The organism is Rathayibacter sp. AY1B7 (assembly GCF_002932735.1).
In the GTDB taxonomy this organism is placed as follows: domain Bacteria; phylum Actinomycetota; class Actinomycetes; order Actinomycetales; family Microbacteriaceae; genus Rathayibacter.
Window position 1 is genome coordinate 1 of sequence record NZ_PSWK01000013.1, and the last position, 94,340, is coordinate 94,340.

The window sequence follows — 94,340 nt, forward strand, 5'->3', positions numbered from 1 at the left end:
CCCTCTGCGGCCCCGGAATCGGCACCTACGCCATCGTGAAGATCGGCGCCTAGACCGCCCTCGAGACCCTCGACCTCGAGGCCGAGGTGATCGCCTCCGACCTGGCCTCCGTCGACGCGCCCGCCGCCTGATCGGGACCGTCCTCGAGCAGCTCGCCGCCCGCTGACCCCCCGAGGTCCGAGCAGCCGTCCGCGCAGGAAGCCGGCTCCCGGCACGCCACTCCGCGGCCACTCGACCAGCAGGGGCGGACGACGGACGCCCTCCCACCGCACGGTAGACACATCGCGCCCTGGAAATGGGAGTCTTGATACGCCGCTCTGCGGCTACTCGACCAGCAGGAGGAGGGAGCGCCCTCTCACCGCAAGGTGGAGGGCGCGTCCGAGAATCGCGTGGCAGCGATTCGAGGCAGCCCGACGGAATACGCTCTGCGGAACGCACCCCGTCGGGAGGCCGACCGCGCTGAGCCGCGCAGGGAGCGGCTCAGAGTCGAGCTCAGCCCAGCGCCCGCTCGATCTTCTCCGTGATCTCGTTCTGGTCGAGGTAGTTGTCGATGACGACGACCTCGGCGAAGGTGCGGCCGATGCGGTCGACGAGCTCACCGGAGGTGAGGATGACCTGCGCGTCGGCGGCGAGCGCGTCGACGGAGGCCAGGTCGGAGGCGATCACCTCGGCCTCGAGGTCGAGGGTCTCGAGGGCGCGCTCGGCGCCGAGCTTGAGGATGGCGGAGGTGCCGATTCCGGCGCCGCAGAGGGTGACGATCTTCATGCGCTTCTTCCGTGGTGCGGGTGGTGCGGGGTGCTGTCGGTGAGGACGGCGTTGATGCTGCGGAGGGTGCGGGCGGCGGCGAGTGCACCGACCGCGTCCGGACGGCTGAGCACGTCGGCGAGCCCGGAGACGAAGCCGACGTGCCCGTGCGCCTGGGTGGCGGCGATCCCGATGACGACCGAGACCGGATCGTTGGTGCTGTGCCCGAAGGCGACGGGCTCGGCCAGCGTGACGACGGAGAGGCCGTCCGCGAGGACGTCGTTGCCGGGCCGGGCGTGCGCGAGGGCGAGCCCGGGCGCGATGACGATGTACGGCCCGAGCACGTCGACCTGCTCGACCATGCGCCGGGAGTAGGCGGCGTCGACCGCACCGGTCCGCTCGAGAGCACGGCCCGCCTCGAGGACGGCCTCCCGCCAGGATCCGGCGGAGTGGCGGAGGGCCACCGCCTCCTCGGGGAGCGCGTCGAGCGGCACCGTCAGGCCGCCTCGAAGCCGGCGCTGATCGTCTCGACGAGCTCGCGGCGCTCGTCGAGCGGCAGGAAGGCGGCGTGGGCCGCGTTGAGCTGGAAGGCCTCGAAGTCGTCGAGATCGTACCCGAACGCGTCGGACAGGAGGGCGAGCTCGCGGCTGAGGGTCGTCGCGCTCATCAGGCGGTTGTCGGTGTTCACCGTGACGCGGAAGCCCAACTGGTAGAGCAGGTCGAAGGGGTGGTCGGCGAGCTCGGCACCCCACGCCGCGACGGCGCCGGTCTGCAGGTTGGAGGAGGGGCTGAGCTCGAGGGCGATCTCGCGGTCCTTCACCCACTCCGAGAGCTCGCCGAGGGTCACGTAGCTCGCGTCGTCGTCCTGGCGCTCGATGCGGATGTCCTCCGCGATCCGGACGCCGTGACCCAGGCGCAGCGCGCGGCCGTCGAGCAGGGCGGAGCGGATGCTGTCGAGGCCGTCCGCCTCCCCCGCGTGCACCGTGGTCGGGAAGTGCGCCGCCGCGAGCAGCTCGAAGGCGGGACGGTGCCTCGAGGCGGGGAAGCCCGCCTCGGCTCCGGCGATGTCGAAGCCGATCGCACCGCGCTCGCGGTGGCGCAGCGCCAGCTCGGCGACCTCGAGCGAGCGGTCCGCGTGCCGCATCGCGGTGATCAGCTGGCCGACGCGGATGCGGTGTCCCTGCGCCGCCGCCTCCTGCACGCCCTGCTGCAGCCCCTCCTGGACCGCCTCGACAGCCGCGTCGAGCGAGAGCCCGGCGCGCTGGTGCTGCTCCGGCGCCCAGCGCACCTCGCCGTGCACGACTCCGTCGGCGGCGAGGTCGAGCACGAACTCGCGGGCCACGCGCTCGAGCGCCGGCGCGGTCTGCATCACGGCGACCGTCGTCTCGAAGGTGGCGATGTAGTCGGTGAGGGAGCCGGAGTCGGCCGTGGCGCGGAACCACTCGGCGAGGGCATCCGGCTCCTCGGCCGGGAGCGGCACGCCCGTCTCGCGGGCGATCTCGAGGACCGACCCGGGCCGCAGCCCCCCGTCGAGGTGGTCGTGCAGCGACACCTTGGGGAGCTCGTCGATGAGGACGCCCTCGCCCGGGAGGAGGTACTCCTCGGTCTGATCGGTCACGGTGCTCCTCGCGGGTCGGCGGTGGTTCGCCGACCACCCTAGAGGGTCGGCGGGAGCGGCTCGCCGGGCGGCGCCTCCTCCGTGCCGGGCGGCGCGGGGCTAGGAGACGCGCTCCGCCACGAGGGGGCCGCCGTCGAGCACCTCGTCGCCGTCGTCGCCGATCCGGTAGGCACCGTCGAGCGCCTCGAGCGCCCGGGCGAAGCGCTCCGGCTCGTCGGCCGACAGCGTGAGCAGGGGCCGGCCCGCGCGGACGCGGTCGCCCGGCTTCGCGTGCAGGTCGATCCCCGCCGCGTGCTGCACCGCGTCGGACTGGCGGGCGCGTCCGGCGCCCAGGCGCCAGGCGGCGATGCCGAACGGCAGCGCCTGCTGCTCCACCAGGACGCCGTCGCGCTCGGCGACCACGACGTGGGTCTCGCGGGCCTCGGGAAGCGCCGCATCCGGATCCCCTCCCTGAGCGCGGATGACCGCGCGCCAGGTGTCCATCGCCGCGCCGCCGTCGAGGGCGCGCTCGACATCCGCGTCCGGCTGCCCGGCGAGGGCCAGCATCTCGCGGGCCAGGGCCAGCGTCAGCTCCCGGACGTCCGGGGGGCCGCCGCCGGCGAGCACCTCGACCGACTCCCGCACCTCGTTCGCGTTGCCGATGGCCAGACCGAGCGGCACGTTCATGTTGGTCAGCAGCGCGGTGGTCCGCACCCCCGCGTCGTTGCCGAGGTCGACCATCGCCCGCGCCAGCTCCCGCGAGCGCTCGATGTCGACCATGAACGCCCCGGAGCCGAACTTCACGTCGAGCACCAGGGCGTCGGTCCCCTCGGCGATCTTCTTCGACATGATCGAGGACGCGATCAGCGGGATCGCCTCGACGGTCCCGGTGATGTCCCGGAGCGCGTAGAGCTTCTTGTCGGCGGGGGCCAGGCCCGAGCCCGCGGCGCAGATCACGCCGCCGACCGTCCGCAGCTGCTCCAGCATCTCCTCGTTGCCGAGGTCGGCCCGCCAGCCCGGGATCGACTCCAGCTTGTCGAGCGTTCCGCCCGTGTGGCCGAGCCCGCGTCCCGAGAGCTGGGGCACCGCCACGCCGAAGGAGGCGACCAGCGGCATCAGCGGCAGCGTGATCTTGTCGCCGACCCCGCCCGTGGAGTGCTTGTCGACCGTGCGCTTGCCGAGTCCGTCGAAGCGCATGCGCTCGCCGCTGGCGATCATCGCCAGGGTGAGGTCGCGGATCTCGTCGCGCTCCATCCCGTTCAGCAGGACCGCCATCGCGAAGGCCGCCATCTGCTCGTCGGCGACGTAGCCGCGGGTGTAGGCGTCGATCAGCCAGTCGATCTGCGCGGTCGAGAGCGTGCCGCGGTCGCGCTTGGTGCGGATGATGTCGACGGCGTCGAAGTCCTCGACGGGGGTGGTGCGGGTCATGCGGAGTCCTCGGTTCGGGAGTGGGAGCGGTGACGGCGGCGCTAGGAGGCGGCGTAGGCCTCGAGGGTGCGCGGGCCGAAGGCGTCGGGGATGACCTCGTCGATCGTCTTCACGCCCGACACGGTCTGGAGGAGCATGCCCTCGGCCGAGTGCTCGAAGAGCAGCTGGCGGCAGCGCCCGCAGGGCATCAGGACGCCGCCCTTCCCGTCGACGCAGGTGAAGGCGACGAGCCGGCCGCCGCCCGTCATGTGCAGAGAGGACACCAGCGCGCACTCGGCGCAGAGCGTGAGCCCGTAGGAGGCGTTCTCGACGTTGCAGCCCGAGATCGTCCGACCGTCGTCCACGAGAGCGGCGACCCCGACGGGGAACTTCGAGTACGGGACGTAGGCGCGGCTCATGGCCTCCAGGGCGGCCTCGCGCAGCGCCTCCCAATCGATGTCGGTCACGACGGCTCCTCTCAGGACTTCAGGTACGGCTTGCCGGCGGCGGCCGGTCCGCGGGACTGGCCGACGAGACCGGCCACCGCGAAGATCGTCACGACGTACGGCAGCATCAGCATGAACTCGCTGGGCACGGGCGAGCCGATGACGCCGAGCACGTTCTGCAGGTTGGTCGCGAAGCCGAACAGGAGCGACGCGAGCGTCGCCTTGATCGGGTCCCAGCGGCCGAAGATGACGGCGGCCAGGGCGATGAAGCCCGCGCCCGCGGTCATCTCCTTGCCGAACGCGCCGACCGCGTCGAGCGTGTAGTACGCGCCGCCGACTCCGGCGATCGCCCCGGCGAGGGAGACGTTCCAGAAGCGCGTGCGGGCGACATCGATGCCCACCGTGTCCGCGGCCTGCGGGTGCTCGCCGACGGCGCGCAGGCGGAGGCCCCACTTGGTCTTGAACAGCCCCCACCACACCGCGAAGATCGCGAAGTACATCAGGTAGACGATCACCGTCTGGTTGAACAGGACGGCGCCCACGACCGGCACCTGGCTGAGCACCGGGATCGGGAGGCGGTCGAACTTCACCGGCGAGTTGAACGTCGACGTGTCGGCGGAGAGGACCTGGGAGTAGAGGAAGCTCGTCAGGCCGGTCACCAGCACGTTCAGCACGACTCCGACGATCACCTGGTCGACCAGGTACTTGATCGCGAAGGCGGCCAGCACGAACGACACCAGGACGCTCGCGACCATCGCCGCGAGCAGGCCGAGCACCGGCTGGCGGGTGAGGGAGCCGACCATCGCCGCGGTGAAGGCGCCGGCGAGCAGCTGCCCCTCGATCGCGACGTTGACGACTCCGACACGCTCCGAGATGACGCCGCCGAGCGAGCCGAAGATCAGCGGAGTGGCGAGTCCGACGGTCCCGAGCAGAAGTCCCGAGACGGGCAGGGCGGCACCGGCCGACGCCCAGACGAGGAACCCGATCAGGAAGACCAGGGCGAAGACCGCCGAGAGCCAGAGCGGGATCCGGCGGCCGGCGCGGGTGAGTGCGGCCGACGCGACGGCCAGGGCGACCAGGAGGATCGCGACGACCACGCCCGTCCCCCGCGTCGGGAACGGGATGTCCGGCAGCGCGAAGAAGTCGGTCCCCGCGGCGAGGCGGAACGAGCTCGTCCCGTCGCGGCCGAGGGCCACGAAGAGGACGACGGCGAGCAGCGCGAAGACGCCGAACGCGATCGGCGCCTTCCAGCTGCGGATCACGACGCGGTCGGGGGCGGTGGCGACGGCGGTGCTCATGCGGACACCTCCGAGGTGCGGCGGGTGCGGCGCTTCGGGGCGGCCCCGGGCGTCGGGAGGCGGAAGATCGCGCGCACCAGCGGCGGTGCGGCGATGAAGAGGACGATCAGCGACTGGACGACGAGGACCACGTCGATCGGCACGCCCTCGGCGGCCTGCATCGAGTAGCCGCCCGCCTTGAAGGCGCCGAAGAGGATGCCGGCGAAGAACACGCCCCAGGGGCGGGAGCGGCCCAGCAGCGCGACCGTGATCGCGTCGAAGCCGATGCCCGCGTCGATCCCGGAGGTGAAGCCGGTCGTGACCGTCCCCATCACCTGGGCGCTGCCGGCGAGGCCGAGCAGGCCGCCGGAGAGGAGCATCGCGTACACGTAGCTGTTCTTCACGTCGATGCCCGCGACCCGGGCCGCGTGAGGGTTCTCCCCCACCGCGCGGAACTTGAAGCCGATCGTCGAGCGGTTCAGGAGCCACCAGACGAACACGGTCGCGAGGACCGCGAAGACGAAGCCGAGCGTGAGCGAGTATCCGGGGCCGAGGAGCGCCGGGAAGACCGCGGTCTCCTTCATCCCGGGCGACTTCGGGTTGTTCGAGCCGGGCGCCTGCAGCGCGCCGGGCGTCCGCAGGAGGTACGAGATCAGGTAGAACGCGACGTAGTTGAGCATGATCGTGAGGATCACCTCGTGCGCGCCGGTGCGGGCCTTGAGCAGTCCCACGAGTCCACCCCAGAGCGCGCCGCCCAGGATGCCGGCGGCGAGCGCGACGATCAGGTGCACGCCCCACGGGAGGTCGAAGGAGAAGCCGACCCAGCCCGCGCAGGCGGCGGCGATCAGCATCTGACCGCGGCCGCCGATGTTGAACAGGCCGACGCGGAAGGCCAGCGCCACTCCGAGGCCGCCGGCGATCAGCGGGGTCGCGAAGGCCAGGGTGTCCGTCAGTGGCTTGATGCCGTTGGCGAAGCCTTCGCGACGGAAGTTGTAGACCGAGCCCTGGAAGAGCGAGGAGTAGGCACCGGAGACGGACTGCCAGATCGCCTGCAGGGTGTCGAGCGGCCGGGCGAAGAAGTAGCCCGACGCCGCCTGGACGTCCTTGTCGGTCGCGGCGATCAGCACGCCGCCCGCGATGAGGGAGAGCAGCACGGCGAGCACCGACATCAGCGCGGTGCCGGAGAGGATCTCGCGCAGGACACGCGAGGCACCGCTCTCGAGCGGGCCGGGGCGCACCTCCTGATCCGGCTTCTGGCCGGGCTCGAGCCCGGACGCCTTCTCGGTCTCCGCGTCGGGATCGACCGCGGGCAGTTGCGCGTCGCTCACGCCGCCGCTCCCTTCTCGGCGGGCGCCTGCCCGGCCATCATGAGCCCCAGGACCTCGCGGGGCGTGTCGGCGGGGACGATGCCGATGATCCCGCCCTTGTACATGACCGCGATGCGGTCGGCGAGCGCCGCGACCTCGTCGAGCTCCGTCGACACCACGATCACGGGGACCCCGGTGTCGCGCGTCTCGACGATGCGCTTGTGGACGAACTCGATGGAGCCGACGTCGATGCCGCGGGTGGGCTGCGCCGCGATGAACAGCCGCAGCTCCCGGCTGAGCTCGCGCGCGAGCACCACCTTCTGCTGGTTGCCTCCGGAGAGGCGGCCGACGTGGGTGCCGATCCCCTGGGCGCGCACGTCGAACTCGCGCACCCGCTCCTCGGCGAAGCGCTCGAGCTCCTTCAGCCGCAGGCCCAGTCCCTTCACGAACGGACCGCGGTCGCTGCGGTCGAGCATGAGGTTCTCGGCGATCGTGAACTCGGCGACCAGACCGTCCTCGGTGCGGTCCTCGGGGACGAAGCCGACCCCCGACTCGAGGACGCGGCGCACGGACAGCCCGTCGAGGCGGCGCCCGTCCAGGGTCACCGAGCCCTCGACCCGCTCCTGCAGGCCCATGATCGCCTCGGTGAGCTCGGTCTGACCGTTGCCCTGCACGCCCGCGATCGCGAGGATCTCGCCGCGGCGGACCTCGAAGGAGACGTCGTCGACGACGGCCTGGCCGTTGGCGTCGCGCACGGTGAGGTTCGAGACGACGAGGGCCTCGTCGCCCGGCACCGCCTGCTCCTTCTGCACCGTCAGCTCGACGGCGCGGCCCACCATCAGCGAGGCGAGCTCGGCGTTGCTCGCCGTCGGCGACGCCTCCCCCACGACTCTGCCGAGGCGGATGACGGTGATGCGGTCTCCGACCTCGCGCACCTCGCGGAGCTTGTGCGTGATGAAGACGATGGCGGTCCCGGCCGCACGCAGCTGGCGCATGATCGCGATCAGCTCGTCGGTCTCCTGCGGGGTCAGCACCGCGGTCGGCTCGTCGAACACGAGCACCCGGGCGTCGCGGGAGAGGGCCTTGATGATCTCGACCCGCTGCTGCACGCCGACGGGGAGGTCCTCGACCAGGGCGTCGGGATCCACGTCGAAGCCGAAGCGGTCCGAGATCTCGCGCACCCGGGCGCGCGCGGCGGCGAGGTCCAGGCGCCCGCCGGCCTTCGTCTCCTCGTGGCCCAGCATGACGTTCTCGGCGACGGTGAACACGGGGACGAGCATGAAGTGCTGGTGGACCATCCCGATGCCCGCCTTCATGGCGTCACCCGGACCGGAGAAGTGCTGGACCGCGTCGTCCAGCAGGATCTCCCCCTCCTCGGCCTGGTACAGGCCGTAGAGCACGTTCATGAGCGTCGACTTGCCCGCGCCGTTCTCGCCGAGGAGGCAGTGGATCTCACCGGGTTCGACGGTGAGATCGATGTGGTCGTTGGCCACGAGCGCGCCGAAGCGCTTCGTGATGCCACGCAGTTCGAGCTTCATGGGACCAATCTAACTTTCGGTTCGCGCCACGATGCGCCGTCGGCCGGGATCGAGGGACGCAGCGGAGCCGATCCGCCCGCCGGACCGACGAAGAGGCCGGCGGTCCCGAGGTGTGCTCGGGCCCGCCGGCCTCTTCGAGTAAGCGGCTAGGACGCCGCGGGAGCGGACGGGGAGGTGACGGTGATGGAGCCGTCGATGATGCCCGCCTTGATGGTGTCGAGCTCGCCCTGCAGGTCGCCCGAGACCTTCGACTCGAAGTCGTGGAACGGCGCGATGCCGACTCCGTCGTTCTCGAGGGTGCCCACGAAGGGAGTGGGGTCGAAGTCGTCGGCTCCGGCGGAGCTGGTGACGTCGGTCGTGCCGGCCTCGATGCCCTTGAGGATCGAGGTCAGGTACAGGTCGGCGCCGTCGGGGTAGGTCTCGTACAGGTCCGCGTCCACGCCGACCATCGCGATGTCCTTGCCGGAGTCGCGGATCGCCTCGATCGCCGACTGGAAGATCGGACCGCCGACGGGGAGGATGACGTCCGCGTTCTGGTCGATCAGCGACTGCGCGGCCGACTTGGCCTCGACGCCCGCCGCGAAGCCGCCGGTGAAGGAGCCGGTCTGCGCGTCGACGTCCCAGCCGACGACCTTGACGTCCTTCCCCTTCTGCTCGTTGTAGTACTTCACGCCGTCGGCGTAGCCGTCCATGAAGATCGTGACGGTCGGGAACTGCTGGCCGCCGTAGGTGCCGACGACGCCGGTCTTGGAGTACGACGCGGCCGTGTAGCCGGCGAGGAACGCCGCCTGCGAGGTGTCGAAGGTGATCGGCTTGACGTTCGGCAGGTCGATCGACGCGTCGTCGATGATCGCGAAGTCGATGTCCGTGTTCGCTTCGGCCGCGGCCGACGTGGCCTCCGCCAGCGCGAAGCCGACGGTGATGATCAGGTTGCAGCCCTGGTCGACGAGGCTGGTCAGGTTCGGGGCGTAGTCCGTCTCGGACTCCGAGGTGACGGTCTTCGGCGTGACACCGAGGTCCTCCGAGGCCTTCACGAGGCCGTTGTAGCCGAGCTCGTTGAACGACTTGTCGTCGAACCCGCCCGCGTCGGAGACCATGCAGGGCAGGAAGTCGCCACCGGCGGCGGCGCTGGAGCCGCTCTCCTCGGGGGCGGAGGCGCAACCGGCGAGAAGCGCGGTGACGCCGAGGGCGGCGAGACCGCCGAACGCGGCCTTACGCGAGGTGATAGTCAAGATGTCGTCCTCCAGGAATGCGGCCCCGCGCGACGAGCGCAACAGGGCGTCGATTCCCACACGTTACCCAATGTGACAAGCCGCTCAGCCGCCCGGACGGTGGTGGTCAGGAAGAGTTACACAGTGTTGATCTTCGCGACATGGGGAGCGTGTCGCGGGTACGGGCGGCTGGGCTCGATTCCGAGCCGCGGAGCGGCTCGGCGCGGGCGGCTGGGCTCGATTCCGAGCCGCGGAGCGGCTCGGCGCGGGCGGCTGGGCTCGATTCCGAGCCGCGGGGCGGCTCGGCGCGGTCGGCTTCGCGACGGGTGCGTTCCGCAGAGCGGGTCGCGTCGGGCTGGCCTGAATCGCTTGGCACGCGATTCCGGCTCGCGGCCCTCTCCCCTGCTGCCGGACGTCGAGAGTGCTCGTGGGAGCTCCGCGCTGCGCGCGGTCGGGCACGGACGGGTGCTTCCACGGTGGTCGAATTGCCGCGCGAGCGGAGACCCGCCCGCCAGCACCGAGCGGGACGGCCGAGGCCCTCATCGAGGGTGGTCGAGTCGCCGCGCGAACGGCGGATCGGGACCGCCGCACGCGCAGGAGGCGAGGGGCGGAACGGCGAAGCGCGGCGCCTCCGAGGGGAGGGCCGCGCTTCGACGGGTGGGACGGAGGGCTAGAGGACGTCCGTGCGGCCGGAGAGGCGCAGGGCGTCGACGACGCCCTTGACCTTCTGGGCGTTCTCGGTCGTGGTCACCAGGAGTGCGTCGGGGGTGTCCACGACGACGATGTCCTTCACTCCGATGAGGGCGATGGTGCGGTTGCCGCCGCTGACGACGATGCCCGTCGCGGAGTCGGCCAGAACACGCGCGTCCTCGCCGAGGATGGCGAGGTCCGAGCGGAGTCCGCTCGAGTGCAGCTTCGCGATCGAGGCGAAGTCGCCCACGTCGTCCCAGGAGAAGTGGCCGGGCACGACGGCCAGCTTGCCCGCGGCCGCGGCCGGCTCGGCGACGGAGTAGTCGATCGCGATCTTCTCCAGGCCCGGCCAGATGCGGTCGACGACCGCGCCGCGCTCCGGGGTGTCCCACGCGGCGGCGAGCTCGAGCAGTCCGGCGAGCAGCTTCGGCTTGGCGCGGCCGAGCTCCTCGAGGAGGCGGTCGGCGCGGGCGATGAACATGCCCGCGTTCCAGAGGTACTGACCACTGGAGAGATAGGCGCGCGCGGTGTCGGCGTCGGGCTTCTCGACGAAGGAGTCGACGGCGAGCGTGTGCGTCGCCCCGTCGATCCCGAGGTGCTTCCCCGTGCGGATGTAGCCGAAGCCCACGGCAGGCTCGGTCGGCGTGATGCCGATGGTCGCGATGTAGCCCGCGTCCGCCGCGACGACGGCCTCGGCGACCGCGTCGTGGAACAGCTGCTGACCGCTGATGACGTGGTCGGCGGCGAACGAGCCGATGATCACGCCCGGCTGGCGGCGCTCGAGGATGGCGGCGGCCAGGCCGATCGCGGCGGACGAGTCGCGCGGCTCGCTCTCGAGGACGACGTTGAGGTCCTCGAGGCTCTCGAGCTGCTCCTCGACGGCGGCGCGGTGCGCGCGCCCGGTCACGACCATGATCCGGTCGGCGCCCGAGATGGGCGCGAGGCGGTCCCAGGTGTCGCGGAGGAGGGTCTGTCCCGACCCCGTCAGATCGTGCAGGAACTTCGGGGCGTCGGCCCGGGAGAGCGGCCACAGCCTCGAGCCGATCCCGCCGGCGGGGATCACGCTGTAGAAGCGGTCGAGCGGGGCGCGGCCATCGGTCTCAGGTGATGTCATGTCCGCAGGATACAAGGGAGCCCGAGCGCGACCGTCCGTTCACCCGGGCGCGCGCCGCCGTTCATCCCGCCGCCGTAGCGTCCGGGGCGTGAGAGTCGCGGTCGTCACCGAGAGCTTCCTGCCGTCCTTGAACGGCGTGACCACGAGCGTCCTGCGGGTGCTCGACGAGTTCGCGGAGCGCGGGATCGAGGCGCTCGTCGTCTGCCCGGCCGCGGGGGCGCCGGGCCACTACGCGGGCCACCGCGTCGTGGAGCACCCGGCGATCGCCTACCGCGACTTCCCGGTCGGAATCCCCACGCTCGCCCTCACCCGGGAGCTGGCCGACTTCAAGCCCGACGTGGTGCACGTCGCCTCGCCCTTCCTCCTCGGCGCCCGCGCCATCGCCTCGGCCGGCCGGCTCGGGGTGCCGAGTGTCGCGATCTACCAGACGGACGTCGCGCGATTCGCGGCCCGCTACGGCATCCGCGGCGCCCGCGCCCTCGCCTGGCGGGTGATCCGCCAGATCCACGCCGGGGCGGACCTGACCCTCGCCCCCTCCACGAGCGCCCTCGACGACCTCGCCGCCGCCGGTATCGAGCGCACCGCGCTGTGGGGCCGCGGCGTGCAGAGCGAGCGCTTCCACCCGCGCCGCCGCTCCTCCCCCTCCGCGCAGGCCGTCCGTGCCGGACTCGGCGCCGACGACGCGCTCGTCGGCTACATCGGGCGCCTCTCCCCCGAGAAGAGGGTGGAGCGGATGGCGGCGCTCGCCTCCCTCCCGCACGCGGAGCTGGTCGTGGGCGGCTACGGCCCCTCCTCCGCCCGGGTCGCCGCCGCCCTCGGCCCGGCGGCGCGGATGCTCGGCCGGCTCGACGGCGACCGGCTGCCGGCGGTCTTCGCCGCGCTCGACGTCTTCGTGCACACCGGCACGGAGGAGACGTTCGGCCAGACGGTCCAGGAGGCGCAGGCATCCGGCACCGCCGTGGTCGCGCCGCACGCGGGCGGCCCCACCGACCTCATCGAGCACGGCGTGGACGGCCTGCTCTACGCGCCCGAGAGCGACTCCGACCTGCGCCGGCAGGTGGAGCGCCTGGTCCGCGATCCCGCACTGCGCGCCCGGCTCGCCGAGGCGGGCCGCCGTCGCGTGCTCCACCGCACCTGGAGCGCGCTCACCGACGAGCTCCTCGCGCACTACGCGACCGCGGGGGCGCGCGCCCTCGCCCTGCCCCGCAGCTAAGGCTCGCCTAAGCCGCGCCCGCCTGCGAGCGCGCTTAGAATCGGAGGGCGAGTTTCTCGTCGCTCCCCGCCCCGTCCCCGTCCACGCGACGTGGGAACAGGTCAGGCCGTCGGAGCACAACCAGGGAGGGTTGTTCGTGTCAGTTCAAGCTGCTCAAACCCTCGCACCCCGGAAGCAGGGGAAGATCCGGCGTCCGGCCGGCACCCTGTACCGCGGTCGCGAAGGCATGTGGTCATGGGTGCTCCACCGGATCACCGGTGTCGCCATCTTCTTCTTCCTCCTCGTCCACGTCCTCGACTCCGCTCTCATCGCCGTGAGCCCCGAGGCGTACAACGCGGTCATCGGCACGTACAAGAACCCGATCATGGGACTCGGCGAGACCGGGCTCGTGGGCGCCATCGCGTTCCACGCGCTGAACGGCCTGCGGATCATCCTGGTCGACTTCTGGAGCTGGGCGACCCGCAACCAGCGCGTCCTCTTCTGGGTCGTCATGGGCCTCTGGGTCGTGCTGATGCTCGGCTTCGCGCCGCGCCACCTGATCAACGTCTTCAGCGAGGGGGGTGCGCATTGAGCACCGTCGCCGCACCGCGGACCCCGCACACCCCGACCCGCTCCTCCGGCACCAACTGGGAGAAGTGGGGCTGGATCTACATGCGCGCCTCCGGCGTCGTGCTGATCGTCCTGATCTTCGGGCACCTCATCTACAACCTGCTGCTGGGCGACGGCATCAAGGCCATCGACTTCGGCTTCGTCGGCGGCAAGCTGGCGAACCCGTTCTGGCAGTGGTGGGACGTCCTCATGCTGTGGCTCGCGCTGATCCACGGCGGCAACGGCATGCGCACGCTGGTCAACGACTACGCGACCTCGCCCCTGCTGGCCAAGGCCTTCAAGGGCGGCATCCTCGTCGCCGTCGTCGCGCTGATCGCGCTCGGCACCTGGGTCGTCTTCGCGTTCGACCCGTGCCCCGCCGGCACCGCCGCGGATCTGCTGCCCTCCTTCTGCGCAGCGTGACCACGGTGCCGCGGATCGGAGAGGGGCCCGCGCCCCTCCCGGTCCGCGGCACCGCGTCCCGGCACCTCCCCCTCCCATCCCCGTACGACGGAGCACCCACCCCGTGAGCACACCAGGCCACTCCCACACCGGCGCCGACCAGAGCGCCTTCGCGCAGACCGTCGGACCCGACGGCGTCCACTACCACCAGTTCGACGTCGTCATCGTCGGCGCCGGCGGTGCCGGGATGCGCGCGGCCATCGAGGCCGGCCCCAAGGCGAAGACGGCCGTGATCTCGAAGCTGTACCCGACCCGCTCCCACACCGGAGCGGCGCAGGGCGGCATGGCCGCCGCCCTCGCGAACGTCGAGGAGGACAGCTGGGAGTGGCACACCTTCGACACCGTCAAGGGCGGCGACTACCTCGTCGACCAGGACGCGGCCGAGATCCTCGCGAAGGAGGCCATCGACGCGGTCATCGACCTCGAGAACATGGGCCTGCCCTTCAACCGCACCGAGGAGGGCAAGATCGACCAGCGCCGCTTCGGCGGCCACACCCGCGACCACGGCAAGGCGCCCGTCCGCCGGGCCTGCTACGCGGCCGACCGCACCGGCCACATGATCCTGCAGACGCTGTTCCAGAACTGCGTCCGGCTCGGCATCAACTTCTACAACGAGTTCTACGTCCTCGACCTGGTGATGACCGAGGTCGACGGAGTGGCCAAGCCCTCCGGCGTCGTCGCCTACGAGCTGGCCACGGGCGAGCTGCACGTCTTCCAGGCGAAGGCGATCATCTTCGCGACCGGCGGCTTCGGCAAGATCTACAAGACCACCTCCAACGCGCACACCCTCACCGGCGACGGCGTCGGCATCATCTGGCGCAAGGGCCTCCCCCTGGAGGACATGGAGTTCTTCCAGTTCCACCCGACCGGCCTCGCCGGCCTCGGCATCCTCCTCACCGAGGGAGCGCGAGGAGAGGGTGCGATCCTCCGCAACGCCTCGGGCGAGCGCTTCATGGAGCGCTACGCCCCCACCATCAAGGACCTCGCGCCGCGCGACATCGTCGCCCGCTGCATGGTCCAGGAGGTGGCGGAGGGCCGCGGCGCCGGACCGCACAAGGACTACGTGCTGCTGGACTGCACCCACCTGGGCGCCGAGGTCCTCGAGACCAAGCTCCCCGACATCACCGAGTTCGCCCGCACCTACCTGGGCGTCGACCCCGTCGTCGAGCCGGTCCCCGTCATGCCGACCGCGCACTACGCGATGGGCGGCATCCCGACCAACGTCAAGGCCGAGGTGCTCTCGGACAACACGACCGTCGTCCCCGGCCTCTACGCCGCCGGCGAGTGCGCGTGCGTCTCGGTGCACGGCTCCAACCGCCTCGGCACCAACTCCCTCCTCGACATCAACGTCTTCGGCAAGCGCAGCGGCAACAACGCCGCCGACTACGCCAAGACGGTCGACTTCACCCCTCTGCCCGCCGACCCGGCCGGCGCGATCCGCGACATGCTCGCCTCGCTCCGCTCCGCGACCGGCACCGAGCGGATCGCCTCGATCCGCAAGGAGCTGCAGGACGAGATGGACAAGAACGCCCAGGTGTTCCGCACCGACGAGTCCCTCGAGGCCGTCACCGGGACCATCCAGCGCCTGCGCGACCGGTTCCGCAACATCTCGGTGCAGGACAAGGGCAAGCGCTTCAACACCGACCTCCTCGAGGCCGTCGAGCTGGGCTTCCTGCTCGACCTCGCCGAGGTCGTCGTCTACTCGGCGCGCAACCGCAAGGAGAGCCGCGGCGGCCACATGCGCGACGACTTCCCGAAGCGCGACGACGAGAACTACATGCAGCACACGATGGCGTACCTCTCCGGTGACGCCCACTCCTCCGACGCCGGTGACCACATCCGGCTCGACTGGAAGCCCGTCGTGATCACCCGGTACCAGCCGATGGAGAGGAAGTACTAGCCATGTCGACCGCTACCCTCGAGCAGCCGCCCGCCGCCCCCGCGGCCCCGGAGGCGTTCACCGTCACGTTCATCATCCGCCGCTTCGACCCCGAGGTGGACGCCGAGCCGCGCTGGCAGGACTTCGACGTCGAGATGTACTCGACCGACCGCGTCCTCGACGCCCTGCACCGCATCAAGTGGGACCAGGACGGATCGCTGACCTTCCGCCGCTCGTGCGCGCACGGCATCTGCGGATCCGACGCGATGCGGATCAACGGCCGCAACCGCCTGGCCTGCAAGACGCTGATCAAGGATCTCGACATCTCGCAGCCGATCTACATCGAGGCGATCAAGGGCCTGCCCCTCGAGAAGGACCTCGTCGTCGACATGGAGCCGTTCTTCGCCTCCTACCGCGAGGTGCAGCCGTTCCTGGTCGCCAACACCCCGGCACCCAAGGGCAAGGAGCGCGTGCAGTCGGTCGCCGACCGTGCCCGCTTCGACGACACCACGAAGTGCATCCTCTGCGCCGCGTGCACCTCGTCCTGCCCCGTGTTCTGGACCGACGGGCAGTACTTCGGCCCCGCGGCGATCGTGAACGCCCACCGCTTCATCTTCGACTCGCGCGACGACGCCGGTGGAGCGCGCCTGGACATCCTCAACGACAAGGAGGGCGTGTGGCGCTGCCGCACGACCTTCAACTGCACGGAGGCGTGCCCGCGCGGCATCCAGATCACGCAGGCGATCGCCGAGGTGAAGCAGGCCGTCATCCGCGGCCGCGCCTGATCCTCCCCCTCGCGAACGCGTCCGGCCCGCCGGGATCCTCGGATCCGGCGGGCCGGACGCGTTCCAGCGTGCAGGCGGCCGCGTGCACGGGAGCGCCGCGAGGCCTCAGTACGCTGGAGGAATGACCGAGGCGGCCGACACTCCCCGCGGGATCCCGGGCCTGTTCGAGCGGGTCATGCGGACGCGGCCGGTGCGGGTGATTCTCCACTACTCCGAGACCGGCGGGCCCCTCTTCGCCTCCGGACTCGCCTTCCAGGCCCTGTTCGCGGTCTTCGCGGCGCTCTTCGTCTTCTTCGCCGTCTTCGGCTTCTGGGTGCGCGACGACTCGGTGCTGCGCGACTCCCTCCTCGATCTGGTGACCCGCTCCGTCCCCGGCCTGATCGGCGGGAAGAACGCGCTCGTGTCGGTGGACGACCTGCTCGACTCGTCGATCCTCGGCTGGACGGGTGCGATCGCGGCCGCCGGCCTGCTCTGGACGGCGCTGAACTTCCTGGGGAGCCTGCGCCAGGCGGTCCGGCTGCTCTTCTCGCTCCCCGGACCCACGACCCTCTTCGTCCTGCTCAAGCTCAAGGACGCGGGGCTCGCCCTGGTCTTCGGGGCGGTGCTGCTGGTCTCGGCGGGTCTCTCCGTGTTCTCGACCTCGCTGGTGGACGTGGCGTTCGGCTTCCTCGGGATCGGCAGCGAGTCGATGCCGGCCCGTCTCGCCGGCAGCGCGGTCGGCCTGCTGATCATGCTCGCCCTGGACACGGGCACCCTCGCCGGCTCCTTCCGCATCCTCTCGGGCATCTCGATCCCCTGGAAGAACCTCTGGGCGGGGTCGCTGCTCGGCGGAATCGCTCTCGGCGCGCTCAAGGTCCTCGGAACGCAGCTGCTGGGCGGCGCCTCCCGCAATCCGCTGCTCGCCTCGTTCGCGGTCCTCATCGGTCTGCTGATCTGGTTCAACCTCGTCTGCCAGGTGATCCTGATCGCCGCGTCGTGGATCTCCGTCGGGATGAGCGACGCCGGGATCTCGGCGCGCAAGCTCACGCCGGAGGAGCGCGAGAAGGAGCGGGAGGAGCAGCTGCGCACCGCGCGCCGCACCCTCGCCGAGGCCGAGCGCGAGCGGCTTCGCGCCGCGCTGCCGGAGGCGTCCCTCCTGAAACGACGGCGCCTGGAGCGCCAGCTCGCGCAGCTCGAGGAGGAGCTCGAGCAGCTCGCCGCCTGACCCGGCGGTCCGCTTCCCGGTCTTCCCGGCGTCGCCGCGCCCGATTCCGCCTGCCGATTCTGTCCGTTTCTGTTGACTTCCCTCCTGAACGGGTCTAAAAAGAGGTAAACGCAGATCCGAGGTCGGCAACGACACCGCGGATCCGGCGCACCACCCACGGCCAGACGACGGAGTCCACATGTACGCACCGGAGCGGCACCAGGCGATCCTGGACCGCGCCCGCACCGACGGGCGTGTCGAGGTCCGCGACCTCGCCCTCTCCCTCGCCGTGACGCCGGAGACGATCCGCCGCGATCTCACCAGCCTCGAGAAGCGGGGCCTGCTGCGCCGTGCGCACGGCGGAGCCATCCCCGTCGAGCGGCTGGGCATCGAGCCCGAGGTCGCCGCCCGGGAGGGACACCTCGCCGGCGAGAAGGACCGCATCGCCACCGCGGCCCTCGCCGAGGTGCCTGACGGCGGCTCGATCGCCATCGACGCCGGCACCACCACGGTGCGGCTGGCGGAGCTGCTCCCCCTGGACCGCCGGCTGACGGTCGTCACCCACTCCCTCCCCGTCGCGATGGCGCTCGTCGGCCGGCCCAACATCGACCTCCACCTCATCGGCGGGCACCTGCGCGGAGTCACGCAGGCCGCCGTCGGGCCGTGGGCCGCCCAGGCCCTCTCCACGGTCTCGGTGGACGTCGCCTTCATCGGGACGAACGGCCTCAGCCTCGAGCGCGGGCTCACCACCCCCGATCTCGATGAGGCCGTCGTCAAGTCCGCGATCATCGCCTCCGCGCGCCGGGTCGTGGTCCTCGCCGACCACTCGAAGTTCGGCCGGCAGGACTTCGGGCACGTCGCTCCGCTGTCCGCGGTCGACACCGTCATCACCGACGCCGATGTCGACGACGAGCTCGCCGACGACATCGAGTCGGCCGGCCCGGAGGTCGTCCGCGCATGATCGTCACCGTCACCGCCAACCCGAGCATCGACGTCACCCTCTCCACGAGCGGCTTCGCCGTCGGCGAGGTCAACCGCGCGCACGACGTGCGGCGCGACCCGGCCGGCAAGGGCGTCAACGTCGCCCGTGCCCTCGCCCGCAACGGCGTCGAGGCGACCGCGGTCTACCCGGCCGACGCCTCCACCGGCCTCGACCTGTCCACGATGCTCCGGGCCGCCGGAGTCCGCTCGGCCAGTGCGGCGATCGCCCACCCGATCCGCACCAACATCACCGTGGTCGACGACCGGACGGGCCGCACCACCAAGATCAACGAGCCCGGCCCCGCTGTCACGGAGGAGGAGGCCCACGCCCTCTCCGAGCTGATCGGCGAGCACGTCTCGGCCTCGCCCCGCTGGCTCGTCGCCTGCGGCAGCGTCCCCCCGGGACTGGGAGCGGACTTCTACCCCGCTCTCGGCCGCCTCGCCCTGCACTTCGGCGTCCCCCTCGCCGTCGACACCTCGGGAGCCCCCCTGACCGCGATCATCGCGGCCGGCACCGCCACCCTGGTGAAGCCCAACCTCGAGGAGCTCGAGGAGCTCCTCGGCCGCTCCCTGACGACGGTCGGAGACGTCGTCGCCGGAGCCCGTGAACTCCTGCAGCTGCCCGACGCGCGAGCGCTCGTCAGCCTCGGAGAGCACGGCGCCCTCCTCGTCACGGCGCACGCGTCGTGGTGGGCGGGCGCCCCCGCCGTCGTGCCCCTCAGCACCGTCGGCGCCGGCGACAGCACGCTCGCCGGCTACCTCTCGGCCGTCGACGCCACGGAGGCGGAGCGCCTCGCGACAGCAGTCGCGTGGGGTACCGCCGCCGTCCAGCTCCCGGGCAGCGAAGCCCCGGGTCCCGACTCCCTCCGCCTCGACGACGTCTCCGTCGTCGAGAACCCCGACCCCACCCTCCCGATTGGAGAACTGAGCGCATGACTGCTCTCACCGAGGCGTCGACGGTCATCGTCGACCTCACCGCCGCCACGAAGGACGAGGCCACCGCGCAGCTCGCGAAGACGCTCGCCGACGCCGGCCGCGTCACCGACCTCGACGGCTTCCTCGCCGACGTCCGCGACCGCGAGTCGCAGATGGCGACCGGCATGCCCGGCGGCATCGGGATCCCCCACGCCCGCTCCTCCCACGTCGTCTCGCCCAGCGTGGCGGTCGGCATCGCGAAGCAGGGCGTCGACTTCGGCGCCCCCGACGGCCCGGCCGACCTGATCTTCCTGATCGCGGCTCCGGACGGCGCCGACCAGGCGCACCTCAAGATCCTCGCCCAGCTCGCCCGCAAGCTGATCCACGAGTCCTTCACCGGTTCCCTCCGCGCCGCCGCCAGCGGCCAGGAGGTCGCGGACATCATCGCCCGAGAGGTCGTCGTCTCATGAGGATCGTCGCCGTCACGAGCTGCATCGCCGGCATCGCGCACACCTACATGGCGGCCGAGGCCCTCGAGCAGGCCGCGAAGAAGAAGGGGTACGAGATCCAGGTCGAGACCCAGGGCGCCGCGGGGTCCGATCCCATGTCGGACCGGACCATCGCCGACGCCGACGTCGTGATCCTCGCCGCCGACCTCGAGGTCCGCGGCAAGGAGCGCTTCGCCGGGAAGCCCACCCTCGAGGTGGGCACGTCGGAGGCGCTCGCGAAGGCGGCCGACGTCATCGACCGCGCCGTGGCGAAGGTGCAGGACGCGCCCGCCGCGAGCCCCGCCTCCGGCCCGCGCTTCGTCGCCGTGACCAGCTGCATCGCGGGCATCGCCCACACGTACATGGCGGCGGAGGCGCTCGAGCAGGCTGCGAAGAAGCGCGGCTACCCGATCCACGTCGAGACCCAGGGCGCGGCCGGCTCGGACGAGATGACCGCGGCCGACATCGCCGCCGCGGACGTCGTCATCCTCGCCGCCGACCTCGAGGTCCGCGGCAAGGACCGCTTCGCCGGCAAGCCGATCCTCCAGGTGGGCGTCGCCGAGGCCCTGTCCAAGCCGGACGAGGTCCTCGACCGCGCTCTGGCCCTCCGCGGCTCCGGCTCCGCCGCGTCCGCCCCCGCCCGCTCGACTCCGGCCGCGGCCCCCGCCGCGCCGAAGAAGGTCGGCGTCGGCACGCGCATCCGCCAGAACCTGATGACCGGCGTCTCCTACATGATCCCGTTCGTCGCGGCGGGCGGTCTGCTGATCGCGCTGTCGTTCCTGTTCGGCGGCTACCGGATCGTCGACTTCACGGCCCAGCAGATCATCGACGACGGCTTCAACGTCGCGAACATCACCGACTGGGCCGGAGTGATGTTCCTCATCGGAAGCGCGACCTTCGCGTTCCTGGTGCCGGTGCTCTCGGGCTTCATCGCCTTCGGCATCGCCGACCGTCCCGGCATCGCGCCGGGCTTCCTCGGCGGCGCGGTCGCGGTCACCGTCGGCGCGGGCTTCCTTGGCGGCCTCGCCTCCGGCTTCATCGCCGGCTACGCGGCCCTCTACATCTCGCGGATCAAGCTCCCCGCGGCGTTCAAGTCGCTGATGCCCGTCGTGATCATCCCCCTGATCGCCACCTTCATCACCGGCTTCCTGATGTTCGTGGTGCTCGGAGCGCCGCTCCGCGCACTGAGCGAGGGCCTGTCGTCCTGGCTCTCGGGCCTCTCGGGCGGCAACCTGATCATCCTGGGGATCATCCTCGGCCTCATGATGGCGTTCGACATGGGCGGTCCGGTCAACAAGGTGGCCTACGCCTTCGCGACCACCGGCCTCGCCTCCGTCCCCGCCGACGGCGACCCGAACTCCGTGCAGTTCAAGGTGATGGCGATCGTCATGGCCGCCGGCATGACCCCGCCGCTGGGTCTGGCCCTGGCCACGACGCTCCGCAAGCGCCTGTTCACCGACGCCGAGCGCCAGAACGGCAAGGCCGCCTACCTGCTGGGCGCGTCCTTCATCTCGGAGGGGGCCATCCCGTTCGCCGCGGTCGATCCGCTGCGCGTGATCCCGTCCGCCATGGTCGGCTCGGCCGTCACGGGTGCGCTCGTCGCGCTCTTCGGCTCCACCCTCCGCGCCCCGCACGGCGGCGTCTGGGTCACCGGGCTCGTCGGGCAGCCGATCCTCTACCTGGTCGCCATCCTGGTGGGCATGGTCGTCACGGCCGTCTGCGTGATCATCGCGAAGAGCATCAAGCGCGCCCCGGTGGTCGCCGAGGTGCCCGAGCCCGCCACCGCGCAGGCCGTCCCCGCCTGATCCCCTCCGACCGACCGTCCTGAGCGGTCCCGCCGGCGGTCGCCTCCGCGCTCCTCCCCCTCTCCGAGGGAGTGGCGCGAGGCGGCCGCCGGCTTCCGCGTTCCGGGGTGCGAGCGCGGCCGGGCGGCCCGCTCCGCGGCTCCGAATAGACTGCTCCGGTGACTCGCAGCACCCTCCGCATCGCCTCCGTCAACGTGAACGGCGTCCGCGCCGCCTACCGCAAGGGGATGGGCGACTGGCTCGCCGCCCGCGACGTCGACGTCCTGGCCCTGCAGGAGGTCCGCGCCTCCACGGACGACCTCACGGGGCTCCTCGGGGACGAGTGGGACGTGCTGCACGACGAGGCGGCCGCCAAGGGGCGCGCCGGAGTCGCTCTCGCCTCGCGCAGGCGCGCCACGATCCACCGCGTGACGTTCGGCGCCGACGACTTCGACTCGGCCGGACGCTGGCTCGAGGCCGACTACGAGGTCGGCGGCCGCTCGCTCACCGTCGTCTCCACCTACGTCCACTCCGGCGAGGTCGGCACCCCCAAGCAGGTCGAGAAGTACCGCTTCCTCGACGCGATGGAGGCGCGCCTGCCCGAGATCCAGGCGCACAGCGAGCTCGCCGTGGTGATGGGCGACCTCAACGTCGGCCACCGCACGCTCGACATCAAGAACTGGAAGGGCAACGTCAAGAAGGCCGGCTTCCTCCCGGAGGAGCGCGCCTACGTCGACCGCTTCGTCGGCGCCGAGGGCGACCCGGACTACAACGCCGGTGCCGGACTGGGCTGGGTCGACCTCGGCCGCCGGTTCGCGGGCGAGGTGCCCGGACCATACACGTGGTGGTCGCAGCGCGGCCAGGCCTTCGACACCGACACCGGCTGGCGCCTCGACTACCAGCTCGCCACGCCCGCGCTCGCCGACCTCGCCCGCAGCTACGAGGTCGACCGCGCCGCCTCTTACGACACCCGCTGGTCCGACCACTCCCCCGTGGTCGTCGACTACGAGCTCTGACCCTCTCCCCCGCGAACCGACCCCTCGAGGCCACCCATGACTCCCAGCACCCCGGGCGCCAAGCCCGTCATCTTCTCCGGCATGCAGCCCTCCTCCGGGTCGCTGCACCTCGGCAACTACATCGGCGCGCTGACCCAGTGGGTCGCGATGCAGGAGGACTTCGACGCCTACTTCTGCGTCGTCGACCTGCACGCGATCACGGTCCCGCAGGACCCGCAGCAGCTCCGCGAGCGCACCCGCGCGACCGCCGCGCAGTACATCGCCGCGGGCATCGACCCCGCGCGCTCGACCCTCTTCATCCAGTCCCACGTGCCCGCTCACGCCGAGCTCGCCTGGGTCCTCAACACCCTGACCGGCTTCGGCGAGGCCAGCCGGATGACGCAGTTCAAGGACAAGTCGGCGAAGCAGGGCGCTGAGGCCGCCTCGGTGGGCCTGTTCACCTACCCGATCCTGATGGCGGCCGACATCCTGCTGTACCAGACGGACGCGGTGCCGGTCGGCGAGGACCAGCGCCAGCACCTGGAGCTCACCCGCGATCTCGCCGCGCGCTTCAACTCGCGCTTCGGCGAGACCTTCGCCGTGCCGGAGCCCCACATCGTGCGCGAGACCGCGAAGATCTTCGACCTGCAGAACCCGGGCGCCAAGATGTCGAAGTCGGCGGAGTCGGATGCGGGCCTGCTCAGCGTGCTCGACGAGCCGAAGGCGACCGCGAAGAAGATCATGCGCGCCGTGACGGACACCGAGTCGGAGGTGCGCTTCGACCGGGCGGCGAAGCCCGGCGTCTCGAACCTGCTGACGATCTACTCGGTCCTCGCCGACCGCTCCGTCGAGTCGCTGGAGCAGGAGTACGCGGGCCGCGGCTACGGGGACCTCAAGAAGGGCCTCGTCGAGGTGGTCGCCGCCACCTTCGACCCGATCCGCGCGCGGACCGCGGAGCTGCTCGCCGACCCGGCCGAGCTCGACCGGGTCCTCTCCCTCGCCGCCGACCGCGCGTCCGAGACCGCGGAGCGCACGCTCGCCGCCGTCTACGACTCCGTCGGCCTCCTCCGCCGCGTCCGCTGAGGCGGCCGTGCTGCGGCTCGCGCTCTTCGACCTCGACGACACCCTCTTCGCCCATGCCCGCGCTGTGCGGGAGGGGATCGTCGCGTACGCCGCCTCGCTCGGCGCCGCCTACGCCGGCGAGCCGGCCGACGTGCAGCGCCGCTGGCACCTGCTCGAGGAGGAGCACTACCACCGCTACCTCGCGGGCGAGCTCGACTACGAGGGCCAGCGCCGGGCGCGCGCCACGGACTTCGCCGCGGAGGCCGGAGTCGGGCTGACTCCCGAGGAGGCGAGCTCCTGGTTCCGCGGGTACCTCGAGCACTACGTCGCCGCCTGGACCCTCCACGACGACGCGCTGCCCGTCCTCGACCGGCTCGACGCCGCCGGAGTCCGCCTCGGCGTCATCACCAACGGCGTGCTCGACTTCCAGCGGGGGAAGATCGAGGGCACGGGCCTCTCCGGTCGCTTCGAGCACGTGATCGCCTCCGGCGACGTCGGCGTCGCCAAGCCGGACGCGCGGATCTTCGCGATCGCCTGCGAGCGGTTCGGGGTCTCTCCGGAGGAGGCCCTCTACGTCGGCGACCGGCTCGGCACCGACGCCGTCGGAGCGGCCTCTGCGGGCCTGCGCGGCGTCTGGCTCGACCGCGTCGGCGGTCCCGAGCACGGCCGCGAGCTGCCGCCCGAGGCGGTCGAGCTGGGCGTGCGCCGGATCGGCTCCCTGGACGAGCTGGACGCGCAGCTCGGGCTGTCGGCGGACTGAGGCCCCGCCCGGTCCGGGTCTCGATAAGCCGCCTGCAGCGACTACGCGACCAGCATGCAGGTCCGAATTGCCGGGTCTCGATGAGCCGGCTGCGGCGACCACTCGACCAGCATGGGTGTCCCCGAACCACCCCGTTGCGATACTCGTTGCGCCGTCGTCGGAACGACGAAGCGCCCCACCCGACCCGAGGGTCGGACAGGGCGCTTCACCGTGAACGGACTCACGTCATCCGCTCGCCGCACGAGGCGAACGGGGAGGACGCGTGTCAGCGTCGTCCCCTAGCCGGACGCGACCCGCTCTCCGAGACGAGACCGCCTCGACGAGCCGACCGCGCCGCGGCAGGCAGGGACTGCCGCGGAGAAAACTACTGCACGTCCTCGTCGATCCAGTCGAAGGTCTTGGTGACGGCCTTCTTCCAGAGGCGGTACTGGCGGGCGGCCTCGTCCTGGTCCATCTGCGGGGTCCAGCGCGAGTCCTCCTGCCAGTTCTGTCGCAGGTCGTCGAGGTTCTCCCAGAAGCCGACCGCGAGACCGGCCGCGTAGGCCGCTCCGAGCGCGGTGGTCTCCGCGACGACCGGTCGGACGACCGGGACGCCGAGGATGTCGGCCTGGAACTGCATGAGCAGGTTGTTGGCGATCATTCCGCCGTCGACCTTGAGCTCCTGCAGGGGGACGCCGGAGTCGGCGTTGACCGCGTCCAGGACCTCGCGGGTCTGGAAGGCGGTCGCCTCGAGCGCGGCGCGGGCGATGTGGCCCTTGTTGACGTAGCGGGTGAGGCCGACGAGGGCTCCGCGGGCGTCGGAGCGCCAGTAGGGTGCGAACAGACCCGAGAAGGCGGGGACGAAGTACGCGCCTCCGTTGTCCTCGACGGTGGCGGCCAGCGCCTCGACCTCGGGGGCCGAGCCGATGAGGCCCAGGTTGTCGCGCAGCCACTGGACCAGCGAGCCGGAGACCGCGATCGAGCCCTCGAGCGCGTAGTGCACCTCGCCGTCGCCGAGCTTGTAGCCGATGGTGGTGAGCAGACCGTTCTTCGAGTGGACGATCTCGGTGCCCGTGTTGAAGATCAGGAAGTTGCCGGTGCCGTAGGTGTTCTTCGCCTCGCCCGGATCGAACGCCGCCTGGCCGAAGGTCGCGGCCTGCTGGTCGCCGAGGATGCCGGCGATCGGGACCTCGCGCAGCAGCGACGAGGACTCGACGTGGCCGTAGACCTCGGAGGAGGAGCAGACCTCGGGGAGCATCGACTTCGGGACCCCGAAGGCCTCGAGGATGTCGTCGCGCCACTCGAGGGTCTCGAGGTCGAGGAACAGGGTGCGGGAGGCGTTGGTGACGTCGGTCTTGTGGACGCCGCCGTCGATGCCGCCGGTCAGGTTCCAGAGGACCCAGGTGTCCGTCGTGCCGAAGATCAGGTCGCCCGCCTCGGCCTTCTCGCGCGCACCCTCGACGTTCTCGAGGATCCAGACGATCTTGGTGCCGGAGAAGTAGGTCGCGAGCGGGAGGCCCACGATCGACTTGAAGCGGTCAGCGCCCTCGTCGCCCGCGAGGCGGTCGACGATCGACTGGGTGCGGGTGTCCTGCCAGACGATGGCGTTGTAGACGGGCTTGCCGGTCGTCCTGTCCCAGACGACAGCGGTCTCGCGCTGGTTGGTGATGCCGACGGAGGCGATGTCGTGGCGGGTCAGGTCGGCGCGGGAGAGAGCCTGGCCGATCACCTCGCGGACGTTGTTCCAGATCTCGATCGGGTCGTGCTCGACCCAGCCGGCGCGCGGGAAGATCTGCTCGTGCTCCTTCTGGCCGGTGGAGACGATCGATCCCTTCTTGTCGAAGATGATCGCGCGGGACGACGTGGTCCCCTGGTCGATAGCGATGACGTAGTCAGCCATGAATGATTACTCCTTCGTAACGGGGGTGAAAGGAAGCGCGGCGGTCTAGAGGACCGGGAGCAGCACAAGCGAGGCGAGGCCCGCGAGCACTCCACCGACGATCGGGCCGGCGACGGGCACCCAGGCGTAGCTCCAGTCGCTCGAGCCCTTGCCCTTGATCGGCAGCAGCGCGTGCGCGATGCGGGGGCCGAGGTCGCGGGCGGGGTTGATGGCGTAGCCGGTCGGGCCGCCGAGGGAGGCGCCGATCGCGATCACCAGGATGGCGACGGGCAGCGCGCCGAGCGCGGCCAGACCGCCGTCGCCCTGACGTCCGCCGCCGAAGCCGATGACGACGAAGACGAGGACGAAGGTGCCGATGACCTCGGTGACGAAGTTCCAGCCGTACGAGCGGATCGCCGGGCCGGTCGAGAAGACGCCGAGCTTGTTGGCCGCGTCGGGCTCCTCGTCGAAGTGCTGCTTGTAGGCGAGCCAGCAGAAGACGGCACCGAGGATCGCACCGATCATCTGGGCGAGGATGTAGACGAGGATCGAGACGATGTTGACGGGCACGCCGGAACCGAACTCGGTCGCTCCACTCGCGACGAGGCCCAGGGTGACCGCGGGGTTGAGGTGCGCCCCCGAGTTGTACGAGACGATCACACCGGCGAAGACCGCGAAGCCCCAGCCGATGTTGACCATGAGGGTTCCGCCGTTGAGACCCTTGCTCTTCACGAGCGCGACGTTGGCGACGACACCGCAGCCGAGGAGCACGAGCATGGCCGTTCCCACGACTTCGGCGAGGAAGACCACTCCGAGATTGTCCACGTTGACCTTTTCCTTTTCGTAAGACGGACGCGCACAGGCGTCCGCGGCAGGCTTCGATGCCCGACGGTGTGAAGTTATCGGCGCCCTGTCCTAGCGACAAGGAACGGCGCGTGCACGTTTGTGCGTTGTCACGACGGAAGCCCCGGTCGAGGTGGTCCTCGGTCCGGGGCTTCCGTCGATCCGCGCCTGATCGCCGATCAGGAGGCGGGCACGGCCGTCGGAGTCTGCACCGAGGTGCCCCCGACGTCGACGCCGTTGTACTCCTTGAGGTGCGCGATGGTCGCGTCGACCTCCGACGCGCGGGCGGCGTCGTCCCATCCCAGCACGGCGCCCGTGTGCTCGGCGAGCTCCTCGAGGAGCTCGCGGCTCAGGCCGCCCGTGAAGGCGTGGTTGGTGCGGCGCATCACCAGGTCGATGAGGTGCACCACGCTCTCGCGCTGGGCGAGGTAGCGGATCTCACCGGTGGTGAAGTCCTTGTCGAAGTCGAGCGCCTCGTCGTGTCCGTCGGCCAGGGCCTCGATGACCTCCTGCGCGCGGGTGCCGTAGCGCTCGAGCAGCTGGCCCGTGCGGGCCGAGGAGAGCCCGGAGCGGTGCTGGCTGATCCACTGCGCGCGGGACGCGTCGGTGCGCGGGAAGCCCTTGCCGCCTCCGATGGGGGTCTTCACGGTGAAAACGCGACGGGTCACGCCGATCCGCTTGAAGACCTCGTTCGAGAGGTGCTCCGACAGGGCGCGGAACGTCGTCCACTTGCCGCCGACCAGGCTGAGCACGGGCGAGCCGTTGCCGGGGAGCGTCGAGGGCTCGATGCGGTAGTCGCGGGAGACGAAGCCCGGGGCCTCGTCGTCGTGGCGGGGCAGCGGGCGGATGCCGGAGAACTTGAAGACGATCTGCGAGCGGTCCACGCGGATGGCCGGGAAGACGTGGTTCACGAGCTCGAAGAAGTAGTCGATCTCCTCCTCCGTGCACACCGCCGGCTTCGTGGGGTCGGCGTCGATGTCGGTCGTGCCGACCATCACGCGGCCCTTGAGCGGGTAGATGAGGACGATGCGTCCGTCGCTGTGCTCGAAGAACATCTCGCGGCCCTCGCAGGCCTCGACCAGCTCGGGGTTGTCGAGCACGATGTGCGAGCCCTTGGTGCCGCCCATGAACGTCGTGGTCGTGCCGAGGGCCGTGTTGGTGAAGTCGGTCCACGGTCCGGAGACGTTGACGACGACGTCCGCCGCGAAGGTGAACTCCTCGCCGGACTCGCGGTCGCGGAGGACGACGCCCTTCTCGTCGGCGCCGACGGCCTCGACGTAGTTGGCCGCGCGGGCCTTGCTGCCGCCGATCAGCGCGTCGTGGAGCACGTCGAGCGCGAGGCGCTCGGGCTCGTGCACGGAGGCGTCGAAGTAGGTGGCGGTGTACTTGATCTTCGGGTCGAGCTTGGGGAGCTCGTTCAGCGAGCGCTTGCGCCCGTGGAACTGGTGGCGCGGGACCGTGCCGCCGTCGCGGGAGAAGAAGTCGTACATCGTGAGGCCGACCTTGATCAGCAGCGCACCGCGCTCCTGCGGCTTGCCCGACTTGTGGGTCAGGAAGCGCAGCGGAGCCGCGAGGATGCCCGAGAACGTCGAGTAGATCGGGATCGTCGTCTGCAGCGGCTTCACGTAATGGGGAGCGATCTTCAGCAGGCCGTTGCGCTCGTGCACGCCCTCGTTGACGAGTCGGAACTCGCCGTTCTCGAGGTAGCGGATGCCGCCGTGGATCATGTGGCTCGAGGCGCTCGAGGCACCGGAGACGTAGTCGCCGCGCTCGACGAGGGCGACGTCGACGCCGTTGAGCGCGAGCTCGCGGAAGGTCCCGATGCCGTTGATGCCACCGCCGATGACCAGGACCGTGGCGCGGGGGTTGTCGCGGAGAGCAGCGACGCTCTCGCGCAGAGCGGAGTTTCCGGGAGTTCCGTCGGACTGTGCCACTTCGTACTCGCCTTCGTGTCGTAGGGGTGTCGTCGAGGCCTCCGCACCAGCGTGCACCGGGGAGATGACCGATTGATTTCGCGGAGGAATACAGCCATCCTTGACCCGACAACACATCCGGTCAAGACGGGTGGAAATCCGTGCAGGGAGCGCTATGACCCCGGTGAGACCGGTCGTCGAACTCGACGAGACGACCCACGCGACCCATCCCGACAAGACGCGGGACGCGCTGCGTGCGGCCCAGCTGTACTACATGCAGGATCTGACGATGGACGCGATCGCGCACGAGCTGCACACGTCGCGCTCCTCCGTCTCGCGCCTGCTCTCGCACGCCCGCGCGACCGGCCTGGTCGACATCCAGATCCGCTCCCCCCTCGACCGGGCGAGCGCCCTCTCGGCCGAGGTGCGGTCCCACTTCGACATCACGGCGCACATCGTGCCGGTGCCGGACCACACCAGCGAGATCGACCGGCTCGAGCGGGTCGCCCTGTCCGCAGCGAGGATCCTCGGGCAGTTCATCGACTCGAACATGATCGTCGGCATCGCCTGGGGCTCCACGATGAGCGCGATCAGCCGCCACCTGATCGCCAAGGAGACGCACAACACGCAGATCGTGCAGCTGAACGGCGCCGGCAACACCGAGACCACGGGCATCAACTACTCGAGCGAGATCCTCCGCCGCTTCGGCGACGCCTACGCGGCGAAGGTCCAGCAGTTCCCGGTGCCGGCGTTCTTCGACGACCCGACCACCAAGCAGGCGGTGTGGCGCGAGCGCTCCACCCGACGGGTCCTGGAGCTGCAGCAGCGGATGGACGTGGCGCTGTTCGGGCTCGGGTCGCCGTTCGCGGCGGTCCCCTCGAAGGTCTACATCGGCGGCTACCTGGAGCCGAGCGACTTCACCTCGCTCAGCGGCTCCGGGGTCGTCGGCGATGTCGCGACGGTGTTCTACCGGTCCGACGGCAGCTGGGACGACATCCCCATGAACGAACGTGCAAGCGGTCCGGACCTCTCCACCGTGCGCCGCGCGTCGCGCCGGATCTGCGTCGTCTCGGGCGCCTCGAAGCTGCCGGGCCTGCGCGGCGCCCTGGCGGCCGGCCTCATCACCGACCTCATCCTCGACGAGGGAACGGCCCGCGCCCTCATCTCGGACTGACGACTCCTGCTCTTCCGCGGGACGCGCTCGGGTACGCGGCACGCCGACCCAGGCGCACCGGAGCGGAGTCTCGCGGGAGCGGTCAGGACTCGCGGGCGTGCGCGTCGAGGAACTCGTAGACCTCGGCGTCGTCGATGCCGGGGAAGGTGCCTGACGGCAGCGGTGCGAGCACGTGCGCGTGCAGGCGCGCGCTCGGCCAGGCGTTGCCGTCCCAGCGCGCGGCGAGCTCCGACGGGGCGCGCCGGCAGCAGGACTCGTCGGGGCAGCGGGAGAGCTCGCGGCGGTCGGTGTCGCGGCCTCGGAAGAAGCGGGCCTCGGCGAACGGGACGCCCACGGTGATCGAGAACTCCTCGGTGGCGGTCGTGCCGGTCTGCGACGCCGACCAGAAGGTGCCCGCCGGAGTGTCGACGTACTGGTAGTACTCCGTCGTCCGGTTGGTCCGGGTGAACGCGGAGCGCGCCGACCAGTAGCGGCAGACGACCTGGCCCTCGACGGCCCCGGTGACGTCGGTCGGCAGCGGCAGCCCGTCGTTCTCGTAGGCCTTCTGGATCGAGCCGTCTCCCAGCACCCGCAGGAAGTGCATCCGGATGTCGAGGTGCGAGGTGAGCAGGTTCGTGAAGCGCAGGGCGGCGGCCTCGTGGGTGACGCCGAAGCCGTCGCGGAAGTCCTCCACCGAGACGTCCCGCTCGCGCTTCGCCTCCTGGAGGAACGCGACCGCCGGCTCCAGCGGCATCAGGCACGCGGCGGCGAAGTAGTTGATCTCGAGGCGCTGACGGAGGAAGTCGGCGTAGGTCACCGGCCGCTCGTGCCCGAGGAGGCGGTGCGCCATCGCCTGCAGCGCCAGCGCCCGCAGGCCGTGGCCCCCGGGGATCGAGGCGGGCGGGAGGTAGATCCTGCCGTTCGCGAGGTCGATCACCGAGCGGGCGGAGTGCGGCAGGTCGCCGACGTGGATGATCTCGAAGCCGAGGTGCCGGGCCATCTTCGAGACGGAGCTGTGGGTCAGTGCTCCTCCACGGTGCCCGACGGTGCGGAGCATCTCGCCCGCCACCTCCTCGATCTCGGGCAGGTAGGAGCTGCGCTCGCGCAGCTGGAGCCGCTGGGCGGTGTTGGCCCGGCGCGCCTCCTCCGGTGTGGCACTCGCCTCGCTCCGGCGCCGTGCGAGCTCGCGGTAGACGCCGAGGAACGCCTCCAGCACGGGCGTGCTCAGCCCCTTGTTGACCTTGAACTCGGGCAGGCCGAGTGAGCGGTACAGCGACCCCTTCTGCACGCGCGCCAGCTCGATCTCGAGCGCGGCCCGCTCGCTCGGCGGCTCGTCCGAGAGCAGCGCCGCCAGCTCGACGCCGAGCGCGGCCGCGAGGCGCTGCAGGAGGGAGAGGCGCGGCTCGCGGCGCCCCGTCTCGATCAGCGAGAGCTGGCTCCCCGACACGTCGACGCGCTCGGCGAGCTGCCCGAGGGTCAGTCCGCGCCGGGTGCGGAAGTGGCGCAGGCGCTGCCCGAGCAGCACGGCGTCGGAGCCCGGGGCGGGTGTCGAGGGATCGGTCACGGCGAGCTCCAGCGGTCGGTTGTGACGGAAGCGCAAAAAGACGGTTTCTTGACCGCCTGAGCGCCGGGAATACCTCCTGATCCTCCTCCATCCTGGCTTCAGGCGCCACTGAGCGCCCCTCCCGGCCCGGCCGGCCTCTTCCGGGCTGCGGCCGGCGACTCCCCACCCCCGTCGACGACGACCACCGAAAGCGGAGCCAGCATGAGCATCTACAGCAACACCGTCCGACTCGAGCCGAGCACCATGACCGCGCCGACGTCCGTCCCCGCGCCCGTCGTGCCGCCGGCGCCCCTCGCCCTCCGCCGCTGGGTGCGCGAGACCGCCGCGATCCTCCAGCCCGACGCGATCGAGTGGAGCGACGGCTCCCCCGCGGAGTGGTACCGCCTGACCGAGCGGCTCGTCGCCTCCGGCACGCTCCTCCCGCTCAATCCGGAGTGGCGGCCCGGCTCGTTCCTGGCCCGCACCGACCCGGACGACGTCGCCCGGGTCGAGGACCGCACCTTCATCTGCACGACCGACGAGGCCGACGCGGGACCGACCAACAACTGGCGCGAGCCCGCCGCGATGAGGGCCGAGCTCGCTCCCCTCCTCGACGGAGCGATGCGCGGACGGACGATGTACGTCGTCCCGTTCTCGATGGGGCCCGTCGGCGGTCCGCTCTCGCAGCTGGGCGTCCAGGTCACCGACTCGGCCTACGCGGTGCTGAACCTGCGGATCATGGCGCGCGTGGGCTCCGAGCCGCTCGCGGCCTTCACCGAGGAGACCCCGTTCGTCCGCGGCGTGCACACCGTGGGGCTGCCTCTCCGCGACGCGGACGGCGTCACCCGCGAGGACGTCGCCTGGCCGTGCAGCCCGGTGAAGTACATCACCCAGTTCCCGGAGACGCGCGAGATCGTCTCGTACGGCTCCGGCTACGGCGGCAACGCCCTGCTGGCGAAGAAGTGCTTCGCCCTGCGCATCGCCTCGGCGATGGGGCGCGAGGAGGGCTGGCTCGCCGAGCACATGCTGCTGATCCGCATCGTCTCGCCCGAGGGACGGCGCTACCACGTCGCCGCCGCCTTCCCGAGCGCGTGCGGCAAGACCAACCTCGCGATGATGCAGCCCGCGATCCCCGGCTGGCGGGTCGAGACGCTGGGCGACGACATCACCTGGATGCGCCGCGGGGAGGATGGACGCCTCTGGGCGATGAACCCCGAGACGGGCTTCTTCGGCGTCGCTCCCGGCACCGGGGAGACCTCGAACCCGAACGCCGTGCAGACGCTCTGGGGCAACACGATCTTCACCAACGTCGCGCTCCGCGAGGACGGCGACGTGTGGTGGGAGGGCCTGACCGACGAGGTCCCGGAGCGGCTGACCGACTGGCGCGGGCACCCGTGGACGCCGGCGTCCGGCACGCCCGCCGCGCACCCCAACTCCCGCTTCACCGCGCCGGCCGCGCAGTGCCCGTCGCTCTCCGCCGACTGGGACGCCCACGAGGGCGTGCCGCTGGACGCGATCGTCTTCGGTGGCCGACGGGCGAGCAACGTCCCGCTGGTCACGCAGGCCACCTCGTGGCAGCACGGCGTCTTCCTGGGTGCGACCGTCGCCTCCGAGAAGACCGCGGCCGCGGAGGGCACGGTCGGGGAGCTGCGCCGCGATCCGTTCGCGATGCTCCCCTTCTGCGGCTACAACATGGCCGACTACTTCGCGCACTGGCTCGCGATCGGCGCCGAGCTCGGCGATGCGGCGCCGGCCGTGTTCCAGGTCAACTGGTTCCGGAAGGACGCGGACGGCGAGTTCCTCTGGCCCGGCTTCGGCGAGAACGCGCGGGTGCTGCAGTGGCTCGTCCGCCGCCTGGAGGGGCTGGCGGAGGCGCGGCGGAGCCCCCTCGGCGACCTGCCGGTCGCGATCGACACGCACGGGCTCCGGCTCTCCGCGGCCCAGAAGGAGGAGCTGTTCTCCGTCCCGGTCGAGGCGTGGCTGGAGGAGTGCGCGCTCACGGAGGAGTTCTTCACGCGGTTCGGCGACCGGCTGCCGCCCGAGCTGACCGCCGAGCTCCAGGCCCTGCGGCTCCGGCTCCTCGCCGAGAAGCTGCCGCTGGCAGCCTGATCCCCCTGACCGAGCCGGCTCCTGCCGGACACCCCTGTGGCCCGCGGGCGGATCATCCCCCTTTCCTCGCACCCCCGCGGGTCCACTCCCCCCTTCCGCTCCCACGACGACGGGCACCATGACCGACCGCATCACGCTCCGCTTCCTCGCCGCCCCGCAGGACGCCACCGCCGACGGCCGCAGCGCCCAGGCCGGCCGCGTCCTCGAGTGGATCGACAAGGCCGGCTACGCCTGCGCCGTGGGCTGGAGCGGCGGCTACTGCGTGACGGCGTACGTCGGCAACGTCCACTTCACCCGGCCCATCTCTGTCGGCAACCTGATCGAGGCGACCGCCCGCGTCATCCACACCGGGCGCACGAGCATGCACGTGCTGGTACAGGTCGCGCAGGCGGATCCGCGGACCGGCCTCTACGAGGACGCCACGCACTGCCTCCTCGTGTTCGTGGCCGTCGACGACGAGAAGAGGCCGCGGTCGGTCCCGGAGTGGCGGCCCCGCTCGATCGAGGACCTGTCCCTCGCCGAGGGCGCCGCCGCGCGCATCGAGGGCCGCCGACGGCTGCACGACGTGATGCGCGCCCAGGAGTACACCGAGGAGGGCACCGGTCCGCGGATCGTGTTCCGCTTCCTCGCGGCGCCGGGCGACGTCAACTGGGGCGGCAACGCCCACGGCGGGATCGTGATGCGCTGGATCGACGAGGCGGCCGACGCGGTCGCGCAGCGCTGGACCGGCCGCGACGCGGTGGCCGTCTACTCCGGCGGGATCCACTTCTACCGTCCGGTGCGCATCGGGCACCTCGTCGAGGTGGAGGCGCGCCTCATCCACACGAGCGCCCGGAGCATGCACCTGGCGGTGCACGTGCGCTCCGGGGACCCGCGGACCGGCGAGCTGGAGCTGACCACGCAGTGCCGGAGCGTCTTCGTGGTGCGGGGCGCCGACGGGGCGGCCGAGCCGGTCCCGCCTCTCGAGCTGCGGACCGAGGAGGACCGGCGTCTGGACGCCCATGCGCGCGAGCTGATCCTCCTGCGCGCGGCGCTGCCGCCGCTCCCGCTCGCGGGGACGGCCGGCGCTAGGGTCGGAGCGTGAAGCTGCCGATCCTCGTCCTCAACGGCCCGAACCTGAACCTGCTCGGCACCCGCGAGCCCGAGCTCTACGGCTCGGACACCCTCGTCGACGCCGAGGCGCTGGCGGCGGAGGCGGCCGAGCGGCACGGCTTCACGGTCGAGACCTTCCAGAGCAGCTCGGAGGGCGCGATCGTCGACCGGCTGCACGCGGCTCGCGGCTCCGTCTCGGGAGTGGTGCTCAACGCCGGGGCGTACACGCACACGTCGATCGCGATCCGCGACGCCGTCCTCGCGACCGAGCTGCCGATGGTCGAGGTCCACGTGAGCAACGTGCACCGGCGCGAGCCGTTCCGGCAGCACTCCTACCTCTCGGACGTCGCGATCGCCGTGATCGTCGGCGCGGGGATCGCCGGCTACGGCTACGCGGTGGACGTGCTCGCGCGAGCGGCGGAGAAGCGATGAGCGGCCTCGGACGCTCCTTCGGCAGCGCGGTCGACGCCTACGACCGCGGGCGGCCCGGCTACCCCGACGACGCCGTCGACTGGATCGTGGGGCACGCCCCCGCGCGGGTGGCGGGCGCCTTCCTCCCGGAGCGGGCCCGCGCGGCGGGAGCCGACGCCTCCGATCGGCTGCGCGCCGTGGACCTCGGCGCGGGAACGGGCAAGTTCACCGCGTCGCTCGCGTCCCGCGGCCTCGCCGTGACCGCGGTCGAGCCCGACGCGGAGATGCTCGCGCGGCTCGCCTCGAATCTGCCGGGGGTCCGCCCCGAGGAGGGGACGGCCGAGGCGATCCCCGCCGCGGACGCCTCCGCGGAGCTCGTCACCGCCGCGCAGTCGTGGCACTGGGTCGACGCCGAGCGCGCGGGAGCCGAAGTCGCCCGCGTCCTGGTGCCGGAGGGCGTGCTCGCGCTGGTGTGGAACATCCGCGACGAGTCGGTCCCCTGGGTGCGCCGGCTCGGCGAGGTCGCCGGAGCCTCCACCGCCGAGCGCTTCGAGACGCTCCGGCCGCCGCTCGGCTCCGCTCTCGAGCGGGTGGCGTTCGCGGCCTTCGAGTGGTCCTTCGAGCTGGACCGAGCCGGGGTGCGGGACATGTTCGCGTCCCGCAGCTACATCATCGCGATGCCCGATGAGGAGCGCGCCGCGGTCCTCGCGGCGGTCGACGCCGTGGTGGACGAGGAGTCGGGCGGGAGCGGGACCGTCGCGATGCCGTACTCGACGCGCGTGACGATCGCGCGCCGCTCCTCCTCCGCCTGACTCCGCGCCGCGCGCCGCGGACCGCCCCGCCCGCCGACTACCCTCGGAGGGCGCCGCACCGGCGCGAGCACCGAGAGCACGAGGAGAGACGCACGTGAGCATCATCGCCGCCGCAGACGGGTCCGCACTGGGCAACCCCGGCCCCGCCGGCTGGGCCTGGTACGTCGACGACGAGCGCTGGGCCGCGGGCGGCTGGTCGCACGGCACGAACAACATCGGCGAGCTCACCGCGGTGCTCGAGCTGCTGCGCGCGACCGCGCAGGAGGAGGAGCCGCTGCACATCCTCTGCGACAGCCAGTACGCCATCAAGGCCTGCACCGAGTGGCTGCCGGGCTGGAAGCGGAAGGGCTGGCGCAAGGCCGACGGCAAGCCGGTGATGAACGTCGAGATCATCAAGGCGCTCGACGAGGAGCTGCAAGGCCGGGCCGTCACCTTCGAGTGGGTGAAGGGGCACGCCAACCACCGGATGAACGAGGCCGCCGACGTCCGCGCCCGGAGCGCCGCGACCGCCTACCAGCGCCGGCAGCCCGTCGACGCCGGACCCGGATGGCCGACGGCCGCCGCCGCGCCCGCCGCGGCCGCTGCGCCCCCCGTCGAGGACTCCGCCACCCTCTTCTAGCCGCGTTCCCCCTGGGGCAGCCGCAGCAGCCCCGTCGCCACCAGCTCGCGCACCCGCGGCAGCACCGAGTCGGACACCGCCTCCTCCTCGACCTGGAGGAGCGAGGCGACCGCCGCCGCGATCGCCGCCACCGAGAGCTCGCCGTCGCAGGCGCCGACCACGGCGGCGAGCGCCGTGTCGACCTCCTCGACCCGGGCGAAGCCGCCGCCCTGGCGCAGCCGCAGCACCGTCGGATCGTCGTTGCCCGGCCAGTAGTGCCGCTCCTCCGTGACGTCTCCGGCGACGACCAGGGCGAGACCCGCCAGAGCGCGATCGTCGATCGACGCGAGGGCCTCGGCCGCGTCGAGGCAGGCGGCGAGGTGGCCGCCCAGGCCCGCGGTCGCCACCGGCGTGGTGATCCGCTCGAGGCGGCGGATCGGCGGGCGGGGCTGCTCGGGCAGGCGGAGCGTGACGTAGCCGAAGCCGACGCCGGTCACCCCGCGCCGCTCGAAGTCGGTCAGCCAGGCGTCGACCAGCGCGTCGAACGCGGGGCCGCGGGTCGTGCCGCCGTCCCGGATCCAGGTCTCGGCGTAGACCGCCGGATCCTGACGCTCGCGCTCCACGACCCAGACGTCCAGCGGAGAGGCGGTCCCGCCCATCCAGGCGTCGAGCCCCTCGGGCCCCGCCTCGAGCGCCTGCTCCAGCGGGCTGCGGGCGTCGGCGAGCCAGTCCGCGATCCGGTCGAAGGCGTCCGCGCCCTCCCGGTACTCCCAGTTCCCCAGGAGCTGCGCGACACCGCCGGGCACCAGGTGCTCGGCTGCTCCGAGGATCACGCGGCGCACGATCTCGTCGCCCTCCAGCCCGCCGTCGCGGTACTCGTAGGAGGGGACGCCCTCGACTCGCGGCGTGATGACGAACGGCGGGTTCGTGACGATGTGGTCGAAGCGCTCCCCCGCGACCGGCTCGTAGAGGCTGCCGAGGCGGAACTCGATGTTCTCGATCCCGTTGAGCGCCGCGGTGAAGGAGGCGAGCGCGAGCGCGCGCTCGGAGATGTCGGTGGCGACCACCTGCTCGGCGTGGCGGGAGGCGTGCAGCGCCTGGATCCCGCAGCCGGTCCCCAGGTCGAGCACGCGGCCGACGGGCCGCTGGATCATCAGGCCGGTCAGCGTGAGGCTCGCGCCGCCGACGCCGAGCACGTGGTCCTCGTCGAGCGCGCGGCCGAGGGCGAGCTCCCCGAGGTCGGAGGCGATCCACCAGGAGGCAGCGCCGCGCTGGTCGACCACGTCGTAGGGGCGCAGGTCGAGGGCCGCGGTGACGACGGCTCCGGCCTCGACGCGCACCAGGCCGAGCTCCACCGCCCCCTGCAGCGCGAGAGCGCCGAACGCCTCGTCCGCGTCGTCGGCCGAGACGGGATCGGCCAGGAGGAACAGGCGTGCGAGGGTGGCCAGCGCGTCGTGGTCGCCGCTGCGCTCGAGGGCGCGGCGGGCGGGGACCCGGTCGCCGCGGTGCAGCGCCTCGGCCGCTTCGTCGCCCCAGAGCCCCCGCACGGCGTCCACGCCGTAGCGGGCGCGGATCAGATCGTCGCGCAGGAGGGCGATACGGGCTCGGTCGAACGGGTCTGCGGAGAACACCGCTCCATCCTCCTGCACGCGGGTCGGCCACCGGGGCCGCCGCGGCCGTACGATCGGAGGCATGCCGCTGACCGGAGAGTACGAACCCAGCACGTCCGAGTGGGCCCGCGAGCAGGCGGAGCTCTACGAGCGGACCGGCGGAGCCGAGGGGAACCTCCTCCGCGGCCGCCCCATCATCGTCCTGACCACCGTCGGCTCGAAGAGCGGGAAGCTCCGCAAGACCGCGCTGATGCGCGTCGAGCACGAGGGCGAGTACGTGGTCGTCGCGTCCAAGGGCGGTGCGCCCGAGCACCCCGTCTGGTACGGCAACATGCTCAAGGAGCCGCACGTCGAGCTGCAGGACGGGCCCGTGAAGAAGGACTACGCCGCGAGCGTGCTCGAGGGCGATCTGCGCGCGACCTGGTGGGAGCGCGCGGTCGCCGCGTGGCCGGACTACGCCGAGTACCAGACGAAGACCGAGCGGCAGATCCCGCTCGTGCTGCTCACTCCCTGGTCCTGAGTGCGGCGGGCGGCTCGGCCCGTCGCTGAGGGGGCCGTCCCCCGGTCGAGGTCGCGCCGCACGGCAGGCGCCTCACGTGGGCGGCGAGCCCAGCGGATCCCGTCCGGCCTCAGACCCGGGCCGCGATGAGGTCGAGCACCTTCGGGCTCGAGAGCAGCGCGAAGTGGCCGACCACCGAGACCGCGATGTTCTCGCGCGCCCCGGCGAGGCGGCTCCCTCCGGGGATGTACTGGTCGCGCATCCCGTAGATCGACGTGATGCGCGCGTCGGCCTCGCGCTCAGCCAGCAGGGTGCGGATCAGCGGGCGGTGGGGTGCGAACTCCCGGAGCGCCCGCGCCGGGGCGATCCGTGCGAGCGACGAGCCGTTGAACGGGGTCGAGACGGCGATCATGCGCTCGATCCGCCCGTCCTCGCGGTCGTCGACGACCATCATGTGCTTGCCGATCAGGCCGCCCTTGCTGTGCGCGACGACGACGACTCCGCGCAGATCGTGCTCGCGCAGGTAGTCCTGGCCGAGTCCGGCCGACGCGACGATCGGCCGCGTGTTGTAGCCGAGCGCGGGCAGCACGTGGATCGGATGGCCCGCCGCGTGCAGCCTCTCGGCGATGGGCCGGAGGAACTGCCACGTCTCGTAGATCCCGGGGATGAGCAGCACCGGAGCGCCGTCGCCGGACGCGTACCGCGACACGTCCCAGCCCTCCCGCAGGTGCACGAAGCGCGAGCCGTAGGCGTAGCGGTAGTCGCGGAGGTACGCGCGCCGCAGCGAGATCGAGCGGCGCGGGCGGGCGGAGTCACGCGCCGGCATGGGCCCGCTCCAGCTCCGCGATGTCGAGGCGGCTCATCGCGAGCATCGCCTGCAGCGCGCGCGCGGACGCCTCGGGGTCGGCGCCTCCGAGCAGACGCGGGAGGACCTCCGGCACGATCTGCCAGGACAGCCCCCAGCGGTCGCGGAGCCAGCCGCACCGGCTCTCCTCGCCGCCGTCCGCGATCAGGGCGTCACACAGCCGGTCGAGCTCGGACTGGTCGCCGACGGTCACGACGATCGAGACGGCCTCGGTGAACGGGAACCGCGGCCCGGCGTTGATCGCCTGGAACCGCTGCCCGTCGAGCTCGAACGTCACCGACAGCACCTCGCCGGGCGACGGGGAGCCCTCCGGCAGCACCTGGCTTCCGGTGATCCGCGAGTTCGGCACCAGCTCCGTGTAGAAGCGCGCCGCCTCCCCCGCTCCGTCGTCGAACCAGAGGAAGGTGCTGACCGCGCCCATCGGAGTCTCCGTCCTGCGCGGGAGGGTCTCCGCGGCTCCCTCAGTGTGCCGCGGAGGCGCTCTCCCCGCGACGGATCACAGCGGGTTGACGCCGAACGCCGTGGCCAGCTTGTCGATCTTCTTGGCGCGGCCCAGCCGGGGCAGGTCGCTGCCGTCGCGGATGACGCGGCCGCGGGCCTCGAAGTCGTCGAGGAAGTCGCGGGCCCAGGCGACGTCGGACGGCGTCGGGCTGATGACCTCGTTGATCACGGCGAGCTGCTCGGTGTCGAGGCAGAGCTTCCCGGTGAGGCCGAGCGAGACCGTGAGCGCGGACTGCTCGCGCAGCACGGGGTGGCTGTTCGAGACGGTCGGTCCGTCGATCGGGCCGGGCAGGTCGCCGATGCGCGAGGCGACGACCAGGCGCGAGCGCGGGTAGGCCATCGCGAGGTCGTCGGCGCTGGTGCCGGTGTCGCGGCGGTAGTCGCCGCTGCCGAACGCGAGGCGGAAGGTGCCGCGGGCGCGGGCGATCGAGACCGCCTCCTCGATGCCGAGGGCGGACTCGACCAGGGCGAGCACCGGGGTGGAGCCGCCGAGGCGATCGAAGGTCTCGGTGACGTGCTCAGCGGCCTCGGTCTTGGCGAGCATGACGCCGGCGAGGCCGGGCAGGCCCTTCAGCGCGTCGACGTCGTCGGACCAGAACGGGGTGGAGTGGTCGTTGATGCGGACCCAGGCGCGCTTCTCGCCGGTCAGCCACTCCGCGACGTCGGTCCGCGCGTCGGGCTTCGCCTTGGGGTCGACCGCGTCCTCGATGTCGAGGACGATCTGGTCGGCGCGGGACGCGTGCGCGGCGTCGAACGTCTCGGTGCGGGTGGCGTTCACCAGCAACCAGGAGCGCGCGATCTCGGGGGCGACGTCGCGCCCCTTCCGCTTCGCGATGGCGGTGGTGGTGGTCTCGGGCAACGTCACGTTCGGGTCCTCTCGGTGGCGCGGTCCTCGCTCCGCGGACGCCACCGCTCTGCGACGGCGCCGGGGACAAGGGTAGCGGCTCCCCGTCGGCGGGGCTCCGGGCACTCCGGCGTCTCTCCACTCCGGGGCTGCGACGCCCCGAGCGCTCCGGATCAGCGGCCCTCCGGACGCTCCCACAGCGTCAGCACGGTCGTCGGCACCCGGATCCGCTCGCGCGCGACGAACCCCGCCTCAGCGAGCACCGCGTCCGCCTCGCCCTCCGGCAGCGCCTGCCAGACCCGGTCCTCCCCGGCGAGCGCGGCGCGCAGCGCCTGGCCCTCCAGCAGGACGTCCGAATACGTGCCCGTCGTCCTGTACGGAGCGGCGAGGGCGACATCGTCCACGCCCGCGAACGCCTCCGGGTAGGCGGCGAGCGCCAGGCGGGGCCGGAGCGAGACCGTCCCGGAGGAGCCGAGGAGGACGGCGTCGCCCGGACGGGCCCGCTCCTCGACGGCGGCCGCCAGACCGCGGAGGTCCTGCCCGTCCGGCTTCCCGGTGACCGTGCGCATCTGCACCAGGACCGGCAGGGCGGCCACCGCGATCAGGGCGAGGAGGGCGACGCCCGTCCGGGCCCTGAACGAGTCGAGCGCGAGGCCGAGGAGGACCGCGAGGGCGGGCGTGCTCGACGCGAGGTAGCGCGGAGTGAACATCGGCTCGACGAGGAGGGTCCCGAGCACCAGCACCGCCGTCGGCAGCACGATCCAGAGGACGAGGGCCGGCAGGAGCGGCCCGCGCAGGCCGCCCCGCACCGCGGCGACCGCGAGGAGCGCGACGGCGATCCCGGCCAGCCACCACGCGGATCCGAAGAACGGCTCGACCAGGACGGTGAACGCGGTCACCGGCTGCGAGCGGAGCCAGCCGACCTGGCCGCTCTGCCCGGCGGCGAGGAGCAGCACCGGCACGGCGCCCAGTGCAGAGAGGGCGCTCGCCGGGAGAGCCCGCACGGCACCCCGGGGCGCCGCGGCCGCGGCGAGCGCGACGAGAGCCGGCAGCACCAGCACGGAGTAGAGGAACACCGCGTCCGCCAGACCCGCGACGGCCGCGAACGCGATCCAGCGCAGGGCTCCTCCGGAGCGCGCCGCCCGCACGACGAGGACCGCCGCTCCCACCACGAGCGCGGTGGCCAGAGCGGAGGATCGCGCCTCGGTCCCCGAGAACGAGGACCGCGGGAGCAGCACGAGCACCGCGGCGGCGAGGAGTGCCGCCCGGGGCCGGTCGAACGAGCGCAGCAGGACGACGACGCCCGCCGCCGCCGCTCCCGTGGCGAGAGCGGACGGCGCCCGCACCGCGAGCTCCGACTCCCCGGCGATCGCGATCCAGCCGTGCATCAGCAGGCCGTAGACCAGGTGCACCGCGTCCTTCTCCTGCACGAAGGCGAGGAGCTCGCCCACCGGGAGCCGCGCCAGGCGGAGGGTCGCGGCCTCGTCGTTCCAGTAGGAGGGGATCCAGGAGCCGACGAGGGTCAGCGCGGTGGCGAGGGCGAGGACCGCGCTCGCGGGCAGGGTCCGGAGCGCGCGCATCCCGCCAGCGTAGAGGCCGGGCTCAGCGCGCCGAGCGCTCGGCGAGACCCTTCGCGTACGCGGCCTGGCCGACGTGCTGCGTGTCGTCGTCGATCACCGAGACCAGCCGCACCCCGAGGGTCACCGGCGGATCCCACTGCTCGTCGACGACGCGCGCGAGGTCCTCGTCGCCGAGCGTGTCGAGGAGGGCGAGCGTCTGCCGGTGCACGGCGTCGGCGTACTCCGCGAGCAGCGCGGCGGGCACCGCGGCGAGCGCCGCCACCTCGGCCGGCTCCTGCCCGTAGCCGGTCTCGTCGGGCCCGAAGGGCAGGCCGGACCGGCCGTGGAAGCCGTCGGCCGTCCACACCTGCTCGTGGCCGGCGAGCGGGGCGAGGTGGTCGTCCTGCACCCGGACGAGATGCCAGACGAGCCAGGCGGGCGAGTTCGAGCGGGCGTCCGCGCGGAACGCGAGCTGATCGGGGGTGCTGTCGTCGAGGACGGCGTGCACGTTCTCGTGCACCCGGCCGAAGGCGTCGCGGAGGAGGTCGATGGCTGCGCTCATGCCGCCAGCCTGCCGCTCCCGCGCCCGGCGCGGCACCCCCTCCGCGCGCCTCGGAGGAAGTGCGGAGGCGGGTGCCCGATACTCGGCCCGTGACCTCCGGATCCTCGAACCTGGCGACGAAGCCGTGGCTGACCTCCTACGCGGAGGGCGTGCCCGCCGAGATCGACCCTCCCACCCAGACCCTCGTCGACCTGCTCGAGGACTCGGTCGCGCGGTACCGCCGCGGCACCGCCCTCGAGTTCTTCGGCGCCGAGACCAGCTACGCCGAGCTCGGCGAGCAGGTCGCGCGCGCGGCGGAGGGCCTGCGGCGCCTCGGCGTGCGCGCCGGCGACCGCGTCGCGCTGGTGCTCCCGAACTGCCCGGAGCACGTGGTGGCGTTCTACGCCGCTCTCCGCCTCGGAGCGATCGTGGTCGAGCACAACCCGCTCTACACGCCGCGCGAGCTGCGGCGGCAGTTCGAGGACCACGGCGCCCGGTTCGCGGTCGTCTGGGACAAGATCGCCGACGTCGTCGCGACCATGCCCGCCGACCTGGGTATCGAGCGCGTCGTCTCCGTCGACCTCACCCGCTCCTTCCCGCTCGGCAAGCGCCTGGCGCTCCGGCTCCCCCTGCCGTCGGTGCGCCGGTCGCGCGAGAAGCTGACCGCGACCCCCCGCAGCCGCTCCCTGGTGCCCTTCGCGTCGCTGCTGAAGAACCGCCGCATCGCGCGCTCGCACCCGCGCCCGGTCCTCGGCGACACGGCCCTGCTGCAGTACACGAGCGGCACCACCGGCACACCCAAGGGCGCGATCCTCTCGCACGCGAACCTCCGCGCGAACGCCCTGCAGGGCCGCGCCTGGGTGCCGGGCCTGCGCGAGGGCGACGAGACGTTCTACGCGGTGCTCCCCCTGTTCCACGCCTACGGGCTGACGCTGTGCCTGACCTTCGCGATCAGCATCGGCGCGAAGGTCGTGCTGTTCCCGACCTTCGACGTCGGCCTCGTGAAGGCGGCCGCGAAGTCGTCGCCGCCCACCTTCCTCCCCGCGGTGCCGCCCGTGTACGACGCGCTGGCCCGCGCCTCCGAGCGCCACGAGCTCGACCTGCGCGGCATCCGCTTCGCGATCTCGGGAGCGATGAGCCTGCCGGTCGCGACGGTCGACCGCTGGGAGCGCGCGAGCCGGGGACTCCTGGTCGAGGGCTACGGAATGACCGAGAGCTCGCCGGTCGCCCTCGGCAACCCGGTCGGCCCGACCCGCCGGCCCGGCACGGTGGGCGTGCCGTTCCCCAGCACGACGATCCGCCTCGTCGACCCCGCCGATCCGTCGGTCGACCGCGGCCCGGGCGAGTCCGGCGAGCTCCTGCTCCGGGGGCCGCAGGTGTTCCAGGGGTACTGGAAGCGGCCGGAGGAGACGGCCGAGGCCCTCCTCCCCGGCGGCTGGCTGCGCACGGGCGACATCGCGACCGTCTCGGCCGACGGCTTCGTGACGATCGTCGACCGGGCCAAGGAGCTCATCATCACCGGCGGCTTCAACGTCTCCCCCTCCGAGGTCGAGGGAGTGCTGGAGTCGCACCCGGACGTGACGCGCGCGGCCGTCGTCGGGCTCCCTCGCGAGGACGGCGGCGAGAGCGTCGCGGCGGCCGTGGTCCTGCGGGCCGGGACGGCCGTGGATCCGGAGGCGCTGCGCGACTTCTGCCGGCTGCACCTGACGCCCTACAAGGTGCCCAGGCGGATCGTCCCGGTGGACGAGCTGCCGACCTCGCTGATCGGCAAGGTGCTGCGCCGCCAGGTGCGCGAGAGTCTGCTGGACTGAGGCGACCGGAGCGGGCGGTGGCCCGCGAGGAGGAGGACGACATGGCGAGGATCGTGCAGTACGAGCGGATCGGCGGGCCCGAGGTGCTCGAGACCGTCGAGGCGCCGGAACCCGAGGCGGGGCCCGGAATCGTGGTGGTCGCCGTCCGCGCGGCCGGCGTGAACCCGATCGAGTGGAAGGTGCGCTCCGGCCTGCGCCCGAGCCCGCCGTTCGACGGTCCGCGGAGGCTCGGGTCGGACGGCTCCGGCGTGGTCTCCGCCGTCGGTCCGGGAGTGGCCGGTTGGAGCGTCGGCGACCGGGTCATCGTCAGCGGCGCCACCGGCACCTACGCGACCGCCGTCGCGGTCTCCCCCGACTCCCTCGATCCGCTCCCCGACGGACTCGGCTTCGAGGAGGCGGCCGCGCTCGGCATCCCGGTCTCCACCGCCTACCAGGCGGTGGTCTCGCTCGGCGTCGCGGAGGGATCGACGTTCGTGGTCCACGCGGGCGCCGGCGCGGTAGGACGGGCGGCGATCCAGTTCGCCGTCGACCGCGGAGCCCGGGTGATCGCCACGGCGAGCCCGGCGAACCACGAGGCGCTGCGCGCGCTCGGAGCGGTGCCGGTCGCCTACGGGCCCGGACTGCTCGAGCGGCTGCGCGCCGCAGCGCCCGAGGGCGTCGACCGCGTGCTCGACGCGGCCGGGACGGACGAGGCGCTCGCCGCCTCGCTCGCGCTGGTGGCGGATCCGCAGCACGTCGGAACGGTGGTCGCCGGCCCTCGCGCGGGAGAGCTGGGCATCCGGGCCTGGAGCGGCGGCAGTCCCGTGCCGCTGACCGAGGAGGAGCAGCGCCTCCGCCGCGAGGGGGTGCCGCTGGCCGCCCGGCTGGCGAGCGAGGGGCGCTTCGCGGTCGCGACAGGTCCGCGCCTCCCGCTCGAGCAGGCCGCAGAGGCGCACCGGCTCAGCGAGGACGGCCACGTCCGCGGGAAGATCCTTCTCGTTCCCTGAGCCGGGCCGGCTCCCGGCATCCGTCTCCCCACCGCTTCCCCCGCTCTCACCGTCGAGAAGGAGTCCCCGTGTCCACTGACGACACCACCCCCGTGATCCTGGGGGGCGCCCGCACCCCGTTCGCCCGGTTCTCCGGAGCCTTCGCGCCGCTCTCGGGCGTCGAGCTCGGCGCCGCTGCGATCCGAGGGGCTCTCGAGCGCTCGGGCGCCTCCGCGGCCGACGTCGACGCGGTCGTGCTCGGCCAGGTGATCCAGGCCGGAGCCGGTCAGGGCCCCGCCCGGCAGGCCGCGGTCCTCGCGGGTCTGGGCTGGGACGTCCCGGCGGTCACGATCAACAAGCTCTGCCTGTCGGGTCTCACCGCGGTGATCGACGCGGCGCGGATGATCCGGCTCGGCGAGGCGCAGGTGGTCGTCGCCGGAGGGCAGGAGTCGATGACCAACGCGCCGCACCTCCTGCTCGGGTCCCGCTCGGGCCTGGGTGTCGGTCCGCGTCCGCTCGAGGACGCACTCCTCCACGACGGCCTGCTCGATCCGTTCGACCGCCGCCTGATGGGGAGAGTGACCGACGACGGCAACGCCGCGCGGCGCATCCGCCGCGAACACCAGGACGCCTTCGCCGCGCTCTCGCACCAGCGGGCCGCCGCGGCCCGGTCCACCGGCGTGCTCGCCGAGGAGATCGTGCCGGTCGCGCTGCCGCAGCGGCGCGGACCGGACCTCGTCGTGTCCGCCGACGACGGGATCCGGGAGGACAGCACGGTCGAGACGCTCGCCCGGCTGGCCCCCGCGTTCTCACCCGAGGGCACGATCACCGCGGGCAGCTCGTCCCCGATCACCGACGGCGCCGCCGCGCTGGTCGTCGTGTCCCGCGGCTGGGCCCGCGAGCGCGGACTGCCCTGGCTCGCGACCGTCGCCGAGCACGGGCAGGTCGCCGGACCGGACAACTCCCTGCATTCACAGCCGTCGGCGGCGATCCTCCGGGCGCTCGGCCGCCGCGGTGCAGCGGTGTCCGACCTGGACCTGATCGAGATCAACGAGGCGTTCGCCTCCGTCGTCCTCCAGTCGGCGGACGATCTCGGCGTCGAGCCCGAGGCGGTCAACCTCGACGGCGGGGCGATCGCGCTCGGCCACCCTGTGGGCGCCTCCGGAGCACGGCTGGCCCTGCACCTGGCGCTGGCCCTCCGGCGCCGGGGCGGCGGTCTGGGCGTCGCCGCGCTCTGCGGCGGAGGCGGCCAGGGCGAGGCGCTGATCCTCGAGGGCTGACCGGCGGTCCGCCCCCAGGAGCGCGTCGGCGCCTCCGGCTACGCTCGCGGGATGAGCATCCTGAGCGCCGACGGCCTCGCCTTCGTCACCGAGCGCCACCTGGCCACCCTCTCCACCCCCGGCCGCCAGGGCCGCCTGCACGTGGTCGCCGTGGGCTTCACCTACGAGGACGGCGTCGTCCGCGTCATCACCTCCCGCGAGAGCCAGAAGGTGCTCAACGTCCGGCGGGGCGGCACCGCGACGGTCGGGCAGGTCGACGGCATCCGGTGGCTGAGCCTGGGCGGTCCGGCCACGATCGAGGAGGAGCCGGACGCCGTGCAGCACGCCGTCGAGCTCTACTCCCAGCGCTACCGCACCCCGCGCCCGAACCCCCTCCGCGTCGCGATCCGCATCGACGTCGACTTCGCCCTCGCCTCCTCCGGCCTGCGCGCGGAGTAGCCGGGTGGCCCGCGGCGACGCGCTGGGCGGGGGCGGCGCCGTCTCCTCCCTCCGCACCTACCGCTACGTCCGCCTCTCCCTGGTGGCGGCCGTGGTGCTCCTCACGGCCGGCCTCGTCCACCAGCTCGTCGTCGGAGGCCCGCTGCGCTCGATCAGCGCCTCGTACTACACCCCGGTCCGCTCCCTCTTCACCGGGGCGCTCTTCGCGGTCGGCGTCGCGCTGGTCGTCCTCGCCGGGAGGAGCGTGCGGCGCTTCCTCCTGCTGCTGGCGGGCATGACGGCGCCGGTCATCGCGATCGTGCCGGTGCCCCTCGCCTCGGAGGAGCTGCAGCGCCTCCAGGGAGCGGTGTGCCCGGCGGGAGGGGCGTCGTGCCTTCCCGCGACGGCCGCGGGTGAGGTCGCCGCCTCCCTGCCCGCCTACCTGGTCACGGCCGCGGCCGTCCTCGTCGCCTCCGTGATCCTGCTCGCCCTCGACCGGGTCCTCGACCGCTGGGCGCTCGTCCGCACCGCGATCGCCGCCGCCCTCCTGATCGCTCTGGCGGCCTAGAGCACGCTCCCGTCATTCCTGCGGCTCGGCCACTACGCCGCCGCCGGCGTCTTCTTCCTCCTCATCGCCGTCACCGCGGGTCTGCACGCCGTCGCGGTGCGCGAGGAGGGAGCGAGCGGGCCGGGGACGCCGCGCTTCTACTCCCGCTGCTACGCCGTTCTCGCGGTGCTGATCGCCGCGGTCGATGCGGCGCTGGTGCTCCTGCTTCTCACGGGGCGGGGAGCGGAACTTCTCGGCGAGCAGTGGCTCCTGCTCGGCGAGGCCGTCGCGCTCGCCCTCTTCGGGATCTTCTGGGTGCTGCAGACCGTCGAGAACTGGGATCGTCCCGACGTGCTGCTCGTCGCGCGGGGCTGAGGGGGCCGGTGACGGACGGCCCCCTCAGCCGCTCAGCGCTTGAGGGTGATCGAAGAGCTCCGCCCGAGGTTCCCTGCGGCGTCGTAGGCGTGCGCGACGATCGCGTACCGCCCGGCCGGGTAGGAGGAGGCCGAGACGGTCAGGCGCCACGTGCCGTCCGACGCCCTCGTCGCGTCGCCCAGCCGCGTGGCTCCGCTCCAGAAGCTCAACTTCGTCGTGCCGACGTCGTCCTTGGCGGTGGCGACCAGGGTGACAGAGCCGCGCACCGTCGATCCGCTCGTCGGCGCGGTGATGACGGTCTTCGGAGCCGTCGTGTCGCGCGACGGCGCGGGCGAGCCCGTGGGTGCCGGAGCAGGTGCCGCGGTGGGCGCCAACGTGGGAGTCGGGGTCGGAGCCGGAGCCGGTTCGTCGCCGAGGCCCCAGGCCGTCCACAGCTCCTCCGCGATCATCGCCTGGCCGGCGACGTTCGGGTGGAAGTAGTCGACGTCCGTCGAGAGCTGGTCGAGCGAGATCGGAGCCGCCGTGAGGGCGCCGCCGTCCCAGACGCAGTCGTTCGCGGTGGATGCGCAGGCCGATTCGAGTGCCTCGTTGAAGTCGGCCTCCCGGTCCTCCGCCGCCGCGAGCGAGGCGGTGTAGGCCGAGCCGGTCAGCGGGGCTCCGGTCGTGGCGTCGACTCCGCGCTGGGTCCGGCAGACCCCGCCCCAGGCCCAGATCGCGGCGCCCGGCGTCGGCTTCACGGCCTCCCACTCCGACTCGATGTCCGGGACCGAGCCGACGAGCACCGTCGCCTCCGGCCACTCCTCGCCGATCGAGCGCAGGATCCGGGTCGCCGACGCGGCGAAGGAGGCCGCGGGCGTCATCGCGTAGCCGTCGCGGGAGTCGGGCGAGAGGCTCAGCGAGCAGAGGTCGTTGCCGCCGATCAGCAGCGTGACCACGTCCGGCTCCTCCCCGGCCGCGACCGCGGCGTCGATCCGCGACTCGACGCCGCTGATGACCGCGCCCGACTTCGCGTAGTTCACCGCGCGGACCGCCGTCCGCGGATCCGCCGCCGCCATCCGGCTCGCGATCGAGTCGACCGCGGGCGCCGATCCCGTCGCCCAGGAGTTCTCGACGCAGTCGCGGTTCACCCCGCAGGTCGTCGCCGCGCGCGTGATCGAGTCGCCGAGCGCGAGCAGCGTCTGCGTCCCGGACGCCTGCGCCGGCGGTGCCGCCAGGAGCCCCGCCAGGAGCGCGATCGCCCCCGCGCCGACCCCTGCCGCTCTCCGCCGTGCCCTGTGTGCTGTGGTCCCCATGTCGTCCCGTCCCCTGGTCGTCCATCGTTCGAGTGCCTCGCGTGCTGCGAGAGCACGAGGGGCGAGCGTACGTCGCCGCGGCTCCCCCGACGGACCGGAGGAGGGCGGCTCCCGTCCGGCGCGGCCCGGATGGGGGACACGGAGGACGCGCGGAGGCGGGCGGCCCACAGCTTCAGGCGCCCGATCGTCAGGACCTGCACGACCGGCCCGCGCGCTCTCCCGCCCGGAGAGCACGTGGACCGACGGCTCCTCCTCGATACTCTGAGGCGATGATCGGCCGTCGCCGTGGAGGGAAGAAGGATCAGCATGGACTACTCGAACGAGGACGATCTCAAGCAGAGGATCGGTATCGACTCCTGGAGGAATCTGTCGAAAGAGAAGTTCATCGCGTTCGCATCCGAGCTGCCGAACATGAGCGAGGAGCTCGCCCTGAAGGTCGTCGAGCAGTTCCCGGATTTCAAGAATCTCGTCCTCGACTCGTTCAGTGAAGTGCGAGATCAGGCGAGTTCAGCCGTTCGAGCCAACTGGAAGAGTCAGAAGAAGGTTCATAGGGCCTTCGCCGAGTACCGCGCCGTCCTGAACCGCGAACTGGATCGTGACACCCTGAGCGCGGCGGACCGCTACTCGGTCCTTCGGCTGTTCAAAGAAGCGATCGATGACGAAGCGCTGAAGGATTCGGAGCACAAGGCGTTCGTGCTCCGTGCACTGGGCATCGTCGCGATGGTCGCAGTCGCCGGAGTCTCGACGGGAGTCGCCGTCCTCGGCGGTCGAGCCAGGATCGGCGGAGACGCCTAATACCGAAGCCGATCCAACGGACCACTCCTCCGCCGACGAGCGCGTCGAGGCCGCGAGGCGGTCGACCCGCCGAACAGGCGAGGTTCCCGATCCGGCCGCCGGGAGAACACGGAAGGCCCGCTCTCTCGAGCGGGCCTTCCGTGGTGGTGGATCCGAGGGGATTCGAACCCCTGACCTCTTCATTGCGAACGAAGCGCGCTACCAACTGCGCCACGGACCCCTGCCTTCCGAGCCGTCACCGGCCCGAACAACTCGTCCACACTAGCACGGACGAGCAGGCGCCTCGCACTCGCGTCAGGCCCCGCGGCGGCGCTGCAGCGCCTGGTCGAGGTCGATCGCGTCGACGCCGTCCACGACGCCCATCGCGGCGAAGCGGGAGGAGGGACGCGGGGCCTCGGGAGCGGGAGCGGCGGCACGCGGGACGCGCAGCGGCGCCACCTCGGGAGCGGTCGCGGCGGCGCGCTGGGCGAGCTCCGCCTCCGCCGCGGCGGTGCGCAGGCGCTCCACGGCGTCGATCGACGCCATCGCGGAGGCGGCGACCGTGCCCCGGGACAGGTAGAGCGGCTTGGGGAGCGGCTGCGGCGTCCAGCTCGCACGGTCCTCGGCGAGCTCCTCGGAGGCGTCGTCCGCCGCCTCCTCGGCGAGCTCGGCCTCGAAGACCTCGGCGCGCCGGCGCTCGGTCGCGGCGGCCGTCGTCGCTGTCGCGGCCGGAGCGGCGGCGCGGCGGCGACCCGGAGCCAGCAGGATCAGCGTGCCGAGCCCCGCGACGGCGAGGAGCAGGCCGACGAGCGGCACCGCACCCGTGCCGCCGAAGGGCAGCATCACGAGCCCGACCAGCGCGGCGACCGCCCCGACCAGCACGGCCAGCGCGGCGCCCTGGCGCCAGCGCAGGACCGAGGGCCCTGACCGCGTGCTCCGCCGTGCGCTCGCGGTCGCCCGTCGCAGCGCGTCGCGCGCCGCCTTCTCCGCCTGTGCCAGCTCCATCGCCTGTGCCTTCTCTTCGGCTCGTCGTCGTGTCTCGGTCACCCGGAGCCGGCGCTGCTGCAGCGCCACCTCGCGGGCCGTCGCCTCCGCACGCACGTGCTCGGGCACTTCCGCGGTCTCGGCGAGGATCCGCAGCGTCTGCTGCAGCCTCACCGCGTTGCGCTCGGTCGCGTTGTACGACCGCCTGCGCATCCACGTGGGGATCAAATAGGCGACCCACAGAACGGCGGCGAGCGCCCAGACGACGCCCCCGCCCAGCCAGTCGCTACTCATGCGGACAACGCTAGGAGCACCGGGCACTCCCGTCCGTCATTACGGGTAGGTGTGTCCGTGCGGATCGCGGATCAGTCGGGGCCCCGTCGGAGGGACACCGGCGCCGTCGGAGGGTCCGGAGAGACCCGAGCGGCGCGAGGCGCGGAGATCCGCGTCGGTCGGCACGCCGACCTCCGACGGGACCTGCCCGTCGAGGTAGCGGCGGAGCACGCCGCGGGGCACCTCCTCCGCCACGAGGGCGAAGCAGAAGTGGTCGCGCCAGTCGCCGTTGATGTGGATGAAGCGCCGCCGCAGGCCCTCGTAGCGGAAGCCGAGCTTCTCGACCACGCGCAGGCTCGGCCGGTTCTCCGGGCGGATGCAGATCTCGATCCGGTGCAGGCCCAGGTCGAGGAAGGCGTGGTCGGCAGCGAGTGCCACGGCGATCGGAGTGATCCCCCGCCCGGCGTAGCGCTCGGACACCCAGTAGCCGATCGACCCGGAGGAGAGCGAGCCGTACCCGATGTTCGAGATGTTGAGCTGCCCGGCGAGTTCGCCGTCCCAGTCGATGAGGAACGGCACTCCGCCGCCGGCCCGCGCGTTCTGCTGCAGCGAGCGGATGCTGGCGCGCACGTCGAACGCGGCGCCTCCCCGGGGGTCGGACGCCTCCCACTGGCGCAGCCACGACCGGTTCGCGATCAGCTCCCGCTCGAGAGGTCGGGCGTCGCGCACGCGGATGGGGCGGACGGTGACACGACCCTCGGTGAGCGTCGGGATCGGGAGCGGCATGATGCGACCCTACTGCTCCGCCGCACTGCGGGAGGGGGACTGGACTCCGGGGCATTCCGTGCTTCCGTGGAACGGAGGAACGGACGGGATCCCCCGCCTCAGCAGGGGGTCCCGTCCGTTCCGGAGGCGCGCTCGCCGGGGCTCAGAGGCCGGCGACGAAGTCCTTCAGCCAGGGCTTGAGGTCCTTGCCGAGGTCGTCGCGGTCGGAGGCGAGCTGCACGATGGCCTTGATGTAGTCGAGCTTGTCGCCGGTGTCGTAGCGGCGGCCGCGGAACACGACGCCGTAGACGCCGCCGAACTCGGCCGGATCCTGGGCCATGCGCTCCAGCGCGTCGGTCAGCTGGATCTCGCCGCCCTTGCCCGGAGCGGTGTGCTCGAGCACGCCGAACACGTCGGGCTTCAGCACGTAGCGGCCGATGATCGCGAGGTTCGAGGGGGCGTCCTCCTTGGAGGGCTTCTCGACCAGGCCGGTGATCCGCACCACATCGTCCTCGTCGGTCGCCTCGACCGCCGCGCAGCCGTAGAGGTGGATCTGGTCGGGGTCGACCTCGAGCAGCGCGACCACCGTGGTGTCGCGCTGCTCGGCGACGTCGATCATGCGCGAGAGCAGCGGGTCGCGGGCGTCGATCAGGTCGTCGCCGAGGAGCACGGCGAAGGGCTCGTCGCCGACGTGGCGCTGCGCGCGGGAGACCGCGTGGCCGAGGCCCTTCGGCTCGCCCTGACGGACGAAGTGCACGTCGGCGAGGTCGCTGGCGTACTTGACGTGCTCGAGCTTCTTGTCGTCCTTCTTCTGGGACAGGTTCTGCTCGAGCTCGGGCACCGAGTCGAAGTGGTTGGCGAGCGCGTTCTTGTTGCGCCCGATGATCACGAGCACGTCCTGGAGGCCGGCGTCCGCCGCCTCCTCGACCACGTACTGGATCGCCGGCTTGTCGACGACCGGCAGCATCTCCTTGGGGATGGCCTTCGTCGCCGGCAGGAAGCGGGTGCCGAGACCTGCGGCGGGGATGACTGCTTTGCGGATTCGAGTGCCCATGGGGCGCCATCCTAGCGGCGGGGGAAGTCGCGGGAGTTTCGCGCCAGGACCGGCGACAGAAGGCGCCGGACCCCGTTCCGGGGCGGTCCGGGACGAGCGTCCCTCAGGGTCGTCCGTGCGGAGGCCGGCGCGGGGCCCGGTTCTAGACTGAGCGCATGCCAGCCGACATCACGCACGAGAAGCGGGCGCTGCGCGCCGAGCTGCGCGAGCGCCGCCGCACGCAGACCTCGACCGCTCGCGACCAGGCCGCGGAGCAGATCACCGCCCACCTGATCGAGCTCGCCACCCGCGTGGGGGCCCGCTCCCTCGCGTGCTACCTCTCCGCTCCGGACGAGCCGAGCACCCGGCCGTTCCTGGGCTGGGCCGAGAGCCACGGCATCCGCGTCCTCTTCCCCGTCTCGCGCCAGGACGGCCTGCTCGACTGGGCGGTCGGCGACGGCCACACCGAGACCCAGGGCCTGTTCGGCATGCCCGAGCCCGTCGGGCAGCTGCTCGGCCCCATCGCGATCAACGACGTCGACCTCATCGTCGTCCCGGCCGCCACCGTCGACCGGCAGGGGATGCGGATGGGCTGGGGGCGCGGCTACTTCGACAAGACCCTCGGCTCGATGGAGAAGTGCCCGCCGGTCTACGCCGTCGTCTTCGACAGCGAGCTCGTCGACCGGGTGCCCAGCGAGGTCCACGACCAGGCCGTCGACGGAGTCGTCACTCCCTCCGGCATCGTCGACCTGCGCCACTGACCCCGTCCTCCTTCTCCCCCACCCGCCTCCGAGGAGCCCCCTGTGCCCACCTACTCCTACCGCTGCACGCAGTGCGGCAACGCCTTCGACATCCAGCAGAAGTTCACCGACGACACGCTCACCGAGTGCCCGAGCTGCCAGGGGGCGCTGCGCAAGGTGTTCAGCGCGGTCGGCGTGACCTTCAACGGCTCGGGCTTCTACCGCACCGACTCCCGCTCCGGCGGGAAGTCGAGCGAGGGCGGCTCCTCCTCCTCGGGTGCCGGCTCGTCCGGCTCGGGCGCATCCGGCTCCGGCTCATCCGACTCGTCGTCGGGCTCCTCGGGATCGGGCGGCTCCTCCTCCGGATCCTCGGGTTCATCGGGCTCGGGCGGCTCCTCGTCCGGCTCGGGGTCCTCGGGCTCCGGATCGTCCTCCTCCTCGTCGTCCTCGGGCTCCTCCGGGTCCTCCTCCTCGGGTTCCTCCTCCGGGAGCTGACCCGCCACCCACCGCTCACGGCAGAAACGGAACCATCATGATCAACGGCTTCAAGGAGTTCATCCTCCGCGGCAACGTCATCGACCTGGCTGTCGCCGTGGTCATCGGCGCCGCCTTCACGACCATCGTCAACGCGATCGTGACGGGGATCTTCAACCCGCTCATCGGCGTGATCTTCGACGCCTCCTCCCTCGAGGCCCTGGTCTGGCCCATCCGACCGGGAGAGAACGGCGAGGACCCGACCGTCATCGCCTACGGCTCGGTCGTCTCGGCCCTGATCCAGTTCGTGATCGTCGCCTTCGTCCTCTACTTCGCGTTCGTCCTGCCGATCAACCACCTCAAGAACGCCGCCTTCGCCAAGAAGGCCGCCGACGCCCCCGCCGCGGAGGACAAGGCCCCCACCGAGCTCGAGCTCCTCGCCGACATCCGCGACCTGCTCGCCAACAACGGCACCGCCACCACCGCGAACTCCGGCAAGCACGTCGACTGAGTCGCTCTGTCGTCTTCCCGATGGGGGAACGGCTCGCAGAGCGTTGTGCGAACGGTGCGTCCGAAACGCTGGCACGCGGCTCGGACGGCACCTGCACCTTCGGGAGGTCGCCGATCGGGACCATGAGCAACTCTGGCGGGGACCGATCGGTCCTGTCTCCACGCGTCCATCCGCTCGTCGAGCGGGGGCGCGCCGGGGGGAGGTCCGAGGTCGCCGACGGGACATGTCTCGACTCGCGGATAACCGACCGGTCCGGCTGACGTCAGTAGTGCGGGGGGACGTCCTGGCGCAGGCGCGCGTCGTTCGGGCCGGTGTCGGGGCGCGCGGGCGGCGCGGAGGGGTCGGCGACCGGAGCATCGTGCGGGGACGGATCGGTGCCGGGCTTCGCGGGGAGCGTCGCCCGCCGACCGCCGCGGGTGCGCCGCAACGGGCGGTCGGCACCCGCGGGGGCGCCGGGATCCTGCGCCACGATCAGTCGCGCGGCAGCGGCTCGACGGGCTGCGTCTCCCCCGACGCCGGAGCGGCGGCGGCAGCAGGAGCGGCGGGAGCAGCAGCGGTGGGAGCAGCAGCCTCGCCGGCGGCGGGAGCAGGGGTCTGCTCCTCCCCCGCGGTCGCACCGATCAGCCCGGCCACCCGCGCGGCCACGGCCTCGGGGTCGGCGAACAGCTCGAAGTTGTGCACCCGCAAGTAGTGCCAGCCCAGCCGCCGCAGCAGCTCCGGACGCAGGCGCAGCGACACGCGCAGGCTCTGCGTGCTCACGTCGCGGTCGGTCTCGACCACCACGGCACGGGTCCCGTGCGCGGCGACGAGGGCCAGCTTGCCCTTGTGCCCGATGTTGACCCGGAGTCCGCGGCGCTCGAGGCGCGCGGCGAGATCCACCAGCATCGGCTCCGAGTAGTCGTCGCGGTCGCTCGGCTGGACGCGGTCCTCCGCCTCCTGCAGCACCTGCGCGAGCGCGACCATGCCGTAGCGCATGCGCGACTCGTCGATGTCGCCCGGGCGGAAGCACGAGACGATGTCCATCGAGCGGCGGGCACGGGTCATACCGACTGCCAGCAGGCGCTCTCCGCCCGGCTCCGCGAGAGCGCCGAAGTTCGACAGCAGGCGGCCGTGGGGCGTCCGGCCGTAGCCGATCGAGAAGATGACGCGGTCGCGGCTCTGCGCGACCGACTGCTCCAGCGTCACGACGGCGAAGGGCTCGGGACGGTCGCCGAGGATGAAGTCGCTCAGATCGGTGCGCTTGGCGAAGGCCGTCAGCACCGCCTGCTGCACCCGCACGGCGTGGCGAGGACTCGCGGTGATGACCATCAGCGACTCGCGCGGACGGATCACGGCGTGCTCGAGCACCAGCTCGACCACCTTCGCGACCTCGGCGTCGACGGACTCGACGGCTCCGGAGTCGTTCTCGGGCATGCCGTGCCCGCTCGCGATGTAGTGGAAGCGGAGCGAGTCGTGTCCGAGGAAGGAGCCGGCCCAGGGCAGGGAGTCGATGCGGCCGCCGTAGAAGCGGCGGTTGACCAGCTCGGCCAGGTCCTCGCCGCCCGCGCGGTAGCTGCGGGTGAGCGTGACGGTGTTGAGCAGCTCGCCGAGTCGGGCGAGCGCCGACTGGGCGTGCAGCGCCTCCACGTCGGTCCGCGAGGCGGTGGAGCCGAACTCCGGCGTCTCGTCGACGCGCAGGCCGAAGGGAGTGGGGGTCTGCGTGACCGGGTCGCCGAACGCGACGACCTGCTTCGCCCGGCGGATCGCTCCGACGTTCTCGGCCAGCGTGGTCGCCCCGGCGTCGACGAGGAACACCGCGTCGAAGGTCGTCTCGGTGCCGATGCGGTGCACCTCGTACGGCGAGGCGAGCCAGGCCGGAGCGAGCACGCGCGAGAGGTGCGGGGCGGCCTTCTGCAGCTCCTGAGGGGTCGTCGCCGCCTCGGTGCGCAGCAGCGCGCGCAGCGCATCGCGCTCCTGCGGCCAGTCGACGAGCCCGATCTTCCAGGTCTCGGAGAGCTTCCAGGCCAGCAGCTCGGCGCTCGAGGCGGCGTGCGCCTCGTCGACGAGCTTGAAGTCGGCCTCGAGCCGGTCGAGCACGCTCGTGTTGCCGCCGAGCAGCGCACGCTCGTCGGTCAGCATGATCTCGAGCGCCGAGCGCCACCAGGCCAGGTCCAGCTCGCCCGCGACCAGCTCGGCCGGCACGTGGCGGCGCGAGAGGTCGGTGAGCAGCGGGTCCAGGCCCCAGTCGCGCAGGGTGGCGAGGAGGGTCGTCCGCTCCTGGAGGTTGGCCAGCACCTCGCTGTCCTCGGCGAGGCCGGACACCATCGAGGCCAGCTCGGCGAGAGGGAGCGAGGCGAGCTGCAGGTTCGTCCCGCGGCGGCCGAGCGGCTCGTCGAGACGGCTCAGCTGGTCGGTCACCTGCTGGTAGGCCACCTGCACGTCGGCGACGCCGACCGGGACCTCGGGGATCGTGCCGGCGACCGCGTAGCGCTGCCACAGCGTCCGCTGCTGCTGCACCCGGCGGAGCGCCGCGTTGAGGTCGGTGACGTGCGCGCCGGGACGCAGGTACTCGCGGGCGAGCTTCTTCAGGCGCCGGCGGTTGGTGGACGACATCTCGGCGGCCTCGCGGCGCGGCGAGGTGGCGACGATGAGGTCCTGGATCGAGCGGTCGAAGACGGCCGGCTGGAACTTGTCCAGCGTCTCGCGGACGTCCTGCAGCAGGCGCAGGTAGATGCCGAGCTCGGCGACCGACTCGAACGGGCGCATCCGCGTCTGGCCGATGACGTCCTGGGCGCGGTCGAGCAGGCGCGGCAGGTCGCGCAGGTGCAGGCGCTTGGCCAGCTCGTGGGCGATCTCGGCGTCGGCGGTGGAGTCGAACTGGGCCCCGTACCAGGGCGAGTCGCCCGGGCCGTAGCGGAACTCGCCCAGGCGCGCCGACTCGATCAGCATCCGGGTCGCCTCGGGGCGGCTGTGCGCGAGAGCGGTGACGGAGCGGCGGTCGAGGCGGGCGGCGGTCGACGGGGGCGTCCGCAGCTGCGAGAGGCGGGCGAGCTCCTCGAGGGCCTGCAGCGCCGAGACGCCGAAGCTCTCGTCGCGCCGGGAGAGCGCGCCGCGGTAGTCGAGCAGCACCTTCCGCAGCCGGAGCAGGGCGTCGTCGATCTCGCTGACGGAGGGGCGCGCGGCCTTCTCGTTGCGGCCGATCGACTGGATGAGGTCGCGGCGGAGCGTGCGGGGCCCGACCGCGATGCCGCCCAGGCCCGCCGAGAGCAGGCGCTGGTGGATGCTGTCGAGGCTCGACCGGCGGGCGCTGACGACCAGCACGCGCTTGTGCTGGGCGGCCAGGGCGCCGATCGCGTTGACGATGGTCTGGGTGCCGCCCGTGCCGGGAAGGGTCTTCACGACGAGCGAGTTGCCGGCCGCGATGTTCGCGATCACCTGCTCCTGCTCGGCGTCCGCGTCGAGGAGGAGGTTGTCGGTCGCGGGAGGACGCTCGTCCTGCGGGATGATCGACGCCACCTTCTGCGACTGCTGCAGCGCCCGCTTGGCGGCCGGGTTCCCGGCGACGGCGTCGAGGACGGGGTGCTCGAGCATCCGGGCGTCGCGGAGCATGTCGCCCGCCACGTCGGCGAAGCTCGAGACCACGAGGCGCGGGTGCACGGCGAACCACGGCAGGTGCGAGGTCAGGCCGCGCAGCTGGTCGATGACCGGCTGCGGCTTGAAGACGCCGTTCTGCACGGCCAGCTCGACGAACTGCTCGGGGTCGATCGTGATGCCGAACTGCTGCTTGAGGGCGCGCGCGAGCTGCGGATTGAAGTAGGGCTGGCCCTTGAGCTTGAGCTCGAAGTCGCGGCCGTAGCGGCGGATGGCGAGCGGGCGCAGGAGCACGGGTGCGGTGAACTCCGTGTCGCCGGCGCGCCACTGGGCGAGGCCGATGGCGAGGTGGACGCCCTCGATGCCGCGGACCGAGCGCAGCTCGATCCCCTTGTCGGTGATCGCACCCGCGGCGTTCTTCGCGGTGCGCAGGGCGAGCTCGTCGCGGATGAGCGAGGAGAGGAGCGTCGTCTTGCCCGAGATGAACGGGGGCAGCCCGCCGGGGTGCGTGGTCGAGAGCTCGATGCGCGTCCGGGGCGAGTCCACGAAGTGGAGCAGGGGCGACGGACCGCCGACCTTGGCGAGCTCGTCGCGCCACGACTGCCACACCGGATCGGCCACGTTGCCGCCCTGGTAGCCGGCCTCGCCGCTCGTCACCTGCACGGGAGAGGTCGCCGTCGGGGAGAGCCGATGCGCGGACGCCTCCCCCTGGTCACCGGATTCGGGTGAGGTCGCCACCGGTCCGGCTCCTGGGAAATCGTCGACTCGTTGCACACGGACACCCTAAACCGGGCACCTCCGAAAGGCCGTAGCGACGCGGGTCGGCGGCACGGCACCTCCGAACGGCTCACCTGCCTGGAGCATCGGAGGCACGCGGAGCGCCGGGTCGGATCGGCGAGCGCGCCCGCCCGATCGGGGCGGGCGGGGGTCAGGAGGGCCAGACGGCCAGGGGCGGCGCCGTCTCGACCCGGCGCTCGTCGCCGACCACGCGGATCCGGCTGCTCACGCGGTCGTGCCCGGCGGCCGCGGCGACCGCGGTCATGACGAGCCGGGCGTGGTCGCGCGTGAGATGCCCGAAGGCGCTCCGCAGATCGACGGGGCGGCCGGTGGCGAGCGACACGGCGATGCGCGCGACCGCCTCCTCCGAGAGGTCGAGGAGGCACGCCTGCTCGGCGAGGACGGCGAAGTCGATCCGCGGCGCGGCCTCCGTGGCGGCACCGGCCGCCCACGGGTGCTCGGGGCGGAGGCATCCGGCGCGGACGAGGAGCTGCTCCGCGGCCTCGAGGCCGGGCCCGGCGAGGACGGGGATCATGCCGCGGTCCGCTCGGCGCGGCGCCCGGAGGCGCGGACCCCGACGGACACGACGGCCGACAGCAGGCAGGCGACGCCGGCGATCAGCGGCGCGAGCCAGCCGAGGACGCTCACCTCGTCGACGTCCGCGCCGAAGTACTGCCAGTGCGCGATGGCGTAGACGAAGAGGGAGAAGAAGCAGAGCGCGACGCCCGTGAGCGCCGACACCAGGTCCGCCGGACGGACGAGGGGCTCGTGCTCCGCCGAGGCGGCCTGCTCGATAGCGGGCTCGGAGAGGGCGGCGGGCGGGACCTGCGGGAGGGTCGCGGTGGCGGGGTGCTGCGTCATGTCTCCGAGGCAACCAGCCGCGCAGTGTCACGGTCGTCACTCGCTGGCATGACGTCCCGAGCCGAGCGGATGGTGGCGCGGTCGGCCGGTCAGGGAGCGACGGGGACGTCCGCTCGGGCCGGTCGGCGTCCGAGCGACGACTGGAACCGCAGCAGGTACCCGTCGGGATCGGCCACCACCAGCTGACGGACGCCCGCCTCCTCCGCTCCGACCTGGTACCAGCGGGTCTCGAGCGGCGAGAACAGCGGCGTCCCGGCCTCGGCGAGCGCCGCTGCCGTCCGGTCGGCGTCGTCGACGTGCAGCTGCAGGTTCATCCCCCGGCCGAGCGGGCGCTCCAGCGGTGCCGCGATCCAGTTGCGGCCCCTCCCCGCCTCTTCGAGCATCACGTGCGCGGAGCCGAGGACCAGGTACGCGAAGCCCTCCTCGGGTCGGGCGTAGTGGATCCGGAACCCGCAGGGACCGCACCAGAACCCGAGGCTCCGGTCGAGGTCGGCGACGAGCAGCTCGGGGACGAGATCGGGATCGGCCATCCGCGCGTTCTACGCCTCGGCGCTCTCGGGGCGCTTCGTGCGGCCCGGGAGCAGGAGCAGGCCCGAGACGCCCACGACGATCAGCAGGATGGCCGCGACCGTCACGAAGGAGGCCAGCGCCAGCACGGGCATGATGATCGTCAGGACGCCCGCGATGACCGAGGCGATCCCTGCCGCGATCGGCAGCCACGCGGGGCCGGCGACGGTGCGGCCGCTGGTGATGCTCGAGACGCCGTCGAGGATCCAGCCCGCGCCGATCACGAGGCCCAGGACACTCAGCGACTCGAACGGGTTCGACAGGCACAGGATGCCCGCGACCAGGATCAGGGCGCCGAGCAGGCCCGCGAGCCAGCGCACCCGGGCATCGAGCCGCGAGGCGGTGAAGGCCAGCAGCAGGCGGAAGACGCCCGCGGCGATCAGGTGGATGCCGAAGACGATGGCGACGGTCAGCAGCGTCGGACCGGGGATCAGGACGGCGATGACGCCGAGCACGATCGCGATCAGCGAGACGGCGATGATCCACCAGCGCTCGACGGAGGTGCGGGACATCGTGGGCGCGGCGGTCTCGGACATGGCGTTCCTTCGCGTCGGGGAGTGCGGACCCCTCGAACGTTAGGGCACCGGGGCGGGGTGGCGCGGGGCCTTGCGCCCGCCCGCCCGAGGACGCAGGTCAGTGGCGCGATCCGGTGCGCGCCGCGGCACGGTGCCGCCGCACGCGGCGCACCACGAGCGCGAGCAGCAGCACGCCGAACGCGCTGTAGATGATCGCGTCGAGCACGCCCGCGTACTGGTCGACGAGCTCGTACTGCGTACCCAGGGCTGCGCCGAGGCCGATCAGCAGGCCGTTCCAGACGCCGGAGCCGAGGATCGTCAGTCCCGAGAACAGCAGCAGGTTCATCCGCTCGGCCCCCGCGGGGAGCGAGATGAGGCTGCGCACGCCCGGGATGAGGCGACCGAAGAGGACCGCCCAGGTGCCGTGCCGGCGGAACCAGCCGACCGCCTTCTCGAAGTCCTCGCGGTCGACCAGCGGGAGCTTGGAGAGCAGGCGGATCGAGCGCTCCGTGCCGATGCGGTGGCCGAGCGCGTAGAGGATCAGGCCGCCGAGGTAGGCGCCGAGGGTCGCCGTGATCACGACCAGCACCAGGTTCATCCGGCCCTGCTGGGCGAGGAAGCCGGCCAGCGGCAGCACGAGCTCGCTCGGGATCGGCGGGAACACCGTCTCGATCAGCGTCAGCAGGCCGACGCCCGCCTCTCCGAGCGCGGCGATCACCCGCGCGGCGACGCCGACGAGCCCGGAGAGCTCGTCGATGCTGTCGGAGGAGGAGGCGGTCGCCACGGAGGCGGGGGCGAGGGCGAGGGTCGCGATCGTCATGACTGAGAAGCTACTCAGTCCGCGGAGCGCGCACCTGGGAATCCGGCGGCCCGCTCAGGGGCGGCCGGTGAGCACGACGGTGTCCGATCCCTGCAGCCGCACCTCGACCGAGGCGATCTCGGAGAGCGGGAGCCCGGTGGCGAGGCTGGGCTCCATCGTCGTCCCCGGCGCGCTCGTCCACGATCCGACGGCCTCGGTGCCGCCCGAGGTGTCCGTGACGTAGAGGACGTAACCGGCCGAGCCCGCGTACTGCTCGGCCGTGTCGGCCCAGCTGCAGTCCATGTCGATCCGCGTGCCCCACTGCTGCGGCACGAATCGCACGGAGGCCTCGACGGGGACGCCCGGAGCCGCGACGAGCGAGACGGTCGAGCCGACGGTCTCGACGGGGGCGAGGGACGGACCGATCGCGAGCGGCAGGGCGACGGCGGCGGCGGCCGAGACGCCCGCGGCGGCGAGCACCAGGCCCGCGATGCGCAGCCGGGTGCGGCGGCGGACGGAGTCGGTGGCCGCGGCGAGGCGGGTCAGCAGTGCCGCCGGAGCCGGATCGCCGGCCGCCTCCGGCTTCTCGACCAGGCGCATCGCCTCGTCCTGGGGCAGGTGGGCCAGCAGGCCCGGCAGCGGGACGAACTCGGCGAGGGACTCGCGGCAGCCGGGGCAGGCGCGCAGGTGCAGCTCGTACTCGCGGCGGTCGGCAGCGGTCAGGGATCCGAGGAGGTACGCGGCGTCCCAGTCGCGGAAGGGGTCGTCGTGCCGGTCGTCGGAGGAGGGGTCGCGGTTCACAGCTCCGTCACCCCCCGCTCCTGCAGTGCGAGCTTGAGGGCCCGCATCCCGTAGTGCATCCGAGACTTGACGGTGCCCGGGGCGATCCCCAGCAGCGCGGCGATCTCGGTGACCGTGCGGCCGCCGTAGTAGGCGTGCACGATGACGGCGCGGTGGTCGTGGCTCAGTCCGCTGAGCGCGTCCGAGAGCAGCCAGGCGTCGAGCACCTGGTCGGTGCGGTCGGCGGTCGGGCGCTCGGGGACCTCGTCCGTGCCCAGCTCCCGGGCGTAGCGGGCGCTGCGGCGGTCGTCGATGACGAGGTTCCGGGCCACGGTGTAGAGCCAGGAGCGGGCGGCGGCCTCGCCCTGGGCGAGGATCTCGGGGTGCTTCCAGGCGCGCAGCAGCGCCTCCTGCACGACGTCCTCCGCCATCTGGCGGTCGCCGGTCAGGCGCAGCACGAACCGCCAGAGCGCGCTGGCGTGCTCGTCGTGCAGCGCACGCAGCATCTGGGCCTGATCCTCGGACATCTCCACCTCTTCCTGCACCAACGTAACGGGGGCCCGAACGGTTCAGCCGGTTCGCGCGAGCGGCCCCACTCTGGTACTCCGGAGTCGATGACCTTCCCCGATGCCGACGACGCCGCCCGCGTGCGCTCCTTCCTCCGCGACAACCGCTCGCGGATGCTCGACGACGTCCGGCACCTCGTGATGATCGAGAGCCCCAGCGACTCCCTCGAGGCGCTCGGCGATCTGCACGCCTTCCTGGTGCACTGGGTGGGAGAGCGGCTCGGGCACGACGCCGACGTGCAGCACCAGCGTGCGCAGGACGCGCCGACCGCGACCAGCTGGACCGTCCCGGCGAGCGGCGGCGCGAGACCGCACCGCGGCACGCGTCCGTTCGTGGCGCTGCTCGGCCACTACGACACGGTGTGGCCCCTGGGCACGACCCGCTCCTGGCCCTTCGCCGTCGACGGCGACCGCCTGAGCGGACCGGGCAGCTACGACATGAAGGCCGGGCTGGTGCAGATGGTGTGGCTGGTGGCCGCGCTCCGCCACGCCGGCGTCCCGCATCCGGCCGTCCGCCTGGTGATGAGCGGGGACGAGGAGATCGGCAGCGCCGCCTCCCGCCCGTTCCTGGAGCGGCAGTGCGCGGGCGCCGACGCGGTCCTGGTGTTCGAGGGCGCGATCGGCGACGCGGTCAAGACGGCGCGCAAGGGCATCGGGCGCTTCGTGATCGACGTGGTCGGGGTCGAGGCGCATGCCGGGGTCGAGCCGGAGAAGGGGGCGAGCGCGATCCACGAGCTCGGCTCGCTGATCCCGCGGGTGCTGGCGATCGCGCGGGAGGAGGAGGGCACCTCGGTCAACATCGGAGTGGTCTCCGGCGGCTCGCGGGTCAACGTGACGACGGCCCGCGTGCGTCTGGAGCTGGAGGCGCGGATCCGCGGATCCGCCGAGGCCGCCCGCGTCGAGGCCGAGCTCGACGCGCTCGCCGCCGCCGACCCGCGCATCCGGCTGGAGGTGCGCGGCTCCTGGGAGCGGCCCGTCTTCGAGCGGACCGCCTCCGTCGCCGCGCTCTACCGCAGGGCCGAGCGGGTCGCGAAGCGGATCGACGTCCCCCTCCGCGAGATCGCGGTCGGCGGGGCGAGCGACGGCAACCTCGTCGCCGCGCTGGGCCTGCCGGTCCTCGACGGGCTCGGCGCCCCGGGCGAGGGTGCGCACGCGCGCAGCGAGGCGATCGGCATCGAGGGCATGCTGGAGCGGACGGCGCTCGCCGCGCTGCTGGTCGCCAGCTTCGGCGACGAGCACTGACCGGCTGCAGAGGAAGGACGAGCGGATGACCCTGTACGAATCGCGCCCCGTGGGCGTCGTGATCGAGGCTCCGGCCGCGGAGGTGTACGCCTTCGTCTCCGACCCGGCGAACCTCCCGCGGTGGGCCGCGGGCCTCGCCTCCGCCGCGCTCGAAGAGGTCGACGGACGCTGGTTCGCCGACTCGCCGATGGGCCGGGTCGAGGTGCGCTTCGCCCCGCAGAACCCGTTCGGCGTCGCGGACCACGAGGTCACGCTCCCCGACGGGACGGTGGTGGACAATCCGCTCCGGGTGCTCGTGAACGGGGACGGCGCCGAGGTGGCCTTCACCGTGCGGCGGCGCCCCGGGATGAGCCTCGACGACTGGGACGAGGACTGCGCGCGGGTCGCGGACGACCTCGAATCGCTCCGGCTGCTGTTCGAGCGCGAGGCGCTGTAGGTTCGTCACAGCTCCGGCGCAGGGCCGGCACCCGTGAGAACGAGGACGCGATGACCTCCCCCGATCGTCCGAGCACCCGCCCCGCGAGCGGCATCGAGCTCAACGGCCTCGATACGATCCAGGAGTCGGAGCGGCACGGCCGCCCTCGCGACCTCTTCTGGCCGTGGTTCGCCGCGAACGTGTCCGTGCTCGGGCTGAGCTACGGCTCCTTCCTCCTCGGCTTCGGCCTCTCCTTCGGGCAGGCGACGCTCGTCAGCGTGATCGGGATCGTCGTCTCGTTCCTCTTCTGCGGTCTGGTCGCCGTCGCCGGCAAGCGCGGCTCCGCCCCGACGATGGTGCTCAGCCGGGCGGCCTTCGGGGTCGACGGCAACCGCCTCGTCTCGGTGATCTCCTGGCTGCTCACGGTGGGCTGGGAGACGGTGCTGGCCTCCCTCGCGGTGCTCGCGACGGCGACGGTGTTCGAGGAGTTCGGCTGGGACGGGGGCGTGCTCACCAAGGTGGTCGCGCTGATCGTGGTCGCCGCGCTCATCGTGATCGCCGGGATCGCGGGCTTCCGCCTCATCATGCGGCTCCAGCTCGCGATCACCGTCGCGACCGCCGTGCTGACCGTGGTCTACGTCGTGCTCGTCCTCGACCGGATCGACCTCGCCGCCGTCGGCGCCCTGCCCGCGGGCTCGGCCGCCGCGGTCATCGGCGGGCTCGTGTTCATGATGACCGGCTTCGGGCTGGGCTGGGTGAACGCCGCGGCCGACTACTCCCGCTACCTCCCCCGCGGTGCCCGCACGAGCGGAGTGATCGCGTGGACGACGATCGGCGGAGCGGTCGCGCCCGTCGTGCTGGTGGTCGTCGGCCTGCTGCTGGCCGGCTCCTCGCAGGAGCTCTCGGACGCGATCGCCGCGGACCCGATCGGAGCGCTCGCCGGGATCCTGCCGACCTGGTTCCTGCTCCCCTTCATCGTCGTCGCGCTGCTCGGCCTGATCGGCGGGGCGGTGATGGACATCTACTCCTCGGGCCTGGCGCTGCTCAGCACGGGGCTCAAGGTCTCGCGGCCGGTGGCCGCCGGGATCGACGGCGTGCTGATGGTCCTCGGAGCGGTCTACGTCGTGTTCGTCGCGGGCGACTTCCTCGGCCCGTTCCAGGGCTTCCTGATCACCCTCGGCGTGCCGATCGCGGCCTGGCTCGGCGTCTTCCTCGCGGACCTCCTCCTCCGTCGGCGCGACTACGACCAGGAGGCTCTGTACGACTCCCGCGGCCGCTACGGCAGCGTCTCGGCGGTCCCCGTGGCCCTCGTGCTGATCGGCGCGGTCGTCGGCTGGGGCCTGGTGGTCAACTACTCCCCCGGGTTCGAGTGGGAGGGCTACCTCCTCGGCCCGCTCGGCGGCCGCGACGGCGACTGGGCCGGCGCCAACCTCGGCGTCCTCGTGGCGCTCGTGATCGGCTTCGCGGGAACGCTCGCCCTCTCGCGCGGGGCCGTCCGCCGCCAGGAGGCCTCGGCGTGAGCCTGCTCGTCGCGATCGACCTGCAGCACGTCTTCGCCGACGCCGAGTCGCCGTGGGGATCCGGCGGATTCGAGCGCGCGGCCGAGGGGACCCGCCGGCTCCTCCCGGCGTTCGGCGAGCGGGTCGTGACCACCCGCTTCGTCGCCCCGGAGCGGCCCGCCGGCGCGTGGATCCCCTACTACCGCGAGTGGCCGTTCGCGCTCGTCCCCGAGTGCGACCGGCTCTACGAGCTCGTGGCCGGGTTCGAGGGCCACCGCACGATCACCGCCACGACCTTCGGCAAGTGGGGGCCCGAGCTCGAGGCCGAGCTCGACGACTCCCGCGAGGTCGTGCTCACCGGCGTCTCGACCGACTGCTGCGTGCTCTCGACGGCGCTGGCGGCCGCGGACGCCGGAGTACGCGTCAGGGTCGCCGCGGACGCCTGCGCCGGCGCCTCCGAGGCCGACCACCAGCGCGCGCTCGACGCCATGTCCCTGTACGCGCCGCTGATCGAGATCACGACCGTGGACGCGGTGCTGGCGGACCTGCGCGACCGGGTCTGAGACCGCGGGCGGGACGCGAGCCGCTCGCGCCGGTCGGCCCCGCGCGTCGCGGGGCGACCCCGTCACCCGGCATGATGTCGGCATGTCCTCCACCGACGAGCGCGTCAGCCCGGCTTCCCGCACCCTGGTCATCGGCGAGGCGCTGATCGACATCGTCGAGCGCGACGGCAGCGCCACGGAGCACGTCGGCGGCTCCCCGGCCAACGTCGCCCTCACGCTCGCCCGACTCGGGCGACCCGCGACCCTCGTCACCGACATCGCCGACGACGAGCGCGGCCGCCGCATCAGCGCCCACCTCGAGGCCTCCGGCGTGGAGGTCCGGCACGGCGACTCGGAGCGCACCAGCACCGCTCGGGCGGTCCTCGCCGCGGACGGGTCGGCCCGCTACGTCTTCGACCTCTCCTGGAACCCGCCGGCGGCGGACCCGGAGGGCGCCTCCCACGTCCACACCGGTTCCATCGCGATCTTCCTCGAGCCGGGCGGATCCGCCGTGCTCGAGCTCCTCGAGGCTCTGCCCGCCGGAGTGACGGCGAGCGTCGACGCGAACATCCGCCCGGCTCTGGTCGGCGCGCACGCCGAGGCGCTCGCGCGCTTCGAGCGGATCGCCGCCGCGTGCGAGGTCGTGAAGCTCAGCGACGAGGACGCGGAGTGGCTCTACCCGACGATGCAGCTCGACGAGGTCCTCAGCCGGCTGCTCTCCCTCGGGTCGCAGCTCGCGGTCGTCACCCGCGGCGCGGAGGGACTTCTGCTGGCCTCGGCCGTCACGCGGGTGACCGTGCCCGCCGCCCGGATCGTGGTGGCGGACACGATCGGCGCCGGCGACTCCGCGATGGGCGCGATCCTCGACGAGGCGTTCCGCCAGGGCCTCGGCGCCGCGAACGGGATGCTGCTCGACGGCCCCGCCCTGCACGCGATCGGCCGCCACGCCGCGCACGTCGCCGGCATCACGACCTCCCGCTCCGGCGCGAACCCGCCCACCCGCGACGAGCTCTGAGGACCGGGGGCGGACCTTCTGCAGGACGCCCCTGGTGCTCGCGTCGGGACGCGGAGATACTGGGCGCACCTCGACGGAAAGGCGTGCCGTGCCCACTTCACTGAGCCCCTACATCGGCTTCGACGGCTCCGCGCAGGAGGCGATGGAGTTCTACCGGGACGTCCTCGGCGGCGAGCTCAGCTCCAGCCGCTTCGGCGACTTCGGGATGAGCGCGGATCCGGCCGACCAGGACCGGATCATGCACGCCCAGCTCGTCACGCCGAGCGGGATGATCCTGATGGGCTCCGACTCCCCCTCCTCGAGCCCGGCCGAGAGCGGCGCCCGCATCACGATCGCGCTCTTCGGCGACGACGACGCCGAGCTGAGCGGCTACTGGGACGGCCTGGCCGAGGGCGGCACGGTCGTCGAGCCGCTGGTCGCCTCGTCCTGGGGCGACCGCTTCGGGATGCTGGTCGACCGCTACGGCGTCGGCTGGATGGTGAACATCGCCGCTCCGCCGGCCTGACGCTCCTCCCCAGCGCGGGATCGGGGCACGCCTCCCCCGGGTGCGTCCACCCGTCCCGCCGGGCGCCGCGGCAGGCGCAGAATGGAGGGGCCGCTCCCGCTCCGGGAGCCGTCCCACCTCTCACGAAGGCTGCAGATGACGATCACGCTCGGGTACAAGGCATCGGCGGAGCAGTTCGGCGCCCGGGAGCTCGTCGAGCTCGCGGTCGGCGCCGAGCGGCACGGCTTCGAGACCGCGGTCGTCTCGGACCACTTCCAGCCGTGGCGGCACACGGGCGGGCACGCGCCGTTCTCCCTCGCCTGGCTCGCCGCGGCCGGTGAGCGCACCTCCACCATCACCCTCGGCACCTCCGTCATGACCCCGCACTACCGCTACAACCCCGCCGTCATCGCCCAGGCGTTCGGCACGCTCGGCGTGCTCTACCCCGAGCGGATCATGCTCGGCGTCGGCACCGGCGAGGCGCTGAACGAGGTCGCCACCGGCTATCAGGGCGCGGGCGAGCAGACCTGGCCCGACTTCAAGGAGCGCTTCGCCCGCCTGCGCGAGGCCGTGCGGCTGATGCGCGCGCTGTGGGCGGGCGACCGCGTCACCTTCGACGGCGAGTACTACTCCACGCACGAGGCGTCGATCTACGACAAGCCCGAGAGCGGCGTGCCGGTCTACATCGCGGCGGGCGGCCCCGTCGTCGCCAAGTACGCCGGCCGGGCGGGCGACGGCTTCATCTGCACGTCGGGCAAGGGCATGGAGCTCTACACCGAGAAGCTGCTCCCCGCCGTCGAGGCGGGCGCCGCGGCGGCCGATCGCGACTCCTCGACCATCGACCGCATGATCGAGATCAAGCTCTCCTACGATCCCGATCCGGCGCTCGCGCTCGAGAACACGCGCTTCTGGGCGCCGCTCTCGCTGTCGCCCGAGCAGAAGCACTCGCTGACCGATCCGGTCGACATGGAGCGCGCCGCCGACGAGCTGCCGATCGAGCAGGTCGCGAAGCGCTGGATCGTCGGCTCCGACCCCGAGGAGACGGTCGCGCAGATCAAGCCCTACGTCGACGCGGGCTTCACCCACCTGGTCTTCCACGCCCCGGGCGACGACCAGCAGCGCTTCTTCGACGCCTTCGAGCGCGACCTCGCGCCGCGGCTGCGCGCGCTCTGACCTCCCGCCTCCGCCACGACCCCCTTCGGAAGGGCCGCTCCCGCATGACCACGGCCACCCTGCTCGCCCGGCTCGACCGCGGCGAGGCGTTGACGCGCGTGACCGCCGAGGAGCTCCTCGGCGCGCGCGGCGACGACCTCGACCTGCTGCTGGAGGCCGCCGGCCGCCTGCGCGACGACGGACTCGCCCGCCGCGGACGGCCCGGCGTCGTCACCTACTCGCGGAAGGTCTTCGTCCCGCTGACCAAGCTCTGCCGCGACCGGTGCCACTACTGCGTCTTCGTGGAGACACCGGGCGGGCTCGCGGCCAAGCGCGAGTCGACCTTCATGGAGCCGGAGGAGATCCTCGAGGTCGCCCGCGCCGGTGCCGCGCTCGGCTGCAAGGAGGCCCTGTTCACGCTCGGCGACCGCCCGGAGGACCGGTGGCCGGTCGCCCGCGCCTGGCTGGCCGAGCACGGCTATGCCTCGACGCTCGAGTACGTGCGCGCGATGGCCGTCCTGGTCATGAGCGAGACGGGCATGGTCACGCACCTGAACCCCGGCGTGATGTCGTGGGCCGAGCTGCAGCGGCTCCGCCCGGTCGCGCCCTCGATGGGCATGATGCTCGAGACGACCGCCGAGCGCCTCTGGTCCGAGAAGGGCGGCGTGCACTACGGCTCCCCGGACAAGGACCCGGCGTTGCGCCTGCGCGTGCTCGAGGACGCGGGACGCAGCCGCATCCCCTTCACCACCGGCGTGCTGCTGGGCATCGGCGAGAACGCGGCGGAGCGGGCGGACGCCCTCTTCGCGATCCGCGAGTCCCACGAGCGGTGGGGCCATGTGCAGGAGTGCATCGTCCAGAACTTCCGCGCGAAGCCGCGGACGGCCATGCAGAACGAGGTCGACCTCGAGCTGCAGGAGTACGTGGCCAACGTCGCGGTCGCGCGCCTCGTGCTGGGCGCCGAGGCGACGATCCAAGCGCCGCCGAACCTCACCGACGAGCAGGAGCTCGGGCTGCTGCTGCGCGCCGGGGTCGACGACTGGGGCGGTGTCAGCCCGCTCACGGCGGATCACGTGAATCCGGAGCGCCCCTGGCCGAACATCGACGACCTCGCGCGGCTCACCGCGGCGGCCGGCTACCGGCTGCACGAGCGGCTGACCGCCCACCCGCAGTACCTCCGCGACTCGGCCACCTGGATCGATCCGCGCGTCGCTCCCTACGTCGAGGCACTCGCCGACCGCGGGACCTGGCTCGCCGACGAGGCGGCGGCGGTCCTCCCCCGGCCCTACCGCGACTCGCTCGACCCCCTGCCCCGACCGGTCGCGCCCGCCCTCGGCGCCGTGCTCGCCCGGGCGGAGACGGACCCCGCCGGTCTCGAGGACGCCGACTACCTCGCCCTGCTCGCAGCCGACGGCGACGACCTCGACGCCCTCTCCGCTCTGGCGGACGACCTTCGGCACGACGCCGCCGGCGACGAGGTCTCGGTCGTCGTGAACCGCAACATCGACACCTCGCTCTGGGGAGTCGGCGATCTGACCGTCGAGCGGCTGGAGGAGCTCGCCGACGAGGCGGTCGCGCTCGGCGCCACCGAGCTCTGCCTCCAGGGCGCGATCGGACCGGAGCACCCGGGCGACGATCTGCTGCTGATCGTCCGCACGCTGAAGCAGCGGCAGCCCTCGCTGCACCTGCACGCCTACCGGCCCGGCGAGATCCTCGAGGTCGCCCGGCGCACGGGCCGAACCCTGCCCGCGATGCTCGACGCTCTGCGCGAGGCCGGCGCGGACTCCGTCCCGGGGACCGCCGCCCGCATCCTCGACGACGACGTCCGCGCCGTCCTGAGCGAGGGGACGGACCCGACCGTGGCCGAGTGGCGCGAGGCGATCACGGCCGCGCACCGCAGCGGCCTCCGCTCCACCTCGACCATGGTCTACGGACACGTCGAGACCCCCGAGCAGCAGCTCGCGCACCTGCGCACGCTCGCGGCGATCCAGGACGAGACGAGCGGCTTCACCGAGTTCATCGCGATGCCCTTCGTCCCGGCGGAGGCGCCTCCCGCCGTGGTGCGCGCGAGCCGGGGCGGGCCGACCCTCCGCGAGACCCGCGCCGTGCACGCCGTCGCACGGCTCGTCCTTCACGGCCGGATCGCCCACGTGCAGACCGCCTGGACCAAGCTCGGACTGCACGCGGCGCAGGTCCTCCTCCGCGGCGGGGCGGACGACCTCGGCGGCCTGCTGCTCGACGGCGCCCTGCGGCCCGAGGCCGGAGCGGAGGCCTACCGCTCGCTCGACATCGCGACCGTCGCCCGGCTGAGCGGCGAGATCGGCCGCGGCTGGCGCCAGCGCACCACGACGTACGGCGTGGTCGCGCCGGAGAGGGCGCTGCGGGCGGAGGCCGTCGCAGCGGCGGGTCCGCAGCGGATGCGCCTCCCGGTCCGCGGGACCCGCCGGGCGTCATGACCCGCTCCGAGTACCTGCGGCGTCAGGCCGATCTGGTCCGGGAGGAGCGGATCGAGTCGGACAGCGCCGCCGTGCGGCTGCTGACCGCGGGCGCCGAGAGCCCGCGCGCGGTCCTGCTGCTGACCGGCGTCGGCCGGGGCGCGCGGAGCGACACCGGGCTGCTGCTGCCGATGCTGGCGCGGCGACACCGCGTCGCCGCGCTCGAGCTCGCCGATCTCGGCGACCCCTGGCTCGACGGACCCGCCGCGGTCCGCGCCTCCCTGGACGCGCTCGGCGCCGAGGAGGCCGTCCTGATCGGCCACTCGCTCGGAGCCGCCGTGGCCCTCGCCGCGGGCGATCGGCGGGTGCGCGCCCTCGCCCTCGTGGCCGGATGGCTGCGCCCGACGGAGCGCCTCCTCCGCACGGCGCGCCTCTGGCCGATGCTGCCGCCCGACGCGCAGGAGGAGGCCGCTCGGCTCCTCGCCGTCCGCTCGGCCACCGCCTCCTCCCCGTGGGGCGCCGACGCCGCGCGGATGCTCGCCGCCTCCGCCCGGGCCGACGTCGCTGCGGCCGCCTCGGACTGCCGGGTTCCCGCCCTCGTGGTCGGCTGCTCCGCCGACGCCGTCGCCGGCGTCGAGGGCGCCGAGGCCCTGCTCGGCGCGATCGACGACGCCCGCTACGCCGTCCTCGACTCCGGTCACGCGGTGCTCGCCGAGCGGCCCGCCGAGCTCCTCGCCGTCCTCGAGCACTTCCTCGCCGATCCGCACCGCGACCCGGCGGGCAGCGTCCTGGCGAGGACGACGGTCTGATGGACGTCGACGTCGTCGTGATCGGCGCCGGGTTCGCCGGGCTCGGAGCCGCGGTCCGCCTGGAGCGCCGCGGCGGGACCTCGTTCGTCGTGCTGGAGCGCGCCGAGCGGATCGGCGGGACCTGGCGGGACAACGTCTACCCCGGAGTCTCCTGCGACATCCCCTCGCACCTCTACTCCTACTCCTTCGCCCCCGAGGCCGACTGGTCGGCGTTCTACGCCCCCGGGGCCGAGATCCAGTCCTACCTCGAGCGCGTCGTCGAGAAGGAGGGCCTGGCGCCCCGGCTCCGGCTGGGGACCGAGGTGCTCGAGGCGGTCTTCGACGAGGAGGCGCACCGCTGGCGGGTGCGCACCTCCCGGGGCGACTACTCCGCCGCGGTCCTCCTCGTCTGCGCGGGGCGCCTCTCCGAGCCCCGCCTCCCGGCCGTCCCGGGCCTGGATTCGTTCGCGGGTCCCGCCTTCCACTCCGCACGCTGGCGGGACGACGTCGACCTCGACGGGAAGCGCGTCGGCATCGTCGGCTCGGGAGCCTCCGCCGTGCAGATCGTGCCGCACCTCGCCGAGCGCGCCGCCGAGGTGGTGCTCTTCCAGCGCTCGGCCCCGTACGTCGTCCCCCGCCGGAACCGCCCGTACCCGCCGGAGGAGCGCCGAACCCTCTCCCGCGCGCCCGGAGCCCTCGCGAGGCTCCGCGAGGAGCTGTTCTGGCGCGCCGAGCTCGGCTTCGCCGGCCGCGTTGCCGTGCCCGAGGCCATTGACCGGCTGCGGGTGGAGGCGCTCGGCCACCTCGAGGCGCAGATCATCGATCCCGCGCTCCGCGCCGTGCTGACTCCGGACTACGAGATCGGCTGCAAGCGCGTGCTCCTCTCGGACGACTACTACCCCGCTCTCGCGCAGCCGCACGTCCGCGTCGTCCCCGGTCCGCTCCGGCGCCTCGAGGAGGGGGCCGCGCTCGGCGACGACGGCGTCCCGCACGGGGTCGACGTGCTCGTCTTCGCGACCGGCTTCCACTCCACGCGGCCGCCCTTCGCCCGGCGCATCCGCGGCCGCGGCGGCGTCCTCCTCGCCGACCGCTGGGCCGACGGCATGGTCGCGTACGAGTCGACCGCGGTCCACGGCTTCCCGAGCCTCTTCGTCGTCAACGGCCCCAACGCGAGCCTCGGCCACAACTCCGCGGTGCATATGATCGAGACGCAGATCGCCTACGTGCTCGCCGCGCTCGACCACCTCGCGGTCTCCGGCGCCGACCGGCTCGAGGTCACCGCCGAGGCCGAGGCCGCCTCCGTCGCCCGCCTCGACGCCCTCAGCGCCGACACCGTCTGGACCAACGGCGGCTGCGAGAGCTGGTACCTGGACGACAACCGGCGACTCACCCTGCTCTGGCCCGACTTCGCCTTCGCCTTCCGCGAGGAGCTCGGCCGGTTCGACCCCTCGGCCTACACGACCTGACCGCGGCTCGCTATCGTGACCGCATGACCGACCGCGTGCTCGCTCCCGAACCGCCCGCCGACGGTGCGAAGCCGAAGGGACCGGCCTCGTACTTCCCGAGCATCGAGAAGACCTACGACCGTCCCGTCCAGGACTGGCTGGACCTCGCCGACGAGCGTCTGCGCTCCGAGCCGCACATGCAGGTCGTCACCTGGCTGAAGACCGAGCACGGCCTGGGCCACGGCCACGCCAACGCGATCGTCGCCTACGTCCGGGCCGCCCGCGCCTGACCGGTCCGCCCGCCGTCCGCACAGGCTAGGCCCGCCGGCCTCCCCGGACCACCCGTCGTCGGCGCCCGCGCCGTCCGGGGATAATCGGGGCATGCGCGAAGACGACGATGTCGATCTGGTGATCGACGCGTGGGCCGGGGCCCTGCCCGACCTCGATTTCGCGCCTCTGGACGTCGTCTCCCGCCTCCGCCGGCTCAGCCCGCGCGTGCAGGAGGTGCGGCGGCAGTCCTTCGCCGTCAGCGATCTCGCCCCGTGGGAGTTCGAGCTCCTCTCGCTGCTGCGGCAGCGCGGGGAGGGCGGGATGACGCCCTCGGCCCTGGCCACGCACCTCGCGCTGTCCAGCGGCAACCTGGCCAGCCGCGTCGACCGCCTCGGGGCTCGCGGGCTCGTGGTCCGCGAGCAGAACGCCGCCGACTCGCGCAGCAAGATCGTCTCGCTCACCCCGCGGGGCACGAAGCGGGTCGACGAGGCGATGCGCAATCTCGTCGCCGCCGAGGGCGAGGTGCTCGCCGACCTGGACACCGCGCAGGTGTCGGTCCTCATCGAGTGCCTGCGGCGGATCAGCGACACCCTCGACCGACTGCAGTGACGCGCTACGCCCGACGAGCCTGAGAGGTCAAGCCCGTTCGGAGAGACGGGCACCGGACGTAGCGTGAAGCGTGCACGGTCGAGGCGTCAGCCACCCGTGCGGATGATCGCGAAAGCGGAGAGCACCATGACACAGATTTCTTCTATCCAACCCGCGCGATGGAGCCGGAACGGAGTCAGGATCGTCGTCGTTCCCGGGGCGGAGCTGCCCCGGTTCCGACTCGAGATCGACGCCCGACTGACCACCGCGCCCTCCCTCGTCCCCACCGGACCCTTCTCGACCGTCGAGGAGGCCGAGCGGGCCGCCGAGGTCGCCGCCGGCCTGCTGGGGGCGAAGATCCCGGCCTGAGCGCACACCCGTCGAGACGGCCGGATCAGCCCGCGAGCTCCGCGAGCGATCCGGTCGGGACCGCGATCCACCCCTCGGCCTCCGCCGCCTCCTGCAGTTCGGGAGGCACCGGCATGGTCGCGCCCAGGGCGTGGGCGCGGGCGTTCAGAGCGGCGACGACGGCGTCGAACGCGTCGTCGGAGCGGCTCATCAGCGCGAGCGCGGGCGCCGGCACATCGAGCCAGGGTGCGGCCCGTCGCAGCGACTCCGCGGCGAGCGCCACGGCCTCCGGTCGCGTCTTGTACCCCGTGGTGTCCACTCCCCAGAGCCGCAGCGCCGCCGCCGGGTACGCCTCGACGAGCCGTCCGCGCCCGGAGCGGTCGACGTCCTCCCCGCTCGCGGCGAAGGCGTCGAGCAGCTCCGCGCAGCGCATCGCGGTCATCCCGAGCCGGTCGGTCGAGACGCTGAGCGGCCAGCGGCCGGTGACCTCGCGCGCCACCCGGTCCGTCTCGCGGTACGCGAGGCGGCGGCGCCAGTCGCGTCCCGCGAGCGTCCGCGGCGAGACCTCCCGTCGCGTGTGCGCGGAGACGAACGCCGCGAACTCCACCGGCCAGCCGAACGCGCAGTCGATCCCGATGACCGCCGCGTCCCGTGACGCCTCGACGATCGTCGCGTCCTCGGCGTCGAGTACGAGCGAGCGGACGACGGCCCGGCCGCCGGAGAACTCGAGGGCGGCGAGAGCGGTGCGCACCGGCTCCGCAGCGAGGTCGACACCGATCGTGAGCACGGGGACAGGGTAGGCGCTCCGGCGCTACGCTCGAGCGATGACGCCGCCCGCTCCCTCCTCCCGGGCGGAGTCGGCCCGCGTGCCGGTCGCGCTCCTCCGCCTCCTCGTGGCCGCCGCCGTTCTGGTGGCCGTGATCGCGACGGCCGTCGACACCGCCTCTCGGACGCCGCTGAACCCGTTCAACTTCTTCGGCTTCTTCACCATCCAGAGCAACATCGTGCTGGCCGTCGTGCTCGGAGCCACCGCCGTGCTCGCGCTCCGCCGCCGTCCCGCGCCCGGCGGGCTCCTACTGGTGCGGGGTGCCTTCACCGGGTACATCATCGTCGTCGGCCTCGTCTACAACACCCTCCTCACCGATGTGGCGGGCGGAGTGGCGCTGCCGTGGGCCAACACCGTCATGCACGTGCTGTTCCCCGTCTACGGACTGCTCGACTGGCTGCTGCTCGCGGATCGCCCTCCGCTGCCGTGGCGCAGGCTCTGGCTGGTCGTGGTCTACCCGATCGTCTGGCTCGTCGTGGTGCTGATCCGCGGAGCGACGGACGGCTGGGTGCCCTATCCGTTCCTGGATCCCGCGACCGGGTACGGGCAGGTGTCGGTGTTCGTCGTCGTGATCGCGGTCGCGTTCCTCGCGTCGGGGGCGCTGGTCTGGGCGATGAGCCGGCTGCGGATCGTGCCGGTGGCAGGCGGCTGAGAGGACGCTCGCCTTCCAGACGGTTCCGCCCGCCGGACGACCGGATCCGCTGCCGTCGCGCACATCCGGCCCGTTCTGGGGTCACCCGTTCGGGGTCATCCGGGGCGCCGCTCCCCTAGCGTCAGCACCGACGGTTCCCCCACCGTCCTCCCCCTCGAGAACGGTCCCCCATGAGCCTCTCCCTCTCCCGCCCGCCGACCCCGAGCCGCCGCGTCCGCGCCCTCGCCGTCGGAGCCGCGCTCGCCCTCGCCGCCGCGCTGCTCCCGGCGCAGGCCGCCGCCGCCACTCCCGCCCCCCTCTCGGTGCTGAGCCTCGGCGACTCCATCACCCAGGCCTACGGGACCTGCGGCTCCTTCGCGGACTGCCCCCGCAACAACTGGTCCACCGGCACCAGCTCCTCGGTGAACTCCTTCGCCTCGCGCCTGCGGACCGCGCTCCCCGGCACCACCGTCACGACCGCGAACTTCGCCACCACCGGCGACGTCGTCGCGCAGGTCCCCTCGCGGATCGACGCCGCGGTCGCCGCCGGCGTGCGGCCGGACGTCGTCACCCTGCTCATCGGCGGCAACGACCTCTGCTCTCCCGACAACCGCGTCGCCTCCGACGGCTACACGATGACCCCGGCGAGCACGTTCCGCACCGGAGCCTCCGCCGCGATCACGAAGATCCGCACCACGTGGCCCTCCGCCCGCATCGTCCTCTCGTCGATGCCGAACGTGGCCTCCGAGTGGTCGGTCGTGAAGACCGGAGTCGGCGCGCTCGTCTGGGCGGGCGGCGACCTCTGCCGGACCACGCGCGGCGTCAGCTCCACCGGCCGCAGGCTCAGCAGCACCGCCGCGGCCGCCTCCGCCGCTGCCGCGAAGACGCGGACGACGCAGTACAACACCGCGCTGCAGACGGCGTGCAGCGCCGCCGGTCAGCTCTGCGACTGGGACGGAGGAGCGCTCACCGCGACCCCCGTCACCAAGGGCCTGATCGGGACCACCGACTACTTCCACCCGAGCGTCGCGGGTCAGGCGAAGATCGCCTCGATCCAGTGGGCGGCGTCGAACTTCTCGAAGTAGCGGCCTCCGGAGCGGCCGCTCACGCGTCGAGCGGCCGCTCACCCTCGCGGCGGCGACGCTGCTCCTCGGCGAGCCGCGCGTAGTGCGCCTCCTCGCGCTCGAGGTCGGCGAGCTGCTCCTCGGTGCTCTTCGGAGCGGGCCGCACCACCATCGGCGGCGGCGCCTGCTTCCGGCGGCGGGGCACTCGGCCGCCCGGCACGAAGGATCCGCCGTCACCACGCTTCCAGTCGTGCCCGAGCAGGAACCACAGCGAGACGCCGATGAGCGGGAGGAAGAAGATCAGCAGGATCCACACGATCTTGGGCAGGTTCTTGATGACGTTGTCCGGCTGCCGTACGACGTCGACCAGCGCGAGCACGGTCAGGACGATGATCACCAGCGAGAAGACGAACCCCATGCAGTCGAGGGTACGACGCCGCCGCGCGAGCAGAGTGCTACTCGGAGAGTCGCATCACGACTCCGGCGTCAAACACTCCGCGGTCCGCTCCTTTCCTCTCGCGCACCGCTTCGACCTCGCTCCAGGCCACTCCGAGCTCCGACGCGAGCGCATGCAGGACTTCCGCGACGTCCGCCAGCTCTTCGACGGACGGGGCAGCCAGGACCTCGTCGCATCCCTCCTTCAGCTTCGCCAGGAGCCAGGCCCGCCGCTCGCTGGCATCGACGGATCTGAAGCGCGCGTCGACACCGAGACCCCGGAGCAGTGCCGGTACACCGTCTCGGACGAGCTTCTCCCTCGTCATGTCAGCAGCCGGACGAGCTCTGATGCTGACGCGACGGACCCGCCCGCGTCGACGTCGGGGGCCCGGAGAGCGTCGACTGCACCACGGACATCGCTCCACGGAGGACGGTCTCCGGTCACATCGACGGCCGGGCCCCATCGAGTACCCTCCGCTGAAAGTGGACCGAGCACCTTCCCCCACCCCGACAACTCCACCCGATACCCGTTCGAACGCCTCTCCGGATTGTGACCTGGAAGAATGACGGCTGGCACCCCTGATGCCACGCACGTCGTCGCGATTCCATGTCCTCCGTGATGCACGACGGCAGCCAGCTCCGGAAACACTTCTTCGAGATCCCAGAGAGCCGCGACGTGGATGGCGTCCGGGACATGTCGATACGAATCCGCTGACGCCTGGTCTCCGGTCGCCACATAGATTTCTCCTTCCCAGTTCTCGAAAGCGTGCAGGAACTCCGAGTCGATTCCTCCTACCGTCCGATAGAACAGCAACCCGGATCCATGCAGACCCGCTTTGACCGGTCCGAGAACGCCAGTGAAAACCACTTCTCTCATACCGACGCGGCTCTCCATTACGTCAAGACTCGGCGCACTCGGTATTGCGATCAGCCCGCGTTCGAACAGTTCTCGAACATCTCGATCGACCAGGGGAAGCCCTCGCCGCCCAAGAGCCTCGTTGACCGCCATGAGCGGTCCGGTCCAGATCTCGGACACTCCCTCGCCCTGATAGCGGTAGCCGACGAGCTGATTGTCTTGGCATAGCGTGACGATCGGGATGGAGAGCGAAGCGCAAGCTACGATCATCGACAATCGGTTATCGTTGATCACCCGGTCCGGCCTGAACCGCTGGAGCACAGCGACGTCAGCAACGACTGCTTTATCGAACACGCCAGGATCTCCCCATTCTGCCCATGGGTCGATGTCTGCGACACCTTCGCGGTAATAGGCTGTCGTGAAGATTCCCGCCTTCGAGACCAATCGATCGTGCACCGCATTCTGCCGACCGAGTAGAACACAGTCCCAACCCGCGGAGTGAAAAGCCCGACCTATGGCTACCAGGCGCGTGACGTGGCCGTTCCCCCTTCCCCACGAGACATGCAGTACAACGGGGCGCTTCATGTCGCCCTCGCAAACCGAAAATTCTCAACGAGCGCGACGACAGTCGAATGCGATGCAGCGGCGACCAGGCCCACCTCTTCTCCCGCGAGAGCGAGTTCCCAGTCGGCGAGATCTGGAGTTGCGTTCGCTCGCGCGATCACCGTACGCAGGTGATGCGGAGGAAGAGAGCGCGTCAATGGCGCGACGACCTTTTCGTGCGCATTGCCGATGACAACGTAGCCATCGACATCGCTACCAAGGGCTAGGACGTCTCGCCATGATGAGATCTCGATCTCTTGCGCTATTCCTGCATAGCCCCGCAGGTCTAGGGCGCCGGGGATCATGTGGACGTGCATGTGATGACAGAGGCGCTCTCCAGGACGACTTCGAAGACAGTGACCGGTACGCCCGTGCTCGAACAGAACGTAGTCCCCGAACTCTGCACAGATGCGCTTACCGAGGTCGGCCTCCAATGCGTCGAGCCGCTCTGCCGCCTGCGCATCCATGTCTGCGGCCGATGGATAGTGCTCGGTTGTGTAGATGAGGAGGTGACCCTGCCGAAGGGGAGCTGGATCAGAACAGACCGCGAGTCCGTCTTCCTCCCACACTCGACGCGGATTCGACCTGCAGAAGACGCATTCGGGGTCCCAGGTGACCGACATTCTTCATCATTTCCTTTCGCTCGAACTCGATGAGATGGACTGGACTGCGGCAAGTGCTAGATCGACCTCATTTGTCGTAGTTCTCGGCCCGAAACTCACCCGGACAGTCCCGCCATCGCCTGTGCCGAGAGTCTCGTGGGCCAGAGGAGAGCAATGCAGTCCGGCGCGAACGAGAATGTCGAAGCGTTCTTCGAGGAGCGAAGCAGCAACACTCGGGGTCACACGGTTCATCCGGAACGACACCACTCCGACAGATTCTTCGGCGCTGGGCGATTCGATGAGGGTGACCGCGCCACCACCACTGAGACCAGTAACGAATCGTTCTCGCAAATCGGTTGCTCGACGCCGCCTTCTGGCGATCTCGGCCCCGTCCAACAGCCTCAGAGCCGCGCCTAACCCGGCTATTCCGATCCCATTCTGTGTTCCCGCCTCTTGCGACCAGGGCAGCCAGCAGGGATGATCCCGACTTTCAGAACGTCCACCCGATCCGCCGGTGACGAAAGGCGACAACCGGACACCTTCTCCGACAACAGCGCCACCAACACCCAAAGGTCCCCCCAAACCCTTGTGCCCAGCGAACACCAGCACGTCCGCAAGACCCGCGTCGACATCAAGGTACCCAAGCGCCTGCGCCCCATCCACGGCGATGAAAACACCGGCCTCTCTGCAGATTTCAGAGATTTCACGGATCGGAAGCACTGAACCGGAGACGTTGGAGGCCCAGGTGACAATGACCCCGGCGACTCCGCCGGCAAGCAGTTGCTCCTGCAGTCGATCGAGATCGAACGGTCCGCTGGTCGAGGGCGGAATGATCTCATGCCTGACCGAACCCTCCTGCGCCGCTGTATGAAGTGGCCGAACCACTGAATTGTGTTCGAAAGCGGACGTCAGGACGCGGCCCCCGATCGAGCCCAGGTGGTGCACAACCGCATTGAGAGACATCGTTGCATTCAGCGAGAAGGTCACCCGCTCCGGATCGATGCATTTGACCAGATCTGCTAGCGACTCACGAGCTGCCCAGACTTGGCCCTCAGCCCAAGCGGATAGCCGGTGCCCCGACCTGCCTGGGCTTGTTCCACGTTCAGCATAGGATTTCATGGCGTCCACTACATGATGCTCTTTGGGAAAAGACGTGGCCGCAGAATCGAGATAAATCACTCCGCACCTCTTCGTGTGGGTCTTCGTCGGTTCGATGTGATGATGAACATATGTCTTACAGCCATCCACGCCGACGACTGGCACGAAATGACACTCGCCGCGCCTGGCTCTGTGAGAGCTGGACAGCGGGCGAGCCTTGGCGCCACGTCTGCGCGTGCGCACGGTGTTCACGACCCGAGGGGTGCCACGCGCGCCACACTCTGGTCGCCGAAGGGCACAGCCTGCTACGGTCTCGCACATCGAATTGCGAAGTCACAAGCGAACTGACGTGAAGCGATCACTCCTTTACCGCGACATCGCGGAGTGCAGTCCGCAACGTACAATGAGGGCCGGCTCTGCGATGCCTCCAGGTACGCGAGAAAGGATGAAGGCATGTCAGGACCGTTGATCTTCCCGCAGAAAGCAGACGGTGTTTCTCCGGAGGTTTCAGTCGTCGTTCCGACCTATGACCGCCCTGACGAGTTGAGAAGAACTCTGACGACATTAGCGCAACAAGAGGCGTCGTTCACCTATGAGGTCATCGTCGCAGACGACGGCTCTTCGAGCGATACCGTTGCGGTCGTCAAGGCCTTCGAACACGCGATTGACATCTCATACACTCGCCAACGAGACGACGGGTTCCGCCTGAGCGCGGTAAGGAATCTTGGCGCGCGAGCATCTCGGGGCAGAACACTGATCTTCCTCGATTGCGGCACTCTCGCGGGCGAGAACCTGATTCAGTCCCATGCGGCGAACGTGGAAGTCGGTAAACGCAGTACAGCAGGGCCGACCTACGGCTGGGACTTCTCTGGCGAAGATGCCCATGCATTCCGTTCTCTTGTCAGCGGCCCGGACTGGCGCACAAGACGCATGGAGATGGCTACGCGGCCCGGCTACGCTGATTACAGATCGGACAAGTGGTTGGATGTCGATGTCCGGCGGGTTCCGCTGGCGGTCCCCTGGCGTTTCTACTGGGGACGGAACATTGCAGTGGCGCGATCGGATTTCTTCTCCGCGGGCGGTTTCGACGAGCGCTTCTCAACTTATGGAGTCGAAGATGTGGAGTTCGGCTACAGGCTATGCCGGATGGGCCTTTCTCTTCACTGGATAGAGGACGCGTGGGGCGTAGAACTGCCGAGCATCTCCGAAAATACAGCCGAACAAGCAAGAAGCAATCGAGCTAACCTGGAACAGTGGGCCGATCGATGTGTCGATATGGAAATCGAGTTCTTCATCTGCAACAGGCCCCTGGCGCAATTGGAGCAGCCCGAGTGGGAGCGCGTCGCGAGGTGGGCTCGAGATTCAACGAACAGCCGAGCTGACCTGCAGATCCTTCGTCAGCATCCGAACGACACATCGATGCTTTTCGTCGGACTGATGTCTGAAGTAGCTCATTCACGGTCCGTCGTCGCGCTCGGGCCGGGTTTTCCCATTGCGTCCGAACATCCGAGCGGCTGGTCGACTGCACGGCGACCGGTCAATCTCAACGCGATCGGGATCCGATGCGGTTTCGCCGAACGCGAATTCGACATGGTGTACCTGAGCGATGCGATGGCGCCCCTGGCTGCAGTGTGGGGTGAGCATCTTCTGGCCACGGCCCGGAGGTGCGGGAAGGACCTGTTGCTGGGGCGCGGTCTCGCCGCGGCATTTCAATCAGCGGGGATAGGGTCGGACGGCTTTTAGGTGAGAGATATTCAGTGGCGCGCATCAGTTTCGGATCGCAACGACCCGGGCGACATCGAGGATCCACCTTCGTCCGCCCGCGCCAACTAGACCGGTCAGCGACTAAGGAGGAACCACTGTCTGGCGCTCGCGTCCCACAATCCGTCGCCCTGACCCTGCTGAGCAACGCGACCATCGGAGGCCTCACCAGCGTAGCCGTTCCCGTCTCCCTCGACTCGGCCGGTCACTCAAAGGGCGAGATCGCCGTGTTCTTTCTCGTCAACGCGGCCGCCGCCATCGTCTACAACACCCTGCTCGTCCCTACAGTTCGCCATCACGGGTACCCGCGCAGCGCATTGGTCCTGACCTGCGCAGCCGTCCCGGTCGCCCTCCTTGCACTCCGCGCGACCGCAGGTACATTCGTGCTCGTCATGCTGAGCGGCGTTCTCCTGCTCCTCGTCAGCACGATCGTCCCGCAGATCTTCGGCCGCGTCGCCGCGCAGCTGAGTGACGACGAACAGGTCGCCGCGGTCACGCGTCTTCGGCTGATGACGGTCGGCGGATACATCCTCGGCCTCGTCATCTACTCGGCCGTGTCCGCGCTCGGGCTCGATCCTCTCTTGATCGCCTCCGTGTTCGGCGGCATCACGATGATCGGTGCGACCTGCAGACCATTCGCTGGACGCGCGTTCCCGCGCGAGCACGATGGCGGAGAAGTCGGAACGCCTCGAGCGAGAAGCGGAGCGTTCTTCACTGCGCTTGTCCTCGTGGCGCTTCTCAAGTCGGCCGACACCCTTCGGGGGATCTATCTGCCGCTGTTCGCTGTCTCGTCCGGGCTCCGCCCTGCCGAGGTGCCTCCTTTGTTCCTGATATCGGCTCTACTGGAGTTGGCCGCGCTGCCTCTGCTCGGTCGGCTCAGCGCGGCCCGCGGCAGCGCCGTCACCCTCGTCGTGATCGCCCTCTTCGGGGTCGGATCGTTCTCGCTCCTGCTCCTCGCGACCACCTATCCGGTGCTGCTGCTGGCCCAGGCGCTCTACGCCGTAGTGGGCGTCGGCTTTCAGAGCACCGGCCTGGTCCTGCTCGGTCGAACGAGCAGGGGCGGAGTCGGCGCGGGCGCCAGCGCATACACGGCCGTGACGCAGGTCGGGACCGTCCTCGGAGCAGTGCTGCCGCTGATGGTCGAGGGCTACTCGTCCGGGATCTTCGTCATCGCGACCGTCCTGGTGGCGCTGGCCGGGATGCTGGCCGTCGCGCTGCGGGCGGTCGGCGGACGCTGGTGACGGCATCCGATCGCGCCAGCACACCGGCGACTCTTGCGCACCGGATGCTGACTTTCTCGCGAAGCGCTGAATCAGACCGATGCACGCGTCTCAGCCGTAGTTGCGCACCCCCGCCCGGCCCTTCCGCGCTCATGACACCATCGGATGATGACCGAGACGCCGCCCGCCCCCGCCTCGACACCGGTGAAGAAGCGCCTCACGGCCGCACGTCTCGCCCTGATCGCCGGCCTCGTCCTCGCCGTCGCCGGCCTGGCCGCGCTCGCACTCGTGCCTCTGCAGTACGCGAACATCGACCGTCAGGGCTTCGACTACGTCTGCAGCGTCAGCCTCGGCGGTGTCCCGCCCGAAGCGGGAGAGCTCGTCCGCGGCTTCTGGTCGTGGTGGCCGCTCGGCGCAGCCTGTGAATGGAAGCTCCTCAACGGCACGACGGTCGTCGACCTCCCCGACTGGTCGACGACCGCCGTCGCGATCGTGGGCGCCGTCCTGCTCGTCGTCGGAGCGGCGCTCGCGATCGCGTCGCCGTTCCTCCGCCGCCGGAGCGCTCCGGCCGGGACCGCCTAGCGGTCGAAGAGGTTCCCGAGGTCGCCGAGCCCCGGCAGCTGGAAGTCGGAGCCGAACTCCGACACCTGCTCCCCCAGCCCGGACACGTGCTCACCCGCACCGGAGACGAACTCTCCCGCGCCGCCCGTGATGTCACCGAAGTCGCCCAGATCGCCGAACCCGCCGGCGAGGTTCTCGAAGTCCACGCCGAGGCCGGACGCCTGCGCGAGCAGCGGACCGGCGACGCTGCTGATCACGGCACCGCCCGCGACCGCCGCGAGCAGTCCGCCCGCCGCGCCGAGCCCGATGCCCGCCGCCGCTCCGACGCCGGCACCCGCGAGGGCACCGCGGGTCCCCGGCTTCGAGAACATCTTCTTGAGGAACCCCGGATCGTTCGCCTCGCCGCGCGTCGCCGCGCGCGCCAGGTCCTCGGGGGCGGAGGACCGCGGCTGCTCGTTCGCGGGCAGCTCGTCGCGGAGCCGCGCCTCGACCTGGGCTCGCTGAGCCGGCGACAGCTTCGTGAACGCGTCGCGGTGCACCTGCTCGAGCTGCTCCGGGTCGGCGGTCCGCAGGAGGTAGTCGTAGCGCGCGATCGCTGCGCGGTCCTCCTTGGTGACGACCGGCTGCTGCCCGGGCCGGGCGTCCTGAGGGCGCGCGGAGGGGCGCTGCGGTGAGCCGTACTGCTGAGGCGGCTGGGCCTGCCCGCTCCGCGAGTCGCCCGTCACCTTGTCGGCAGCGGAGCGCACGAGGTCGCGCCAATCGGTCGTCCCGCTCGAGGACGAGCCCGAGCCACTCTTCGAATCGAGCGCCTTCGACGCCATGCCGAGAACGCGCTTGAACATGCTCACAGAGAACCTTCCGTCGAGTACCAGCCTCGATCATGGCGGCGCCGCCTGAGCGAAGGCCCGCGAGACGCCCTCAGAAGGCCGTGAGCGGTCGGGCGGTGGGCGTCGCTCCGAGATGTCCTCTCCGCCCTCGCCTGATCGAGGAGCTCGCGCACGCACCGCGGGCGGAGGACGGCCCGCCACATCCAGCCGAGGAAGGGGGTCTCGAATTCCGACAGCGACCGCCTGCGGACGTCCGCCATGCGACCGGCTATCGCGAGCAGCGCGCTGAATCCCGCGAGTCGGCTTTTCGCGAACGCGTTCCGCTGAACGGAGAGGCTCAGGACGAGGACGGCCGCGAACCCGCGAAGGAGCTCCTCGGTCGTGCCTCCCTGCCGCCGAGGAGTCCCCACCCGGGCAGGACCATCGAGGACTCGAACCGTCGGCGCCTCGACCAGCACAGCTCGGAGTGCTGGGCGGGCGGCAGACCGTGGCGTCAGACGGAGCGACGGCGCGGTCTTCCGATGGACTGATCCCGATCGCGGATCGTGGTGCCCCTGGAGGGACTCGAACCCCCAACCTGCTCCTTAGGACGGAGTCGCTCTTCCATTGAGCTACAGAGGCTGGCCGAGCCAGTGTACCCGCCGTGCCCCGCCCCCCGCGAAGCGACGACAGGGCCCCACCACAACGCCAGCGAAGCACGCCACGGCCCTCGTCGCGGCGACTGCGCGGCGCACCCCCCTTGACACGAAGGCCTCCCGCCTCCATGGTTAGTTACAACACCAACCAACCACCCAACCCAGCACCGAAGGAGCCCGCGTGGACGACTCCCGCCCGCTCTTCCTGCAGATCGCCGAGCAGATCGAGAACGACATCATCGACGGCGCGCTGCCGGAGGAGTCGCAGGTCCCGTCGACCAACGAGTTCGCCGCGTTCCACCGCATCAATCCGGCCACCGCCGGCAAGGGCGTGAACCTGCTCGTCGACGACGGGGTGCTCTACAAGAAGAGGGGGATCGGCATGTTCGTCGCCGAGGGGGCGCGCGACCGGCTGGTCGAGAAGCGCCGCACGCAGTTCCGCGACCAGTTCGTCGCTCCGCTGCTCGCCGAGGCCGCCAAGCTCGGCCTCAGCACCGAGCAGCTCGTCGACATGATCACAGAAGGGGGATCGCGATGAGCGCGGTCATCGAGGTCCACGACCTCACCAAGCACTACGGACGCATGCGCGCCGTCGACGGCATCGGCTTCGCGCTGGAGGAGAACCGCATCCACGGCCTCCTCGGCCGCAACGGCGCGGGCAAGACGACGCTGATGTCGCTGCTCACCGGCCAGGAGTTCGCCAGCTCGGGCGAGATCCGCGTCTTCGGGCAGTCGCCGGTGGAGAACGCCGCCGTCCTCTCCCGCACCTGCTTCATCAAGGAGAGCCAGAAGTACCCCGACGACTTCAAGGTGAAGCACGTCCTGCGCAGCGCTCCCTGGTTCTTCGACGGCTGGGACGAGGCGTTCGCCCGCGAGCTCGTCGAGGACTTCCGCCTCCCGGTCGACCGCAAGATCAAGAAGCTCTCCCGCGGACAGCTCTCGGCGATCGGAGTGATCGTCGGTCTCGCCTCCCGCGCCCCGCTCACGTTCTTCGACGAGCCGTACCTGGGGCTGGACGCCGTCGCCCGGCAGCTGTTCTACGACCGCCTCCTCCAGGACTTCGCCGAGCACCCGCGCACGGTCGTCCTCTCCACCCACCTCATCGACGAGGTCAGCAGCCTGCTCGAGCACGTCCTCGTCATCGACCAGGGCCGCCTCGTCGTGGACAGCGACGCGGAGGAGCTGCGGGGTGCCGCGGCGACGGTCATCGGACCCCGGCAGGCCGTCGAGTCGTTCACCGCCGGCCGCGAGGTCATCGCCCGCTCCGCTCTCGGCAGCCGCGCCTCGGCCACGCTCCCCCGGCTCGACGACGCCGGCCGCGCCTCCGCCGCCCGCCACGGGCTCGAACTCGAGTCCGTCCCCCTCCAGCAGCTCGTCGTCCAGCTCACCACCGGGAAGGCCTCGGAATGACCGCCCTCACCGGCGCCCCCGCGCGCCACGACACCGCCGCCGGCCGCCTCGGCAGCGTCGTCCGCCTGCACTTCGCGAACCCCGCCACCATCCTCTACACGCCGCTGATCATCACGGCCGTCATCCTGTCGGGCAACCTGGTCGTCTGGTGGCTGATCCTCCACGGGCTCGACTCCGGCGAGCGCCTCGAGGCGCAGGAGGGGATGACCTACTCCGGCGCGTCCTTCTTCCTCTTCGTCTACATGATGGTCGTGGCCGTCCAGTCGGTGAACGTCACCTTCGGCCTCGCCCTCGGCTACGGCGCCACCCGCCGCGACTTCTCCCTCGGCACGGCCCTCACCTTCGTCGCCCTCTCGGTCTTCTACACCGGCGTCTTCGTGGTCCTCGGGATCGTGGAGCGGGCGACCGACGGCTGGGGCTTCGGCGGCAGCTTCTTCCGCTCGATCTACTTCGGCGGGGACTCCGTGGGCGAGCAGGCCGTCGCGGTGCTCTGCGCCCTGCTCTTCTTCTTCTTCATCGGAGCGGCGACGGCGGCGGTCTACGTGCGCTGGCGCCAGCGCGGGATGCTGCTCTTCTTCGGGATCCTCGTCGCCCTCCTGCTGGCCGTGATCACCCTCCTCACGCTCACCGAGAACTGGCCCGCCGTCGGCTCCTTCTTCGGCAGCGTCGGATACGCGGGCGGCTACGCCCTCTCGCTCATCCCGACCGCGATCGCCGGAGTCGCGGGCTGGGCGATCCTCCGCCGCGCCACCCCGCGCAGCAGCTGACACCACCGCCACCGATCCGAGAGGACCGACCATGACCGCCCCCGCCCGCCGCTCCGCCTCCCCGCGGAGGATCCTCTCCGTCCTGAGGCTCCACCTCGCCCACCCCGGGACGGTCCTCGGCTGGCCGCTGCTCGTCCTGCTCGCCGTCCTCGCCGGCAACCTCGTGATCTGGTGGCTCGTCCTCCGCGGGATCGGGGCCGAGCGGGGCGGCGGCGACTCGGGCATCCTGCTCGTGGGGCCGGGGATGCTGATCGTCGTCTTCCTCTTCATCGGCTCCATCCAGGCCACGACCGCCACCTTCGGGCTGGCGCTGAGCTACGGAGCGACCCGGCGCGACCACGTCCTCGGCAGCGCCCTCGCCTTCGCGGCACTGTCCGTGCTCTGGTCCGCGATCGTCGTGGCCCTCGGGGTGCTCGAGGAGGCGACCGGGGGCTGGTGGCTGGGTGGCGCGCTCTTCCTCGCCTCCCCCCTCGACGGTCCGTGGCACGAGCGCTTCGTCGTCCTGCTCTGCTCGCTCCTCGCCGCCTTCGCCCTCGGGGGAGCAGCGGGAGCGGTCTTCCTCCGCTGGCGGGAGCGCGGAGTGACGGCCTTCCTCCTCGCCCTCGGAGCGGTGGCACTCGCGGTGGTCGTCGTCGTCGCTCTCGCCGGGGGCCGGCCGGTCGTGGCGGACGTCCTCGAGAGCGCGGGCACCGCCGGAGCCGCCGCTCTGCTCCTCGTCCCCGCCGCGCTCCTGACGGCGGTCGGGTCGCTGGTCCTCCGCCGGGCGACGCCGCGCGGCTGACCCCCTCCGGAGCCGGGCCTGCAAGGCCCTTCCGCCCCGGGCGTCCGGATGCCAGCGTGGGCACATGGCCGACTCCCCCGCTCCGTCTCTCCTGCCCGTCCCCGAGCACAGCTGGATCGCGCGACCCGCCGACGCGGAGCTGACCCAGGACACTCTCGACACGGTCGACGCCTGGTGGCGCGCCGCGAACTACCTCGCGGTCGGACAGATCTACCTGCTCGCGAACCCGCTCCTGAAGACCCCGTTGAGCCGGGAGGACATCAAGCCCCGCCTGCTCGGCCACTGGGGCACCACCCCCGGCCTCAACCTGATCTACGCGCACCTGAACCGCGCGATCCGCGAGCGCCGCCAGCCGACCCTCTACATCACCGGTCCCGGCCACGGCGGACCGGGCATGGTCGCCAACGCCTACCTCGACGGCACCTACAGCGAGATCTACTCCCACATCGACGAGTCGGAGGAGGGGCTGCGCCGCCTCTTCCGCCAGTTCAGCTTCCCCGGTGGCATCCCCAGCCACGCCGCCCCCGAGACTCCGGGCAGCATCCACGAGGGCGGAGAGCTCGGGTACGCGCTGAGCCACGCGTACGGAGCGGCCTTCGACAACCCGGACCTCCTGGTCGCGGCGGTCGTCGGCGACGGCGAGGCCGAGACCGGCCCGCTCGCCACCAGCTGGCACTCCAACAAGTTCGTGAACCCGCTCACCGACGGCGTCGTCCTGCCGATCCTGCACCTCAACGGCTGGAAGATCGCGAACCCGACCGTCCTCGCCCGCATCCCGCAGGAGGAGCTCGACAGCCTCCTCCGCGGGTACGGCCACGAGCCGTTCCTCGTCGAGGGCGGCTTCGACGGCGAGGACCCGATGCGCGTGCACGAGCGGTTCGCCGACGTCCTGGACACGGTGCTCGACCGCATCGCGGCGATCAAGGAGCGCGCCGCCGCCGGCGACCTCTCACGCCCGGCCTGGCCGATGATCGTGCTGAAGACCCCGAAGGGCTGGACCTGCCCGACCGAGATCGACGGCGTCCAGGTGGAGGGCACCTACCGCTCGCACCAGGTTCCGCTGCCCAACGCCCGCGACACCGAGGCGCACACCCGGCTCCTCGAGGACTGGCTCCGCTCCTACCGGCCCGAGGAGCTCTTCACCGAGGAGGGCGGCGTGGTCGACCGCGTCCGCTCGCTGGCCCCCGAGGGCGAGCTGCGGATGAGCGCGACCCCGCACGCGAACGGCGGGCTGCTGCGGCAGACCCTCGACCTGCCCGACTTCCGCCGCTACGAGGTCGTCGTCGAGCAGCCGGGTGGCACCGTCGCGGAGGCGACGAAGGTGCTCGGCGAATGGCTCGCCGACGTCATCCGCGCCAACCCGACCAACTTCCGCCTCTTCGGGCCGGACGAGGTCGCGAGCAACCGGCTGCAGTCCGTCTACGCCGCCACCGACAAGCAGTGGGACGCCGAGCTCAGCCCCCTCGACGACCACCTGGCCCGCGCCGGGCGGGTCATGGAGGTGCTCTCGGAGCACCAGTGCCAGGGCTGGCTGGAGGGCTACCTGCTCACCGGCCGCCACGGGCTCTTCACCTGCTACGAGGCGTTCATCCACATCATCGACTCGATGTTCAACCAGCACGCGAAGTGGCTGGACGGCACCCGCGACATCGAGTGGCGCCGCCCGATCGCGAGCCTCAACTACCTGCTCTCGAGCCACGTCTGGCGCCAGGACCACAACGGCTTCAGCCACCAGGACCCCGGCTTCATCGACCACGTCGTCAACAAGAAGCCCGAGGTCGTGCGCGTCTACCTGCCCTTCGACGCGAACACGCTCCTCTCGACCTACGACCACTGCCTCCGGAGCGTGGACTACGTCAACGTGGTCGTCGCCGGCAAGCAGCCCTCGCCCCAGTGGCTCACGATGGCGGAGGCGGTCGCGCACTGCACGCGCGGCCTCGGCATCCTGGAGTGGGCGAGCAGCGAGCGGCAGGGCGAGTCCCCGGACGTCGTGCTCGCCTGCGCGGGCGACGTGCCGACCCTCGAGACCCTCGCGGCGGTGAGCATCCTCCGCGAGAAGCTGCCGGACCTCGCGATCCGCACGGTCAACGTGGTCGATCTGATGCGCCTGATGTCGGAGTCGGAGCACCCGCACGGCCTCTCCGACCGCGAGTTCGATGCGGTCTTCACCCCCGACCGCCCGATCGTGTTCGCGTACCACGGCTATCCGTGGCTCATCCACCGACTGACCTACAAGCGGACCGGCCACGGCAACCTGCACGTGCGCGGGTACAAGGAGAACGGCACCACCACCACTCCGTTCGACATGGTGATGCTCAACGACCTCGACCGCTACTCGCTGGTGATCGACGTCATCGACCGGACCCCCGGCCTCGGCGCCCGCGCCGCCGGTCTCCGCCAGGAGATGCAGGACGCCCGCATCCGCGCCCGCGCCTACACCCGCGAGCACGGCGAGGACATCCCCGAGGTCGCGAACTGGACCTGGGCCGGCGAGCGCTCCGGCAACGCCAGCGCCAACACCGGCAACGACAACGAGTAACGCTGGGCCGCACCCGACGCCCCTCTCCTGACGGGTCGCGGTCGTGTCGCTGGCAAGGCGGAGGAGGAAGCGATACCGGCGGTATCGCGCCCGACGACAACGCCGCCAGCGGCGCGACCGCGGCCCGTCAGGCGGCGGGAGCCAGGTAGTCGTCCCAGTCGGGCTGCGTCCGCTCCGCGCCGCGCACGAGCCAGGAGCCGGCGCGCGGCATCCGGGGGACGGTGCGCAGACGCCATCCCATCTCGTGCGGGGTGCGGTCGCTCTTGACGTTGTTGCAGCGCTGGCAGCAGGCGACGAGGTTCTCCCAGGTGTCCCGGCCCCCGCGCGACTTGGGCTGGATGTGGTCGATCGTCGCCGCGTGCTGACCGCAGTAGCCGCAGCGGTGGTTGTCCCGGCGGAGCACGCCCCGGCGCGACACCGGCACGCTGCGGCCGCTCGGGATGCGCACGTACCGGGTCAGCACGATCACCGAGGGCCGCACGTGGTCGCCGTGCGCGCTGTGCACCGGATTGCCCTCGTCCGCGGCGATCACGGTCGCCTTCTCCGTCATCAGCAGGACCAGGGCCCGCTTGAACGACACCACCGCGAGCGGCTCGTAGCCGGCGTTGAGAACCAGAGTGCGCATCAGTGACCTCCGTGCTGTCGCACGCCGTCGCGCGAAGGCGCCGCGACCACGAGCAAGGGCGCCGTCGTGATGACGGCGCCCTGCGAGGCCGCGGCGGAGTGCCGCGCGATGACGTGGAGTCGTATCCGCGTGTCGGAGGAGTGCACCGCCGCGGTGAGGACCCGCGCGCGTATCGAATCGGCCGGCCGCACGCGCGAGCGCAGCCCCACGCTGTGGCGCCCGCTCCGCTCGGCCATCCCGGCACTCCGTCCCTCGACGAATCGATCCGCTCGCCACGCGAGCGGACTGGGGTTCAGGTTAACCCTTCACGCCCGGAACACCAGGGGTCGGTCCGGATTCGTCACGCGGCGTTCACACGGCGGGACGACGAGAGCCCGCCCCCTCCAGGAGGGGACGGGCTCTCGAGCGGATCGACCGGATCAGCCGTTGATGCGCACGATCCGGTAGTCGGAGGTCCACAGCGGCTGCACGCGGACGCTCGCGCCCTCGTACGGCGCGTGCAGGATGTTGCCGTTGCCCGCGTAGAAGCCGTCGTGGCCGTCCATGATGACGAGGTCGCCGGGCTGCGCGTCGGCGAGCGAGACGGGGGTGCCCATGGCGCCCTGGCCCGCAGCCGAGTGCGGCATCGAGATGCCGTACTGGGCGAAGACGTACATCACGAAGCCGGAGCAGTCGAAGCCGCTCGGGTCGGCTCCACCGAAGACGTAGGGCACGCCCTGGTACTGCATCGCCGTATCGAACACCGCCGAGAGGCTGTAGCTGGTGGTCGGGGCGGCGGCCGCGATCTCGCTGGCCGAGGCGCCGGAGTAGGAGTTGAACTCCTCGGCGGTCTCGGCGCGCGCCTCCGCGACGTCGCTCGTGTCGACGACGGGCTCGGCCACCACGACGGGCTCGGGCTCCGGTGCGGGCGGCGGGGGCGCCGCCTCGGCCGAGAAGCCGTCGCGGGCGATCGCGGCCTGCACCACTCCGCCGTCGACGGCGGAGTGGTGCAGGCCGCGATCGCCCGCGACGGCTTCTCGGCCG

General features: G+C 71.8%; 95 protein-coding genes and 2 tRNA genes. 53 read left to right on the forward strand and 44 right to left on the reverse strand.

Features of this window, described 5'->3' with window-relative positions:
- Positions 1–492: 492 nt before the first annotated feature.
- The 10 genes from C5C95_RS08690 to C5C95_RS08735 all read right to left on the reverse strand — a co-directional run bounded on the left by C5C95_RS08690 (position 493) and on the right by C5C95_RS08735 (position 11,331).
- A complete protein-coding gene (locus tag C5C95_RS08690; RefSeq protein WP_104226416.1) occupies positions 493–765 on the reverse strand; it encodes a PTS sugar transporter subunit IIB in 273 nt (90 codons plus the stop codon).
- Positions 762–1,238 carry a PTS sugar transporter subunit IIA gene (locus tag C5C95_RS08695; RefSeq protein ID WP_104223177.1) on the reverse strand — a complete coding sequence of 159 codons (477 nt, stop codon included), beginning with the start codon at positions 1,236–1,238 and terminating at the stop codon, positions 762–764. Before C5C95_RS08695 ends, C5C95_RS08690 begins: the two co-directional genes overlap by 4 nt.
- 2 nt (positions 1,239–1,240) lie before the next feature.
- Entirely contained in the window at positions 1,241–2,362 is a 1,122-nt protein-coding gene (locus tag C5C95_RS08700; RefSeq protein WP_104324247.1) for an adenosine deaminase, read from the reverse strand.
- A gap of 99 nt (positions 2,363–2,461) precedes the next feature.
- On the reverse strand, positions 2,462–3,769 hold the full coding sequence (locus tag C5C95_RS08705; protein WP_104324248.1) for a thymidine phosphorylase: 1,308 nt from the start codon (positions 3,767–3,769) through the stop codon (positions 2,462–2,464).
- A 41-nt stretch (positions 3,770–3,810) separates the two neighbouring features.
- Positions 3,811–4,215: a cytidine deaminase gene (locus C5C95_RS08710; protein WP_104324249.1), complete on the reverse strand. Its 405-nt coding sequence runs from the start codon at positions 4,213–4,215 to the stop codon at positions 3,811–3,813.
- An 11-nt stretch (positions 4,216–4,226) separates the two neighbouring features.
- Positions 4,227–5,492: an ABC transporter permease gene (locus C5C95_RS08715; protein WP_104324250.1), complete on the reverse strand. Its 1,266-nt coding sequence runs from the start codon at positions 5,490–5,492 to the stop codon at positions 4,227–4,229.
- Entirely contained in the window at positions 5,489–6,799 is a 1,311-nt protein-coding gene (locus tag C5C95_RS08720; RefSeq protein ID WP_219812597.1) for an ABC transporter permease, read from the reverse strand. The genes C5C95_RS08715 and C5C95_RS08720 overlap by 4 nt, the downstream gene beginning before the upstream one ends.
- A complete protein-coding gene (locus C5C95_RS08725; protein ID WP_104226419.1) occupies positions 6,796–8,316 on the reverse strand; it encodes an ABC transporter ATP-binding protein in 1,521 nt (506 codons plus the stop codon). The genes C5C95_RS08720 and C5C95_RS08725 overlap by 4 nt, the downstream gene beginning before the upstream one ends.
- Positions 8,317–8,462: 146 nt before the next feature.
- Positions 8,463–9,548 carry a BMP family protein gene (locus C5C95_RS08730; RefSeq protein WP_104232890.1) on the reverse strand — a complete coding sequence of 362 codons (1,086 nt, stop codon included), beginning with the start codon at positions 9,546–9,548 and terminating at the stop codon, positions 8,463–8,465.
- 649 nt (positions 9,549–10,197) lie between these two features.
- Complete coding sequence (locus C5C95_RS08735) at positions 10,198–11,331, reverse strand: mannose-1-phosphate guanylyltransferase (protein ID WP_104223184.1); 1,134 nt, start codon at positions 11,329–11,331, stop codon at positions 10,198–10,200.
- Between the two features lie 88 nt (positions 11,332–11,419).
- Here C5C95_RS08735 and C5C95_RS08740 point away from each other — a divergent pair, with 88 nt between their 5' ends.
- From C5C95_RS08740 to C5C95_RS08805, 13 genes are all read left to right on the forward strand, one after another.
- The gene (locus C5C95_RS08740) at positions 11,420–12,544 is read left to right on the forward strand and encodes a glycosyltransferase family 1 protein (protein WP_104324251.1); all 1,125 of its coding nucleotides are present in this window, start codon (positions 11,420–11,422) and stop codon (positions 12,542–12,544) included.
- Between the two features lie 184 nt (positions 12,545–12,728).
- Positions 12,729–13,115: a succinate dehydrogenase, cytochrome b556 subunit gene (sdhC, locus tag C5C95_RS08745; protein WP_258059417.1), complete on the forward strand. Its 387-nt coding sequence runs from the start codon at positions 12,729–12,731 to the stop codon at positions 13,113–13,115.
- Positions 13,112–13,555, forward strand: a complete 444-nt coding sequence (locus C5C95_RS08750; protein ID WP_104223187.1) for a succinate dehydrogenase hydrophobic membrane anchor subunit — start codon at positions 13,112–13,114, stop codon at positions 13,553–13,555. Before sdhC ends, C5C95_RS08750 begins: the two co-directional genes overlap by 4 nt.
- Positions 13,556–13,757: 202 nt before the next feature.
- Positions 13,758–15,494, forward strand: coding sequence for a succinate dehydrogenase flavoprotein subunit (gene sdhA, locus C5C95_RS08755; protein WP_104232891.1), 1,737 nt, complete (start codon positions 13,758–13,760; stop codon positions 15,492–15,494).
- A gap of 2 nt (positions 15,495–15,496) precedes the next feature.
- A complete protein-coding gene (locus tag C5C95_RS08760) occupies positions 15,497–16,258 on the forward strand; it encodes a succinate dehydrogenase iron-sulfur subunit (protein WP_068254543.1) in 762 nt (253 codons plus the stop codon).
- A 121-nt stretch (positions 16,259–16,379) separates the two neighbouring features.
- Positions 16,380–17,462, forward strand: a complete 1,083-nt coding sequence (locus C5C95_RS08765; protein WP_104324252.1) for a YhjD/YihY/BrkB family envelope integrity protein — start codon at positions 16,380–16,382, stop codon at positions 17,460–17,462.
- 178 nt (positions 17,463–17,640) lie between these two features.
- Positions 17,641–18,402 (forward strand): DeoR/GlpR family DNA-binding transcription regulator, encoded by a 762-nt coding sequence (locus tag C5C95_RS08770; RefSeq protein WP_104226423.1) that lies wholly within the window; start codon positions 17,641–17,643, stop codon positions 18,400–18,402.
- On the forward strand, positions 18,399–19,358 hold the full coding sequence (locus C5C95_RS08775) for a 1-phosphofructokinase family hexose kinase (protein WP_104223191.1): 960 nt from the start codon (positions 18,399–18,401) through the stop codon (positions 19,356–19,358). The genes C5C95_RS08770 and C5C95_RS08775 overlap by 4 nt, the downstream gene beginning before the upstream one ends.
- Positions 19,355–19,807 carry a PTS sugar transporter subunit IIA gene (locus C5C95_RS08780; RefSeq protein WP_097166616.1) on the forward strand — a complete coding sequence of 151 codons (453 nt, stop codon included), beginning with the start codon at positions 19,355–19,357 and terminating at the stop codon, positions 19,805–19,807. The genes C5C95_RS08775 and C5C95_RS08780 overlap by 4 nt, the downstream gene beginning before the upstream one ends.
- Positions 19,804–21,630, forward strand: a complete 1,827-nt coding sequence (locus C5C95_RS08790) for a PTS fructose-like transporter subunit IIB (protein ID WP_104232839.1) — start codon at positions 19,804–19,806, stop codon at positions 21,628–21,630. Before C5C95_RS08780 ends, C5C95_RS08790 begins: the two co-directional genes overlap by 4 nt.
- 158 nt (positions 21,631–21,788) lie before the next feature.
- Complete coding sequence (locus C5C95_RS08795) at positions 21,789–22,625, forward strand: exodeoxyribonuclease III (RefSeq protein ID WP_104324253.1); 837 nt, start codon at positions 21,789–21,791, stop codon at positions 22,623–22,625.
- Positions 22,626–22,661: 36 nt separating this feature from the next.
- The gene (gene trpS / locus C5C95_RS08800) at positions 22,662–23,687 is read left to right on the forward strand and encodes a tryptophan--tRNA ligase (RefSeq protein WP_104232840.1); all 1,026 of its coding nucleotides are present in this window, start codon (positions 22,662–22,664) and stop codon (positions 23,685–23,687) included.
- A 7-nt stretch (positions 23,688–23,694) separates the two neighbouring features.
- Complete coding sequence (locus tag C5C95_RS08805) at positions 23,695–24,426, forward strand: HAD family hydrolase (protein WP_104249471.1); 732 nt, start codon at positions 23,695–23,697, stop codon at positions 24,424–24,426.
- A gap of 364 nt (positions 24,427–24,790) precedes the next feature.
- Here C5C95_RS08805 and glpK read toward each other — a convergent pair whose 3' ends face one another.
- From glpK to C5C95_RS08820, 3 genes are all read right to left on the reverse strand, one after another.
- Positions 24,791–26,305, reverse strand: coding sequence for a glycerol kinase GlpK (gene glpK, locus C5C95_RS08810; RefSeq protein WP_104324254.1), 1,515 nt, complete (start codon positions 26,303–26,305; stop codon positions 24,791–24,793).
- 45 nt (positions 26,306–26,350) lie between these two features.
- Entirely contained in the window at positions 26,351–27,061 is a 711-nt protein-coding gene (locus C5C95_RS08815) for an MIP/aquaporin family protein (RefSeq protein ID WP_374952909.1), read from the reverse strand.
- Between the two features lie 245 nt (positions 27,062–27,306).
- Positions 27,307–29,061, reverse strand: coding sequence for a glycerol-3-phosphate dehydrogenase/oxidase (locus tag C5C95_RS08820; protein WP_258072643.1), 1,755 nt, complete (start codon positions 29,059–29,061; stop codon positions 27,307–27,309).
- Between the two features lie 154 nt (positions 29,062–29,215).
- Here C5C95_RS08820 and C5C95_RS08825 point away from each other — a divergent pair, with 154 nt between their 5' ends.
- A complete protein-coding gene (locus C5C95_RS08825) occupies positions 29,216–30,214 on the forward strand; it encodes a sugar-binding transcriptional regulator (protein WP_104223198.1) in 999 nt (332 codons plus the stop codon).
- Positions 30,215–30,296: 82 nt separating this feature from the next.
- Here the strand turns inward: C5C95_RS08825 and C5C95_RS08830 are convergent, their stop codons facing one another.
- Positions 30,297–31,757: a helix-turn-helix domain-containing protein gene (locus C5C95_RS08830; RefSeq protein WP_104291619.1), complete on the reverse strand. Its 1,461-nt coding sequence runs from the start codon at positions 31,755–31,757 to the stop codon at positions 30,297–30,299.
- 243 nt (positions 31,758–32,000) lie between these two features.
- On the opposite strand from C5C95_RS08830, the gene C5C95_RS08835 reads away from it, so the two are divergent.
- The 5 genes from C5C95_RS08835 (at position 32,001) to C5C95_RS08855 (ending at position 36,779) form a co-directional block, all read left to right on the forward strand.
- On the forward strand, positions 32,001–33,845 hold the full coding sequence (locus tag C5C95_RS08835) for a phosphoenolpyruvate carboxykinase (GTP) (RefSeq protein ID WP_104324284.1): 1,845 nt from the start codon (positions 32,001–32,003) through the stop codon (positions 33,843–33,845).
- 118 nt (positions 33,846–33,963) lie between these two features.
- Complete coding sequence (locus tag C5C95_RS08840; protein ID WP_104266847.1) at positions 33,964–34,929, forward strand: acyl-CoA thioesterase; 966 nt, start codon at positions 33,964–33,966, stop codon at positions 34,927–34,929.
- Positions 34,926–35,369: a type II 3-dehydroquinate dehydratase gene (aroQ, locus tag C5C95_RS08845; protein ID WP_104226430.1), complete on the forward strand. Its 444-nt coding sequence runs from the start codon at positions 34,926–34,928 to the stop codon at positions 35,367–35,369. Before C5C95_RS08840 ends, aroQ begins: the two co-directional genes overlap by 4 nt.
- On the forward strand, positions 35,366–36,160 hold the full coding sequence (locus C5C95_RS08850) for a class I SAM-dependent methyltransferase (RefSeq protein ID WP_104324256.1): 795 nt from the start codon (positions 35,366–35,368) through the stop codon (positions 36,158–36,160). The genes aroQ and C5C95_RS08850 overlap by 4 nt, the downstream gene beginning before the upstream one ends.
- Before the next feature lie 94 nt (positions 36,161–36,254).
- Positions 36,255–36,779: a ribonuclease H gene (locus C5C95_RS08855; RefSeq protein WP_104223203.1), complete on the forward strand. Its 525-nt coding sequence runs from the start codon at positions 36,255–36,257 to the stop codon at positions 36,777–36,779.
- Here the strand turns inward: C5C95_RS08855 and C5C95_RS08860 are convergent.
- A complete protein-coding gene (locus C5C95_RS08860; protein ID WP_258072644.1) occupies positions 36,776–38,389 on the reverse strand; it encodes a methyltransferase in 1,614 nt (537 codons plus the stop codon). The genes C5C95_RS08855 and C5C95_RS08860 overlap by 4 nt on opposite strands.
- Before the next feature lie 61 nt (positions 38,390–38,450).
- Here C5C95_RS08860 and C5C95_RS08865 point away from each other — a divergent pair, with 61 nt between their 5' ends.
- Positions 38,451–38,888, forward strand: coding sequence for a nitroreductase family deazaflavin-dependent oxidoreductase (locus C5C95_RS08865; protein ID WP_104324258.1), 438 nt, complete (start codon positions 38,451–38,453; stop codon positions 38,886–38,888).
- Positions 38,889–38,997: 109 nt separating this feature from the next.
- Here C5C95_RS08865 and C5C95_RS08870 read toward each other — a convergent pair whose 3' ends face one another.
- From C5C95_RS08870 to C5C95_RS08890, 5 genes are all read right to left on the reverse strand, one after another.
- On the reverse strand, positions 38,998–39,693 hold the full coding sequence (locus C5C95_RS08870) for a triacylglycerol lipase (RefSeq protein WP_104324259.1): 696 nt from the start codon (positions 39,691–39,693) through the stop codon (positions 38,998–39,000).
- Positions 39,680–40,153, reverse strand: a complete 474-nt coding sequence (locus C5C95_RS08875) for a VOC family protein (protein WP_104324260.1) — start codon at positions 40,151–40,153, stop codon at positions 39,680–39,682. Before C5C95_RS08875 ends, C5C95_RS08870 begins: the two co-directional genes overlap by 14 nt.
- Positions 40,154–40,228: 75 nt before the next feature.
- Positions 40,229–41,092: a CoA ester lyase gene (locus C5C95_RS08880; protein ID WP_208543400.1), complete on the reverse strand. Its 864-nt coding sequence runs from the start codon at positions 41,090–41,092 to the stop codon at positions 40,229–40,231.
- 158 nt (positions 41,093–41,250) lie between these two features.
- Positions 41,251–42,657, reverse strand: coding sequence for a glycosyltransferase family 39 protein (locus C5C95_RS08885; protein WP_104324261.1), 1,407 nt, complete (start codon positions 42,655–42,657; stop codon positions 41,251–41,253).
- 22 nt (positions 42,658–42,679) lie between these two features.
- Complete coding sequence (locus C5C95_RS08890; protein WP_104246705.1) at positions 42,680–43,198, reverse strand: DinB family protein; 519 nt, start codon at positions 43,196–43,198, stop codon at positions 42,680–42,682.
- A gap of 89 nt (positions 43,199–43,287) precedes the next feature.
- Between C5C95_RS08890 and C5C95_RS08895 the strand changes: the two genes are divergently transcribed.
- From C5C95_RS08895 to C5C95_RS08920, 6 genes are all read left to right on the forward strand, one after another.
- Positions 43,288–44,988 carry a long-chain-fatty-acid--CoA ligase gene (locus C5C95_RS08895; protein WP_104223210.1) on the forward strand — a complete coding sequence of 567 codons (1,701 nt, stop codon included), beginning with the start codon at positions 43,288–43,290 and terminating at the stop codon, positions 44,986–44,988.
- A gap of 41 nt (positions 44,989–45,029) precedes the next feature.
- Positions 45,030–45,974, forward strand: a complete 945-nt coding sequence (locus tag C5C95_RS08900; protein WP_104324285.1) for an NADP-dependent oxidoreductase — start codon at positions 45,030–45,032, stop codon at positions 45,972–45,974.
- Between the two features lie 68 nt (positions 45,975–46,042).
- On the forward strand, positions 46,043–47,233 hold the full coding sequence (locus C5C95_RS08905; protein WP_104324262.1) for an acetyl-CoA C-acyltransferase: 1,191 nt from the start codon (positions 46,043–46,045) through the stop codon (positions 47,231–47,233).
- Between the two features lie 51 nt (positions 47,234–47,284).
- The gene (locus C5C95_RS08910; RefSeq protein ID WP_104223212.1) at positions 47,285–47,671 is read left to right on the forward strand and encodes a pyridoxamine 5'-phosphate oxidase family protein; all 387 of its coding nucleotides are present in this window, start codon (positions 47,285–47,287) and stop codon (positions 47,669–47,671) included.
- 4 nt (positions 47,672–47,675) lie between these two features.
- Positions 47,676–48,218, forward strand: coding sequence for a hypothetical protein (locus C5C95_RS08915; RefSeq protein WP_104324263.1), 543 nt, complete (start codon positions 47,676–47,678; stop codon positions 48,216–48,218).
- Between the two features lie 96 nt (positions 48,219–48,314).
- Positions 48,315–48,572 (forward strand): hypothetical protein, encoded by a 258-nt coding sequence (locus tag C5C95_RS08920; protein ID WP_104324264.1) that lies wholly within the window; start codon positions 48,315–48,317, stop codon positions 48,570–48,572.
- Between the two features lie 32 nt (positions 48,573–48,604).
- On the opposite strand, the gene C5C95_RS08925 is transcribed toward C5C95_RS08920, so the two are convergent.
- Positions 48,605–49,864 carry a GDSL-type esterase/lipase family protein gene (locus tag C5C95_RS08925; protein WP_104324265.1) on the reverse strand — a complete coding sequence of 420 codons (1,260 nt, stop codon included), beginning with the start codon at positions 49,862–49,864 and terminating at the stop codon, positions 48,605–48,607.
- Between the two features lie 306 nt (positions 49,865–50,170).
- Here C5C95_RS08925 and C5C95_RS08930 point away from each other — a divergent pair, with 306 nt between their 5' ends.
- Positions 50,171–50,659: a hypothetical protein gene (locus tag C5C95_RS08930; RefSeq protein WP_104226443.1), complete on the forward strand. Its 489-nt coding sequence runs from the start codon at positions 50,171–50,173 to the stop codon at positions 50,657–50,659.
- A 144-nt stretch (positions 50,660–50,803) separates the two neighbouring features.
- Here C5C95_RS08930 and C5C95_RS08935 read toward each other — a convergent pair.
- The 4 genes from C5C95_RS08935 to galU form a co-directional block, all read right to left on the reverse strand.
- Positions 50,804–50,879, reverse strand: a tRNA-Ala gene (locus C5C95_RS08935).
- A 74-nt stretch (positions 50,880–50,953) separates the two neighbouring features.
- Positions 50,954–51,916, reverse strand: a complete 963-nt coding sequence (locus C5C95_RS08940) for a hypothetical protein (RefSeq protein WP_104223216.1) — start codon at positions 51,914–51,916, stop codon at positions 50,954–50,956.
- 39 nt (positions 51,917–51,955) lie between these two features.
- The gene (locus tag C5C95_RS08945; protein WP_104223217.1) at positions 51,956–52,681 is read right to left on the reverse strand and encodes a GNAT family N-acetyltransferase; all 726 of its coding nucleotides are present in this window, start codon (positions 52,679–52,681) and stop codon (positions 51,956–51,958) included.
- A 142-nt stretch (positions 52,682–52,823) separates the two neighbouring features.
- Positions 52,824–53,714 (reverse strand): UTP--glucose-1-phosphate uridylyltransferase GalU, encoded by an 891-nt coding sequence (gene galU / locus C5C95_RS08950; RefSeq protein ID WP_104223218.1) that lies wholly within the window; start codon positions 53,712–53,714, stop codon positions 52,824–52,826.
- Between the two features lie 155 nt (positions 53,715–53,869).
- Between galU and C5C95_RS08955 the strand changes: the two genes are divergently transcribed.
- The 3 genes from C5C95_RS08955 to mscL are packed head-to-tail and all read left to right on the forward strand — an operon-like array spanning position 53,870 to position 55,418.
- Positions 53,870–54,454 (forward strand): 5-formyltetrahydrofolate cyclo-ligase, encoded by a 585-nt coding sequence (locus tag C5C95_RS08955; protein WP_104223219.1) that lies wholly within the window; start codon positions 53,870–53,872, stop codon positions 54,452–54,454.
- 42 nt (positions 54,455–54,496) lie between these two features.
- Complete coding sequence (locus C5C95_RS08960; RefSeq protein ID WP_104223220.1) at positions 54,497–54,928, forward strand: FmdB family zinc ribbon protein; 432 nt, start codon at positions 54,497–54,499, stop codon at positions 54,926–54,928.
- A 37-nt stretch (positions 54,929–54,965) separates the two neighbouring features.
- On the forward strand, positions 54,966–55,418 hold the full coding sequence (gene mscL / locus C5C95_RS08965) for a large conductance mechanosensitive channel protein MscL (RefSeq protein WP_181027096.1): 453 nt from the start codon (positions 54,966–54,968) through the stop codon (positions 55,416–55,418).
- A gap of 262 nt (positions 55,419–55,680) precedes the next feature.
- On the opposite strand, the gene C5C95_RS08970 is transcribed toward mscL, so the two are convergent.
- The 9 genes from C5C95_RS08970 to C5C95_RS09015 form a co-directional block, all read right to left on the reverse strand.
- Complete coding sequence (locus C5C95_RS08970; RefSeq protein WP_104273097.1) at positions 55,681–55,887, reverse strand: hypothetical protein; 207 nt, start codon at positions 55,885–55,887, stop codon at positions 55,681–55,683.
- Between the two features lie 2 nt (positions 55,888–55,889).
- Complete coding sequence (locus C5C95_RS08980; RefSeq protein WP_374954312.1) at positions 55,890–59,726, reverse strand: DEAD/DEAH box helicase; 3,837 nt, start codon at positions 59,724–59,726, stop codon at positions 55,890–55,892.
- A gap of 190 nt (positions 59,727–59,916) precedes the next feature.
- Positions 59,917–60,300, reverse strand: a complete 384-nt coding sequence (locus tag C5C95_RS08985) for a hypothetical protein (protein ID WP_104232859.1) — start codon at positions 60,298–60,300, stop codon at positions 59,917–59,919.
- Positions 60,297–60,626 carry a hypothetical protein gene (locus C5C95_RS08990; protein WP_104288088.1) on the reverse strand — a complete coding sequence of 110 codons (330 nt, stop codon included), beginning with the start codon at positions 60,624–60,626 and terminating at the stop codon, positions 60,297–60,299. Before C5C95_RS08990 ends, C5C95_RS08985 begins: the two co-directional genes overlap by 4 nt.
- Positions 60,627–60,715: 89 nt before the next feature.
- Complete coding sequence (locus tag C5C95_RS08995; protein ID WP_104324266.1) at positions 60,716–61,156, reverse strand: VOC family protein; 441 nt, start codon at positions 61,154–61,156, stop codon at positions 60,716–60,718.
- A gap of 9 nt (positions 61,157–61,165) precedes the next feature.
- Positions 61,166–61,729, reverse strand: coding sequence for an HdeD family acid-resistance protein (locus C5C95_RS09000; protein ID WP_104225073.1), 564 nt, complete (start codon positions 61,727–61,729; stop codon positions 61,166–61,168).
- 97 nt (positions 61,730–61,826) lie between these two features.
- Positions 61,827–62,528, reverse strand: a complete 702-nt coding sequence (locus tag C5C95_RS09005; protein WP_104225072.1) for a DedA family protein — start codon at positions 62,526–62,528, stop codon at positions 61,827–61,829.
- Positions 62,529–62,582: 54 nt separating this feature from the next.
- Positions 62,583–63,308, reverse strand: a complete 726-nt coding sequence (locus tag C5C95_RS09010) for an anti-sigma factor (RefSeq protein ID WP_104324267.1) — start codon at positions 63,306–63,308, stop codon at positions 62,583–62,585.
- On the reverse strand, positions 63,305–63,814 hold the full coding sequence (locus tag C5C95_RS09015; protein ID WP_104225070.1) for a sigma-70 family RNA polymerase sigma factor: 510 nt from the start codon (positions 63,812–63,814) through the stop codon (positions 63,305–63,307). The genes C5C95_RS09010 and C5C95_RS09015 overlap by 4 nt, the downstream gene beginning before the upstream one ends.
- 87 nt (positions 63,815–63,901) lie before the next feature.
- Between C5C95_RS09015 and C5C95_RS09020 the strand changes: the two genes are divergently transcribed.
- The 13 genes from C5C95_RS09020 to C5C95_RS09080 all read left to right on the forward strand — a co-directional run bounded on the left by C5C95_RS09020 (position 63,902) and on the right by C5C95_RS09080 (position 76,097).
- Complete coding sequence (locus tag C5C95_RS09020; RefSeq protein WP_104324268.1) at positions 63,902–65,095, forward strand: M20/M25/M40 family metallo-hydrolase; 1,194 nt, start codon at positions 63,902–63,904, stop codon at positions 65,093–65,095.
- Between the two features lie 25 nt (positions 65,096–65,120).
- Positions 65,121–65,531: an SRPBCC family protein gene (locus tag C5C95_RS09025; RefSeq protein WP_104324269.1), complete on the forward strand. Its 411-nt coding sequence runs from the start codon at positions 65,121–65,123 to the stop codon at positions 65,529–65,531.
- Positions 65,532–65,581: 50 nt separating this feature from the next.
- Complete coding sequence (locus C5C95_RS09030) at positions 65,582–67,030, forward strand: cytosine permease (protein ID WP_104249451.1); 1,449 nt, start codon at positions 65,582–65,584, stop codon at positions 67,028–67,030.
- Positions 67,027–67,572, forward strand: a complete 546-nt coding sequence (locus tag C5C95_RS09035) for a cysteine hydrolase family protein (protein ID WP_104324270.1) — start codon at positions 67,027–67,029, stop codon at positions 67,570–67,572. Before C5C95_RS09030 ends, C5C95_RS09035 begins: the two co-directional genes overlap by 4 nt.
- An 82-nt stretch (positions 67,573–67,654) precedes the next feature.
- Positions 67,655–68,566, forward strand: coding sequence for a carbohydrate kinase (locus tag C5C95_RS09040; protein ID WP_104232867.1), 912 nt, complete (start codon positions 67,655–67,657; stop codon positions 68,564–68,566).
- A gap of 88 nt (positions 68,567–68,654) precedes the next feature.
- Complete coding sequence (locus C5C95_RS09045; RefSeq protein WP_104288081.1) at positions 68,655–69,071, forward strand: VOC family protein; 417 nt, start codon at positions 68,655–68,657, stop codon at positions 69,069–69,071.
- Positions 69,072–69,206: 135 nt separating this feature from the next.
- Positions 69,207–70,223 (forward strand): glucose-6-phosphate dehydrogenase (coenzyme-F420), encoded by a 1,017-nt coding sequence (fgd, locus tag C5C95_RS09050; RefSeq protein ID WP_181074566.1) that lies wholly within the window; start codon positions 69,207–69,209, stop codon positions 70,221–70,223.
- Between the two features lie 44 nt (positions 70,224–70,267).
- On the forward strand, positions 70,268–72,658 hold the full coding sequence (cofG, locus tag C5C95_RS09055; protein ID WP_104324271.1) for a 7,8-didemethyl-8-hydroxy-5-deazariboflavin synthase CofG: 2,391 nt from the start codon (positions 70,268–70,270) through the stop codon (positions 72,656–72,658).
- On the forward strand, positions 72,655–73,446 hold the full coding sequence (locus tag C5C95_RS09060) for an alpha/beta fold hydrolase (protein ID WP_104324272.1): 792 nt from the start codon (positions 72,655–72,657) through the stop codon (positions 73,444–73,446). Before cofG ends, C5C95_RS09060 begins: the two co-directional genes overlap by 4 nt.
- Entirely contained in the window at positions 73,446–74,891 is a 1,446-nt protein-coding gene (locus C5C95_RS09065) for an NAD(P)/FAD-dependent oxidoreductase (RefSeq protein ID WP_104324273.1), read from the forward strand. Before C5C95_RS09060 ends, C5C95_RS09065 begins: the two co-directional genes overlap by 1 nt.
- A gap of 23 nt (positions 74,892–74,914) precedes the next feature.
- A complete protein-coding gene (locus C5C95_RS09070; RefSeq protein ID WP_104232872.1) occupies positions 74,915–75,160 on the forward strand; it encodes a DUF4287 domain-containing protein in 246 nt (81 codons plus the stop codon).
- A gap of 91 nt (positions 75,161–75,251) precedes the next feature.
- Positions 75,252–75,749 carry a MarR family winged helix-turn-helix transcriptional regulator gene (locus C5C95_RS09075; RefSeq protein WP_104226460.1) on the forward strand — a complete coding sequence of 166 codons (498 nt, stop codon included), beginning with the start codon at positions 75,252–75,254 and terminating at the stop codon, positions 75,747–75,749.
- Between the two features lie 126 nt (positions 75,750–75,875).
- Positions 75,876–76,097, forward strand: a complete 222-nt coding sequence (locus C5C95_RS09080; protein ID WP_146076606.1) for a hypothetical protein — start codon at positions 75,876–75,878, stop codon at positions 76,095–76,097.
- Between the two features lie 25 nt (positions 76,098–76,122).
- On the opposite strand, the gene C5C95_RS09085 is transcribed toward C5C95_RS09080, so the two are convergent.
- A complete protein-coding gene (locus C5C95_RS09085) occupies positions 76,123–76,863 on the reverse strand; it encodes a DUF429 domain-containing protein (RefSeq protein ID WP_104324274.1) in 741 nt (246 codons plus the stop codon).
- 37 nt (positions 76,864–76,900) lie between these two features.
- On the opposite strand from C5C95_RS09085, the gene C5C95_RS09090 reads away from it, so the two are divergent.
- Together C5C95_RS09090 and C5C95_RS09095 are read left to right on the forward strand one after the other, a co-directional pair.
- Positions 76,901–77,554 (forward strand): Pr6Pr family membrane protein, encoded by a 654-nt coding sequence (locus C5C95_RS09090; RefSeq protein ID WP_104246723.1) that lies wholly within the window; start codon positions 76,901–76,903, stop codon positions 77,552–77,554.
- A 170-nt stretch (positions 77,555–77,724) separates the two neighbouring features.
- Positions 77,725–78,618, forward strand: coding sequence for a GDSL-type esterase/lipase family protein (locus C5C95_RS09095; protein ID WP_104324275.1), 894 nt, complete (start codon positions 77,725–77,727; stop codon positions 78,616–78,618).
- 19 nt (positions 78,619–78,637) lie between these two features.
- Here C5C95_RS09095 and C5C95_RS09100 read toward each other — a convergent pair whose 3' ends face one another.
- The 5 genes from C5C95_RS09100 to C5C95_RS09120 all read right to left on the reverse strand — a co-directional run bounded on the left by C5C95_RS09100 (position 78,638) and on the right by C5C95_RS09120 (position 82,272).
- Positions 78,638–79,015, reverse strand: a complete 378-nt coding sequence (locus tag C5C95_RS09100) for a PLD nuclease N-terminal domain-containing protein (RefSeq protein ID WP_104273107.1) — start codon at positions 79,013–79,015, stop codon at positions 78,638–78,640.
- A gap of 37 nt (positions 79,016–79,052) precedes the next feature.
- Positions 79,053–79,358, reverse strand: a complete 306-nt coding sequence (locus C5C95_RS09105; RefSeq protein WP_104324276.1) for a nucleoside triphosphate pyrophosphohydrolase — start codon at positions 79,356–79,358, stop codon at positions 79,053–79,055.
- Complete coding sequence (locus tag C5C95_RS17120) at positions 79,355–80,344, reverse strand: glycosyltransferase (protein ID WP_146076538.1); 990 nt, start codon at positions 80,342–80,344, stop codon at positions 79,355–79,357. The genes C5C95_RS09105 and C5C95_RS17120 overlap by 4 nt, the downstream gene beginning before the upstream one ends.
- A gap of 125 nt (positions 80,345–80,469) precedes the next feature.
- Entirely contained in the window at positions 80,470–81,114 is a 645-nt protein-coding gene (locus C5C95_RS17125) for a hypothetical protein (protein ID WP_146076843.1), read from the reverse strand.
- Positions 81,115–81,120: 6 nt separating this feature from the next.
- Entirely contained in the window at positions 81,121–82,272 is a 1,152-nt protein-coding gene (locus C5C95_RS09120; protein WP_181125626.1) for an aminotransferase class V-fold PLP-dependent enzyme, read from the reverse strand.
- Between the two features lie 372 nt (positions 82,273–82,644).
- Between C5C95_RS09120 and C5C95_RS09125 the strand changes: the two genes are divergently transcribed.
- The 3 genes from C5C95_RS09125 (at position 82,645) to C5C95_RS09135 (ending at position 85,754) form a co-directional block, all read left to right on the forward strand.
- Positions 82,645–83,934 (forward strand): glycosyltransferase, encoded by a 1,290-nt coding sequence (locus tag C5C95_RS09125; protein ID WP_104317263.1) that lies wholly within the window; start codon positions 82,645–82,647, stop codon positions 83,932–83,934.
- Positions 83,935–83,948: 14 nt separating this feature from the next.
- A complete protein-coding gene (locus tag C5C95_RS09130; RefSeq protein ID WP_181125627.1) occupies positions 83,949–85,193 on the forward strand; it encodes a hypothetical protein in 1,245 nt (414 codons plus the stop codon).
- 147 nt (positions 85,194–85,340) lie between these two features.
- Positions 85,341–85,754, forward strand: coding sequence for a hypothetical protein (locus C5C95_RS09135; RefSeq protein WP_104339898.1), 414 nt, complete (start codon positions 85,341–85,343; stop codon positions 85,752–85,754).
- On the opposite strand, the gene C5C95_RS09140 is transcribed toward C5C95_RS09135, so the two are convergent.
- Both C5C95_RS09140 and C5C95_RS09150 read right to left on the reverse strand, forming a co-directional pair.
- Positions 85,751–86,575, reverse strand: coding sequence for a hypothetical protein (locus C5C95_RS09140; RefSeq protein ID WP_258072645.1), 825 nt, complete (start codon positions 86,573–86,575; stop codon positions 85,751–85,753). The two genes, C5C95_RS09135 and C5C95_RS09140, sit on opposite strands and share 4 nt — an antisense overlap.
- Positions 86,576–87,106: 531 nt before the next feature.
- A tRNA-Arg gene (locus tag C5C95_RS09150) sits at positions 87,107–87,181 on the reverse strand.
- A gap of 195 nt (positions 87,182–87,376) precedes the next feature.
- Here C5C95_RS09150 and C5C95_RS09155 point away from each other — a divergent pair.
- The 5 genes from C5C95_RS09155 (at position 87,377) to C5C95_RS09175 (ending at position 92,692) form a co-directional block, all read left to right on the forward strand.
- On the forward strand, positions 87,377–87,733 hold the full coding sequence (locus tag C5C95_RS09155) for a GntR family transcriptional regulator (protein WP_104324281.1): 357 nt from the start codon (positions 87,377–87,379) through the stop codon (positions 87,731–87,733).
- A complete protein-coding gene (locus tag C5C95_RS09160; RefSeq protein WP_104224612.1) occupies positions 87,730–88,605 on the forward strand; it encodes an ABC transporter ATP-binding protein in 876 nt (291 codons plus the stop codon). Before C5C95_RS09155 ends, C5C95_RS09160 begins: the two co-directional genes overlap by 4 nt.
- Positions 88,602–89,372 (forward strand): ABC transporter permease, encoded by a 771-nt coding sequence (locus C5C95_RS09165; protein ID WP_104324282.1) that lies wholly within the window; start codon positions 88,602–88,604, stop codon positions 89,370–89,372. The genes C5C95_RS09160 and C5C95_RS09165 overlap by 4 nt, the downstream gene beginning before the upstream one ends.
- Before the next feature lie 31 nt (positions 89,373–89,403).
- A complete protein-coding gene (locus tag C5C95_RS09170; protein WP_104324283.1) occupies positions 89,404–90,153 on the forward strand; it encodes a hypothetical protein in 750 nt (249 codons plus the stop codon).
- Between the two features lie 64 nt (positions 90,154–90,217).
- Entirely contained in the window at positions 90,218–92,692 is a 2,475-nt protein-coding gene (locus C5C95_RS09175) for a phosphoketolase (protein WP_104239076.1), read from the forward strand.
- Positions 92,693–92,819: 127 nt separating this feature from the next.
- On the opposite strand, the gene C5C95_RS09180 is transcribed toward C5C95_RS09175, so the two are convergent.
- Both C5C95_RS09180 and C5C95_RS17660 read right to left on the reverse strand, forming a co-directional pair.
- On the reverse strand, positions 92,820–93,317 hold the full coding sequence (locus C5C95_RS09180; protein WP_104224608.1) for an HNH endonuclease: 498 nt from the start codon (positions 93,315–93,317) through the stop codon (positions 92,820–92,822).
- Positions 93,318–93,736: 419 nt separating this feature from the next.
- Positions 93,737–94,340, reverse strand: a 604-nt coding sequence (locus C5C95_RS17660) for a C40 family peptidase (RefSeq protein WP_219814749.1), incomplete at its 5' end; no start/stop codon positions are given.

What these genes read in the sequence shown, in the direction of transcription:
- C5C95_RS08850 (WP_104324256.1), top strand. Translation starts at nt 35,366, where the DNA reads ATGAGCGGCCTCGGACGCTCCTTCGGCAGCGCGGTCGACGCCTACGAC.
- C5C95_RS09125 (WP_104317263.1), top strand. Translation starts at nt 82,645, where the DNA reads ATGTCAGGACCGTTGATCTTCCCGCAGAAAGCAGACGGTGTTTCTCCG.
- C5C95_RS08990 (WP_104288088.1), bottom strand. Translation starts at nt 60,626, where the DNA reads ATGACGCAGCACCCCGCCACCGCGACCCTCCCGCAGGTCCCGCCCGCC.
- C5C95_RS08900 (WP_104324285.1), top strand. Translation starts at nt 45,030, where the DNA reads ATGGCGAGGATCGTGCAGTACGAGCGGATCGGCGGGCCCGAGGTGCTC.
- C5C95_RS17125 (WP_146076843.1), bottom strand. Translation starts at nt 81,114, where the DNA reads ATGTCGGTCACCTGGGACCCCGAATGCGTCTTCTGCAGGTCGAATCCG.
- C5C95_RS09065 (WP_104324273.1), top strand. Translation starts at nt 73,446, where the DNA reads ATGGACGTCGACGTCGTCGTGATCGGCGCCGGGTTCGCCGGGCTCGGA.
- C5C95_RS08995 (WP_104324266.1), bottom strand. Translation starts at nt 61,156, where the DNA reads ATGGCCGATCCCGATCTCGTCCCCGAGCTGCTCGTCGCCGACCTCGAC.
- C5C95_RS08890 (WP_104246705.1), bottom strand. Translation starts at nt 43,198, where the DNA reads ATGAGCGCAGCCATCGACCTCCTCCGCGACGCCTTCGGCCGGGTGCAC.
- C5C95_RS08885 (WP_104324261.1), bottom strand. Translation starts at nt 42,657, where the DNA reads ATGCGCGCGCTCCGGACCCTGCCCGCGAGCGCGGTCCTCGCCCTCGCC.
- C5C95_RS09180 (WP_104224608.1), bottom strand. Translation starts at nt 93,317, where the DNA reads ATGCGCACTCTGGTTCTCAACGCCGGCTACGAGCCGCTCGCGGTGGTG.
- glpK (WP_104324254.1), bottom strand. Translation starts at nt 26,305, where the DNA reads ATGGCTGACTACGTCATCGCTATCGACCAGGGGACCACGTCGTCCCGC.
- C5C95_RS09170 (WP_104324283.1), top strand. Translation starts at nt 89,404, where the DNA reads ATGACCGCCCCCGCCCGCCGCTCCGCCTCCCCGCGGAGGATCCTCTCC.
- C5C95_RS08735 (WP_104223184.1), bottom strand. Translation starts at nt 11,331, where the DNA reads ATGACATCACCTGAGACCGATGGCCGCGCCCCGCTCGACCGCTTCTAC.
- C5C95_RS08985 (WP_104232859.1), bottom strand. Translation starts at nt 60,300, where the DNA reads ATGATCCCCGTCCTCGCCGGGCCCGGCCTCGAGGCCGCGGAGCAGCTC.
- C5C95_RS09140 (WP_258072645.1), bottom strand. Translation starts at nt 86,575, where the DNA reads ATGTTCAAGCGCGTTCTCGGCATGGCGTCGAAGGCGCTCGATTCGAAG.
- C5C95_RS08770 (WP_104226423.1), top strand. Translation starts at nt 17,641, where the DNA reads ATGTACGCACCGGAGCGGCACCAGGCGATCCTGGACCGCGCCCGCACC.
- C5C95_RS09100 (WP_104273107.1), bottom strand. Translation starts at nt 79,015, where the DNA reads ATGGGGTTCGTCTTCTCGCTGGTGATCATCGTCCTGACCGTGCTCGCG.
- C5C95_RS09105 (WP_104324276.1), bottom strand. Translation starts at nt 79,358, where the DNA reads ATGACGAGGGAGAAGCTCGTCCGAGACGGTGTACCGGCACTGCTCCGG.
- C5C95_RS08940 (WP_104223216.1), bottom strand. Translation starts at nt 51,916, where the DNA reads ATGAGTAGCGACTGGCTGGGCGGGGGCGTCGTCTGGGCGCTCGCCGCC.
- C5C95_RS08775 (WP_104223191.1), top strand. Translation starts at nt 18,399, where the DNA reads ATGATCGTCACCGTCACCGCCAACCCGAGCATCGACGTCACCCTCTCC.
- C5C95_RS09025 (WP_104324269.1), top strand. Translation starts at nt 65,121, where the DNA reads ATGACCCTGTACGAATCGCGCCCCGTGGGCGTCGTGATCGAGGCTCCG.
- C5C95_RS08955 (WP_104223219.1), top strand. Translation starts at nt 53,870, where the DNA reads ATGCCAGCCGACATCACGCACGAGAAGCGGGCGCTGCGCGCCGAGCTG.
- C5C95_RS08690 (WP_104226416.1), bottom strand. Translation starts at nt 765, where the DNA reads ATGAAGATCGTCACCCTCTGCGGCGCCGGAATCGGCACCTCCGCCATC.
- C5C95_RS08715 (WP_104324250.1), bottom strand. Translation starts at nt 5,492, where the DNA reads ATGAGCACCGCCGTCGCCACCGCCCCCGACCGCGTCGTGATCCGCAGC.
- C5C95_RS09095 (WP_104324275.1), top strand. Translation starts at nt 77,725, where the DNA reads ATGAGCCTCTCCCTCTCCCGCCCGCCGACCCCGAGCCGCCGCGTCCGC.
- C5C95_RS08815 (WP_374952909.1), bottom strand. Translation starts at nt 27,061, where the DNA reads ATGCTCGTGCTCCTCGGCTGCGGTGTCGTCGCCAACGTCGCGCTCGTG.
- C5C95_RS08725 (WP_104226419.1), bottom strand. Translation starts at nt 8,316, where the DNA reads ATGAAGCTCGAACTGCGTGGCATCACGAAGCGCTTCGGCGCGCTCGTG.
- C5C95_RS09080 (WP_146076606.1), top strand. Translation starts at nt 75,876, where the DNA reads ATGACACAGATTTCTTCTATCCAACCCGCGCGATGGAGCCGGAACGGA.
- trpS (WP_104232840.1), top strand. Translation starts at nt 22,662, where the DNA reads ATGACTCCCAGCACCCCGGGCGCCAAGCCCGTCATCTTCTCCGGCATG.
- C5C95_RS08705 (WP_104324248.1), bottom strand. Translation starts at nt 3,769, where the DNA reads ATGACCCGCACCACCCCCGTCGAGGACTTCGACGCCGTCGACATCATC.
- C5C95_RS08875 (WP_104324260.1), bottom strand. Translation starts at nt 40,153, where the DNA reads ATGGGCGCGGTCAGCACCTTCCTCTGGTTCGACGACGGAGCGGGGGAG.
- C5C95_RS08835 (WP_104324284.1), top strand. Translation starts at nt 32,001, where the DNA reads ATGACCGCGCCGACGTCCGTCCCCGCGCCCGTCGTGCCGCCGGCGCCC.
- C5C95_RS09060 (WP_104324272.1), top strand. Translation starts at nt 72,655, where the DNA reads ATGACCCGCTCCGAGTACCTGCGGCGTCAGGCCGATCTGGTCCGGGAG.
- fgd (WP_181074566.1), top strand. Translation starts at nt 69,207, where the DNA reads ATGACGATCACGCTCGGGTACAAGGCATCGGCGGAGCAGTTCGGCGCC.
- C5C95_RS09005 (WP_104225072.1), bottom strand. Translation starts at nt 62,528, where the DNA reads ATGACGATCGCGACCCTCGCCCTCGCCCCCGCCTCCGTGGCGACCGCC.
- C5C95_RS09015 (WP_104225070.1), bottom strand. Translation starts at nt 63,814, where the DNA reads ATGTCCGAGGATCAGGCCCAGATGCTGCGTGCGCTGCACGACGAGCAC.
- C5C95_RS09040 (WP_104232867.1), top strand. Translation starts at nt 67,655, where the DNA reads ATGTCCTCCACCGACGAGCGCGTCAGCCCGGCTTCCCGCACCCTGGTC.
- C5C95_RS08925 (WP_104324265.1), bottom strand. Translation starts at nt 49,864, where the DNA reads ATGGGGACCACAGCACACAGGGCACGGCGGAGAGCGGCAGGGGTCGGC.
- C5C95_RS08910 (WP_104223212.1), top strand. Translation starts at nt 47,285, where the DNA reads ATGAGCATCCTGAGCGCCGACGGCCTCGCCTTCGTCACCGAGCGCCAC.
- C5C95_RS08930 (WP_104226443.1), top strand. Translation starts at nt 50,171, where the DNA reads ATGGACTACTCGAACGAGGACGATCTCAAGCAGAGGATCGGTATCGAC.
- C5C95_RS08840 (WP_104266847.1), top strand. Translation starts at nt 33,964, where the DNA reads ATGACCGACCGCATCACGCTCCGCTTCCTCGCCGCCCCGCAGGACGCC.
- C5C95_RS09090 (WP_104246723.1), top strand. Translation starts at nt 76,901, where the DNA reads ATGACGCCGCCCGCTCCCTCCTCCCGGGCGGAGTCGGCCCGCGTGCCG.
- C5C95_RS09160 (WP_104224612.1), top strand. Translation starts at nt 87,730, where the DNA reads ATGAGCGCGGTCATCGAGGTCCACGACCTCACCAAGCACTACGGACGC.
- C5C95_RS09135 (WP_104339898.1), top strand. Translation starts at nt 85,341, where the DNA reads ATGACCGAGACGCCGCCCGCCCCCGCCTCGACACCGGTGAAGAAGCGC.
- cofG (WP_104324271.1), top strand. Translation starts at nt 70,268, where the DNA reads ATGACCACGGCCACCCTGCTCGCCCGGCTCGACCGCGGCGAGGCGTTG.
- galU (WP_104223218.1), bottom strand. Translation starts at nt 53,714, where the DNA reads ATGGGCACTCGAATCCGCAAAGCAGTCATCCCCGCCGCAGGTCTCGGC.
- C5C95_RS09020 (WP_104324268.1), top strand. Translation starts at nt 63,902, where the DNA reads ATGACCTTCCCCGATGCCGACGACGCCGCCCGCGTGCGCTCCTTCCTC.
- mscL (WP_181027096.1), top strand. Translation starts at nt 54,966, where the DNA reads ATGATCAACGGCTTCAAGGAGTTCATCCTCCGCGGCAACGTCATCGAC.
- C5C95_RS08870 (WP_104324259.1), bottom strand. Translation starts at nt 39,693, where the DNA reads ATGCCGGCGCGTGACTCCGCCCGCCCGCGCCGCTCGATCTCGCTGCGG.
- C5C95_RS08865 (WP_104324258.1), top strand. Translation starts at nt 38,451, where the DNA reads ATGCCGCTGACCGGAGAGTACGAACCCAGCACGTCCGAGTGGGCCCGC.
- C5C95_RS09165 (WP_104324282.1), top strand. Translation starts at nt 88,602, where the DNA reads ATGACCGCCCTCACCGGCGCCCCCGCGCGCCACGACACCGCCGCCGGC.
- C5C95_RS09030 (WP_104249451.1), top strand. Translation starts at nt 65,582, where the DNA reads ATGACCTCCCCCGATCGTCCGAGCACCCGCCCCGCGAGCGGCATCGAG.
- C5C95_RS09000 (WP_104225073.1), bottom strand. Translation starts at nt 61,729, where the DNA reads ATGTCCGAGACCGCCGCGCCCACGATGTCCCGCACCTCCGTCGAGCGC.
- C5C95_RS08780 (WP_097166616.1), top strand. Translation starts at nt 19,355, where the DNA reads ATGACTGCTCTCACCGAGGCGTCGACGGTCATCGTCGACCTCACCGCC.
- C5C95_RS09175 (WP_104239076.1), top strand. Translation starts at nt 90,218, where the DNA reads ATGGCCGACTCCCCCGCTCCGTCTCTCCTGCCCGTCCCCGAGCACAGC.
- C5C95_RS08765 (WP_104324252.1), top strand. Translation starts at nt 16,380, where the DNA reads ATGACCGAGGCGGCCGACACTCCCCGCGGGATCCCGGGCCTGTTCGAG.
- C5C95_RS09070 (WP_104232872.1), top strand. Translation starts at nt 74,915, where the DNA reads ATGACCGACCGCGTGCTCGCTCCCGAACCGCCCGCCGACGGTGCGAAG.
- C5C95_RS08790 (WP_104232839.1), top strand. Translation starts at nt 19,804, where the DNA reads ATGAGGATCGTCGCCGTCACGAGCTGCATCGCCGGCATCGCGCACACC.
- C5C95_RS08825 (WP_104223198.1), top strand. Translation starts at nt 29,216, where the DNA reads ATGACCCCGGTGAGACCGGTCGTCGAACTCGACGAGACGACCCACGCG.
- C5C95_RS08945 (WP_104223217.1), bottom strand. Translation starts at nt 52,681, where the DNA reads ATGCCGCTCCCGATCCCGACGCTCACCGAGGGTCGTGTCACCGTCCGC.
- C5C95_RS09075 (WP_104226460.1), top strand. Translation starts at nt 75,252, where the DNA reads ATGCGCGAAGACGACGATGTCGATCTGGTGATCGACGCGTGGGCCGGG.
- C5C95_RS08760 (WP_068254543.1), top strand. Translation starts at nt 15,497, where the DNA reads ATGTCGACCGCTACCCTCGAGCAGCCGCCCGCCGCCCCCGCGGCCCCG.